The sequence below is a fragment of the Pseudomonas sp. ChxA genome (genome assembly GCF_030263855.1).
Classification (GTDB): Bacteria; Pseudomonadota; Gammaproteobacteria; order Pseudomonadales; family Pseudomonadaceae; genus Aquipseudomonas; species Aquipseudomonas fluorescens_CB.
On sequence record NZ_JARPMK010000001.1, the window covers coordinates 3,501,549 to 3,616,891 of the forward strand.

Below are 115,343 nucleotides of genomic sequence, written 5' to 3' on the forward strand. Positions count from 1 at the left end.
ATGCAGCTCCCAGTAGCTGGTCTGCACGGTTTTGACAGGCGCATCGGGATCGCCCCGCATGGGTGGTATGGCTTGCTCGTGGCCGCCGACGTAAACCGGGCTGCGGCCGTCATCCCTGACCTGATGCATCTGCAGATTTGAAACCGTGTAGCTATCGGGGCGTGAACCGTGAAGGCCATTGGCAGTGGCCCCGCGAGTCATTTTCCAGGTGATGGACTCGAAGCTGGGGTGCTTGTCTTCACTGCCGTAGTAGACATAGGTTTGAGGGTGGTAGGAGCCACTGATACTTTGATGAAATTTTTTTGCTTTCTTTATGTTGCCCGCAAATATCTCCCACGTGATCGAATCGCCATCCTTCGGCGCCAACCATTCTTCACGCAGCAATCCCCACCAACGGTCACGGCGTAGATAGATCTCTTCATAAGGATCTGTTACCGGCTGACGCGGCATTGCCGAAAGGCCTTGGTCGTCGACCAGCCTCAGCCAGCCAGGCGTGTAATCCTGGTTCGGCAATAATTGCAAGGCACCGGGTGCCTGGGCGAAGACCGCCGTAACTTCTTGACCGGTCGGACCAATCACTGCACCGGCAATAGGGTCTTCATCTTTCATGCCGACCTTGCAGCGGCGATAGGCGACTGGCGCGCCGGTGGCCGGCATGACGCCATGCACGACACCGGCAATTTTGTCGGCCATGCCGGGCAGTTGCGCGCACCGTCTTGCCACCAGCCCGCCCATGGAGTGCGTGACCAAAATTACCTGCTGACAATTGCGGCCGTACTGGCGCATCAGTTCGTCAATGCGCTGTGCCAAACGACTTGCGGCGACTTTGTTGGAGTCCAACCAGTTATACCCACACGCATGCACCGGCATCCGATAACCGCCACGCGCCACCAGCTCATCCGACACAATCGGCGGCAACTGACTGGCCAGGGTGGCACCCAGCCCTGGCATGCCGATGTTTATAGCGGGCTTAAGACGGGTGATGTGATTCGGCCCCGTTTCGACGGCGACGGTATGCAAGTGCTCCGGCCGAATATCGAATTGAGGCCACCGGTGGGGCAAGAACTCGTTATTCAGGGTCTCTTCCAGCCAAAGAAGAAACGCGTGATAGCTGGTTTCGCTGACTTCGCCCCAGCCGCGCTCCTGATAGCGTTTGGTCAGGGCAAGAAGCGTGCTTTTCTGGTCCGGCCCAGGCGGGGTCAAAACCGTGCCTACGGGACGTTTGGGCACCGCGCCTTCTCTATCGACTTCCACCCTTTGCGGGTGTAACAGGCGCTGGCGTATGCCTGCCTTTTTGTTGATCCAGTTGACGGCCAGCCACACATTTTTGCCCATGAATCCCGCGTCCAGACGCCATACAGGAACCGCCTTTTCCTTTTTATTGCGCTTGTCAGGCTTACTCTTCAAATTCGACCCCATAATCCCCGGCACAAAGATCACCGGCAGCACTCCAACCGGCGGCATCATGCATAGAACCGGGTCGGTGATATGGCTGGGCGTCAGGGTCCAGGTATGCACGGGATTGCCGCGTGCGTTATAGGTCATAGGGGCGATGCGGGGTTTAATCGGGCTATCAGTCATCAGCAGTCTCCTTGATCAAGTCATTTCTCAGGCATGGGGTTCTGCTGGCGGGTGTTGATTACCTCGCCTGACGCCCAAGGTGACCCATGCCGGACGACACTGTATGCACGGGTTATTTCACGCCTCAATGGAGAGCGGCTATTCAGGAGCCGTCCTACAATCTCGTAGGTATGGGGCTGTCAGATTGGGCCGTATTGGCTGTGCTTTGCGCTGTTCAGACGCCGTTTTGTCGGAATGACCAACAAACCTCACCCGCACTTGTGCATCGGACCGGCGTCATTGCCGATGGCAACTGGCAGCATGGGCGTTATAAAAACCGGAGAAAGCCCATGAAAATCATCATCGCCCCCGACTCATTCAAGGACAGCCTGAGTGCCGAAGGCGCTGCCCAGGCAATTGCCGATGGGCTCGTTCAGGTGTGGCCGGATGCGCAGTTGATCCAGTGCCCAATGGCCGACGGCGGTGAAGGCACGGTGGATTCGGTACTCGCGGCCTGCAACGGCGAGTTGCGTCGCGAAACGGTGCGCGGGCCCTTGGGGGAGGCAGTCGAAGCACGCTGGGGCTGGCTCGCAGACAGCCACACCGCGATGATCGAAATGGCCGAAGCCAGCGGCTTGCAACGTGTACCGCCGGGTCAGCGTGATGCTTGCATCAGCAGCACATTTGGCACCGGCGAGCTGATCCGCGCGGCACTGGATGCCGGCGCGCAGCGCATCATCCTGGCCATTGGCGGCAGCGCCACCAATGACGGCGGGGCGGGCGCGATGCAGGCGCTCGGCGTGCAGTTGTTCAACGCCCAAGGCCAGGCCCTTGCGCCGGGCGGCCTGGCGTTGGCCGGGCTGACGCGTATGAGCCTGGAGCAGATGGACCCACGTTTGGCCCAGGTGCGTTTTGAAATCGCGGCCGACGTGAATAATCCTCTGTGCGGGCCGCACGGCGCGTCCGCCATTTTTGGCCCGCAAAAAGGCGCTAATCCACAGCAAGTCGAACAGCTTGACGCGGCGCTTGGGCACTTTGCCGATCACTGTGCCCGCGTGCTGCCTAAAGATGTGCGCGACGAACCCGGCAGCGGTGCGGCAGGCGGTTTGGGTTTTGCCGCGAAGGCCTTCCTCGGCGCGCAGTTTCGCGCGGGCGTGGAGGTTGTTGCCGAGCTGGTGGGCCTGGATGCAGCCGTGCAGGGGGCAGACCTGGTGATTACCGGCGAAGGCCGCTTCGACGCCCAGACCTTGCGTGGCAAAACACCGTTTGGCGTGGCGCGTATTGCTCAACGCCATGGCGTGCCGGTGATCGTGATCGCTGGCACCCTGGGCGAAGGCTATGAGCAGATGTATGCCCATGGGGTGGACGCCGCCTTCGCGTTACCCTCTGGCCCCATGAGCCTGGAGCAAGCGTGCAGCGAGGCGCCGAGCCTGTTGCGCGAGCGCGCGGCGGACATTGCACGGGTATGGCGCACAGCACTCGGCCAGCTTGGCTGACAGGCGCCTCATGTAGCTGGTTGTTCTTGTGTGGGAGCTGGCTTGCCTGCGATGGCGGGCTTTTGGTGGTGTACATATCCGTTGCTGCGGTAACGGCGGCTTAGGGTTCCGCTCTTACAGCGGGTCACTTTTGTAAAGACACAAAAGTAACCAAAAGGTCTTCGCCCCAACACTCGGTGCCTCGCTATGGCTCGGCATGCCCGCAATCCGCCAGTGATTTGGGGGGCCGCCGCGATGGGCCATCCTTGGCCCAGCGCGGCTAAACCGGCATCCCTGCCGGTTTACCCCCCAAATCCCTGTCGAATTCCGGCCATCGTGTTTAACGGGGCGATTTCAGATCAAGATCAAAAGCGCAGATCAAAAGACCGCTGACTTCGCCAGCGAAAAGGATGTAAGAGCCGGAGCAACAGCAACAGCAACAGCAGAGCCATACTCGGTCAAAGGTGGGAGCTGGCTTGCCTGCGATGGCATCAACTCGGTGTGCCTGATACACCGAGGTGTCTGCATCGCAGGCAAGCCAGCTCCCACAGAAAGGCAGCTCTTCAGTGTATTCAGATAGGCTTTTGCTTTGCACTTGATCTGGCTCATGCTTCAACCACTCAGGTCGGCTTTCAGGCCGCCGTGCTCTGCTTTTGATCTGCTTTTGATTTTGATCTGAGACGCCCCGTTAACCACGATGGCCGAACGCAGGCTTGAATCCGTGGGTAACCCGGCAGGACGCCGGGTTAGCCGCGCTGGGCCAAGGATGGCCCATCGCGGCGGCCCACGGATTCAAGCCGGAGTGAGGGCACACCGAGCCTAAGCGAGGTGCCGAGTGGTGGGGCACAGACCTTTTGGTTACTTTTGGGGCGTTTGCCAAAAGTGACCCGCTGTAAGAGCGGAACCAATAGAAGTCGTGACCGCAGAAATGGATATGTACACCGACAAACCGACAAACCGCCACAGCCGTCAGCCCCTAGCCGGCATGCAGCCGCCCCCCTACACTGGCCCGCCACTTGTCTTTCAAAGGATGAAACACAATGCACACACCTGAACCCCATATCGTGATCCAGCGCTTTACCGAAGCCCACCTTGAAGGCGTCGCTGCGCTCTATAACGACCCGGCCGTGTGCCGTCAGGTGCTGCAAATGCCTTATCAATCGGTGGAGGCCTGGCGCAACAAGCTGGCACTCGATAATGAGCGGCGGCTACAGCTGGTGGCGGTGCACGGCGGCGAGGTGATTGGCCAGCTTGGCCTGGAACAGACCCTGCGGGTGCGGCGCAGCCATGTGGGCTCATTCGGCATGGGCGTGGCGACGGCCTGGCAGGGCAAGGGCGTAGGCTCCAGGCTGCTGGCGGCCGCGCTGGAGGTGGCCGACAACTGGATGAACCTGCACCGTGTGGAACTTACGGTGTATGCCGACAATCAAGCCGCGCAAGGCCTGTACAAAAAGTTTGGCTTCGAGGTTGAAGGCCTGTTGCGCGATTACGCCCTGCGTGACGGCCAGTTTGTCGACACCGTGAGCATGGCGCGCCTGCGCCAGTCGGCTTAATCCTGCAGCGCAAACGCCACCGCAGCCTGCGCATGCAGCTCGGTGGTGTCCAACAGCGGCAGGTGGCTGTGCTGCGGCTTGATCAGCAGGCCGATTTCCGTACAGCCCAGGATGATCGCCTGGGCACCCCGCGCCGCCAATGACTCAATCACGCGTTGGTAGACCTGGCGCGACGCCTCGCTGATCACCCCGACACACAACTCCTCATAGATGATGCGGTGCACGGCCTGGCGCTCTTGGGTTTGCGGCACCAGTACGGTCAAGCCCTGTGCCGCCAGGCGGGATTTGAGAAAGTCCTGTTCCATGGTGAACGCAGTGCCCAGCAGGCCAACGGTCAAGGTGCCGGCTGCGACCGCCGCCGCTCCCGCCGCGTCGGCAATATGCAGGAATGGAATCGACACTGCCGCTTCGATACGCGGCGCCACCAAATGCATGGTGTTGGTACACAGCACCACACACTCCGCGCCGCCAGCCTGCAGGCGGCGCGCGGCGTCTTCAAGGATCAGCGCGGTGTCGTCCCAACGCCCGGCGTGCTGGGCCTGTTCCACCGGGCCGAAGTCCACGCTGTACATCAACAGTTGCGCCGAGCGCAACGGCCCCAGTTGGTCACGCACGCGCTGGTTGATGATGCGGTAATACTCGGCGCTGGACTCCCAGCTCATGCCGCCGATAAGGCCGATGGTGCGCATGCGATACTCCGGACAAGGAATGTCGCTTCACCTTACCCATCGGAAACGCATTAGTCATACGCAGTTGCCGGCAAAATCACCGGTGCAGTTTCGCGGGCGTTAATCATACGGCCGGCCGCCGCATCTGCCATGATCATGCCTCGCAACCTGGCTCACCCAAGGAATTTGGCAATGGACGATGTACAGCAACTGGGCGAGATGCTTCGCCATTACGCCGACAGCGAAGCGCATAAAAAACAGCAATTTGATCTGCAGTCTGCGCGCTGGGCGCAAAAGCTCGGTGAGCTGTTCGGGCACGTTGAGCAGTGGCTGGAGCCGGTCAAGCGCGTCGGTTTGCTCGAAGTCCAACGTGAAGCGTATGTCGCCAGTGGCCCAGGCCTGCCGGCCGAGAGTTCGACCTTCAAGACCGAGAAGCTTACTGTGCTTATCACTGGCAAGGCCGTGGAATTTGTGCCGGAAGTGATGGGGGCAGGCGGCTCGATAGCCGTGTCGGTAATAGGCCTGACCGCCGCGCGACACGGCAGTGTGTCGCTGGTGCTGCCGGCGGACAAAAACGATTGGCTGTGGAAGAAAACCAACGGTTTAAAAGACCCGGACACCTTCGCCTTCGATGCCAATTTCCTGGCGGCGCAGCTGCAGAGCCTGATCCCGCGCGATCGCGGCTGATTGCACCTGATGTGTGCCGCAAGCAGGCTTGTTGTGGCAAACAGGCTTATTGTGGCAAGCGCGCTTGTTGTGGCGAGCGGGCTTGCCCCGCGTTGGGCTGCGCAGCAGCCCCAAAACCATCTGACTGAGAACGCGCAGCGCCCGGATCAGGGCCGCTTCGCGCCCCAGCGCAGGGCAAGCCTGCTCGCCACAAACCATGTTTATTTTAGCGCTGGATCGCCCGGATTCAGTTTCTTCCAGCTTTGCATCACGATCTGCGCCTTGGGCTCCTGGCCGTTCTCCAGGTAGTACTGCATCAGCGACAGCCGTGCATTACTTTGACGCGGGTTGTAACGCTGTCAATCAGGTGGCTTGAAATAACAGCCATTCCCCCAGCATTGGCTATACCTACAGTTCAGTGTCTCGACGATAACTGCCAGGGAGTTCAATGATGAAATCAAGGCTAATGATCAGCACGCTGTGCGTTGCTATAGCAATGGTCGGCTGCGCCAGCAAGGTGACTCAACCGGATGAGTATTCCGGTTTTCTCTCGGACTACAGCCATTTGAAGGAGGCCAAGTCGCCTTCGGGTGAGCAGGTGATGCGCTGGGTTGACCCGAACCTGAACCTCAATAACTACACGGCGGTGTTCATCGAACCGACGCAGTTCTACCCCAAGCCCCAAGCCACTGCAAAAATCCCGGACAGCACCCTCAATGGCATCAACACCTACTACAGCCAGGCGCTCAGGCGTGAGCTGGCCAAGTCGCTGCCACTGGCCAATACCCCAGGCCCAGGTGTGATCGTAGTGCGTGCGGCCATCACTGCGGTGAGCAGCAAGACCGAAAGCCTCAAACCCTACGAATACATTCCCGTGGCGCTGGTGGCGGCGGCGGTGAGTACCGGCGCCGGCATACGTGACCAGGAAACTACCCTGGGCACCGAGGCGCAGTTCCTGGACGGGGGCAGCGGCAAGGTGCTTGCCCAGGTAGTGCGCAAAGGCACCGGCAAGCCACTGTCCAATGACGCGCAGGTGATGAAGGCTGACGATGTGAAAAGCGTAATCGATGGCTGGGCGTCGGATTTACATCAGTCCTACGTAAAGCTCAAAAAGCACTAAGTCGCAGGGGGCGTGCCCGCGTTTGCGCACGGGCACGCTGCTCTTATCCGAGCATTACTTGAGCGGTGTCAGTGGCGGCAGCTTCCATTGACCATTACCCACCTCAGGCTTGGGCAGGTAAATTCGCAGTACGGCGTAAAACGGACCGGGCGGGGCCGGCAACCAGTTGCTCTGTTCGGCTTTTGGCGGCTCGTGGTGCTGCAAGGCCAAGGTCAGGCCACCGTCGGCGTCCCGCTTGAGGTTGGGCAGCATCGCTGAGTTGATCAGGTAGCGCTTCTTGAGGTTGGGCGCCAACAGTTTGGTCTTGGCGTCGTACATGGTCAGTGACCAGAACGCCTCAGCCGGTGGCAGTTGGTCCTTGGCAAAGTGCACGGTGTAGCTGTGGCGTGCGCCGTTGGCCGGTTTGCCTTCGCTGTCGACGAAGTAGCTCATGTAGATGGCTTCGTCGGTGGAATTGCCGAAAATGCCCAGGTTGGCGCCGGCGTAGCGGTACAGGTAGTTGTTTTTCAGGCGGTCACGGCTGCCGAACAGGTCGCTGCTGGTGACTTGGTGAGTGTCGACTTTATCTTTCTTGAACGCAGCGAACTCGGCCCGGCCATCGGCGATCCCGTCTTCCAGGGCTTTGCGCTGTTCGGCGGTCAGGTCCTTGACCTTGAAGGGCGCGCCGGGGGCGATGCCTATCTTGGCAAAGCGCGCCATCAGGTCTTTTTCGCTGTCTTGGGGCGCGGCAAAGGCCAGCATGAAGTTCAGGTAACGAAACAGCTGCGGGCCTTCGGTCATGGTCGCCATGGGTTTAGGCCATTCGATCTTCGGCACCTTGGCCGGCGCAGGTTGCTTCACGTAGGCACTCAGCGGCTGCACTTTGTAGCCATTCTGGATCTGCTTGACCTTGTTCAGGTCCTTTTCATCGAACAACTGCGTGCGGTACAGGGCGTAGGCGATGTTGCTTTCGCTGTAGATCACGCGGTCGATGTCCACCGGTTGCTGACCTTTCCAGTCAGGCCCGGCGATCATGTAGTGGCCGCCATTGTTGCCGGTACTGCGGGTGCCCAGGTAAGCGATGTTCTGGGTGTAGAGGTCGATCAACTGCACCGAGTAGTAGCGGTTGTCTTCGACCTTGGGCAGGGTCAGCACCAACGGCTCTTTGCGCAGGTCCATCCACACGAAGGAGTAGGGCGTGTCCGAGTTCGGGGTGACGAAGGCGGTGTCCCTGGGCGTGAATACCTGGGCGGTATTGCCGATATGGTTAAACGGGGCCTTGTAGTTGGCACCGCCTTTGTCGACGGCCTGGGTGTAGAGCGTCTTGTACATCTCCACTACCGGGTAGCCATACAGGTAGGCTTCCTTGGCAATGGCCCGGGCTTCAGTCGGGGTCGCCGTGAAGTCGGCCCAGGCGCCGGTGCTCATGAGTATCGAGAGGCTCGCCAACAGCAGGCGCGTCGGTTTTCCAATCATGTTGTTGCGTCCTTCCTGAGTGCTATATAGAGGGCGTGGGATCAAAACCCAGAGTTTCCAGTTTTATTTACCGAACGTCACGTTAATCCCTGCAAACAACGTGAACTGGGGTAAATCATCGCCCTTGCGTGCCACTGTCCATTGCGGTTCGACGAAGGCGTTGACGGTATTGCTGCCGGCTTTCCAGGCCTTGCCGGCGCCCAGCCCGATGGGAATGTAGTGGGTTGGTGTTCAATTCGAACGTTCAGGTGCCGGTGGCGCGCAGCAACTGCGGCACGCCGAGCATGTTGACTTGAACCTATAAGTTCCCCAACACCCTGGAAACGAACCCTGGCATATGGATCAATGCGCTCGCGCTGTCCTTGCTCACAAATTGGTACAGGACATGCCGTTTGAAGCTAGCAGTAAAAATCAGACTCGCTAGCTGCGCGAAGGAATGAGTGTGTTCGTGTGGGGATGTTCACGGTTTTGCGCGGGGGGTAAAGCGCCGCACGTATCGGACTCAAACGGCGGACAACATCGACTTGACCTTGTCACGTAGTTGATCGATGGAGAACGGCTTGGCGATCACCTGCATACCTGCGGGTACGTCGATACTGTCGGCATAGCCGCTGGCGAACAGGATCGGCAGGGACGGGCGTACTTCACGTACTTTGGTGGCCAGTTGTTTGCCGTCCATATCCGGCAGGCCCACATCGGTCATCATCAGGTCGATGTGCTGAGTGGTATCTTTAACAATTTCAAGGGCCTCTTCGGCGTCGGCAGCCTCAAGCACCGAGAACTCCAGCTCTTCGAGTACATCGACGATCAGCATGCGCACAATGGCGTCGTCTTCGACTACAAGGATGGTGGAGGGGGCAGCGCACATAGGGGGTATTCCTGAAAAATGGAAGGGCAGGTGTCTGGCGGTTGAAAGACCGTTCTCTAATGAGTCGCGGCCATCTCGGCAAGTTCCATTGGTGGGGCATTGTGAAGGGAAAGAGGGCGAATGTCGCGTGGTCAGAAAGGCAATACCCGCAGCGAGAACGAGGCGTCAATGGCACGCATCAAACTGTGCCATTGACGTAAACGGTAGGGCAGCAGGGTCAAAACGCGACTTGCCCGGTGTTCATTTCAATCTTGCCCATCAAGTGAGATCGTCGTATTCATCAAAATTAATCTCTGGCGCTTGACTTCCTCTTCTTTCGTTCAGTACGACAGGCTCTGGTATATAAGGCGCTTTAGCTGGTTTGCGGGGCAGCGGTTGGCCCAGCGTATCAAAATAGACCGGGTTGTAATTTGGATGCTGAGTGTAAATGAAGCGGCCGTCGTCAGTGACTCCTGTGTGTTGGAGTTTGGCGATGGTTTTTTTACTGCCAATTACCGAGAGGTCAATTAGCTCTTGCTGCTTGGCGCCTCCAATTTTGTAGCTGGCGGCTGCGATATTTTCTACCTCTTGACTTGTGTGTACGACCCCCTCGAACCCCTCTGTTGGTTTTTTGGTAAGTCTGGATAATTGCGCCGCAAATGATTGCGTCCCGCCTGTTCCGGAATTGCACATCACTAAACGAATCTCGGCGTATTCCTCCAGCTTGACACCCTTCGACTTGAGTTTTTCCAATAACTCATTCGGGGTTATAAACGCGCCATCTATTTGCATCAGTGCTGAAGTATCTCCTGGAGGAATAGCGCCGTGGGCATCCACCGTCATACGAAGCCCACGTTTTGTTGTATCAACAGAGAAGCCCGCATCGTTCGCAAGCATTTTGAATTTTTCAATGTTTCCGCCCATAGCGACGCTATCGGGAGTAAACATCGCAAGCGGCTTGCCATAAGGGCGTCCGTTCACAGGGTTGTAGGCGTACCATTTACCATCGCGAAGTACGGCGGAGCCTTCGAAGGCTGCTTCTGCTACTTTGTAGGTCCCGATTGCGACGACACCCTGGCTTTTACTGGCAGCCTTGAGCAGGTCGTAGCTGCCGCTTGCGCCTCTTAGCCTATTCGCCAATTCACCACTCTTAATGGCTCCCTTGGCGAGCAGCTTTCCACCCCCAGTTAGCAGGCTACCCACTAGGGTAGTAGGGAGCGGGTTAAGCGCCTCCAATGTGGACATCCCCAGGAATTTGATAACTTTTGAAGCTGTATGGGTGACGCCCAGACCTTTACCCAAGGCTCTGGAGGCTTGCGCCGCCTTCCCCGCGCCGAGGGTCAAGAAGCCAAAAATATCAAAGGCCAAGTCTCCCACTGCCTCACCGTAGCGGCCGTTAGACAAGTTGACGATGGCAGCCCGAAACGGAATCATATTGAGAAGGTAATTCCCGATTGCCTCGTCACCCAACTGATCTTTATCGAAAGACGTCACGCCCTGGCAGTACTTTAAGAAACTTTCGTCATCCAGCCCCAGGGATTTGACGTAGAAATCGGCAATGTTATTGGTTCGTTCGGAGTTGTAGCTGTCGGGGATTGCAGGTGTTTCTGAGCTCTCGGCGCTATGGGGGGCGGTAGAGCCGCTGAAAGGGTAGTAAGGCCTTACCATCGAAACAATTTTTTCCGATTTTTCGTTAATCGTTTCACGGTGATCGAGCAATGTTGCCAATCGATCATTTTGTTTGGTGATTGTCCCCTTCGTGGTGTCGATTTCATAAAGATTGGGCTCCTCCCCGTTGCGAGTGGTTCTCACAATCAGCGTGTGCCCGCGCTTCACCAGTTCGAGTGGACTGCTTTCTGTGCTTTTGTAGTCATTGCTGTAGAAATACTCGAGCTTGCCGAATTCAAAGTTTTTGCGATCGGCAATTGGCATTTGGGAAATCAGGTGTTTGACCATCCCATGATGGCCTTCTTTTTGCGCCTTTATCGACGACTCGAACTGGGCCTTGAAAACTTCGGGTGCGTGCAACCTATCGGAGCGTGCAAACGCGTTGAACGCATTGATGGGAACACGGCGGTCGTTGGTGATCCATTTGTATGCTTCCCCTAGTTTTTCCCCTTCCATCACAATATCAAGCATGGATCGTAATCTTGGATCGCCGGCGCTCGCGCGGCCTGTGTATTTCTTGGCCAGCACTTGAGCTTCAAAAACCGCTGGATCAAGATTCGGAAACTCAGTTCTGAGGCAATTGAGTGCAATCTCTTTTCGAGTGGCCAGTGGCGTGTATAAACCCGTAGAACTCTGCGCCAGTGCCTGCAGCCGGTTGTTGTAGGCCACTCTGACCTGCTCTATTTCGGACTCTGTTGGCTCGGGAGTTGAGGGGACCAATCCGCCATCAATCGGCGTCCAGGTGGTTTGCAAGATCGGCAGCAAACCATTGGCCAATCCCCACTCCTTCAGGATTCCACGCTCGGCAATTTGAACGTCGACATTGTCGGCCGGTATGGACTCCGCGCAGGCGATAACCTCGGCACAGGTCATGTTAGACAGCAAGCCCGGCGTCTGGGCCTCGATCTTGGCTGCCGCTAAAGCCAATTGCCCCCAGACAACACTGCCAATTTTCACGTTCGCAGGCATATCTTTGATCAGAAAATGCGGTGCTCGGCTCGCCAACAGCACATGAGTTGCAAGTTTAGCCGTTGACTCTGACGCCAGACCTTCCTTGATCAGATTCTTGCTCAGGTGCTCGGCCACCTGCGAGGGTGGTTGCCCCCAATACTCGGGGGAGTCGAGGTGGATATGACCGATTGTTTTGGGTTCTGGATAAAAAAGACCACTCAAGTCGAGCCCGTCGTTTATAGCGGTCAACAGGTAGTCATAAATACTGGCGGCTGTGGACACACCCTTGAGGTGTGTCTGTAACGCCTGCCCCAGTGCCTGGGCCCTGGGGGTATCGAATAATTTTTGTAGCGCCGCTTGAGGGTCGCCTTGCAAGTCACTGTGCGTCACCGAACTGCCTTGCAACAAGTAGTTCAGCGTGCCGTTGGTATGTGTCGCCCGCAACGGCAAGCCAGGCAAGCCGCTTTTACCGGAGAGCAGGAACGAACGAATACTCTGCCTTTCCTCTCGCGACATCGGAATGGGCCAGGACAGTCCTCCGCCCAGGTTTCCCAGCACCGGTATTGAAGCCTTTTGCTCAATTTGCTTGGCCAGCGTAGCGACTTGATCGGCGGTAACCGGCATTTCATAACCCAGATCGGTAATGACGGTCGCTAATGTCGGCGGTGTGGAACGGGTCAAGGCGTAGGTGGAACCTACGAAAGGCGTGTCAACCTGACTTTTTAGAGCGCTTGAAATTTGGTCTGGGGTAAGGGGCTTGCCACCATTCTGGGTACTCATGAGCTTAAGCTGGTCGACCAAACTGAAAAGGTTCTGTTTGTCTGCCTGTAGCTGGTTTACGGGCTTGGTCAGTGTTCTTGGCACTGGAGGCGTGTTTTGAGCGTCTGGAGCTTTTGACGCCGGGGGGACAAGCTCAAGCGCGTTCTGGCCAGCGGTGACGGTTATGGTTTGCTGAGTAACGTTGGAGATGCTCATTTAACTTACCTTGGTGGGTCATAAAAGACGCCTTCCAAAAGACCTTCCATGTTCCTGAGGCGCCGTCCTGAGTGTGAGATCAATGAAGGGTCGTTCCTCTTTCGTTGTAGGAATCTGTTTGCAATTGTGTAAATGAGTTGAAAAATCGCAGCTGGAACCACGAAAAATCCGCATGCCGTGCGTACGCTTTTGCGTCAAACCAACGCACAAACATAGCCTTAGTCCCTGATATTCGGGCAAACTCCCCCTTTTTCCGCACTTGGCCAAGGCATGCCCATGACTCCCGCGTCGTCCGTCGATGAAAAGAGCTTCCGTACCCTGCTGAGCCGAAACGTCGCGTTGCCCTTGGGCGTCGGCGTGCTCAGCGCGGTGTTTTTCGTCTGCCTGATCACTTATTTGCTGTCGGTGATCCAGTGGGTGGAGCACACCGACCGGGTTATCAATAACCTCAATGAGTCGTCCAAGCTGACGGTGGACCTGGAAACCGGCTTGCGCGGCTTCCTGATCACCGGCGACGAGCATTTCCTCGACCCTTACGAAGTGGCCAAGCCGCGGATCATTGGTGATTTGCGCAACCTGCAGGAACTGGTGGCGGACAACCCGCAGCAGGTCGATCGCCTCAAGCGTCTGGAGTCGATGCAGTACGAGTGGAACAAGTACGCCCAGTCGATGATCGACTTGCAGCGCAGCAGTGGCGATTACCGTGGGGCGGTAAAGGCCGGTCGCGGCAAGAGCCTGACCGACGCGATTCGCAATGAGTACGCGGATGCGGTGGCGATGGAGCAAGCCTTCCGCGTATCGCGCAATGCCGACGTGACCCGCACAACCATCATCAGTGTGACCGCATATCTGGCTTTCGTACTCGGGTTGAGCGCCTTTCTGGCCTACATCGGAAGAAAGAATTTAATAGCACTTTCAGATAGTTACAGTGCAAACCTCGCCTCACAACAGAAGATCGCGCGGCGTTTGGAGCAACAGGCTTGGCTGCGCAATGGCCAGACCGAACTGGCCGAACAGGTGCTCGGCCAACTGACCCTGAACATGCTCGGGCGCAACATCCTGCAGTTTTTTGCCCAATACATGGGCTCGGCGGTCGCGGCGCTGTATGTGCGTGAAGAACACGGCGGGCTCAAGCGTGTGGCCACCTACGGTTTCTCCCGTGAGCAGGAACAAAAAGAGCAGGCGATCTACAACGACGAGGGCATCGTCGGCCAGGCGGCCCAGCTTGATCGCTCGATTCGCCTGGACGATGTGCCGGTGGATTATTTCAAGGTCAGTTCCGGCTTGGGCGAAGGTGCGACCCGCAGCGTGTTGGTGGTACCGACCAGCGACGATGGTCGCGTCAACGGTGTGATCGAACTCGGCTTCCTGCGCCCGTTGGATGAGCGCGACGTCGAGTTGCTGGAGCTGATCGCCGGCAATATCGGCACCTCCATCGAAGCCGCCCGCTATCGCCAGCGCCTGCAGGAAGTGCTGGCCGAAACCCAGCAGCTCAACGAAGAGCTGCAAGTGCAGCAGGAAGAACTCAAGACTGCCAACGAAGAGCTTGAAGAGCAGTCGCGTATCCTCAAGGAGTCCCAGGCTCACCTGGAAACCCAGCAGGCTGAGCTTGAGCAAACCAACGAGCAACTGGCCGAGCAGACCCAGACCCTGGCCGAACAGCGCGACGCCATGGACCGCAAGAACGTTCAGCTGAACCAGGCCCAGCTGGAGCTGGAAGACCGCGCCGATGAGCTGCAGCGCTCCAGCAAGTACAAGTCCGAATTCCTCGCCAACATGTCCCATGAGCTGCGCACGCCGCTCAACAGCTCGTTGATCCTGGCTAAGTTGCTGGCCGAGAACCCCCAGGAGAACCTCAGCGCTGAACAGGTCAAGTTTGCCGAGTCGATCTATTCGGCAGGTAATGACCTGCTGAACCTGATCAACGACATCCTGGATATTTCCAAGGTTGAAGCCGGAAAACTGGAAATGCGCCCGGAAAACTCCAGCGTGGCGCGCCTGGTCGATGGCCTGCGCGGGATGTTTGAGCCGCTGGCCGCTGACCGCAAGCTGGGCTTCCAGGTGGACATTCAAGCGGATGCGCCGCCGATGCTGTTCACCGACCGCCAGCGCTTGGAGCAAATCCTCAAGAACCTGCTGTCCAACGCGGTCAAGTTCACCGAGGCCGGTGATGTGAGCCTGTCGGTATCCCGTGCGCCAGGCGAGGGCATTGCCTTTACCGTGCGCGATTCGGGCATTGGCATCGCGCCGGACCAGCAGGAAAGCATCTTCGAAGCCTTCCGCCAGGCCGATGGCACCACTAACCGCCGTTACGGCGGCACCGGCCTGGGCCTGTCGATCTCGCGTGACCTGGCAACCTTGCTCGGCGGCTACATCAGCGTGACCAGCGAGCCGGGCAAGGGCAGCGTGTTCACCCTGGTACTGCCGGAGCAATATGTAGAGCGTGAGGAGGGCGCCGCGCCGGTCGAGGCGCCACGCCAGGTGGTGGCGGCGCCTGCGCCCAAGCCCATCGCGATCTCGCCGTTGCCGGTGGCCGATACCAAACAGATTCCGCGCTTTGCCGACGACCGTGACAAGGCGCCGTTCGCCACCCGCTGCATCCTGGTGGTGGAAGATGAACCCAATTTTGCCCGTATCCTCTTCGACCTCGCCCACGAACTGGGCTACCACTGCCTGGTCGCCCACGGCGCAGACGAAGGCTACAGCCTGGCTGAAGAGTACATCCCGGACGCGATCCTGCTGGACATGCGCCTGCCCGACCATTCCGGGTTGACCGTGCTGCAACGCCTCAAGGAACACGCCAATACCCGCCACATTCCCGTGCATGTGATCTCCGTAGAAGACCGCGTCGAAGCCGCGATGCACATGGGCGCCATCGGTTATGCGGTGAAGCCGACCACCCGCGAAGAGCTCAAGGACGTGTTTGCGCGCCTGGAAGCCAAGCTGACTCAGAAGGTCAAGCGTGTGTTGCTGGTGGAGGACGATGACCTTCAGCGCGACAGCATTGCCCGCCTGATTGGCGACGATGACATCGAAATCACCGACGTCGGCTACGCCCAGGCCGCGCTGGACCTGCTGCGCACCAACATCTACGACTGCATGATCATCGACCTCAAGCTGCCGGACATGCTCGGCAATGAGCTGCTCAAGCGTATGGCCACCGAGGATATCTGTTCGTTCCCGCCGGTGATCGTCTACACCGGGCGCAACCTGACCCGCGACGAAGAGGCCGAGCTGCGCAAGTACTCGCGCTCGATCATCATCAAAGGCGCGCGCTCACCTGAACGCTTGCTGGACGAAGTGACACTGTTTCTGCACAAAGTCGAATCCCAGCTGTCCCATGACCGCCAGAAGATGCTCAAGACCGCCCGCAGCCGCGACAAGGTCTTCGAGGGGCGCAAGATCCTGTTGGTGGACGACGATGTGCGCAATATCTTCGCCCTGACCAGCGCCCTGGAGCACAAAGGCGCCGTGGTGGTGATCGGCCGTAACGGCCGCGAAGCCATCGACAAACTCAATGAAGTTGACGATATCGATCTGGTGCTGATGGACGTGATGATGCCGGAGATGGATGGTTACGAGGCGACAGCCTTGATCCGCCAGGACCCGCGCTGGAAGAAATTGCCGATTATTGCGGTGACGGCCAAGGCCATGAAGGACGATCAGGAACGCTGCCTCGCGGCGGGCTCCAACGATTACCTGGCCAAGCCGATCGACCTGGACCGGCTGTTCTCGCTGATTCGCGTATGGCTACCGAAGATGGAACGTATTTAAGTGGAGCGAAGTTTTTTGGATAAAAGCAGCGATATTGAGCTGCGCCTGCTGATCGAGGCGATTTACCTCAAGTACAGCTATGATTTTCGCGACTATTCCGGTGCGTCAGTCAAACGTCGTGTGGCGCATGCCTTGCGCCAGTTTGACTGCGCCACCATTTCGGCGCTGCAGGAGCGTGTGCTGCACGACCCGTCGGCGTTCATGCAGTTATTGCAGTTTCTGACGATCCCGGTGAGCGAGATGTTTCGCGACCCGTCGCACTTTCTGGCGATCCGCCGGGAAGTGGTGCCGCTGCTCAAGACCTACCCATCGATCAAAATCTGGATTGCCGGCTGCAGCACGGGCGAGGAGGTCTACTCCATGGCCATCCTGCTGCGTGAAGAGGGCTTGCTGGAGCGCACCATCATTTACGCCACGGATATCAACCCGGCGTCGCTGGACAAAGCCAAGCAAGGGATTTTCTCCCTGGAGAACGTACGTGCGTACACCGCTAATTATCAGCAGGCGGGTGGCCAACGTTCATTTGCCGACTACTACACGGCGGCTTACGATTACGCGATCTTCGACAAGACGTTGCGCGAGAACGTGACGTTTGCCGACCATAGCTTGGCGACGGATAGCGTATTCTCAGAAACACAATTAATTTCATGTCGTAACGTATTGATTTACTTCAATAAGAAGCTACAAGATCGAGCGTTTGGGTTGTTTCATGAGTCGCTGTGCCATCGCGGCTTTCTGGTGCTGGGCAGTAAGGAAACCCTGGATTTTTCCGCCTACAGCAAGCAATTCGAACCTTTGGTCAAACAGGAACGGATCTACCGAAAATCATGAGCGACGCCGCAACCCAACCTTCTCGCGCAATTGAAGCTATCGTCGTCGGCGCCTCCGCCGGCGGCGTTGAGGCGTTGCTGAGTATTTTTGGCGGGTTGCCGGACTCATTTGGCTTGCCGATCATTGCGGTATTGCACCTGCCGGACGAGCGCCGCAGCCAATTGGCTGAAGTCTTTGCGCGGCGCCTGAACATTCCGGTGCAGGAAGCGCGCGACAAGGAGATGATCGCGCCAGGCACCCTGTATTTTGCCGGCCCCGGCTATCACCTGTCGGTTGAAAACGATCGCAGCCTGTCGATGAGCCAGGAAGACCGCGTACACCATTCCCGGCCCGCCATCGATTACCTGTTTGCCTCGGCGGCCGATGCCTATGGCAAGGGCCTGCTGGCGATCCTGCTGACCGGCGCCAACCAGGACGGCGCGCGCGGCCTTGCCCATGTCAAACAATCGGGTGGCACCACCGTGGTCCAAGACCCCACAGAAGCACGCATCGCCGTGATGCCCCTGGCGGCGCTGGCCTTGCACACACCTGATCATATTCTCACCTTGAGCCAGATTGGCTCACTGCTGGCTTCCCTGGAATCTTCCCCATGTTAAGTACTGTCCAGGCCAAACTGCTGATCGTCGACGATCTGCCGGAAAACCTGCTGGCCCTCGAAGCGCTGATCAAGCGCGAGGATCGCCAGGTCTTCAAGGCATTGAGCGCTGACGAGGCCTTGTCACTGTTGCTGGAGCATGAGTTCGCCATGGCGATTCTCGACGTGCAGATGCCCGGCATGAACGGTTTCGAGCTGGCCGAACTGATGCGCGGCACCGAAAAGACCAAGAACATCCCGATTGTGTTCGTCAGCGCCGCTGGCCGTGAGCTCAACTATGCCTTCAAAGGCTATGAGAGCGGTGCGGTGGATTTTTTACACAAGCCGCTGGATATCCACGCGGTCAAGAGCAAGGTCAATGTGTTCGTCGACCTGTACCGCCAGAGCAAGGCCATGAAACAGCAGGTCGAAGCCCTGGAGCGCAGCCGCCGCGAGCAGGAGCTGCTGCTGACGCGCCTGCAGGCCACCCAGGCCGAGCTTGAGCAGGCCGTGCGCATGCGTGACGACTTTATGTCGATTGTCGCCCATGAAGTGCGTACGCCGCTTAACGGGCTGATTTTGGAGACTCAGCTGCGCAAGATGCACCTGGCGCGGGATAACGCCGCCGCGTTCACCCTGGACAAGATGCACGCGATGGTCGACCGCGATGAGCGCCAGATTCAAAGCCTGATCCGCCTGATCGAAGACATGCTCGACGTGTCGCGCATTCGCACCGGCAAACTGTCGATCCGCCCCGCGCGCTTTGACCTGACAGCGTTGGTGCGCAACCTGGTGCAAAACTTCGCCCCGCAAGTGGCCTCCGCCGGCTCAACCATGCACCTGGTTGCCGACGAGCCTGTGGAAGGCAATTGGGATGAGTTCCGTATCGAGCAAGTGGTTACCAACCTGCTGACCAACGCCCTGCGTTACGGGGCCAAAAGCCCGGTGGATGTGCGGGTGTACACCGAACACGGTGAGGCACGCGTCGAGGTGCGCGACCGTGGTATTGGCATCAGCGCGGATAACCAGAAGCGTATTTTCCAGCAGTTCGAGCGCGTTTCGGCCAGCCACGTAGCGGCAGGCCTGGGCCTGGGGCTATTTATTTCCGAGCAGATCGTGACAGCCCATGGCGGCACCATCGAGGTCGAAAGCCAGATAGGCGAGGGCGCGCTGTTCAGGGTGTGCCTGCCGCTCGGCGAGCCACAATGAAATCAATCGTCACCTCGACGCAACCTCTGCGTGACCCCATGGTCGTACTTGCAGCAACTGACCGGACGAAGGCTTCCCATGAGTGAAGATGCACAAGATGTCGTACTGATTGTCGAAGACGACGAATCCATTATGTTTGTGCTGGGTGAATACCTGGCAGGCCTGGGCTACCGGGTGCTGAAGGCGATCGATGGGGAGCAGGCCTTCGAGATTCTCGCCACCAAGCCGCACCTGGACCTGATGGTCACGGATTACCGCCTGCCGGGCGGGATTTCCGGGGTGCAGATCGCTGAGCCTGCGATCAAGCTGCGACCTGAATTGAAAGTGATCTTTATCAGCGGTTACCCGCAGGAGATCCTCGACTGCAATAGCCCGATCACGCGCAACGCGCCGATCCTGGCCAAGCCGTTTGATCTGGATACCTTGCAAGAGCATATCCAGCGCCTGCTGGCCTGAAGCAATAGGGCTGCTGCCTCGCAGCAGCCCTATTGCTTGATCATCTCCCGCACCTTGGCGGTCAGCAGGTCGAAGGTGAACGGCTTGGTGATCAGTTGCATCCCCGGGTCCAGGAACCCGCCGCGCACCGCCGCGTGCTCGGCGTAGCCAGTGATAAACAATACCTTCAGTTCCGGGCGCAATTGCCGCCCGATCTCTGCCAGTTGTCGCCCGTTCATGCCGGGCAAGCCCACATCACTGATCAACAGGTCAATACGCTGATCAGACTCGATAATCGGCACCGCCGTGTTGGCATCACCCGCCTCGACAAAGGCATAGCCCAATTCCTTGAGCACTGCGCTGACCAGTACGCGCACGGCCGGATCATCCTCGACGATCAAGACAGTCTCACCTGCATTGGCGAACGGCAGCAGTGCCGGGTTAACGGCAATGTCCGCGATGCGTTCACCGATAAAGCGCGGCAGGAACAGGCTGACGGTAGTGCCCTTGCCAACCTCACTGTGGATGGTCACATGCCCATGGGATTGCCGGGCAAAGCCGTAGATCATCGACAGACCCAGGCCGGTGCCCTGGCCGATCGGCTTGGTGGTGAAAAACGGGTCGAAGACACGGCCCAGCAAGCTCTCCGGGATACCGCAGCCCGTATCACTGACGCTCAGTTCCACGTAGTCGCCTGGCAGCAAGGTGCCATAGGCGGCGGTGAACACGTTGTCGAGGTGGCGGTTGGCGGTCTCCACGATGAGGTTGCCACCCGTGGGCATGGCATCGCGCGCATTGATCACCAGGTTGAGCAGGGCGCTCTCCAGCTGATTGGGGTCGGCCTCGGCGATCCACAGTTGATCGGTGAGGCGCATGTCCAAGGCGATGCTTTCGTTGATACTGCGTTGCAACAGTTCGCCAATGGAGCTGACCAACTGGTTGATCTCCACCGGCTTGGAGTCCAGCGACTGGCGACGTGAGAACGCAAGCAGGCGATGGGTCAGGCCGGCGGCGCGGTTGGCCGAGGTGACGCCCAGGTCGATCAGACTGTCCAGATCGTCCAGTTTTCCACGCGCGACCCGCCTGCGCAGCAACTCCAGGCTGCCGATAATGCCGGTAAGCATGTTGTTGAAGTCATGGGCGATACCGCCGGTCAACTGGCCGACAGCCTCCATTTTCTGTGACTGGCGCAAGGCTTCTTCGTTGTTGCGCAATTGCGCTGTGCGTTCTTCAACCTGCTGCTCAAGGGTTTCCAAAGTGCTTTGCAGGCGCTGCTCGCTCTCGCTCAAATCAACCAGGCGGTCACGGGCCTCGTATTGGCGGCGCCGCCCACGCAGTGCCGCGCTCACCAGACTGATCAGGGTTACCGGGTGGAAAGGGCGCTCCAGAAAGGTCACGTTGCCCAGCAGGCCACTCAGGTGGGATGAGCCGTTCTGCTCACTGCCGCCATGGTGAGTCATCAGCACGATGGGCAAGTCGGACCAGGCCGGTTGCTCGTGCAGGTAATGCAACAGGGGTTCCAGATCCACACCGCGCAGGGCTTCGGCGGCAATCACCAACATACCGACGCCTTCCTCAAGTGCTTCGCAGAGTACAGTCAGGTCAGCGGCAACCATGCCGGTGTAGCCGGCTTCCTTGAGCATCATCTGCGCCAGGGAGCCGTCACGGCCCAATGGCGCCAGGATGATTGCGCGCTCGGAGACGGGAGTAAGGCCGGTCACACGCCCTCTTCCTTGAGCAGCGGGGAGCCGGCACCCATATAGGTTGGGATACCGCGCAGTACGCCCTGGAAGTTGTCCAGCGGCTCGCCCACCGTCAAACCATTGTTGGCGATACGGTATTCGCGAATGGTCGACTCGTGGCTGCCGGTGCGTTTCTTGATGATCGAAATAGCCCGCCGCACCTTGCCGAGGGCTTCGAAGTAACGCAACAGGATCACGGTATCGGCCAGGTAAGTAATATCGACCGGAGCCTGCATATCGCCCACGAGCCCATGTTGGGCCACCGTCATGAACGTCGCCGCGCCGCGACGGTTCAGGTACAGCAGCAACTCGTGCATATGCAGGATCAGGGAGTTTTCCTCAGGCATCGCCGCCTGGTAGCCGTTGATACTGTCGATCACCACGGTTTTGATCCCACGCTCATCGACGCAACGCCGCACGCGGTGGGAGAACTCGCCTGGCGACAGCTCAGCCGCATCGACTTGTTCGATCAGCAGGTTACCGGTGTCTTGCAGCGCAGCCAGGTCAATGCCCATGTTTTTCATGCGCTCAAACAGCAGGCCCAGCTCTTCATCGAAAATAAACAGCGCGGCTTTTTCGCCACGCGCCACGGCGGCGGCGGCAAAGATCATCGAGATCAACGATTTGCCGGTACCGGCCGGGCCGAGGATAAGCGTGCTGGAGCCGGTTTCGACGCCGCCGCCCATCAAGGCGTCCATTGCACGGATGCCACTGCTCAAGGTCTGGCGCACGTAACCACCACGATGCTCGGCGGCCACCAGGCGCGGGAACACGTGGATGCCGTCTTCCATGATGGTGAAGTCGTGGAAGCCGCCACGGTATTTCTGGCCACGGTACTTCACCACGCGGATGCGGCGGCGTTCAGCACCGTAGGTGGGCGTCAGTTCTTCCAGGCGAATCACGCCGTGGGCCACGCTGTGTACGGTTTTATCCAGGGATTCGGTGGTCAGGTCGTCAAGCAGCAGGACGGTAGCGTCGTAGCGCACAAAGTAGTGTTTGATCGCCAGGATCTGGCGGCGATAGCGCAGCGAGCTTTGCGCCAGCAGGCGGATTTCCGAAAGACTGTCGATGACCACGCGGGTCGGTTTGACCCGTTCCACCACCTCAAAAATCTGTCGTGTGGCTTCGCCCAGTTCCAGGTCAGAGGAGTACAGCAGGCTTTGCTGGTGATCGGCGTCGAGCAGGCTTTCTGGTGGGGTCAGTTCGAAGATGTGAATATTGTCGTCCAGGTCCCAGCCGTGTGACTTGGCGCCCTGGCGCAACTCGCGTTCGGTTTCTGACAGGGTGATGTACAGGGACCGCTCACCGTTTTTCGCGCCGGCTTGCAGGAAGTGCAGCGCTACGGTGGTTTTCCCGGTGCCGGGTTCGCCTTCCAGCAGGAACAGGTGGCTGCGCGATAGCCCCCCGGAAAGAATGTCGTCAAGACCTTCGATGCCGGTGGCCGCCTTTTCACTGAACAGCTCTTTGGATGTAGACAAGAAGTGCCCTCGGGTCACGTACAAGTAAAGGGAGGCGCGTCGGCTTGGACGCGCCATATTTACTTGACCGTAGCGGGTTGTGGCGGTTCAACCTGTCGCGTAAATCGTTGGATGGGAGCGTGAGGGTGTTTTGGTGTACATATCCGTTGCTGCGGTCACGGCGGCCTATGGTTCCGCTCTTACAGCGGGTCACTTTTGGCAAACGCCCCAAAAGTAACCAAAAGGTCTGTGCCCCACCACTCGGCACCTCGCTTAGGCTCGGTGTGCCCTCACTCCGGCTTGAATCCGTGGGCCGCCGCGATGGGCCATCCTTGGCCCAGCGCGGCTAACCCGGCGTCCTGCCGGGTTACCCACGGATTCAAGCCTGCGTTCGGCCATCGTGGTTAACGGGGCGTCTCAGATCAAGATCAAGATCAAGATCTACAGCACGGCGGCCTGAAAGCCGACCTGAGTGGTTGAAGCAAGAGCCAGATCAAGTGCAAGGCAAAAGCCTATCTGAATACACTGAAGAGTTGCTTTTCTGTGGGAGCTGGCTTGCCTGCGATGCAGACACCTCGGTACATCAGTTACACAGAGTTGATGCTATCGCAGGCAAGCCAGCTCCCACAGTTGACCGAGTATGGCTTTGCTGTTGCTGTTGCTCTGGCCCTTACATCCTTTTCGCTGGCGAAGTCAGCGGTCTTTTGATCTGCGCTTTTGATCTTGATCTGAAATCGCCCCGTCAAACACGATGGCCGGAATCTGACAGGGATTTGGGGGGTAAACCGGCAGGGATGCCGGTTTAGCCGCGCTGGGCCAAGGATGGCCCATCGCGGCGGCCCCCCAAATCACTGTCGGATTGCGGGCATGCCGAGCCATAGCGAGGCACCGAGTGTTGGGGCGAAGACTTTTTGGTTACTTTTGTGTCTTTACAAAAGTGACCCGCCGTAAGGGCGGAACCCTAAGCGGCCGTTACCGCAGCAACGGATATGCCCCCAACCCAGCCCAGCCCAGCCTAAAGCCCCTGCTGCAACGCCGGATCATCCGGATTCTGCTGCTCCAGCTGTGCCAATAACACCTGCACATTCTGCAACTGCCCGGTTTCTTTCCAATAGCTGACCAGCAACACACGCGCCTTGCGATTAGCCGGATGACGCTGGACGATTTCCTCCAGCTGACGCTGAGCAGCCTCCACTTCTTCCTGGGCATGCAAGGTGGTAGCAAGGTCAAAGCGGTAATCCTGATTGCCCGGCTCAAGCTCCACGGCCTTGGACAGCCCAAGCAGCGCGTACGGCCGCTCCCCATGGTGCAACAGCCACATGCCCAAGGCGTGTTGCAGGTAGGCCGACTCCGGATGCGCTGCCAATTGCCGCGCCAGCAACTGGCGGGACTCGTCAGTCTTGCCCTGTTTATCGAGCAATTCGATCTGCGCCACCACCGCTTGGAGGTTGTCCGGTTGCAGGCGCATGGCCTGCTCCAGCGCATGTTGCGCGTCCGGCAGCAGGGCGCTGTGGATGTACAAGCGCGCCAACTGGATCCAGCCCTCGGCGGTTTCCGGCTCAGCCTTGAGCTTTTTCACGAACTCATCGAGCACTTGCTGCAAAGGCCCGAAATACAGGCCCAGGGTATCCGGCGACAAGCCGAGCAGGGCATTGGCGGCAGCAAAGCGTACCTCTTGCTCTGGGTCATCCAGCGCCGGGCCAAGCAGCAAGGTGCGTTGGCCGCTGGGCACCAGGCCGACAATGCTGTGGATCGCCGCCTCGCGAACCAATGGCGACTCATCCGCCAAGTCTTTATCCGCCAGCTTCAGCGCTTGAGGGCTTGGGTAATTGGGCAGTTCAACGTGCAATGCGGCGCGACGTTCAGGTGACAAGTCCGGGCGACCGAGCTGCTGATACAGCACGCGGGCGGCGCCTGGTTCGCCGTTGCGAGCCTGTTTCAGCGCCTTGGCGTAACCATGGGCAATCGCCGGCGGCACGGCCACCGGGGTGGAGCGGGAGAAATACCAGGTGACCAGGACAAGCAACAACAGGGCGCACAGGCCGATGATGGAGTAACGGCGTGACTTTGACATGCAGGCGTCCAAAAGCTGGGGGCAGCTATCGCAAAGCCTCAAGCTTCGGCCAGACCACGGCGAGTGTCAAACCCGCATCAGTCCAGCACGTATTCCACTGGCTCCAGGGCAGGAGGCAGATCGATCTCGCCCAGGGCGGCGAGAATCTCGCGCTCCAGGGTGCGCACTATCGCATTGCAGGGCAGATCGTTTTCATCGAAACCGAACGGGTCTTCCAGATCATCACCGATTTCATCCAAACCAAAGAACGTGTAGCTGACGATGGCGGTGAACACCGGCGTCAACCAGCCCAGCGGCTCGGCCATGGCGAACGGCAGCAGAATGCAGAACAGGTAAATGGTGCGGTGCAGCAGCAAGGTGTAAGGGAAGGGCAGTGGCGTGGTTTTGATCCGCTCGCAGGCAGCCTGCACCAGGCTCAGGCTGACCAACCGGGTTTCCAGCTGGGTGTAGCGCCATTCACTGATCACGCCCTGTTCGGCCAGCTGCGAAAACCGCGCGCCCAGTTGTTGCAGCACGTTGTCGGGGAGATTGGGGTGGGCCCGGTCAACCGCAATCCAGGGCGTGATAACGCGGGCTTCATCTTCACGGCGCAGGTGCGCGACCAGGCCGTGGGCAAACCCGCACACCCCACGCAACAGGCTGGCGCGCTCAGGTGAGTCGCCCAGCACTTGGGTTTCGCGGATCAGCGAGCGCACCTCAATGATCATCTGCCCCAGTTGCTTGCGGCCTTCCCACCAACGGTCATAGCAGGCGTTGTTGCGAAAGCTCATGAAGATCGACAACGACAACCCGAGCAAGGTAAACGGCGTGGCATTGACCTTGGAGAAGTAGGCCGGGTGCAGGGTCTCTACCAGCACGATTACCGAGGCCAGCAGTGTGACCAACAGGCTGCGCAAGGCAATGCGCTTGGCAATCGAGCCTTTCAACGAAAACAGGATACCCACGAGGTTGGGTTTGGGGCGGACGATCATCGGCAGGCGGCTTCTTTGGTGGTGCAGGCCTAAAGATTAGGAGTTTGCACCCGGAGCGTCCAATCACTGCGGCTGACCGGCTGATAAGCCGGATCAATGATTGGCCAAACCAGTCAGCCAAGTTGAAGGCTTTGACCATTGCCGCCACAGCGCTCTAGAGCGACTATTTCAGCGATTCTCGTCGTGACAAATGTCCTGAAAATAAAAACACATAAGGATTTGGAACCATGCGTGAGTATTTGGCTGCCACCACTGCGTTCGATTACCAGCACACCGTCAACGCCGCCTTGTCCGGCAACCTGCAAGCCCTGAATGCCTGTGTGGAGTGTTGCGACCGCCACGCGCTGCCGGGGCGCATCGCGTTGTTTTGGGAAGGCAAGGATGGGCGCAGCGCCACCGTGACCTTCACCCAATTGCAGGACCAGGCGGCGCGCTTTGCCAATTTCCTGCTGGCCCAAGGCGTGCAACGGGGTGACAAGGTGGCGGGCCTGCTGCCGCGCACGGCGGAGTTATTGGTGGTGGTGTTGGCCACGTGGCGCATCGGCGCGGTGTATCAGCCGTTATTTACCGCCTTCGGGCCTAAAGCTATCGAGCATCGGCTGAACAGCTCCGGCGCCGTACTGGTGGTCACGGATGCAGTCAACCGCCCCAAGCTGGATGAAGTAGAAGGCTGCCCGACCATCGTCACGGTGGCCGGTGACAAGGGCGAAGGCATTGTGCGCGGCGACTATAGCTTCTGGGCCGAACTGCCGAATTATTCAAACATCTGCGATCCGGTGCTACTGGGCGCAGAAGACCCGTTCCTGTTGATGTTCACCTCGGGCACCACCGGCCCGTCAAAAGCGCTGTCGGTGCCGCTCAAGGCGATCGTCGCGTTTCAGAGCTACACCCGCGACGCGGTGGATTTGCGCCCCGAAGACGCGTTCTGGAATGTCGCCGATCCGGGCTGGGCCTATGGCATCTATTTTGGCGTGACCGGGCCGCTGTCCATGGGCCACCCGATTACCTTCTACGATGGGCCGTTTACCCTGGAAAGCACCTGCCGGGTGATCAATAAATATGCAATTACCAACCTCACCGGTTCACCCACCGCTTACCGCCTGCTGATTGCCGGTGGCGAACAGTTCGCGCGCGCCATCAAGGGCAAGCTGCGCATCGTCAGCAGCGCCGGCGAGCCGCTGAACCCTGAAGTGATCCGCTGGTTCGCCGATAACCTGGGCGTGGTCATTCATGACCATTACGGCCAGACCGAACTGGGCATGGTGTTGTGCAACCATCACGGCCTGGCGCACCCCGTGCACGTTGGCTCGGCAGGCTTTGCCTCACCGGGCCACCGCATCGTGGTGCTCGATGACGCGTATCAGGAATTGCCGGCGGGCCAGCCGGGCATCCTCGCGATTGACCGTGAGCACTCGCCGATGTGCTGGTTCGCAGGCTACGACGGGGTGAAGACCAAGGCGTTTGTCGGCAAGTACTACCTCAGTGGCGACACCGTGGAGCTGAACCCCGATGGCAGCATCAGCTTTGTCGGACGCAGTGACGATGTGATCACCACGTCCGGCTACCGCGTAGGGCCATTTGACGTCGAAAGCGCCCTGGTCGAGCACCCGGCCGTGGTCGAGGCCGCCGTCGTCGGCAAACCGTGCCCGGAGCGCACCGAACTGGTCAAAGCCTTTGTGGTGATCAACGAGCAGTACCGCGCCACGCCGGAACTGGCCGAGGAGCTGCGCCTGCACGTTCGCAAGCGCTTGGCGGCCCATGCCTACCCGCGGGAAATCGAATTTGTCAGCGACTTGCCCAAGACCCCTAGCGGCAAGCTGCAACGCTTTATTTTGCGTAATCAGGAAATTGCGAAGGCACAGGCCATCGCCTGATCCACTTTTAAGGAAACAATGATGCAGATTGAAAACAAGGTATTCCTGGTCAGCGGCGGTGCTTCGGGCCTCGGCGCGGCCACCGCTGAAATGCTCATCGCCGCCGGTGCCAAGGTGATGCTGGTCGACCTGAACGCCGACGCCGTAGCGGCCAAGGCCAAGCAACTGGGCGACAACGCCCGCAGCGCCGTGGCCGATATCAGCCAGGAAGCCGCCGCCGAAGCTGCCGTACACGCCACCGTTGCCGCTTTTGGCGGCTTGCACGGCCTGGTCAACTGCGCCGGCGTGGTACGTGGCGAGAAGATCCTCGGCAAGAACGGCCCGCACGCATTGGCCAGCTTTGCCCAGGTGATCAACGTCAACCTGATCGGCAGTTTCAACCTGCTGCGCCTGGCGGCTGCGGCCATCGCTGAAACCGAGGCAAATGCCGACGGTGAGCGTGGCGTGATCATCAACACCGCGTCGGTAGCCGCTTTTGACGGGCAGATCGGCCAGGCGGCGTATGCCGCCTCCAAAGGTGCCATCGCCAGCCTGACCTTGCCTGCGGCTCGCGAGCTGGCACGCTTCGGTATCCGCGTGATGACCATTGCCCCGGGCATTTTCGAAACACCGATGATGGCCGGCATGACCGCCGAAGTGCGCGATTCGCTGGCCGCTGGCGTGCCATTCCCGCCGCGCCTGGGCAAACCGTCCGAGTACGCCGCGCTGGTACGTCACATCATTGAAAACAGCATGCTCAATGGCGAGGTGATCCGTCTCGACGGTGCCTTGCGTATGGCAGCCAAGTAAGGAGAACACCCCATGAACGATCCGATTGTTATTGTCAGCGCCGTGCGCACGCCCATGGGCGGCTTCCAGGGCGACCTCAAAGGCCTGACCGCGCCGCAACTGGGCGCTGCCGCGATCCGCGCCGCCGTCGAACGCGCCGGGATTGCCCCGGATGCAGTCGATGAAGTGCTGTTCGGCTGTGTGCTGCCCGCAGGCCTGGGCCAGGCGCCTGCGCGTCAGGCAGCCCTGGGCGCCGGGCTGGACAAGGCCACGCGCTGCACCACCTTGAACAAGATGTGCGGCTCGGGTATGGAAGCGACCATCCTCGCCCACGATTCGCTGCTGGCCGGCAGTGTCGATGTAGTGGTCGCCGGCGGCATGGAAAGCATGTCCAACGCACCGTACCTGCTTGACCGCGCGCGCAGCGGCTACCGCATGGGCCACGGTAAGGTGCTCGACCATATGTTCCTCGACGGCCTCGAAGACGCTTACGACAAGGGCCGCCTGATGGGCACCTTTGCCGAAGACTGCGCCGAGCACAACGGCTTCACCCGTGAAGCGCAGGACGCCTTCGCCATTGCCTCGCTGACCCGCGCGCAAGAGGCCATCACCCACGGCAGCTTTGCCGCGGAGATCGTGCCGGTACAGGTCACCGTCGGCAAAGAGCAAAAGACCATCCTGCATGACGAGCAGCCGCCCAAGGCCAAGCTGGACAAGATCGCCAGCCTGAAACCGGCATTCCGCGAGGGCGGCACGGTGACGGCGGCCAACTCCAGCTCGATTTCCGATGGTGCGGCGGCGCTGTTGTTGATGCGTCAGTCCGAGGCGCAACAGCGTGGCCTCAAACCCCTGGCGGTGATCCACGGGCACGCGGCGTTCGCCGATGAGCCAGGCCTGTTCCCGGTAGCGCCCGTGGGGGCAATTCGCAAGTTGATGAGCAAGACCGGCTGGAACCTAGGCGACGTTGATCTGTTTGAAATCAACGAAGCCTTCGCGGTGGTCAGCCTGGTGACCATGAGCAAGCTGGAAATCCCCCACAGCAAGGTCAATATTCACGGCGGCGCCTGTGCCCTGGGCCATCCGATTGGTGCTTCCGGTGCGCGCATCCTGGTGACGCTGCTCTCGGCCCTGCGCCAGAAAGGCCTCAAGCGCGGGGTCGCCGCCATTTGTATTGGCGGCGGTGAAGCCACGGCCATGGCCGTCGAATGCCTGTATTAAGGACTCAACATGCTGCCCAATGACGAACAACTGCAAATCAGCGAAGCGGCCCGGCAATTTGCCCAGGAACGCCTGAAACCCTTTGCCGCCGAATGGGACCGCGAGCACCGTTTCCCCAAGGAAGCCATTGGCGAAATGGCCGAGCTGGGCTTTTTTGGCATGCTGGTGCCGGAACAGTGGGGTGGTTGCGACACCGGCTACCTGGCCTACGCCATGGCCCTGGAAGAAATCGCCGCTGGTGATGGCGCATGCTCGACCATCATGAGCGTGCACAACTCGGTGGGGTGCGTGCCGATCCTCAAATTCGGTAACGAGCAGCAGAAACAGCAGTTCCTCACGCCGCTGGCCAGTGGCGCCATGCTCGGTGCCTTCGCGTTGACCGAGCCCCAGGCCGGCTCCGATGCCAGCAGCCTGAAAACCCGTGCACGCCTTGAGGGCGACCATTACGTGCTCAATGGCTGCAAACAGTTCATCACCTCCGGGCAGAACGCCGGGATCGTGATTGTGTTTGCGGTCACCGACCCGGCCGCAGGCAAGCGCGGGATCAGCGCGTTTATCGTGCCCACCGACTCGCCGGGCTACACGGTGGCGCGGGTGGAAGACAAACTCGGCCAGCATGCATCCGACACCTGCCAGATCCTCTTCGACGATGTAAAGGTGCCGGTGGCCAACCGTTTGGGCGAGGAGGGCGAAGGCTACAGGATCGCCCTGGCCAACCTCGAAGGCGGCCGCGTCGGCATCGCCTCGCAATCGGTGGGCATGGCCCGCGCAGCCTTCGAAGCCGCCCGTGACTATGCCCGCGAGCGCGAAAGCTTTGGCAAGGCGCTGATCGAACACCAGGCGGTGGCCTTCCGTCTGGCCGACATGGCCACGCAAATCGCGGTGGCCCGGCAAATGGTGCATTACGCTGCGGCCCTGCGTGACAGCGGCAAGCCGGCCTTGGTCGAGGCGTCGATGGCCAAGCTGTTTGCTTCGGAAATGGCCGAGAAAGTCTGCTCGGCCGCCTTGCAAACCTTGGGCGGTTACGGTTACCTGAGCGACTTCCCACTGGAGCGGATCTACCGCGATGTGCGGGTCTGCCAGATTTACGAAGGCACCAGCGATATTCAACGCATGGTCATCTCACGCAACCTTTAAGGAGCCGATACATGAGTTACGAAACCCTTTTGCTCGAAGTCCAGGGCCGCGTCGGGCTGATTACCCTCAATCGCCCGCAAGCCCTGAACGCCTTGAACGCCCAACTGGTCAGCGAGTTGAACCAGGCGCTGGACGGCCTCGAAGCCGACCCGCAGATCGGCTGCATCGTGCTGACCGGCTCGAAAAAAGCCTTTGCCGCCGGCGCTGACATCAAGGAAATGGCCGAGCTGACCTACCCGCAGATCTACCTCGACGACCTGTTCAGCGACAGCGACCGCGTGGCCAACCGCCGCAAGCCGATCATTGCCGCCGTCAACGGTTTCGCCCTGGGCGGCGGTTGTGAACTGGCCTTGATGTGCGACTTTATCCTGGCCGGTGACGGCGCCAAGTTCGGCCAGCCGGAAATCAACCTCGGCGTACTGCCGGGCATGGGCGGCACCCAGCGCCTGACCCGCGCCGTGGGTAAGGCCAAGGCCATGGAAATGTGCCTGACCGGGCGCTTTATTGATGCCGTCGAAGCTGAGCGCTGCGGGATTGTGGCACGCATCGTGCCAGCCGATGAACTGCTCGAAGAAGCGCTGAAAACCGCGACCTTGATTGCCGGCAAGTCCGTGCCGATCAGCATGATGGTCAAAGAAAGCGTGAACCGCGCGTTTGAGGTGAGCCTGTCTGAAGGCGTGCGCTTTGAGCGCCGAGTGTTCCATGCCGCGTTTGCCACCCAGGACCAGAAGGAAGGCATGGCTGCGTTTGTGGCCAAGCGAACGCCTGAGTTCAAGGACCAGTAACCCGCCCAGTGCTCGTTCCCACGCTCCGCGTGGGAATGCCGCCCTTGAGGCTCTGCGTCAGCCCTTGAGGCGTAACGCGGAGCGTCTCCGGATGCGTTCCCTTGCAGAGCGTGGGAACGAGCACTGGGAGTCAGAGCTGGTAGTTCTTCAGTTCCCTGGCAATCACCATTCGCTGAATCTCGCTGGTGCCTTCGTAAATCTGCGTAATCCTCGCATCCCGGTAGTAGCGCTCCACCGGGTAGTCCTCAAGATACCCATACCCGCCATGGATCTGCATTGCCGAGGAGCAGACCTTTTCGGCCATCTCCGAAGCAAACAGCTTGGCCTGGGAGGCTTCCGACAGGCACGGTTTGCCCGCGCTGCGCAGGCGTGCGGCATGCAGGATCAGCAAGCGCGCGGCATTGAGCTGGGTCTGCATGTCGGCCAGCAGGTTGGCAATGCTTTGGTGCTCGATAATCGCCTTGTTGAACTGCACCCGATCCCGCGCATACGCCAAGGCTGCCTCGAACGCTGCACGGGCAATGCCCAAGGCTTGCGCGGCAATACCGATGCGTCCACCTTCGAGGTTGGACAGGGCGATGGCCAGGCCCTTGCCGCGTTCACCCAACAAGTTGGCTTCGGGTACGGTGCACTGGTTGAGCGTGACGGCGCAGGTGTCCGAGGCGCGAATACCCATCTTGTGTTCGGTACGGTCGACCACAAAGCCAGGGGTGTCAGTGGGCACCAGGAAGGCGGAGATACCTTTTTTGCCCAGCTCCGGGTCTGTCACGGCAAACACAATGGCCAACTTGGCGCGCTTGCCGTTGCTGACAAACTGCTTGGCGCCGGTGATCACCCACTGGCCATCGCGCAGTTCGGCACGGGTGCGCAGGTTATGGGCTTCGGACCCGGCTTGGGGTTCGGTGAGGCAAAAGCAGCCGATGGCTTGGCCGCTGGCCAGGTCAGCCAGCCAGGTGTGTTTCTGCGCATCGGTGCCGTAGTTGAGGATTGGCCCGCAACCGACTGAATTATGGATACTCATGAGTGCGCCGGTGGCGCCATCACCGGCGGAAATCTCCTCGACGGCCAGGGCATACGCCACGTAATCGACATAGGTGCCGCCCCATTCTTCCGGCACCACCATGCCCAACAGGCCGAGTTCGCCCATCTTCGCGACGAGGGCGTCATCGATCCAGCCGGCTTTTTCCCAGGCTTGCGCATGCGGGGCGATTTCGCCACGGGCAAAGTCGCGCGCCATGTCGCGAATCATCACTTGTTCTTCAGTGTATTCAATATCTTGCATGGCTTATTTCCCACTCTGCTTGAAGTCACTGAAGAAGCTCTCGACATGGCTGGCATCCAGTTCATGGACCGTCGCAGGGTTCCAGTGCGGGGTTTTGTCTTTGTCGATGATCAGCGCGCGAACCCCTTCGATCAGGTCGCCGCGTTCGAACCACTGGCGATCCAGGTGCAATTCCAATGCGAAGCACTGCTCCAGCGCCAAGCGCCGGCCACGGCGCAGCATCTGCAGGGTCACGGCCATCGCCAGCGGCGAGCGGGTCTGCATCAGGCTGGCGGTGGTGAGCGCCCATTCGTGGCTGTCGGCGACGGTGACTTGTTGCAGTTGCTCGACCATGCTCGGCACATCCGGCAACGCAAAGAAGTGGTCGATCGCCGGGCGTAACGCGGCCAGCGGGGCGTCGGGCAATTGTTGTACCGCAAGCTTGGCCAGCACGCCTTGCAGGTCCTTGAGCGGCGAATCCTGCCATTGCAGGCGGTCGAGTTTCTGCTCGAGTTCGGCGAGTTTGGCGCTGTCGATACACCAATCCGCCAGCCCGCAATACAGCGCATCGGCGGCGCGAATCTGCACGCCGGTGACACCGAGGTAAACCCCCAGCTCGCCAGGGATGCGCGAGAGGAAATAGCTGCCACCCACGTCCGGGAAATAACCGATGGCCACCTCCGGCATCGCCAGGCGGCTGCGTTCGGTCACCACACGCAAATCGGCGCCTTGCACCAGGCCCATGCCGCCGCCGAGGACAAAACCGTCCATCAGGGCCAGCACCGGCTTGCGGTAATGATGAATCGCCAGGTCCAGGGCGTATTCCTCGACGAAAAAGTCCTGATGCAGGCTGTCGCCCTGCTTGAAGCTGTCGTAGAGAGAGCGAATGTCCCCGCCGGCGCAAAAAGCCTTTTCACCGGCGCCGCGCAGGACCACGGCATACACCTGCGGGTCATCTGCCCAGGCCTGCAACTGCGCGGTCAGGCTACGGACCATCTCCAGGGTGATGGCATTCAAGCCGGCGGGGCGGTTGAGGGTGAGGTGGCCAATATGGTTACGAACGTCGGCCAGTACCTCGTCCTGAAGAATCTTGGCGTGGCTTGCTTCGGATGAAACCTGAGCAGTCATCACTAACTCCCTGCTTTTATTGTTCTTTATCAAGATGTTCGCGCACGAACTATCTCGCGATCGTACCAGTGCAAATTTGCCCAGTACAACCCGGAATCATGCAGGTCGTTTTTGCATTTATGCAGCGCTGCGGCTGCCCAGCACTTCGCCGATGCTGCGGCGTCGGGCGTGGCCTTCTGCCGCGTGGATCAACTGTTCCAGCTCTGTCGGCTCCACATCAAAGAACTGTTCCATGTCGGCCAGAGCCAGCTTCAGGTCAGCGGCGGTGATGGCCGCGTCGGTCACCGGTGCTGTGCTGCCCAGCACCACAGCGGGCGACTCGACCGCACCCTTGGGGTAACGCGTGCGTGTCGCGTTGTTGTAGGCCAGTGCGCAGATCAGCAGCGCGCCCGCGCCGAGCATCACTGGGCCGACTTCCTGCCAACCCAGGGCAATGGAGGCCGGGTCGGCGAGCACCAGCGTCATGGCCAGGCCACCAGCAGGCGGGTGCAGGCAGCGCAGCCAGCAAATCAGCACGACGGTCATGCCCGCTGCCAGGCAAGCGCTGCCCAGCGTACGGCCCAGCACCCGCGCCACCAGCAGGGCCACAACGGCGGCGCACAAGTAGCTGCCGATAATCGACCACGGCTGTGCCAACGCACCGGAGGACACGGCAAACAGCAAAACCGCTGAAGCCCCCAGAGGGCCGAGCAAGTGCAAGGCGACTTCCATACCGAATACCTGGGCACACACCCAGACACTTAGTAACGTGCCCAAAGCCATGCCAATGGCGGCGCGGCTCCATTCGGCGGGGCGGGTATTGATTGCAGCAGGTAACCAGCGAGCGAGCATCGACACGATCCATTAAACAACAGGCGAAAAAAAAGGCTCGCCTGGTTGCCCGGATAAGCCCTTTGAAAGTTCCAACATTTGGGGGAGGAACCTGTGCAGTGTGCCGAGCTTGATGCCATGGCGCCAATGCATATTAATGAGGATTAAATGCAAAAATAATGCAGTTAATGGTCCTCGCCATAGGTGATTCGATGCGTCGGTTGCGGCAGTGGCGTGCTGATGCGTCCGAGTACGCGACTATTCGCCTCGTCATTGAACAGCTGCCTATGCAGGTTCTCCTGCAAGGCAGAATCATTGGCCAGCGGCCCCTTCAGTGCCACCAAGGCGTCGCGCAACGCCATCAATCGATCCAGCTTCGGCGTAGGAATAAGCAACAGGTCTTCTGGCACGGCATTGCCCTTTTGATCAATCAGGTCTGTGTGCGTGGAAGGCTGGTTGCGCCCGATAGTAGATAGTTAACGCACATGGTGTAGGAGTCTACATTTGGGTTCCGGGCATCGGAAGGCAAAGTGCGCCAGCGTTTACGCATAGCTATGTAGGCGCTTTCCGGGCCGTCATAACGAAAAACGCCCACTCTTGAAGAAGTGGGCGCTGTGTCCGTCAGACCATTGTCAGCGTAATTACGGCGCGCTGACTTTTTCCAGGTGGAGCAACACATACGGATCTTTGTCGAATTCCCCGGTGAGTGTCGGGGTGATCGAACGCAAGCGCGGATCCTGCAGTTTTTCGAAGTCCTGCGCGCTCATCACCACCCATGCCGGGCCTTGCAGCGGCGCCAGGTCGGCTGCCGATTGGGTAAACAGTGGCACTTTATCGCAGTTGAAGTTGACCATGAACTTGATGGCTTTGGCATCTTTGCCCAAGCCATGTAGCACCACGGGGGCAGGTTGCTGCATGATCTGTGCTTTGACCCCTAGGCTGAATGTGCGGGTGTCGTAAAGCGTACGCTCCAACGGCTCGACCACCACAATGTAGGTCGACCACAACGCCAGCACCGCCGCCAGTGCTGAGCCCAGCGGGCGTAGACGCGCTTTGAACAGTGACAGCAGCGCCACGACTTGAAGCACGCCAAGCACGCCGAAGACCAGCCCCAGGCTGTCCAACTGCGCCGGGTAACGCTTGCGCGCCACCACCAGCCCGACCACCAGCAACGCCGGCAGCAGCGTCCAGATGCCCAGCATCAAGCCGCGCAGCCAGGCGAACAGCCGCCCTTGGCTGACCTGGAACGGGTAGGCCGCAATGATCGCCGCCATCGGCAGCATCGGCAGGATGTAACGGGCCTTCTTGGCCTGAGGGACCGACAGGCCGAGCATCACCAGCAAACCCGCCGCCGCGCAGTACAGCACCAGTTTCAGTGCCGGGTCTGGCGCTCGGCGACCGCCGCTGGCGACTGCCAGCAGCACCAGCAACGCCAGTGGATAGGCCAGCGCATAGTTGCCCATGGAGCTGGTGAAGTAATACAGCACGCCGCTGGAACCTTCGGTGCCGTCCATGCGCCCCAGGAACTGCATGCGGATCACGTCCTGCATGAAGTCTTCGCCACCACTGAGCTTGGCCAGCAGCAGCAACAGGCCGACGCACGCCGCCAGCACAGCCAGGGCAATGAAGCCAAAGGTGAACAGCTGGCGCCATTGGCGGTTGATCAGGTAATAGCTGCACAGCACGCCGGTGGGGATCACCAGGCCGATTGGCCCACGCACTGCGAAGCCCAGGATCAGCAGCAAAAACAGCCAATGCAAGCGTTTGGCCGCGCCAAAGTGATCATGCGCATAGCCCAGGTAGAACACCGTGAGGGCGATGGCCGCGAGCATCTGGTCCAGCGACACCGCACGGGTTTCGCTGATAAAGGTGCTGCTGAGCAGCAACATCGCAATGCTGAGCAAGCCCCAGCGCGTGGAGTAGGGCGCCGTAAGGCGATACACCAGCATCACGATCACCGCCGAGGCGATGGACGTGGGCAACCACGCTGTGAGGCTGCTGACCTCGCCAAACGGCAACGACAAGAGCCAAGTCAGCAGGGTCGACGTCGCCAGGTAGTCAGCGTAAGGCTGGCCATAGGTGGTGGGGAAAAAACTCGGCCCATGGCGCAGCATTTCCTGGGCAAACACCACGAAACGCGAGTCGAAGCCGATGATTGCCTGGTGCCAGTTGCCGACAATAAACAGCACCAGCGCCAGGAGCCCGAGCCCCAGCGACTGGTTGCGCAGCGTTGCTGTAAGCAGCGGCGGTTGAGCTTTGTTCACGTCTTTAGTCTTCCTTGGCTGGCGCTACCCAGTTTTGCTGGGGGATCGGCAGTTCGCAGGAGTCGCCACGGCCCATCGGGAAATACTTGAAGCCTTTGCGCGCCAGGCGCTCGCCGTCGTACAGGTTGCGACCGTCGAAGATCACCGGGTTCTTCAGGCGTGCGTGGATCAGTTCGAAATCCGGCGCTTTGAATTGCTGCCATTCGGTGCACACGATCAACGCATCGGCACCGCTCAAGGCCGATTCCGGCGTGCCCAGCAGGGTCAGGCGCGACTCGTCACCGTAGATGCGCTGGGTTTCCTGCATGGCTTCGGGGTCAAACGCACGGACATTGGCGCCGGCCGCCCACAGGGCTTCCATCAGCACGCGGCTTGGGGCGTCGCGCATGTCATCGGTATTGGGCTTGAACGCCAGGCCCCACAAGGCGAAGGTCTTGCCTTGCAGTTCGCCTTTGAAGTAGGCGTTGATGCGTTCGAACAGCTTGCTCTTCTGGCGCTGGTTGATCGCTTCGACCGCTTCGAGCAAGTCACTGGAGCAGTTGGCTTCCTTGGCGCTGTGGATCAGGGCGCGCATGTCTTTGGGGAAGCACGAACCGCCGTAGCCGCAGCCTGGGTAGATGAAGTGGTAACCGATGCGTGAGTCGGCACCGATGCCCAAACGCACGGCTTCGATGTCGGCGCCCAGGTGTTCGGCCAGCTCGGCGATCTGGTTGATGAAGCTGATCTTGGTGGCCAGCATGCAGTTGGCGGCGTACTTGGTCAGTTCGGCGCTGCGCAGGTCCATGAAAATGATGCGGTCATGGTTGCGGTTGAACGGCGCATAGAGGTCGCGCATCACTTCACGCACTTCTTCGCGTTCGCAGCCGATAATGATGCGGTCCGGGCGGCGGCAGTCGGCAACGGCCGAGCCTTCCTTGAGGAATTCCGGGTTGGAGACGATATCGAACTCCAAATGGCGACCGGCAATGTGCAGGTTTTTTTCGATATGGGCGCGCAGGGTGTCGCCAGTACCGACCGGCACGGTGGATTTTTCCACCAGGATCACCGGCTCCACGCGATGGCGCGACACGGCATCACCTACCGACAGCACGTACTTGAGGTCGGCCGAGCCGTCTTCGTCCGATGGCGTGCCCACGGCGATAAACAGCACTTCACCGTGTTCTACGGCGAGTTTTTCGTCGTAGGTAAAGTGCAGGCGCCCGCTTTCCAGGTTTTCCTTGACCATGGCCGCCAGGCCCGGTTCGAAGATGGTCACGTGGCCTTTTTGCAGCGACTCGACTTTGCTCTTGTCCACGTCCATGCAGATCACATCGTGACCGACCTCGGCCAATACGGTGGCCTGTACCAGACCGACGTAACCGCTACCAAATACACTGATTTTCATGGGGCATTCCTGGGGCTTGCAACGCTAGCACGACGAGAGTTAATAACCAGAACACCGAGAATGACCAAGGCCACTCCCAGGGTTTTTGAAAGCGAAAAATGTTCGTTGAACACCGGCAGGCTGGCCGCCAGCAGGTACACCAGCGCGTAGCTGATGCTTAGCAGCGAATAGGCACGCCCAAGGGGCAAGTGCTTGAGCGCGCCGAGCCAGCACAGCATCGACAGCGCATAGGCGATGATCGCCAGGATCACCACGCCCAGGGCGCCAAGATCAATAGCGTTGCTGTTGAACGCATTCAACCATTCGGTCGGCAACGGCAGGCGTGTCATGCTCCAGCGCATGCCCAACTGTGCGGCGCTGACCAGGCCGACACTGCCCAAGGCCAGGGCGAACCCTTGCGCGCGGCTCATACGTGACGCCCCAGCAGCACGACGCCACCAATCACCAGCGCGACACCGAGCCAGTGACGACCATCGATATGTTCCTGGAAGACAAACCGCGCCATCAGCGTCACCAGTACAAAGTTGAGGCTGAGCATGGGGTAGGCGATGCCCACTTCCAGGCGCTGCAATACCAACAGCCATACCAGCAGGCCAAGGCCCAGGCACACCAGCGCCGACCATAGCCACGGCGAACGCAATTTGGGCGCCCAGCCGTCGGGCTGGTCACGCCAGCTTTCCACCGCAAACTTTTGCGAAACCTGGCCCATGCAGGTGAGCAGGCAGGCGCCCGCCAGGAGAAGCAAGGTGATCATTGCGCGGCCTGTGGGAAAATCAGGATGACGATACTGCCTTGCTCATAACGCTTGCCGTCTTGGGGCAGCAGGTTCACTTCGGCCACTTCATCGTCGCCCTTGACCCGCATGACCACGCCAACCGAGCCTTTTTTACGTGCCTCGCTCATCCACTGCTGGACGTCGGCGGTACCGATCTTGCGATAAGCGGTGTCCGGGTAGGCAATGCCGTACTTCACTTCACCGACCGTGTTGTACAGCGCAACCTCTGGGCGACCCAGGCGCCAGGACAGCGCGGATGCAGCGCCAAGGTCATTGCTGAGCAGGGCGGTGGTCGGTTGCAGTTCGGGCAAGTGGTCGATGATGAACTGGTCCGGGGTCTTGTTATAGACCACCGAGTGCGGCAGGGCGGCGGGCACCAGGGCGACCAGCAACCAGCTGCCGATGACCGGCGCAGCCCATAGCTTCAACGGGCGCGCAGCTTGCAGCAGGTTGACCACGATCCAGCCGAACAGGAAGGTGAACACCAGCACCAGGCTGAAAGTCTCCTGACCGGGCTCATACACCGGCTTTTTCAATTGGAACCAGCTGATGGCCAGCAACGCCACGACCCCGATAGCCAGGTTCAACCAGCCGTTGATGCGCAAGGCGCGGCCATGCCCCTTGGCCAGCTTGTCGCTGAGCGTCGAGCCCATCAACAGCGCCAAGGGCAGCAGGCACGGCATTACGTAGGACGGCAGCTTGCCTTTGGCCAGGCTGAAGAACGCCAGGGGCATCAACAACCACAGCAGCAGGAACGCAGTATTGGGCAGGCGCTTTTCCAGCCAGGCCTGTTTGACCGTGGACGGTAGCAGGGCGATCCATGGCAACGAGAACGCAACCATCAGCGGCAGGTAGAACCAGAACGGCTCGGCATGCTGGGCGTCATCGCCGGCAAAGCGCTGGATGTGCTCGTGCCAGAAGAAGAAATTCCAGTAGTCCGGCTCTTGCAGGTGCACGGCCAGCGCCCACGGCAGGCTGACGACAATGGCGACGACCACCGCGACCACGCCATAGCCCAGCAATTCACGAAAGCGTTTCTGCCAGATCGCGTAGGGCAGGGCGATCAACACCGGCAGCAGCCAGGCCAGAAACCCTTTGGTCATAAAGCCCATACCGCAGGCAAAACCGAGCAAGGCCCAAGACCCCAAGCGGCCATTGCGCGTGGTGCTGTCGAAACAAAACCACAAGGCCACGCCCGTGAGGTTGACCCAGAAGGTGAATTGCGGGTCTAGGTTGGCGTAACCGCCGAGCAAGGCCACGCTGACAAAGCTCATGTACAGCACGCTGCTGACCAGGCTTTTTTGCGGGTCGTTCCACAACCGGCGCGAGACCAGATACACCAGCAGGATGCTCAGCCCCGTGCTCAAGGCCGACGCAAAGCGCACGCCGAACAGGTTTTGCCCGAAAATCGCCTGGCCCAGCGCGATCATCCAGTAGCCGGCAGCGGGTTTCTCGAAATAGCGAATGCCCATGAAGTGCGGCGAGGCCCACTTGCCGGTCAGCAGCATTTCCTGGCTGATTTGCGCGTAACGGGTTTCGTCGGGAATCCATAGGCCGTGGGAGGCCAGGGGCAACAGGTAGAACACGCCAAACGCCAGCAGGAGCAGGGGCAATGCCCAGCGCCGGATCATGCCTGCTGCACTCCGAGCCAACCCTCGCGGCCGCTGAGCGCGCCGCGCACCAACTGTTGCTGGGGCAGGGTGGTCACATCCGCAGGCAACAGGTCGCCCAAGGGTTTGAAGTCGATGCCGCGCTGCCCGGCCTGGGCGAGCAGTTGGCGAAAATCGTCAGCCATCAGAATCCCTTCTACTTCTGCGTGGATCGTATAGACGTTCAGCTTCGACGCGGCGAACCGGTCAAGAATGAAGCCGTTGAAATCTTTGGCAGCCACCACCGGCCCGACGACTTCGTCGAAGGTCGGCAGGTCTACCGGAATTTGTGGGGTGCCCGCGCTGCCATCGGCCAGGGTCGGTCGAAACAGGCTGGTGCCCCGGCAATCGCTGTTGTAGCGAAAGTTGAAACCTTGTTTGGCTTGCACCACGCGCTCATCGGCACGCCAGCCGGCGGCGGCGGAACAGTCGATGCGTTCACCCAGGATGTCGCTCAGGGTGTCCACGCCACGACGGATCTGCTCGACCAGCTGTGCGTCGCTCCAGCGCCCGGTGTTGGCTTGCCAACCGTGATGGTCCCATGCGTGCAGGCCGACTTCATGGCCAGCGGCCTTGGCCTGGCGCATCAAGTGCCCCAGGTCACGGCCGATCGGCTTGCCTGGCCAGGCGGTGCCGGCCAGCAAGATGTCCCAGCCATACAGGCCGGCAGCATTGGAACGCAGCATCTTCCACAGAAACTGCGGGCGGATGAGACGCCACAAGTGGCGCCCCATGTTGTCCGGCCCGACACTGAAGAAGAACGTCGCTTTTACCCCGGCTTCGTCCAGGGATTCGAGCAACCGCGGCACACCTTCACGGGTGCCACGGTAGGTGTCGACGTCGATTCGCAAGCCTGCCTGCATTACTTCTTGTCCGCGATTTCGAGCATGGCTTCTTTGAGGAAGAAGTCCAATGTGTTGCCGATGGTTTCGCTCATCTCAACGGTCGGCTCCCAGTTCAGCAGGCGCTTGGCGTTTTCGATGCTTGGCTTGCGGTGTGCCACGTCCTGATAACCGGTGCCGTAGAACGCCTTGCTCTCTACGTCGCGGAAACCGGCGAACGGAGGGAAGTTGCTGCGCAGCGGGTGAGCTTCGAACTGACGCAGCAGTTCTTCGCCCAGCTGACGGATGCTGGCTTCGTTTTCCGGGTTGCCGATGTTGATGATCTGGCCGTTGCAGATATCGTTGTCGTTATCGATGATGCGTGCCAGGGCTTCGATGCCGTCAGCGATGTCGGTGAAGCAACGCTTCTGCTCACCACCGTCGAACAGGCGGATTGGCGTACCTTCCACCAGGTTGAGGATCAACTGGGTGATGGCACGGGAGCTGCCGATACGTGCCGAGTCAAGACGGTCAAGGCGCGGGCCCATCCAGTTGAACGGACGGAACAGAGTGAAGTTCAGGCCTTTGTCGCCGTAAGCCCAGATCACGCGGTCCAGCAGTTGCTTGGAAACGGAGTAGATCCAGCGCTGCTTGTTGACCGGGCCGACCACCAGGTTGGAGGTGTCTTCGTCGAAGTACTGGTCCTGGCACATGCCGTAGACTTCGGAAGTCGACGGGAAGATCACGCGCTTGTTGTACTTGACGCAGTAGCGAACCAGTTTCAGGTTTTCTTCGAAGTCGAGTTCGAATACACGCAGCGGGTTACGGGTGTATTCGATCGGCGTGGCGATGGCCACCAGCGGCAGGACCACGTCGCACTTCTTGATGTGGTACTCGATCCACTCGGAGTGGATGCTGATGTCGCCTTCCACGTAGTGGAAGTTCGGGTGGCTGCGCAGGCGCTCGATGGCGTCTGAGCCAATGTCCAGGCCGTAGATTTCGTAACGGTCGTCACGCAGCAGGCGCTCGGACAGGTGGTTACCGATAAAGCCGTTGACACCCAGGATCAGTACACGGGTACGACGTGGCTTGCGGCCGGACTCGGCGCCGCGCAGTACGGAACCGTCGACCAGGCCCAGTTCGTCAGCCAGGGAAGGGCCGGCCAGGTACAGGCCGTTTTCGTTGCGCTGGCCGAACTTGACCACCAGGGAATCTTCACCGCAAGCGATGCGCAGCGGGTTGACGCTGATCACACGGCCTGGGGCCAGGCCTTCGTTGCCCTTGACCACGTCAGCTTGCCAAACGATGAGTTTGTGCTCGCCGACAGCGCAGAAAGCGCCCGGGTACGGTTGGGTAACAGCACGAACCAGGTTGAACAGCTCTTCAGCCGGCTTTTTCCAGTCCAGCTTGCCATCAGCGGCGGTGCGGCGACCGAAGTAGGTGGCCTGGCTTTCGTTCTGGGCAGTTTCGGCCAGTTTGCCTTGGGCCAGCTGTGGCAGCGCATCACGCAGCAGGTTGGTGGCCGCTTCACGCAGTTTGGCGTGCAGGGTCAGGCCGGTGTCGGTGCGGTCGATGATGACTTTTTGCTGGGCCAGGATCGCGCCGGCATCGGCACGCTTGACCATGCGGTGCAGGGTCACGCCGGTTTCGGTTTCGCCGTTGACCAGCACCCAGTTGGCCGGAGCGCGGCCACGGTATTTAGGCAGCAGCGAACCGTGCAGGTTGAACGCGCCTTTTTTGGCGGTGGCCAGCAGGGCTTCGCTCAACAGGTTGCGGTAGTAGAACGAGAAGATGAAATCCGGGTTCAGCTTGGCAATGCGCTCGATCCACAGCGGGTGGTTGGCGTCTTCCGGTGCATGTACCGGGATGCCATTGCGGGCGCAGAGTTGGGCGACGGAACCGTAGAAATTGTTTTCCTTGGGGTCGTCGGCATGGGTGAACACGGCAGCAATGTCGTAGCCGGCGGTCAGCAGGGCTTCAATGCCTGCACAGCCAATATCGTGATAAGCGAAGACAACAGCTTTTGAATTCATGACGAAACCTGATCGGAAGGAGAAGTAGGAGAGTGGGAAGTTGCCAGGCCGTCGACCACGACGACCGGAGCCGGTTCTGCGGGTTGGTTACGCAGCACCTTTTCAATAAAGAACCGTGGACGGGCACGCACGTCACTGTACATGCGCCCCAGGTATTCACCCAAGAGGCCCATGCCGATGAATTGACCACCGGTGAACACAAACAGCACCGCGAACAACACGAACATGCCTGAACCGGCCCATTCGGCGCCGAACACCAAGCGCAGGAACACCAGCGCAAAGGCAAACAGCATGCCCAGTGCCGCCAGGCTGAAGCCGACGATGCTCAGCAGGCGCAGCGGGGTGGTGGTCATGCAGGTCAGCAGGTCAAACATCAGGCTGATCAGGCGCATGGCGCTGTATTTGGACTCGCCATGCTCACGTTCGGCGTGGTGCACCAGGATCTCGGTGGTGTGGCGGGCAAAGCCGTTGGCCAGGATCGGGATGAACGTACTGCGCTCGCGGCAGGCCAGCATCGCATCGACGATGGTGCGTCGGTAAGCGCGCAGCATGCAGCCGTAGTCGGTCATGGCCACGCCGGTGGAGCGTTGCACGGCCAGGTTGATCAGGCGCGAAGGCCAGCGGCGGAAGGCCGAGTCCTGGCGGTTGTTACGCACGGTGGCGACCACGTCGTAGCCGAGGGCGGCTTGCTCGACCAGGCGCGGGATTTCTTCGGGCGGGTTCTGCAGGTCGGCGTCGAGGGTGATGATCACCTCGCCACGGCACTGCTCGAAGCCGGCCATGATCGCGGCATGCTGGCCGTAGTTGCGGTTGAGGATCACCGCCACGACGTTGCTGCCGTCTTCTGCGGCAGCGTCTTCCAGCAATTGCGCCGAGTTGTCGCGGCTACCGTCATCCACCAGGATGATTTCGTATTCGTAAGCCAATTGCTTGCAAGCTGCAGTCGTGCGACGCAGCAACTCAGGCAGGCTCTCTTGTTCGTTGTAGACCGGGATAACGATCGACACGCAATGAATAGGGTAGGGTTTCAAAGATTCATGACCTCGGGGCTAGAACAATTGGAGCGTGAAAACAGCAGTAATCCATCGGTAAACAACGCCGAAAGATTAAACGTAGCGTGGGGTTGCGGCATTCATTCGACTTTCCTGAGGACGGGTAACGGTTTCTTCCATGGGTTAGCAGATTAAAGACGAAAACTATTAAAGGTAAAGCGTAATCAACAGGTTAGTCGGGAAAAACGCGGTTCGTTCTCAAGTCCTGGGGCCAAGATTAAGCGGAAAATTGTTGAACGAATATGAAAGGCGGATGAAAAACTCGTTTATTTGACAGGTAGACAGGTAGGGTTCAGCTAAACCGCTGAAGCGCCTGGGGATTGGTTCTGCGGGCAAAACCGCGACGGTTTCTGCACCACCGCACAGGCGCGCAAGGTAATTCAACAAACTTCTCTGCATTGGCCCTCAAGTGCCGGTAAAGTAAGCCATCTCTTGCCAGGGTACTCGAATGAATAGTGTGCAGATTTTGCGCGGCCAGTTGCGGCCTGCATTGATGGGCTTGTTGATGGCGGTGGCCTGTGTCACGACAGTTCGAGCCGACGATGGCGTAGCGCTTACCAGCGTCGAGCAGGTACCGGAGGGCGTGGAAGTGCGCGGCAAACAGGTTGCGGCCTATACCTGGGACGACCATCAAGGCAAGAACTTGCTGGTTCTCGCCGAGCAGGTCAGCGAACGCGATGACGACGGTACCCAATCGGCGTTTGTCTACGCCGCCCAATATTTGCTCGGTGGCGACCGCCCCAAGCGTGTCTGGATGCTCTACGACGACGTGCAGCACTGCGAATTCGACGCAGGGCTGCGTTTTGACATGGCGGCCACCAAGGTCACTGACCTTGCCGGCGATGGCATTACCCAGGCCACGGTGGGCTATTCGCGCACCTGCACCAGCGATGTCAGCCCGCGCGAGTTCAAGTTGATCATGCATGTTGGCAAGTCGCAGAAATACCGCCTGCGTGGTGTCGATCGCGTGGGCGCAAGCTGGTGGGACGAGGATGCCGGTGCCCTGCGCGGTATGCCACTGCCTACCGACTGCAGCGTTACCGCGCAGCAGGCACTGGTCAGCCAGTACAAGGAGCAGGGCACCGAGTTGCCGCTGCCGGGCTGTTATGGCGATGAAAGTGACTTTGCCAAGGCGCCGGACAGCTACCTGGCGTTCATGCGTCAGCATTGGTTTGCACTGATGCAGAAACAGGACGCTGACTGGAGCCAATCCCAGGCTCAGCCTCAGCCCGAAGAACCGACCGAGGACGACGAATCGGCTCCGTGATTTTGTGCCAAGGCCTGTCCTGGGTTAGACTCGGTCTTCGCCAATTCACTAAATACCTCGATTAAACAATGAGTTGGTTGAGGTATTTAATCCAAAGGCTGATCTACCTTGACTGAGTCTATCCGCAACCCGCTGACCCTCTACCTCACCCGTTTGGCGCCCTCCAGCCAGTTGACCATGCGCTATGTGCTGCAAGATGCCGCCGACCGCCTGGGCTATGAAGACATCAACCTGGAAGAGATCGACTGGCACCTGCTGCAACCCGAACAGGTGATTGCCCTGGTCGGCGCATTGCGCGAGGACGGTTGCGCGCCGAACACCTCATCGCTGTATGTGAATGCAGTACGCGGGGTGATGAACGAAGCCTGGCGAATGAGCCTGATCAGTCAGGACCACCTGTTGAAAATGCGCTCGGTCAAGGCGACGCCGGGCACACGCTTAGGCCAGGGCCGTAACCTGCGCCGCAGCCTGATCCGCGAAATGATGGAAGTCTGCGCCGCCGACCCACGCCCCCAAGGCCTGCGGGATGCCGCCGTGATCGGCATTTTGTATGGTTCGGGGATGCGCAAGTCGGAGTCGGTCAACCTGGATCTGGCGCAGATCAACTTCGATGAACGCAGCTTGCGGGTGATTGGCAAAGGCAACAAGGAACTGATCAAGTACGCCCCGGCTTGGGCGTTTGACAAGTTGCAGGCCTGGCTGGCGTTTCGCCGCGAGCAGCTCAAGGAGGGCGAGCAGGACGATAGCTTTCTGTTCAATCGTATCCGCCGTGGCAGCCATATCACCCGTGAACGCATCACCAAGCACGCGATTTACTACATTGCCCGCCAACGCGGTGAGCAGGTGGGGGTAAAGATCATGCCCCATGACTTCCGGCGCTCGTTTATCACGCGGGTGATTGAAGAGCATGACCTGTCGATTGCGCAGAAACTGGCGCATCACACCAATATCCAGACCACCGCCAGTTATGACGTACGCGATGACAATGAGCGGCGCCGGGCGGTGGACCGGTTTGATTTGTAGTTCTTAGCACAGCAAAGATTTTGGAGCCCACCTGTGGCGAGCAGGCTTGCGCTGCGTTGGACTGCGAAGCAGTCCCAGTAAAGGTACTGAATTTCTCCTGAAAGAACTCAGTCTCTGAGTTTGGGGCTGCTTCGCATCCCAACGCAGGGCAAGCCTGCTCGCCACAAGAGTGCCGTTGCCATACAGTCGCAACGCGTTAGAGAATCGGTTTGCCGCCGGTAACCGCGTAGCGCGAGCCGGAGATATAGCTGGCTTCGTCCGAGGCCAGCAGCACATAGATGGGTGCCACCTCCACAGGCTGGCCCGGACGCCCCAGCGGCGTTTCGCTGCCAAAGCTCTGCACGTCCTTGTCGGGCATGGTCGCTACAATCAGCGGCGTCCAGATCGGCCCTGGCGCCACACTGTTAACGCGAATACCTTTGTCACCCAGCAACTGCGCCAAGCCACCGGTGAAGTTGGCGATCGCGCCTTTGGTGGCGGCGTAGGCCAGCAGGGTTGGCTTGGGCATATCGGAATTGACCGAACTGGTGTTAATGATCGAGCTGCCGGTTTTCATATGCGGCAGGGCCGCCTTGCAGATTCGAAACATCGCGGTGATGTTGATATCGAAGGTCTTGACCCATTCTTCATCCTCGATCTCTTCGAGGGTTTCGTGGGTCATCTGGAACGCAGCATTGTTGACCAGTACGTCGATGCGACCAAACTGCTCGACGGTCTTGTCCACCAGCGCCTGGCAATTGGCTTTTTGCGCGATATCGCCCGGCAACAACAGGCATTGACGGCCGGCCTCTTCGACCCAGCGCGCAGTTTCCTGGGCGTCTTCATGCTCATCCAGATACGCGATGGCCACGTCGGCACCTTCGCGGGCAAAAGCGATGGCCACCGCGCGGCCAATGCCGCTGTCGGCGCCAGTGATCAGGGCGATCTTGTTGGCCAACCGGCCGGAACCTTTGTAGCTCTTCTCACCGCAGTCGGGGTACGGGTCCATTTTCTTCTGGGTGCCCGGTACGGACTGGGCTTGAGGTGCGAAGGGCGGGCGAGGGTAGTCGGTCATGTCTAACTCCTTAGAACGTCTTGGGTGCTATGGAGTTAGTTGTTTTGCCGCTGGCGATAGTTGTAACGGATGGGCGATGGCCCCGACGAATGGCGTCAGCCACGCGCCAGGTGAGCCGGCAAACGGCGCAGGGTCCACAAGGTCACCAGCATCGCCGCCACCGCGCACAGCGCAATGCCGACCAACATCGGCGCCGGCGTATGGTCGGCAAACACGCCAACCAACGTCATCGACACGGCCGCCGTGATCATCTGGATAGCACCGAGCAGCGCCGAGGCAGAACCCGCCACTGCGCCGTGATCTTCCATGGACAACACCCCGGCGGCCGGCAACAGCAGGCCGAGAAAACCGAAACCGATAAACAGCAACGCCATCATCAAGGCGAGGTTGTCGCTCCAGAGGGTAGTGACGGCCAGCGCGCTCATGACCACCGCCACGCCCACCACCGACCAGCGAATCAGCGGCGCCAGGCCAAAACGCGCGCTCAGGCGGGCGGTCAGTTGGCTCATGGCGAAAAACGATGCGGCGTTGACGGCAAAACACAGGCTGAACTGCGTAGGCGTGAGGCCGAAATACTCGATGTACACGAACGGCGCGCTGCCGATAAACACAAAGAACGTCGCCAAGCCAAACCCGCACACCACCGACAGGCCGGTGAATACCGGGTCGCGCAGCAAGGCGCCGTAGCTGCCGATCGCACCGCCCAGGGTCTTGCCCAGGCGACGTTCGGCGGGGTGGGTTTCGGGCAACTGCACAAGGGTCATCACCAGGCACAACACCGCCACTACCGCCAGCACCACGAACACTTCACGCCAGCTCCAGAGTGAAATCACCACGCTGCCGGCCAGGGGCGCGAGGATCGGCGAAACACTCATCACCAGCATCAGCAAGGCCATCAGGCGCGCCGCTTCGTGGCCGGTGTACAGGTCGCGCACGACGGCGCGCGGGATGACCATGCCTGCGCAGGCGCCAAAGGCTTGCAAGGCACGAAAACCAATCAGCACTTCAATCGTCGGTGCCAGCGCACAGCCGACGCTGGCCACCGCGAAAATCGCCAGGCCTGCGTAAATCGGCGGCTTGCGCCCGTACACATCACTGATCGGCCCGTAGAAGAGCTGGCACACACCAATGATCATGAAGAACACCGTGAGGCTCATCTGCACGGCCGCCGGCGACGCCTGCAGGCTGGCACCCAGGGTGGGCAGTGCAGGCAGATAGCTGTCAATGGCGAAAGGGCCAATGGCGGTGATCAACCCGAGCAACAAGGCCAGGTGGGCAATACTTCGAGACATGGGGGTTCCGGGTCACAGCAAAAGATCGGCCAGCTTAGTGAGCTGTACCTGGGCACACAAGATGATGCTTACACAGACGCTACATTTTCATGCGGCTTGGCTGATCTTCACAAAATAAAGATTGAATAATCACACTTAATGTTATTTAAATAACAAAACAAGAGCGCTACGACCTGCCTGGTCGTGCCGCAACAAGGTGAGATAGCAATGGGCAAGATCGCAGTCATCGGCAGCAACATGGTGGATTTGATTACCTACATCGACCGCATGCCGGAACAGGGCGAAACCCTGGAAGCGCCGGGCTTTGCCCTCGGGTGTGGCGGCAAAGGCGCCAACCAGGCGGTGGCGGCAGCCAAGCTTGGGGTGCAGGTGCTGATGTTGAGCAAAGTCGGGGACGACATGTTTGCCGACAACACCCTGGCCAACTTCCAGCGCTTTGGCATCGACACCCGTTATGTGCAGCGGGTGCCGGGGGTCTCCAGCGGCGTTGCGCCGATTTTTGTGCGCGCCGATTCCCACAACAGCATTTTGATCGTCAAAGGCGCCAATGCGCATTTGTTGCCGGCGGACATCGAGGCGGCGGCCGCCGACCTGCGTGAATGCTCGCTGATCGTGCTGCAACTGGAGATCAACCTGGCCACGGTTTACTACGCCATCGAATTCGGCCGCCGCCATGGCATTGCGGTGCTGCTTAACCCGGCACCGGCCCTGGCCGATTTGAGCGCTGAGCACCTGGCGCAGTTGGACTTCCTGATTCCCAACGAATCGGAGCTGGCGTTGATCACCGGTCGAGTCGTGGACTCGCCGGATTCGGCCCGCAGCGCCGCCCACTCACTGGTCGCCAGCGGCATTCGCCACGTGATCGTCACCCTCGGCGAGCACGGCGCGCTGTACGTGGGCGAGGAGGGCGAGTTCCAGGTGCCCGGCCAGCGGGTGGTTGCCCGCGACACCACCGGCGCCGGCGATGCGTTTATCGGTTGTTTCATCCAGCACTGGAGCCGCGACGGCGCTATTCGCCAAGCCATGGAGCAGGCTGTGGCGTATTCCGCGTGTTCGGTCACAGCGCTGGGTACGCAGACCTCGTATCCCGACGCCGAAGCGTTCGCCCGTTTCCAGCAACAGCGGTAAGACCCTCAACCCAGCCCGGAGAACAATAATGAACAAACCTGCGCTGCAACAGACACCTGATGGCTTTTATCTGAACCGCACGCCCTGGTTCGCGTTTATCCTGCTGTGCAGCATCTTTGCGCTGTGGGCCGCGGCAGCGAGCATGAACGATGTGTTGATCGCGCACTTCAAGAAAGCCTTCCTGCTCAGCGATTTCCAGACCGCCTTTGTGCAGTCGGCGTTCTACCTGGGCTACTTTTTCGTGGCGATTCCGGCCGCGATGGTGGTACGCCGCTTGAGCTACAAAAGCACGATTCTGATCGGCCTGTTGCTGTACATGCTCGGCTGCCTGCTGTTCTTCCCAGCCGCGTCCACTGCCAAGTACGGCATGTTCCTGCTGGCCCTGTTTGTGATTGCTGCCGGCGTGTCGTTTCTGGAAACCGCGTGCAACACCTATTCAACGCTGATGGGCCCTCGGGAAACCGGGACACGGCGCTTGAATATCTCGCAAACCTTTCACCCGTTCGGCGCCATGGCCGGGGTGTACGTGGGCAGCTTTGTGATGTTCAAGGACACCGATGCCACCACCGAGCAACTGACGCAGATGAGCGCCTCCGAGGCGGCGGTGCAGCAGTTGCAAATGATCCAGTCCACGCTGTTGCCCTACAAGTGGATGATCGCCGTACTGGTGCTGATGTTTATCCTGATCGCGATCACCCGGTTCCCGGCCTGCAAGGGCAACAAGCCCGTCGACAACACCTCGGGCAGCCTGCGCCAAAGCCTGGGCCGACTGTGGCGCAACCCGCGCTTTACCTTTGGTGTACTCGCGCAGTTTCTGTATGTGGGCGCGCAGGTTGGTGTGTGGAGTTTCACCATTCGCCTGGCCATGCAAATGGGCGGCATGAATGAGCGCAGCGCTTCGTGGTTTTTGCTGACCACGTTTGCCGCCTACTTTGTCGGCAAGCTGATCGCCAACCTGCTGATGCGCCGCCTGCACCCGGCCCGGGTATTGGCGATTTACGGCGTGCTGTGCATTGTGCTGCTGGCTTACACCATCCTGGTGCCGAACATCTCGGCGGTGTATGCGGCAGTTGGCGTGAGCATTTTTCTCGGCCCGTGCTGGCCGACCATCTACGGCCTGACCATCGATGGCCTGGGTGAAGACACCGGTGTCGGCGGTTCACTGCTGGTGATGAGCATTGTCGGTGGCGGGGTGATCCCGATCTTCCAGGGCCTGTTGTCCGATGCCAGCGGTGGCAACATGCAGTTGGCCTACAGCGTGCCGTTGCTGTGCTTTATCGTGATCGTGATGTATGCGCTCAAGTGCATGCGCCAATCGGACCGATTGCCGTCGAGTGCGGCAGCGGCGGTGGCCTCATGAACGCGCGTATCCCGCTGTATCCTGCGCTGTTCAGCGAGCAGGAAAAGGTCTTGCTGCAGTCCGAGGACTTCAAGGTCTGCGCCTGGGTTTACCCCTCCGGCGTATTGGCCGTAAGCCTGGAGAACAGCCGAGGACGCCTGGTGGTACTGCCTTATCAAGGGCAGATGATCTGGTCGGCGGTGTTCGACGGCTGCGACCTGACCATGACCAACCTGTTCGAGCAGCCAAGGCCCAGCCCGACCGTCATTGATACTTATGGCTGCTTTATGTTTCACAGTGGCCTGCTGCGCAACGGTTGCCCGGCGCCGGATGACACCCATGCCTTGCACGGCGAAATGCCCTGCGCGCCCATGGACACAGCTTGGCTGGAAATAGGCGAGGGCGTTGTGAGCCTGGGTGGCACTTACCAATATGCCAAGGGCTTTGGCGATCGTTACCGGGCCACCCCGAGCGTGACACTGCGCACGGATTCAGCCCTGTTCGATATCGATATGGACGTCACCAACCTGGCCGGCAAACCCATGGAGCTGATGTACATGGCCCATATGAACTACGCCTATGTGGCCGGCGCGCGGTTTGTCGAGCCGCTGGGCATGCAGCGCCTGCGCCTGCGCACCAGCGTGCCGGACCACGTCAAGCCCACACCTGACTGGAGCGCCTACATGGCGCAACTGGCCGAGCATCCGGCGCAGTTGGCGTGTCTCGACACACCGGCGTTGTACGATCCGGAAATCGTGTTTTTCTTCGACGACGTGGGCGCAGACGCCAGCGGCCATGCGCATTTTCTGCTGGACCACCCGAATGGTGCGGCGTTTTACACCCGTTATCGCCCCAAGGAGTTCGAGCACGCCGCACGCTGGATCCTGCATTCACCTGATCAGCAAGTGGCGGCGTTCGTGCTGCCATCGACCTGTGAACCCGAGGGCTATAACGCCGAAAAAACCAAAGGCCACGTGCGGGTGCTCGCGGCCGGGGCCAGTGCCTCGTTCAGCGTCACCACCGGCTACTTGAATGCGCGCGAGCGCCAGAGGTTATTGGGTTAAACCAGCAATTGTGCGTCGCTGGCCTGGAGGGCTTCTTTGTACGCTTGGGGGATTTTCTTGTCGCTGACCACGTAGTGAAAGTCTGCAAGGCTGGCAAAGTGCGCAGTGCGCACCGTGTCGAACTTGCTGAAGTCCGCCAGCAACACACGCTGCTGGGCTTGGCGCAGGACCTTTTGCTTGACCTCGACTTCATTGAAGTTGAAGCAGGTCACGCCAAATTCCTGGCTGACGCCCGCCGCCGTCACAAACGCCCACGTGAGGCGCACGCTGTCGAGAATGCTGCTTTCGGCGCTGCTTTCAAACACCTGGTTCTTGCGGTGAAAGGTGCCGCCGCACAGCACGATATGGCAGTTGGGCTTGTTCTGCAGCTTGAGCAACACGTTCAACGAGCTGCACACCGCGGTGAACTCCAACTCGTCGGGGATGAAATCAATCACAAACGGCGAGGTGGTGCCGCAGTCGAAAAATACCGTGTCGCCGGGCTGTATCAGCCGCGCAGCGAGTTTACCGATGCGGCGTTTTTCTTCGACGTGACGCGTGCCTTGGTCGGCAACCCGGTAATCACCGGCCTCACTGCCGACCCGTGTGATATAGCCGCCCAACAGGCGCAAATGCTCGCTGAAGTGGTTGAGGTCACGGCGCAGGGTCATCTCGGAAACATCCAGCAGCGCCGCCATTTCCCGCAGGTGAATGGCGCTCTGGTCCTGCAGGGCTTGCTGGATAAGCTTGAGTCGCTCGGCTTTTTTACTGTCCACGGGCATTCCAGGGCTTGATTGTTTGTGTTAACTAAGTAACATTAATTGTGAATATTGTAACGCTTAATGTGAGCGCCGCAACACGCGGCACACCACCATTGGCAACATACAGGCAAGGGCACGTTATATGAATACGCTTCAACCCGCAGCATTGGCCAAGTACATCGATCACACCTTGCTGGCCCCCGATGCCACCCGTGAACAGATTCGCACCTTGTGCGAGGAAGCCCAGGTACACGGCTTTTACTCAGTGTGCCTGAACTCCGGGCAGGTGCCTTACGCGGCCTCGTGCCTGACCGACGATCGCGTGGTGATCTGTGCAGTGGTGGGCTTCCCGCTGGGCGCCGGCCTGAGCGACACCAAGGCCTTTGAAGCCGAACGGGCGATAGCCGCCGGGGCAGGGGAGATCGACATGGTGCTCAATATCGGCTGGCTGAAGGATGGACTGCTTGAGGCCGTACGCGAAGACATCGCCTTGGTGCATAAAGCCTGCGGCGCCGTGCCGTTGAAGGTGATCCTAGAAACCTGCCTGCTCAGCGACGAACAAAAGGTCCAGGCCTGCGAAATCTGCCGGGATCTGGGTGTGGCATTCGTCAAGACGTCGACCGGGTTCAGCCGCAGTGGCGCCACGCTTGAAGACGTGACCTTGATGCGCAAGACAGTAGGCGCTGGGGTTGGGGTCAAGGCATCCGGCGGCGTGCGTGATTATGCGACAGCGGTGAAGATGATTGAGGCCGGGGCCACGCGTTTGGGCAGCAGTTCGGGGGTTGCGATTGTGGGTGGGGAGATGGCAACGGTGGGTGGTTACTGAAGCACTTTTATATAACTAAACTAAATAGACATTTAGTCGAGTTATATTTAATCGTTATAAAAAAGGAGGAGGGTAGTTTAACTGATGAGCTAGACGTTCATCCAACGTATGCTCGATGAGATTACGCGCAAGCAATAAAGGCTGAACACCCCACGCTGAAGAGCATTCGCGATAAGGCTAGGGCGCTTTCTTTTCATCGCCGCCAAACGTGACGCTCTTGTGCACGAAGTAGCCTACGACGCCCCAGCGCGTGTCGTCGTCTCGAAAGATGACTTTCTCCTTGACGGTGGTGGTGGCAAACGTCGAGGCAAACTCAATCACTGCATAGCGTCCTGCAGGCGCATCGGGCAGATCAACAATAAAGCCAATGGTCTCGGGTTTGCGCGCCTGCAACGAACCCAGTCCGAGACGCAGCGCTTTCAGCCCGGCAACCCACGCCAGCTCAGAGGTTTTCGCCTGCATAACCGGGCTGGCGGCTGCCCAGGTCTTTGCAGGTTCGCCGGCATCCAGCAGCATGAGAAACGCAACGGCCGTATCGAACACCTGTTGCTGCTGCTGCGGCGTTCCGGGATCAGTGGCCACGACTTTCGGCGATGGTTTGTTGAAACTGACATCGCAACCGCCAAGCAACGCAGCGGCGAGCAATACGGCGGCATAGAGCTTCATGCAGATCTTCCTTGAACACGGGTGGCGTTGAGACGAGTAAAGATCAAACGTGAAGGCGCTGCCATGTGGTTGGTCAACACGATGAGGTTGCGGCGTAATGGCAGCTGAGTGGTGATGATCAGTGAGAAGATCAAAAGCCTGGAGACGCTGACTCAAAATCTGACGCGTGCTGCTCCTGATTACGTAATACGATATTACGCATAATGTATATTATGTTAAATCATGTATCACATCAGAAATGCCGTTTCTGTCACCAGCCCCCGAAAACCAGACTTTGCCTGAATTGATCATACACCGCTCGAATCAACCGGTTACGTTCCATCCCTCCAGTACCTCCTCAGCTCCACCAGCCCTGCCATCCCTGATCGCCCGGTTTGAAAACCATAATTCAGCAGCTAGAGATCCCATCCGAAATCTCATCGTCTAGTTCAGCCGACGCTCTCGAATTACGGTTGAAACTGAAGCTTTACTGAACTGAGCCGACGACTGCCCTAGTTTAGTCTTCTCCTGTCATGCCTGTGCTTTGCTCGACGATCGGCACTATCGCGTAAGCCAGCGCTTAAGTCAGCCCCAAGCCTATTCACCATTGATCTCAGCGCCTCAAGCGGACCACATCTGATTCCGCATCCGTCAGCATCCTTCAGCGTCTACAATCTACATCCATGCTCTGGCATTCCACGGCCAAGCTCTGGCGTCTATGCCGTTTGAGCCAGGCTGCCAGATTAGAACGCCTGCAGGCAGCCGCAGCCGTAGTGGCCTCAGTGTGTTTTACGGCCACCGCCACGATTAAGGCTGTCCTTCAGCAGTCGCTCAACCGGCGGCTGAGGAGCTTTGCGCCATGATGAAGTCAGCGCGGACACCGATTAAGAATCCAGCGCGTAAACCACGCCCTAAGCCGGCGCCGAGCCTGCCGTCCGAATCGCCAGAGCCAGCCGACCCCACGGATTCCTTCGTGCCGTATCCGTTGTTCCCGCCGATTGTGCTCCTAACCGACCACCAAGGCTTGGAGCGCCCAATCAATAACGACGTCCGCTCACGGCTCGGCACCCTAGACCCCACACTGGAAGCATTCCAAGCCTGGCGCCTCGGCATCGACTTTCTGGCCAAGCAGTGCCAACGGCCGGAATTCACCCCAAGGCACTACAAGATCATGTGTCCAGTGCTCGAAACGATGATGCATTGGAGCTGGTCTATTCGGCACAAGCCGATACAAGAATGGCAAGAAACGGATGCTAGGGAGTTCATGCACTTCGTCATGCGCCTACCTATGTCATGGATTTCGAGGACTGGCGGAACGCGTTACCTGCTGAAGACCAAGACGGAATTCGCTATTAAGCCAGTTAATGACAATTGGCGTCCGATAGTCAGAAAGCAGCTGGCGGACGATTCCGCATCGATTTTCGCACTCGGAACTTATCAGCACCGCGATATCTTTCTGCATGGTGGTAGGGATTTTTTTGATTACCTATGTGCCCTGCGGACTACAACCCCAATTAATCCGTTCGGTGCCCTAAAGCCTAGAGATTTCGAGGTTCGCCAAGGGATAGCCCGGACGACTTTCACACCGGTACAACTGGCTGATCTGATGTCAACAGCCACGTCATTGGCCCAGAACGATAATCAGTGGCAGCCATGGCTCCTCGTCTCGGCCGTGGCCATCTACTCTGACGTTCCACTGCGTGCATGGTTTGAAAGCCCTCACTACCCTCGCCTACGCTATCCGCTGGCTTCTGAGTTCGCTGCCTATTTCCGCTGTTATGCCAAGTTCAGGCACAGCCAGAATTCGGATCTTTCCCCGCAAAGCCTGCTGCTGCCTTTGATGGATGGTAGTGCTGGTTACGCGAGCCATACCATGATCGATCTATTCAGCAGGTTCACGGCCAGCATTCTGAGGCAACTGCAGCAAAGTCCGTTGGCTGCGAAGGCCCACTGGCGCGACTGCGGTCATCTTAAGGCTGGAGCCTCGATCACATTCCTTGAGTTGAGGGAGTCGGCCAAAAAGGCCGGGTGGGTATCCAAGGCAGTGAGTATCTCTATGCCACATCATGATCAAGATGTTTGGCCGGACATTGGAATCCGAAAGCATCTGCCCGCGTCTCAGTGGATACGTAAGCATGCAGGTAGGCCGTCGCTCTGACGGCGATCATGCACCATCGGTGAAATCACACTCAGGAATAGATGGAGCGTTGGATCTCCAGATCTTGATATGACAGTACGAGCCCCCTTCTCTTCTGAGTGCCCAAGCCCGGGTCAAACGAGCTCAATGGCTTGGGACACGGCCTTTTAAACTGACGGCTCTGGCGTTAGGCGACCGCTCAGCTTCAACGTCCTCGCTGGGCCTGGCCAACGGGTCTAACGCCAATCAGCACCAGCCGCATGCTGCGCACCATGTCAGTCAGGTGTCCCCAGAGTAGGAGCTGGAGACTGTGCTTCCCTACTCTGTTCAATTCCAGCCGTTCGATCCTGGTGATCATTCTTGCAATCCCTGCCCGAGCCCTCTGCCTGCGCCCCTTCCTTCGCATCCGCTGCTCTCCGAGTAGATTAAGCCTGAGTCGTACCGTGAGGTGATCCAGGATGGTCAACGCACACCACCCGATGCGAAGCGCCTAGTCACCAAATCGAGCGAAACTGCGAGGCTAATCGCCAAAACTTAACACGACTGTATATTTATACAGCACAGGGCTTCGCCCCGTAAAAACGGCACCCTTCATTCAGCTGAAGCACTCCTCAATGAGCGCACAAGCCTTCAACGCCCTGAAACCCAATGATTCCGGATGCTCCAGGCACTTATAACGATTTTGTGCTGATACGAGCGCCCTCCTCTAAAGCGTCCTGGGGTGCCACTCTGTACGCTGGCAAAACCAATACTGTACATATATACAGATAACCCATCATGCGTTCCAAACCCTGGAGAACTATCCCGGGAGCAGATTACTGATGCGGCCACCGCTCTCCGCTAAAAAAACAGTGGCGAAAGCCCCCGGAAATCACGTCGCCACTTTCGACCTAGAGGCATCCCAGCTCAATGGGTAACCTGAGCACATCACTCACCGAGCGCATCCAGCTAGCTGAAGCGCTCTTCTCAGGAGCTTCACCATGACCAAGAAAACCTCCGGCCCGCAACAGCCTTCGTCTCAGCGTACGCAGGCGAACCATCGCTCGGATAGCCTGAACGTCAACAAGGGAACGAGCGGATCGAACATCACCAACTCCCGAGTGCACGGCAATCGGGGCAAGCAACTCAACCCTAACCAGCAGTAAATGACAACGGCATTCGGGGCATAATTGATGGAACGACAGTACACCTCCCCTACCCTCGGTGATGTTGCTCAGTACGCCGTGGCGGCTTGCGGCGTAATGCCCCGCAAAGCCTGTAATCGAGATGACGATACAGAATTCGATCAGGGCATGGCCAAAACCTACCAGAAGAAGATGCAACGGCTGGCGAGGGAGGATTGCAACCTACAAGAGGCCTTTGAAGACATTGCCCAACTTCTGACCGCTTCGCTGGGGCGGTACATTCGCTGTCCCTTCTGGGCCGAACAGGTTCGAGATCTGTTGAACGAGCTGTACGGGTCATACGCGTCCATGGTCAAACACATGGGCACTATGATGACCAAGCCGGACACTACGCGCTTTTTCCTCACCAGCTATGCCGTTGACGTTGCTGTGAGGTCACTGGCTCAAAACTGGGTCGTCCTGCAGGGCTATATCTATGCTGCCCCGCAGCCTATGGAGCCTTGCTGGTACCTTCCTTCCAACGTGGAGGGCGAGCTTTCAACTCCGCTGGACAAGGTGCTGGGCTGGGCATACGGCGCCTGTGGCCTCAAGCTGGCCACCTTCCATGACCCGATCGGAGTGGTCGGGGATACGACGAAGCTAAAACAAAATGAGCGGGCTGTTAGGAGTTGGAAAAACGGAAAGCACCTTCCGTCCCTGCCGGCGCTAGTGGGCATTCTGGAGGATTCGTTCCAGGCTCTGTCTTCGATTGGGAAGCCTGTGGAGCAGAGACTTCAAGACGGCATCATCACCTGCGCCACTATCGCACGCATCACCACATTCATTTCGAAGGATATTCAGGAGCAGCTAGGCACAAAATACCTCCAGGATCTCTTGGGCCAGGCCCGGCTCTACTGCGGCTGGATGAAGCCTGAAATCAACACGTACATGGCCAGCCTCAACCAAGAGGTCGACGCACGTCTAGCAGAGCATTTTTCGGCGGGGTTAGCCGATGAAAGAATTCGGCTCGACGCATTTGAACGGGTAGAGCTTGGGATAAAGATGGCCCCAGATTTCTGGGCCGTCTTTGAAGGCAAACGCCACAATGCAAGCGAGCTCTTGCTTAGCCATAAGGATGCGGAAGGTCATGTTTCTGACGACGTCGTTAAGTGGATAGAGATCCGCTACGGAGCCTACGCCGCCAGGGTTAGGTCTGACTCAATCTCTCGTTGGAGCATCGATAAGCCTGAACTGTTCGACCTTTACCTGCAGAAAGCCCTGTCTCTGAGAAATGACTCAGGTGTAACGCTGGCAGCAGTTGAGGCTCTGCACGCAGAGATGACGTTGGCCGGTGTCGCCGAGCGTCTTCCATGGCTAATGCACTGGTTGAGGGGCATCGTGTGTTATCGAAAAGAGGACTATGGCACTGCATCTAGCCACTACATCAAAGCCTCCCAGCTCGCTAAGTATTCGGCCGGTGAGCTGCAGTACTCACTGACTAACCAGTACCTGGAGGTTATGGCCAAAACCAAGCAATGGAGACGGTTCAAGCAAGGCGTCCGCTGGGCGAACTATTTGGATATCCCAGTCCGTTGGCTGCGCGACAAGGAACCCACCGAAGAAAATATCCGGAACGCCTACGGCATCTTGGGGCTTGAGGCGGTTCCCTACGCTCGAATGTAAAGGTTGTCCCAGGATTTCGGGCGAGGGGGCTGACTGAATGCACGTTGGAGCGTGCCATTCATGGGACTGAACCCTGCCCAACGGCCTCATCGCAGTCCTCGGGACGCTCTTCAATAGGACTCGCTCGGCCTGCGTAGTCACCATCAACCAATTTGCGTTCCCATTCCGGTGATTCATGCATGATGGTAGATTGCCACTCTAGCCATCGGATTAGCGGCCAAAGGGAGTGCATTTTGAAGAAGGATTTACTGGCCACGTGCCTGGCTTTTTCCCTCACAGGGTGTGGCGATAGCGGTGAAATGTACAAGAAGCAGGCTGAAGGCCTTCACTCGGACGTCAAATCCCTGCAGGCAGAAATTACTGCTGCCAAAGGCAGAATTGCGCAGCTTGAGCAGGAAAATACGACTCTCAAAGAAACACCATCCGTCTTGTTGACTCAGGTTCGAAAGGCTTCCGACAGTGGTGATGAAGCAGCTACTCAAGCAGCTTTGGCATCGTTGACTTCCCGCTACCCCGATTCTGCTGAAGCCAAAACCGGCAGCGGCTTCTTGCAGAGGATGGTCAAGGATCGTGAAACCAAGGAGCAAGAGGCGCGCCGGCTGGCGGCGCTTGGGATGAAAGTGATCCCGGTCAAAGGCTCATTCATAGCAGACGACAGCTCTGTCTCGCTCCAATCTGCCCAAATCGCCGGCCAGTGGAGCTTCAACGATTACGGTGATGAGTATGAGTACCGGTCTGCCGAGCGTGGCTCTAAGTACATCACGGCGAAGGTTACGTACTCATCCAAGAGCAAAGACCCAAGGCTGGCACCTCTCGTCGTCTACGCATCAAACGGTGGTGAGTTAAAACGACTGGGCGTGATGGGTTTTGAATTCGTCAGCTGGAGCAGCTACGCGACGTTCCTGGGTAACTATCATGATGACGCGAATGATTTTGCTCACAAGGTGAGCATCAGTTTCTCCATGGGGCTCCAAGTCCCCAATGAGGCGATAATCAAACCGCTGTATATCGTTGCCTCCTTTTCAGGTTGCGCGGATCGTAGCTCGGATCGATTTGGTAACCCACCTGTGAGCTACACGACCTACAGCTGCGACCAAGCCGCCCCCAGTGTGCTCCGAGCCAGCGACTTCAAAGAAGGCCGGTTTGGCATCGTTAAGCGCATAGACTGAATCCAAGAAAGGACTCTGATTCATGAAGAAGGCTCTAATCGCAGGGGGCTTTGCCCTGCTCTGTTTGGTCATCTACACCCAGATTACGATATTCGCCGTACCGCCAATTGGAGCGGTACCTGAGGGAAGAACAGTGATCATGCTCCGCCTCAACAAAACGAATTTCATTGATAGCGCTGATGCCATGTGCGTTCGCATTCAGGGCTATGTCAGCCTGATGTGCCGAGGGATGACCATGGCGGGTGTGGTGAACGCCACGACCATCATTGCACGTCTTCCCTATTCGGAAACTATCTACAAAATCAGCACCGGTGGTAATACCTACGAACGATAGTGCAGAGATCAATAGCAGATCAGGTGGAGAGTCGGATCCTGGTGTCAGAATGCTCCTTCAGGACAGGATAGAGGCACGCATATGGTCGCTTATCTCTACCCCTGAGGGAGTGACTGAAAAGTTTGGTTCTCCAAGCACTGGGTACTCCAATGCACAGACTAATCCCAACGTAAGGATGCTTTGCCGCACCCATTCAGGCTTGCAGATGGAGAGTTCCTTATCCCCTTCCGCATCTAAGCGTGGAGCTATTCAAACAGTATGGTGTACAGCAGAAAAGCGGAGTTTTTAGATTTTTATAGGATTTAGATTTAAACATCATATGTTGAGGTTCCTTAAAGAAAAATGCTATGGATTATCGCCGTGGATATAGCTTCTCCTTGCAGTAAATATTTGAGCTGAATGGCGCGGTGCCTGCCGCTAGTGGAGGTAGGCAAAACTAACTCCGACTACCCCGTTGCATCCCTCTGCGGGTTGATGAGCTCGCGGGCACCTCTTGTGCTTGCGAGCTTGCAAACGACGAGGCCTGGAGGAGTCAGAGCATCCCTGACGACAGGGCGTTCGTCATGAACTCAACAAACGCTCGAATCTTGGGCAATGGCTGTCGACTGGATGGCCAGAGAATTGAGAGCGCTCGATGATCCTGGACGTAGCTTTCGAGCAGGGGACAAGCCTGCCCTCCTCAACCAAAGAACGGATGATGAAGTCGGGTAGGCACGCGATACAAGGGCCCCTTCGCCTCCAGACCAAAGGATGACATCGGCCTGGCCTTAGCAAGAATTCACGTCAATGACGATGTCTCCACACGGCAAGGCCAAGTGAACGATGCAAACTGTGTCAGCAATTATGATGCCCCACGATTCATGCCCATACAGCGTGCCGAGTACGATATGGAGCTGTATTACGGCGTTCATCTAACTGACTGGATGACGGTTCGTCCGAACATTCAATATGTTCGCCATCCTGGAAGCGTATCTGAAGTTGATAACGCGGTAGTGGCGGGCTTGAAGATTCAAGCCAAATTCTGAACCAAAGCTAACTTCCTCTCTGCGCTGAAGAATTTGTCTGGCACAATCCTTCGGCTGCGCTCGCATAAGTGTCAGAAATCAACCATGTGTCGAGGAGTTACATCTGCTATGCAGGCCCTCACTCAGAACACCGGCTAGTCGGCCATCGAGCTGGTTATAAAGTCCGAAATAATTCCCAAGCCAACTGACTTCCTCTTCCAGTCTCTGGTAGCCACCCAATACAACAATCTGAATAAACCAGAACCATTTCTGGCATGCAATTCGCATACTAAGCGGATTTCAATTGAGGATTATATTAAGCAAGTCTGGACGTCCGAGATGGCAATAAAGCATTGACTCCGTAAGAGCTAAGTCCTCCCGAATCTGGCGCTTCAATTCTACCGGCTCATTCCCAGAGATCTCTGCCACCCTGCCAATTAAGAATTCATACCAATTTTCATCGAAATCATTAATTAGTTTATTCGCCTGCACATGGATCGAGGCATAATCTTCAGCAGTCAAAATATCGCACTCTACGAAGTGCATCAAGACATCCGTAGCATATGACATGCGCATAAAGTGCGAAATAAATAAGCGCCAGCTAATTACTTCATATTCGTTATGTCGAAGGTAAGATAAAAACATATCTATTCTGAAGATAATCCTAGCCATGAATGCTGATGAGTGTAAGCCGTCAACGGGAAGATATGTGCCTATAATACTCAAAGCGCCGCATCGCATAAATCCATTGGCAACAGAAACATATGACCCCGCAATTGAAGAGGTTGAGCAAGCGCTCAGAGCCACGATCGGCGGAATTCTAGCAACACCATGGAGCGTCCAAGTGTTGAGCTGCTCATCCCCAATGCTCAACCAACCGACACCGCTGATGCCATCATGGTGCCCATGGCAATCGAATATCACCATGCCGCCGGAGTATTCATTCAGGGCGGCAACAACCTCACCTACACTATATACATCTACGAATTTTACGGAAATCTTATCCGACATGGGAAAGGCTTCCACTGCGCCCTGCAAAACTCCCTCAAGCTTGTCTCCTCGCTTAAAAGAGCGAATGACCAAGATGTCCCGCAGTTTTTCAACGGGCAGTTCATGGGTCGAGCCAACTGCTGAGAACTGTAACAACATATTCCCTGGCGTCATTGGTATTCGACAGACCTCATGACTAATCATAAGTGGCAAATCATCTACAACAGCCCACTCCAACGGAGAGTCGCTGCAAATAACACACCCATCAATCCTTTTTTTCAATAAGTATTTAAATCGCTCACTAAATGCACCGCCCAAACCATCAGACAGAGCCTTGAATTTCGACTGCAGTTTTTTGTTTCCTGTCACTCCCCAACCATCGTGCAAACGCGCTATTTCCCGCAGGCTAGACATTTGCAAGTTCACTGAATTAGGGAGTCTGATGGCCGGAACTCCTAAGGAACTTGCTAGCAGAGCTACGGAGTAATTAGTTACTTTTAATTCCTTTTGCCTCTCGTTTAATATGGTTGCTGTCAGCGGATCCGTATTCGGATGATCTTCTGCTGTGTGCCCCTCCGGCATAATGTATCCTGAATACCCAGGGTTTTTTATTAGGGCATTCTTAATAAAGTTTCGATGCTGCGGTCGCTTTATTTCTCTCAGCAACTGATTCCAGCGATGCGATCCGGTATTGTACAATTCGCTAACGATAGCCGGGGAATATAAAACAACACCCCGCTTGCCATCATTCTTCAAAACATCAAGAACAGTCTCGGCGCCGGAAGCGATGGCATCGAAATAATTTTGATTCTCAAGCGGATTTATGTACTCAGTGTCTGGGTAGTCATACCCAAGAGATGCAAGGACAAACTCATTCGCTATCGTCGTGCCCGCACCGAAAAACGTTAAGTCCGCACCGACTTTATACGCCGACCTGAGCTTCGGCATTTTTTTTAAGATGCCAGCCGAGACCCTAGCATGCTTGATTTTTTTATAAATCTCATAGTCGAAATTTTTCACCGAAAATCTATTTTCTAAGTTTTCCAGATTAATCGCGCCGCGAACCTCTCCCGTTGTAGCAAAAATGGCTGATACCCCTTCAGAAAATACCAGCCTAGACACGTCGCTTGAGTACCTCTTAGGATAAAGAATGATCGCCATTGGGCTCTCTACCAGATTCGGAATGGATTCTATAAGGTGCCCGCCGATCACCTTAACGATTCTTCCTCTAGACGTCTTTCTGTATTCTATTAGGCTCTCTTGACTCATAAATATTTCAGCCGTATCAAAAGGCCCCATAGTGACGGCGGTGAGGATGCTTAAAGTCTCCCAAGCCATGACATCTCTATGCCATCCTTGGAACGTGCTCATACTATCGCCGACTGGCAGGACAACTACGTACGTTATTGAGACCATGGCCCCTCCTTAAAGGTCAGTAAACTCCGCACCGCGTAAGCGAGACTGCGATCTGCATGCTGATGCTGATGCTGATGCTGATGCTGTTTAGAAGTCTCTGCCCTTTGATGTTTATACCCAGGACGCCTCTAAACTTTTCGGTTGTTTCGAGGAAATTTAGCGATGGAGCATGGCACGATAGAAAAGTGCATCATTTATCCGTAACCTAAAACAATCTGCTCCTGCTGGCCTGGCTAACTATGCACTCCTGCCAATATTCTATTCAGCTCAGCGTCAATTAATGCAATAACTTCTTCAGGCGACTCATCAAAATGCAGGTCTTGAGGGATGCCACTGTCAGCAAAAAACGTGAACCCGTTGGAGAACCTAAACACCTTAGAGCCAATACGGATGGGCTCCTCGGTTTCCGACACAATATGAGCTCTGAGCCTATGAAGGTCGTCAACGGCCATTTCGAATGAGTCAACCCTACGCCAGTAGGTTCTTAATTTAATTGTCCCAAGCATTACCTTTCCTTGAGATGGGACGCGCACCTCCCCATCTCATATCTTTCATTGGTGATTAAGCAGCCGCAGCGTTGCCGCATTCTGAACAGAAGCGTGCAGTGTGGGCAATTGGATGCTGACATTGGCTGCAAGTTTTCACTGTGCGCAACATGATTGCCTTCTGACGCATGTAGGCCAGTTGAACCACACATGGAACCGTTACCCGATAGGCCGGACTGGCCAGATCAGCAGCTGTCCACAACGCAGTTATCGCCCACCCGATAGGCCCAATCGCAACACTGATGCTCCTCATGAGCTGGCCGGTAGCTACAAATGAAAGTCCTTTGCCGAGTATGGCCTTGGCTATGGCGTTGGCCACGATCGCTGCGATTTTGTAAGTCGCAAAGCCTCCGGCTTTTGCGGCACAGATCGCGGCGATCGCCGCTGCAGGGCCTGCAGTGGAATAGCTCGCGACGCCCAACTCATCCAACACCGCTTTGCGTTCCGCGTCAGTCATTTGCTCGAATGCGCGGGACAGAATTTTCCCGAGAATCTCCTGCTCCACCACGTTAACGGGATCGTCTGCATGGTTGACCTTAAGATGCTTAGCCACATCGTCGACGATCTCGTCATACGCGACTCCGTCCTTGCGGAACAAGTTGAGCAGCGAGTTACCACCGAACAGACGAATCTCTCTTGCGATTAGCTGGTGATCAGCATCTGTGTAGCGGCCTGCATCGCGTGCAGCCACAAGTCGTTTGCAGACGTCACCATCTAGGGCCAGGCGACCTTCCCCATTGTCGGTGAGGTAATTCACAACTGCGCTGATGTCCTCAACATCGGAGACCGACAGAATCGCCTCAATGCTGGAGGTCGACAAGATTTCATCAAGATTCATGGGTTGTTCCCCGGTCAATGATCCGTGCACCCATCACGATGCACAGCGGTAAAAGATGTGTGTAGATGCCTTGCTCGAAATCCGGATGCGCTGGCATCGCAGCGGTAGCAAGAATGCCTTGCTGTACCTTCCTTCCCAGGTTCGAATCAGAGCGATTCTCAACCCCCACGTACTTGGCCATACGCAACACAGTCGCCGCTCGTGTCAAAGGGCGATTGTTCTGCTCATTGCCCAGCGCTTCAATCATGGTGCGGATGGACTCATTATTACGAACATGACCGACTTCAAGCAGCGCACGTGCTAACTGCAGCCAGTCCTCCTCACTCATCAAGAGCAGCGCCGGAGAAATGTTTAGCGCAGAGGCCAGTCGACAGAGCGTTTCGAGGTCAGGATTGGCATCGGTGTGTTGCGTCAGGTATTTGCTGATCGTTGATCGCGCGATGCCTGAGTCATTCGAGAGGTGCTGCTGCGTCAGCTTCTTTGGCTCGCCGGTCTCGGTGATGCCTGATACCTGCATAGCACGGAGAAGGTTCGCGCTCAGCCCGCGCTGGGTTTTCTTGAGGATTTCGCTTCCTGGTGCGATAGCGTCTGTTGTCATGCGGTCACGTCCTTGCTGGTGGCGCAATGATATCGTCAACTTCTCGGCTGTCCATCCCGAATGTCCTCTGACGCGGACAATTGGCAATCCATGCGCACTTTGTAGTGCATGGAGGACAATGTGAGCGCAGGTGTTAACTATGGGTGGAAAGTTAAATACAGTCTCTGACATGATCTTTATGGACTTGCTACCACCTGGTAGGGAGGTCGTTAAGGAAATGAATATGACTCACGTAACACTGTCGCTTGACTTTGAAAATGCGAACGCTGTTCGCAAGAAAGCTTACAAGTTTCTGGCCGAAAAAGAATGGGTTAAACTAGATAGTGTCGACACTGTTTGGGCGATTGAATATCCAGAATTCAATTACAAACTTCCCGAGGATGTCCGTAAAATTCATTACGACATAGCAAAAACGCTAAAGCAGTGTGCTAAAGACCTGGAGATAGAGCGCATCAATTATATTATCCAGGTAGGTGACCGTGGGGCGTTTCAGCGCCAAGTGACCTGCAAATATGGGGTCGCTGAAGAAAAGGCTTACGTTAAGTAGGCGATTTAAAGAAAGGAGCTGTCCTCGCAGCTCCTGATGTTCTGATAGCACATCATGTTATCCATGGATTTCATAACCGGCCTTTCAGAAAGAAGCCTTGACTATCGTGCGATAAAAAACATGAGTCCTGCCACACGGCAAAACTCACGCATTCTGGTTTCAAGTTAAGTAGAGCAGAGCCGCACTTTCGTTGAAAGATCAACTCACTTTTCGAAAATGCAACCCGGCCCATGGCTAAAGATTGGCTGTCTAGGACTGAACTTCGCGAATCATATTGCACGCGATGATCGCCTGCTGAACCTGAGTAGTTGCAGGCGTTCGATCCTGGCCATCACCCTTGCAATCTCTTTCCGAGCTCATTGCCGGCGTCCCTTCCTTCGCCTGCTCTCCCTGGGCCATACCGTGAGGTCGCCCGGGCGCAGCCGTGCGACGATTTAGGGTCAGGGGCCTGACTTAGTGGACGGTCGACCAGCCTCGGCTTGAGCTTGAGTATCGGAATCGGCGACAGTCCGCCTGGATGCTTGACTACGCAAATCCAGGCCTATCAGCCAACGAATCCATGCTCCAAACGCCTGGCATACTCGACAGTGGTCTCAGTCTCCACACTGCTGGTGATCATGCTGGCAGGGGCTTTGCCGCCAAATGCTTTTACCGGACGTGTCATCCAGTGCATGGCTGCGTCGAAATCGCCGCCATACAAGCGCTTTGCGGCGTCGAGCACTTCCAAATAACGGGCCTGTTGATCGGGGGGCAAAGTGCTCATGAGTACGCTCCTTCTGCGGTCTAGTCCTATCCTACATCATCGCCATCCGCTCACTGTCTCCCCCTCATAGGCGAGCCCGGTGCCAGTTTCAGGCGTGCCTGTTACTTCGATCCCGACAGGTGGTTACGGTCGCCTGAGGCTGGCGTCTCAGAAAATGTGTAAACCAGTTTTTTGACGTGTAAAGCGCGGTGGTTTACACATCAAAAAATTGGTTTACACACCGGGTCGGGGGCGGTTTCAAGCTAGATCTTCACTTCTATCCCGGATTCCCCTCCCGCATCCCACTGCGTAGCAGCACACGTTGACTCAAGTTTCGTCATTCGCATGCTCGCTGCAATTGCTCAACGAACAGAGGCAGATAAAGCTCAGACTCGGCTATTTGCCACCAAACCTTGTTCTGATGCTTATCGGTAAACGCCAGCAGATCGTGGGCCAGAAAAACCTCAAACCCTGCCCGTGCGACCTTGTCTTCGGCGCTGAACTCGTAGAGTCCTGCTTGGACGAGCAGCTTCTTGACAATAAGAGGCAACAACCACGCAGAGAGAATGAGGTGGTTATGGCGAGGCCAAATGCTTCCCTTCTGGCCAGTGCCTGGGCCATGCGCGGCAGCATTGCGTGCGGCACTGACATCGTGAACCCAGGCGTCGAGCGGGCGGCTGACGTTGCTGTCCCAGTGATTGCACCACCAGCGCTCGTCCAAATTGCCCTTGTACCAGGTGGGCGGGTTCGGTAGCTCGTCGAAGTGTTCGTTGATCGCCCTGCGAAAGGCTGCCTTGTCATGCGGAACGGCCAGCAGCGTGTCAATGGCGATCCTCATCAGGATCAGCTCTGATCGCTCATCCATGGAAGAAGCATCAGTGTTGGCTCTTAGGTAAGAGACGATCGCTTCATCGATGCGCTCCTTCAATTCTCCGTCAGGGAGTTTGAGCAAAGCATCCAGCAGTGGCGCGTCGAGCGTGAAGCGCGTACGGTTGTCGACGTGGTACGGCCGAACGAACTTGAGCCCTCCGCTCCCCGCCAGCATGTTTTGAGTATTGCCGTCACGCCGGCGCGTGGTCATGCAGGAGTGAGTCGGCGTGCCGACATCAAACCGCTGCGCCACGACCTGTAGAGTGTCTGCGTTGTAGTACTCAAACGTTGAGCAGAACTTGCGTTGTGCTAAGGCGGAAAATGCGAGGTAGGAACCCTGAACCAACCGCTCCTGGATCTGGGCATCCGATGCGTTCAGGCCTGGCGTGTCCTCATCCCAGATGATGAGTGCCGCTTGATGGATTGGCTGCGAGGGGTGAGGCCCAACGCCCCGGTCGCCATAGTTACCTAGAACGCCGTCGAAAGCTGCCTGAGGGATGCCCAGCAGTTCGCCAGGGAGTCGACCGCGCTCGTAAGGGATGAGGCGCATGTCTGCGATCATTAGCTCCTCAGTAGCCGCTATCCAAGGTAGAAAAAACACCACTGCCATAACCACCCCCGTTCACCTAATCATCGGCTGACTGATCCCAGCCCACCAGAGAGACTTTCCAACAGGAGTCTTGGAAAGGTGTAAACCTATTTTCTGAGCTGTAAACCAAAGCAGTTAACAGGTGAAAAAATAGGTTTATACCGACTCTGGGCGCCGCCGGCGCCACCTCCCAAATACGAGCACCACAAAGCTAAGCCAGCGCATTGCTCAGGGTAGTTCAAAGCCTAACTCGGCCAATGCTTGGCGCTCCTTCGGCTTCAGTTTTTTTACCGCCCAGATGAGCATATGCCGGGGGCGGGAGCTTGCGACGTAGGCGAAGCGTGCGGCTTCAGATTTGCGATCAGAGAGCCAGTCGGCCCAATGGGACTCGTGCTTGCCTCGGGTTTTGGAGGATACAACCACGGTGACATCGTGCGTTTCGCCTTTGACCTGGTGAATTGTCTCGTAGCGTAGTGTCTCCGGTGCTCCATCCTGGATCTCCTGGCTTAAAAGGCGTATGGACACCGGTTTGTTGCCCTCTCCCCGCTGGGCGACGAGATTAAGCCCCCTCAACTCCTGCAGCTCCTCCCGTATTTCGTCGGGCACGAAGCCTTGATCTGGTAGCTGTCGGAGCGCGAGCTTTGCGGTACGAACCCATGCCGTCCATGTTTGGTTTGCGTCGCCGGCGCCATTGGCGACCAAGAACCGGAGGCTCTGGTGGAGGAATTTGCGCCAGCTCAATTTGGACTCCATTGAGACTGGGCAATAGGGCCCTGCTTTTTTGACTTGTAGCTGGAGCTTCCCCGCCAGCCAGTAGGCAAATGTTCTCACACTCACCTTGAGGTCATTCAGGCTTCCTGAGCTGGCGCCGATGCAGGCGACTGCGAGTAACTCTATGCCTTCGAAGGTCTTCCCGTTGCGCAGTCGTTGGAGGGTCGTATGCCCTCGCGCAACCATCACGACCTTACCGTACTCCGTTGTCAGGGCGCGGATCGTTGGCAATAGCTCTGACGGACAGCCTACGTACTCGAGAATTTTTGGCTGGATGGAGGCGATTTCAGGGTTCCCCGAAACCTTTCCAGTTCCGACGATGTTACTGCAGAGGTCGACAATGGCCTGGCCGCTTCGCCAGTTGGCTGTCAGCTCGTACTGCTTGAACTGGAGTGTCTCCATCAATTGGCTGACATTGGCTGGATTCGACCTGCGAAAGCCGTAGATCGACTGATTGAGATCGCCGACAAAGTGGAATTTAACCCCTATCCCGCTGAGCTTGCGTACGATCATCAGTTGTTCGGCGGAGAGATCCTGGCATTCATCCACGATTACCACGGGGAAGCGGCGGGTAACACGCGAGAAATAGCCATCGAAGCGACGTTCCTTGAATGCCATGAGCGCCAGCATGTCGATGTCAGCATAGGTCGCGTAACCGGCAAGCCAGAGTCGCCTTTTGGTAGCTACTAAATCAGCTTTGATCTCTTCAGTGATCTCTGCGTCATTGAGCTGCTGATCGAACCTTCGCTCACCCGTCGCAAACTTGAACCGGCCTGCTGCAAGATCGTAGTTGTACCGGCAGGCTGACACGCGGCGACCACAAATCCGCTGCCGGGTCTGGAAGATATCTGCTTCCCTCTCAAGGATCCGAATACGGTAATCGCCCTCCTTGCCTGGATAGCCCGTCAACTCGCTGGCGATGCTGGCCACCAACCTAGTCAACACGAAGCTGTCGAAGGTAGAGATGCAGTGCGGTAAGCCGATCGGCCCGCCCAAGTACTTGTGCACCCTGCTCCGGAGCTCGTCGGTCGCGCTGTTAGAAAATGTCAGAACGGCGATACCCGAAGGCGAACTTGACCACGCCTGAATGGTTTGCGAGACCATTGCAGCCACCACCTCGGTCTTGCCACTACCTGGGCATGCTTTCAGGTAGCTATGCTGATCAAGCGGCGCCGCGATGTATTCCAACTGCTCCTTGGTGAAGTTCATCGCCCGGCATCCTTCGGCCTCGAGCCTTTAGGCCTGACCCAGGTCATTCGGCTTGTTCCTCGATCCCGCAAGCCCAGAGGATGGCTAAGCGGATGTATTCCGGCACGATGAAGCCGCCCCTCACGTTAGCCAGCGCGTCTGCAAATGCCTGCGCATAGAACCCCTTGCCAATTTCTTTGGTTTCGATTCGATCAAGCATGTCATTCGCGTACGGCGCCCTCTCCGCTGAACTCATGGTCGAGTAGTCCAGGCCAGCCCGCCTTGTCAGCTCCCTCACCACTCCCCCACCTTGCACAGGCCAGAGAGTGGCCGCAGCTGTCGACATCAATCTGAGGTTGTTACCCTCCATCGCGATGTCGTACTCAAAGGTCTTGTACTTACCCACGAACAATCTGCCGAACTGCGATTGACTGATCGGCGCTATCAGCACCAATGCTGGATTGTCCCCTACCTGGAGGTCATCATCATGAGGAAGGAACGGAACAGGAGCATCTTTACCGTCCTCCCCCTCAACCGACCGGATAGATTTCGGGGGGTCATTGTCAGTAAGCCCTGCACACCTGATCGGGACATTCTCGCCTCGCTGATCACCTGTGACATCGCAAAACAGCTGCATGAAATGATTGAAGTAGATACCGCCGAGGTTGATCACGGAGACGCCGTAGTCGTCCAGGCAGTTCTTCCCCTCGCCGTAGGGGCGCAGGACAATACGCGCCAGCTCTGGCAATACCATGGCCTCAGCAATTCCTTCCACGAGTATTGCCCCTTTGGAGAAAAGGAGGTTGGATTTTGTGACGTCCAACCAGCGATCCACAAAGCGGCGACTGTTTTCAGGAAGGCCGCACGCGCTGAGCGGTATAGCAACTGGCCTGGTGTCATTGGAGATGTGGATGAGGTGATCCAGGGAGACGGCAGCGGAGATGACAGTCGAGTGCGTGGTGATGATGACCTGGATGCCGCGCTCTTCAGCCACCGTTTTCAAATGCCGAAGCAGGCGCAGTTGAAGCTGAGGATGAAGATGCGCCTCTGGCTCCTCGATCAGCAGGAGCCGCAGATAGGTCTCTTCGCCTCGCTCCTCCTCTTCCTCCAAGATCAGTTCAGCCAGGATCGATGCGATGTACAGGAGGTTGTTGTAGCCAAGGCTGTTCTCCTCCAGCGATCGGAATTGGGTCGTGTCAGCCTCGCTGAGATTAGGGAAGTACAGAAGCCGCAATCCCTCCACGATCCGGGAGAAGCTGACCTCGGAGAACTGAATCATGGTGCCCTGAGAGAGATTGAGCCCGAGCGCTGCCTTCAGGTTGTCTCCGATTCGCTGATTGGCTTGTTTGATCGCAAATTCGTCGCTCTGTGAAAGCTCACGATTGAAGTTTCCGACATGCTCTTCCAGCGGGTGAAGAGTCTGTGCCCTCCTGGCCGCAGCGAGATCCTTGCGGCAGAGGGCCTTCATGAGCCGGGCAAGACGGGATTGGCGGCCTTCGCGAAGCTTGTTCTCGGCGTCACGCAGCGGAGGCAGGTAGATGCAATGGATGTAGTCCAGCGTCTCGGACTCAAACGGTTTTGCATGCTCGTGACCCGCGTAGGTGTGGTGCCTGAAGCGACCGCGAGACTCTTGATTGCGCGCCTCAAAAGTCAGCTTGGCCTCGTCGTGATTTCCACACCAGGATTCAAACGCAATGGCGTCCTGATCGTCCAGGCCTGAAAACGTCGCCTGAATCTGGATGCTTTCAACAGCGACCGCGCCCGCCTCAAAACCCCGGTAAAAATCTCGCTCACTGATAATTCGCTTGCCTGACTCCGAGTCGTTGAAGAGCTGGCGCACTGCACTGACCACGCCAGTCTTGCCGGCCCCATTCTCTCCCACGAGCACGTTCAGCCCGTCTCGAAACTCGATGGTGAACGGCTCACCAAAGCATTTGAATCCAGTGACATCCAATTGCCGTAGATACATGCGAATCCCTTCTAGTGGCCGGTTACCAATGAATATGACGTGACGGCCGGATGTATCTGGCCTGCAGGTTCGCGCAAACTGATCGTGTGATAGTGGCATACGGCATAGCCCGGGCAATCTTAGCACCCAGGCTTGGCCTGCGAGGATGGTTGATACCGATGATGATCTACAGTGGGATACATCAGAGTGATTCAGATCCCCAGATCCACAGCTATCAACGTATCTTGACATGGCCCTGCTGCATTAGGTGGCGGAGCAGCTCAGTTCGAAGGTGGAAGCGCAGGCGTTCCCGGATCATGAGATATCCAATCGTCGACGGATTGAAATGTTCACGATCAGTGACCGCCCTTAGCGCCTCAAACGCAGCGACGCCTATTACCTTCTCGTAGAGCCGGGTTTGCGGGTCGAATCCAGGCTTGCGCTCGTAGCTGTTAAGCACCTCACGCAAAATCAGCTCAAGCGCCGGGCCGTGAAAATCTGCGGCAGCGCGCCAAACCTCGGCCTCCAGGTCATCATGCATTCTTTGTTCTTCCAGACGCGGTATATGCGCCGGCAATTTTCGGGTAAACCGCTCCTTTGATTCAACACGTAGGAGTTCGTGTACGCACGTCTCGTTTGACCTTAACCACAATGACAGGGAAGCACTGCTTCGTCACTGCAAGGAGTTCGTGCTGGCAAATGGCGATGCCAGGGAGGACGCATGCTTGGCAGATGCGCTCGAGGCGCTGGCCAAGGCCCTTATGGCTGACAATGAGGCTGCGACCGCCCAAGGGGCGTGCTAGAAATTCGCAAAGTCACTGGGTGGGCCCTGGGTGACCACCCTCACCCGCCCGTCTCGCTCGAGCGATCGGTTGACTCTGATGCATCCACTGCCTGCTCTAGTGCTTGCCGGAGAGTGGCATTCTCGGCTTCCACTGCCCCTATCTGTTGCTGCAGCGCGGTGACAGTGGTGGTGCTTGCCATCAGGGCCTGACGCAATGCCTCAGTGTCCTGCTTCTGATCAAGCAGTTGTTCCTTGAGCGCTTCCTGAGCACCTTCCGCTCGCGCTAGCGCCACCTGGGTGACCTGAGTATCGGAGGTCATGCGTTGAACAGTGTCCGCCAGTTCGGCGGACTTCCTGGCATGCTGCTTGGCCTCTCCCAGGAGGCGCTCGTTATCTCGATTGAGCCGAGTTGACTCGTCCTGCTTGACCGAGACCGTCTCCTGCAGCTTGCGCTGTTCAACCTGCAGCTGGTGAAGCTGTGCCTCGTGGCGACGCAGCTCCTGATCGCGCTGCTCCTTCACCGACTCACGGTAATGCTCCAGAGCGTTGCGGTTATGAAGCAGTTTTTCTTCGAACGATTGAATCTGGGCGTCCCGCTCGCCTAGGCGAACCTTAAGGTCTGCGCATTGCTGGGATATGCCGGCGTTGCGTGTGAGTTCAGCTTGCAGCGAGGCATGAGTGGTCTTGAGCTCTTCGACTTGGATCGCCAGCGCGGACTCCTGCACCTCATGACGGCGCTGAAGCTCTGCCAGCTCGCTCTCAAGGGTTTCTGTGCGGGCGGCCAACAGTTTGCGCTCATGCTCGAACTCTGCCCGCGCCTCAAGAAAGACCTGATTACCCTCCTCCTGCACCTGATCCAACAAGCTCTCGACCACCCCGCGCAGTGCACAGCTCATGCGATCACGCGTGGTTACGTCTGGCCCGGGCGTTTCCAGCTGTTTCAGGTATCGAGCAATCGTGGTCTTGGAGCCTGTATTTCCAATCTCGACCCGCACCGCATCAATGCTGGGGTACACACCACGCATCAGCAGGCTGCTCCGCGCTTTCTGCACCACTGCCAGGTTAACGCCGCCACGAGCCATAAGCCCTCCGTACTATTTCGTGTCATGTCACATGTTATGGAATAACATGATACGAAAATACTTGAACGTGCAGCTAAAAAGCCGACAACTGGTATGAAGTAATACAGATTTATGGCCTCCCAGTTCGGTAAAATCGGTTTTTAGTACATTTAGGCAGTACGAATGCCAAACTCCCCCAATCTGGAGGCCATCTCATGGACAAAGCCGATCTGTACCTGAAGGCTGGAGCCCGGGAGAACACTCGGAAAAGCTACCGAACAGCCATTGAGCACTTCGAGATGGACTGGGGTGGCTACCTGCCTACTACAGGTGACGGCATCGTCCGCTACCTGGCCAACTACGCCGGGCATCACTCGATCAATACGCTCAAGCAGCGGCTCGCGGCGCTATCTCAATGGCATATCACTCAGGGCTTTCCAGATCCAACGAAGACGCCAGACGTGCGACGGGTTCTCAAAGGTATTCGAACTGTCCACCCTGCCAAGACAAAGCAAGCTGCCCCTCTTCAATTGAGTCAGCTGCAGCAAGTTGTGGGTTGGCTAGAGACCGAAGCAAATGACGCTCACCATCAAGGTGATCACAAGTGTGAGGTTCGGCACAGGAGATCAATCGCCCTGGTCTTGATCGGATTCTGGCGTGGTTTCCGAGGCGACGAGCTCGCTCGTCTGGAGATCGAGCACACCTATGCGGCGTCTGGGGAAGGTATTTCCTTCTTTCTTCCGTACACCAAGGGTGATCGCGAGCATCAGGGCGCGACCTACCACACTCCGGCGCTTAAGATGCTCTGCCCTGTGGAGGCCTATATCAATTGGATCACCATTGCTGGCCTGGCCAGGGGGCCGGTGTTCAGGGGGATTGATCGCTGGGGCAATCTTTCAACAGAGGGAATCAATCCTCACAGCCTGATTCCGATGTTGCGCAGAATCCTTGCAGAGGCGGGTTTACCTGCTGCCATATACAGCAGCCATTCGCTTCGGAGAGGCTTCGCAACATGGGCATCGGCGAATGGGTGGGACATCAAAGCGCTGATGACCTACGTGGGGTGGAAGGATATGCAGTCGGCGCTGCGCTACATCGACGCAAGCGCTTCTTTTGGGGGACTGGCGGTGGGGAAACGGGGATCTGAGCTGAAAATTGGCCGGTAGGATCGCTGCCAGTTCGAAAACCAGAAGCACATCCCACCCTGTTTGAGCCCGTTCAGACAGGTGCTACGGCGCCGCTGCCGGGTTACGTTGGCCATGAACACTTCCAGCTGTGCGGCAGTAGCTTCCGGAGACCATCCCGCGAGATGAGGAGTGATCAGCAGGTTGTCGAACCTAGCGGCGCCTCTGGCCTGGAAGGCTCGCTCTCGTAAACATCAATTCCCGCTTCTGCGATGGTGCCGTCACGCAAGGCGCCGGCGAGCAGATCAGTGTCGACGAGACTTCCTCGGCCTATATTGACCAGAAAGCCTTCAGGCCCCAACGCGCTCAGTACATCAGCAGTGATGCTGTGTTTGGTTTCGGCACGGCGAGCTGGAAATCAACCACTTCGAGCCTGTGGTCGCCTCTCGCGTCTTTGACAGCATCACCCTGCTCAAGGAAGGCATTCGGCGTTTCCTCGAGAAGTGTGTGAAGGGCATCACTGCTGACAAGGCGCGCAACTAGCAGCACCTTACTGAATCCATGGCTGTCGCTACCGCACTGGTTCCGACGCTTGGCTATGCGCAGGTCATGCAGACTAACAGCGCTGATTCCGCACCAGCTGTCAGCGTGCGGAAAAATCCCTTCAGACTGCGTCATTTGATGTCGGACTCGCCCAAGGTTGGTCTATGACTCTGCGCTGTCTGCCGCTACTCTACGCACCTCAAAATCAGGGCGCGACCATGGCAGATCGAAAGCACATTCCACAGGAAACCAAGCTCCGGCTTTTCTCAGAGGCCGCAGGCCATTGCCAGCACCCGGACTGCCTACAACCCCTATTCCCAGCTGAAATGGGGGGTGACAAGCACATCGCGGAGATGGCCCACGTGATTCCCCATGGTGAAAAAGGGCCACGTCACGAGGAGCGCCCTGATGGCGAATTCGAAGCCGATTCCTTCGAGAACCTCCTGCTCCTGTGCCCGACCTGCCATACGAAGATCGACAAAAACTCCCCGTCGTACAATCGAGCCACGCTGTTGATGTGGAAGAGCAACCACCTAGCGGCACTGGCCCATAAGCAAGGCGTATATGCCTACGAGGAGCGCCCGCAGGTTAGAAACGCCATTACCGCAGCCATGGCGGAGAACAAGGCGATCTGGAAAAGGCTCGCGCCTTGCGAAGGTACAGATTTTGAGTACGACCCTGAGTCAGACTCCGCGAAAACCTGGTCGCACAGGATGCGTAATGTCATCCTGCCCAATCACCTTCGTATCCAACGCATCATAATGGCGAACCAGCAGCACATGAACGAGGCCGAGCACGAGGCCTTTGCCCAGTACCAGGAGCATGTCCGAGGGCTGGTCGAACGACACGTCTGTGGTGTCTCCGGCCGTGCTATTCGTTATCCAGTACAGCTAGACGGAATCTTTTCATGAAGTGGCAGGTGAAATATGCGTTGGAGAATGCCCGGCGTGAAAGCGGAGTCATCTCGGTAGAACACGCCGGGGGCGATGCTATTCGCATCTCGGTTCGTGAGCAGCCTGACGTTTTGGCTGTCATCAGTGACGCCTACAACATGGACGCCGAGTTGGCTGCTCGATACTACGAGCAATGCCCAGAGATGGATTTCCTCTGCGGCTATCGCAAAGAGTGCTTATGGGATGGTAGTGCGATCGCCTTCCTAGAAGACAAGACCGTAGGATGGGGGAACTACGGATCACTTGGGTCAGCAATTCCAAAAGGCTCGGCGAGGATGGCGTCCCACAAAAACTACATGTTCCCTTACCGCATGATTCTGCAGCTAGGTTACGTTTCGAACGTCCGCCGTGAGTTCGATCGTGTATTCTCTCTGACCCTTTCGCGGGGCCGCTCACTCAGGATAGGCATGATCTGGGAGTATGAGCCGACAGCTGATGCTGTTCGCAGCCTCTGGGACAGTTGTGGTGCTGTGGACGTTGCGTGGAACACCAACCCCAATGGATCGCCCGCTCCAAGCGCCATTGAGGCAGGGCGGCAGTTGGGATGTAAGGTATTGAAATGGGACGAGCTGAGACCTATTTTGCTGAAGGGCTGATGACAGCTGCGGAGGTGGCAGGCTTTCTCCTCGAAACCTGCCCCACACTGCAGTACTACAAGGCCTTCATGTTTGGCTCATCGCTCCACGGCGTCGGCAGCGATTACGACGTCTTGGTAGTGGGCCCTTCTGGCGCGCCATTGGTTCGACTGAAGAGCGAATTGAGAGCCGCTGGCGCTGAGCTCCCGCTCGACATCTTGTACATGGTGCCGGAGGAGGCTGAGGACACAGCGTTCGTCGCTCGGAAAGGATGTATTCCACTCTCACAGCTGGCTCGCTCACTGTACGACATTCAGAAGCGAATTTGAGGGCCCTCCGGCCCTCGCTTGACTGGGTCGGACGCAAGAAGTGCCTGACCTCACATGCCAACACCCGCTATTGTGTTGAGCCCAGATTCATTTGGTACCGGGTAGGCCTCTTCTCGAGGTTGACGACCTCGAGCTTGCCCGCTCGATACGATCATCTGCCGAGATCGCTGCACGTCGCAGGCTTGCAAGAGCCTCGGCAAACGCCTCCGCATGCTCTGCATTGGAGAACTGGTACTCCTCGTTCATACCTGAGCCGGTAAGCCCAAGCTGGCCGTAACAGGCAATGGGAATCTGCCGATTCTCTTTAAACCGCCGATCACGGGAGCCGTTCTTGTTCTCTCGCTCCCACCCATAGCCAAGCACACGAGAGTCACTGGGAACGCCATCGGTCTCTCGAAATCTGCTGAAGCGAAACGCGGGGTTCATGTCCTTGATCGAAACGACCGCAAAATTGCGTGGGCTCTCCAGCAGGACAAATCCCGGGAACAGGTAGATATCTGCACCGTTGGCATTGCGAAGCACTGGCACTTCAGGGTGAGTATCGCCTTCCACTGCAGGAAGGTAGCGAGGGCGGCCTTTCTGGAAAAGCACCCGCACACGGTCAACTGCGCGCTGAGCATTGGAGCGTTCAACCAGACGGTTCACGGCGCGGGAGCCCGTGATGTCCCAAATGACTTTGCTTTGCGAGACCTGATCGAACGAGTCGATGACAGATTCATACCGCCGGACAACTTCAAGGCTGAGCGACCAATCGAACTGCAGGCCATGGCCATCGATGATGGCTCGTATCTCATAGACTTGAGCCTTCCATTGGGCAATCCAATCCGCGAGCTTCTGCTTCAATTTCCGCAGAAAGAGAACGGTGAGCACCGGGCGCGCAACCAGGGTTGCGAACAGGTTTCGCCACATGAAAGCCCGGGAGCGGTGACTGAGCTCCGCATCAAGCGTCTGCCGTTCGTTGTAGGTATCAAGGATCAGTTGCTGCAGCTCTTGCATCCCAATCTCAGCGATTTCCTCAACCGTCTCGCTTTGGATAGGTTGGACAGGTGGGAGCTGGACAGGCAGTTGGTTAGCCGCACCGCCACCCCGACGTACCGATCTGAAGCCAAGGCTCGTTCGATACGAAAAACCAGTGCCAGGAATGCCGAATGTAGCGGTCGCGCCACGTCGGCTGCTCAAGTTGATGGTGGCACCCGCGCCACCCATCGAAAGACTGACGCCGCTCCCCGAGAGGTTTAGCCAGAGCCCATTAGCGATTTTAATCCGCTTGCGATAGCGCAATCCCATTTGCCTTCTCCTCTGCGTCCACCACGCATAGCGAGCTAATGCTCGGATCTTTGGAGGCAAATAGCCATCAATTTCACGACGGATTTACAGGCTATCGGGATCCACCTGTCAGACCAGGATGTGTTCTGCGATTACACAGAGGTGCCAGAGCGATGCTGATCATCAACAGCGCAATGCAGCGGAGGAGGCCTATCGTAATGAGTACCGATGCTGTGAGCTTAGGGACAGGAACCGCGTCCGCATTGGTGGTTACTGTGCTGGGCAACCGTGGACGCTCAGTCCCGGCAACGGGCAACACGGTTGGTGCGATCGTTTGCACCATTGTGGCGCAACAGTTAGTCAATGCGGGAGGAGCCCACGCGAACGCTAGTACCTTCAACTTGCATGCCTGTGCCTGTCTCGTGACCAGCATACCGTTGACCATTGTGTTATTCCGACGCCGCAAAGCAAATGCCGTGCAGCTGCATCAACCCCGGCAGTCGAAGGCCCAGAATGACACCCGTATTGACTGGCGCCCACCCACTGACCATAGGCTCCCTGGCATGGATCAGTGCAGCATCCACCGTAGTGTTCATGCCCACCTTCTTCAACATGCTCGACATGGCGAACGTGCAATCCCACTGCATTCTGGTGATGCTGCCGGCCTGCGCACTGGCGCAGCTTGGATCTCCATGGCTAAGAAAATCGCCCCGGGCATGCGCGGGCCTGGCTATGTGAGCGTGGGTATTGCCTGCATATTGATTGGAGCCGCCGTGCGAAGCGATGCGCTGGCCCTGTTCGGTTTTGCGTTGCTGGGGTTAGGGTTTGGGATGGCCTATCGACTGTGCCTGCTGGCGTGTGTCAGGCATCTGACGCCAGCCGAACAAGCTGCTTTGCCCTCAAAGTACGCCGCAGTGACGTACCTCTCCTCAATGACCGGCGTTCTGCTAGGAGGGGCATTAGGGAATCTCGTAGGCCTGCCGGCGGCAACTTACCTGCTGTTCGGGTTGGCTGCCTTGGCGCTGGTTGCGCTGATGCGCTTCGCTCCAAAATTAGGTGAGGTCGACTAAGAGCTGTAGTTCTTCAGCTGATCACCACTTAGACAGTATGGGGTACGCTATGCGCCCCTTCAGATCTCATTCCAAGGACGATATGGCCGCCTCGAAAAACAAACGCGTTCCTAAGACGAAGGCGCAACCTGCCAGCCATTCGGCGGCGAGCCCATCGATAAACGAAGCTGACTTCCAGGCTGCGATCATCGCGCGCTTGCGTGAAGCCCTCCCCCTGCTGCCGGCTAACATCCGTGCCGAGCGCTATTTGAAATTGCAGCTCGGTCACCATCAGATTGCTGTCGATGGGAGCGGGAAAACTAAAGATCTCTTCAAGGGGCGGTCGGACGTTGTCGTGTTCCTCGATGATAAACCGCTGTTGCTCGCTGAGCTGAAAGCCCCGACTGTGGCTATCACTGATGAAGACGTCGACCAAGGGCTTTCCTATGCCCGGATCCACCAGCCCATGGTTCCACTTGTACTGGTCACGAACGGCGATCAAGCGTCGACCCGGCTTGTGCTGACCTACGATGGAACACTCGTCTCAAACGACAAAGCTGATGCTGCAGGTTTGGCGGGGATTCTGTCGGCGGCATCGAAGTTGGCTAGCAGCTCGACCGAGGGCGCTATTCGCAGTTTGCTGGGGCGAGACCCGAAAGTCTGGGCAGCCATTCTCAAGAAATGGAATGCCGAGGAGATCAGTAGCCGAACTGGCGACTTATCTGATCTGCATCGGGCCATCGCCAAGGACTTTCAGATCCCCCGCGAGGCAGTAGGTCAGATTTTCAAGGAAGTCGAGGATGGAGCGGAAGTAGTCGTCCTGCATGGCACTCCACTATCCGGCATCACTGGCACATTGATCCAACTGGTGGAGAAACTGGAAGACACTCCTGTCCTGTACATCGACCGTAGAGGCTCGGGTGACATTCTCCAATTCCTTTCATCCCGACTGACCCGAGAACTCTCCATTGGGGTTTCCCGGGATGACGTCAGACAATGGCTGATCACTGGTCAGTCATTGAGTGGTTTGATCCTGTTGGTGGACGGCATCCCGGCCGGGGAGCTCGAAGAGCTGCTCCACCTTGCAGAGCTGCAACGCCTCCAACTCGTAATCGGGACTGATAGTGGTAAATTTGACTCACACCGCACCGTGGCGGGCCGCATCGAAGAAACAATGCTTGGTCGTCTCGTAAGACCCGTTGAGCTTCAGGAATTGTCCGACGAAGAGTTCGCCGTTGCTCGCAAGCTCTTTGTAGAACTCAAACACGCTCATTTCTTGACTGGCGCGAAATTGATTCCTGATCTGCGTCGCCCGCGTCAGCTGCGTCTTATCGCGTCCCTTTTACCCCGCCACACTCCAAAGCGTAAATCAGCAACTGATGGTTCAGTATACGAAGCCCGCCTGGTAATCCCCCCGATACCCAATTTCCGGATGCTGGAGGGGGCGAGTAACCTCATCGGAGCAGACCCTCAACTGAAGCATGATCTCACCAAGCTTGCAGTCGCCTATCTGGTCGATGTAACCGAACACGGTCGCGACCATAAGCGTATCGTCGAGACCTACGGAGCTCCATCGATCGATCCCGATATCCTAGAGCAGTCACTCGGCGAACAGCGAATCGAGCGCTTGCGCACAAATGGCGTGATTCACTGGATAGACACTCGGACGCTCGGGCCAAGATTGGTCATTCGGTTCCCAGAGCAGCTGGCTCACTACATCTCTGCCCAGTGGGCGGCAGACCTAAATAGACAACCTGATGCAGACAGCCTAAATGCCACCCTCCAGCGCATTTTCCAGCAATCACAATTCGTGCCCGACGGAGATCTCGGCGTTGCAGCGGCTATCTCTCAAGTCACTGATGGTAATCACCTATACCTAATCATCAGCGCTCTTATAGCCGCCGAGCCCGTGCCGACCTTCCTCACCGAGGGCTCGAAGGTGGAGATACTTACTAAAGACGTCAAAGGCGTTTGCATTGAGTTCGGCGAAGGAGTGAACGAGCGGCTGCCTGGAGATATGCAGCCTTGGCTGATACTGAGCCATTTGGCGATGACGCCCATGGATAGAGGCGACGGTGGTACTTCGTTGAACTTGTCGATTCTTGCCACCTTAGGCAATTCTGAGGATCTCATTTTCAGACCAACGCCTCGCGATCTCAGAGCCATGCTTGGCCTTCACACCCACGACATTCCGGGCGTTGGTTCCGTACTATGTGTGAATAGCGGCATAGTCGAACCGCTCATGCAAGCCATGTATCTTTGGGCATCAAGCCGACCTGATGAGCTCCAGCAGTTGGTGGCGCATGCGCTGCAAGAAGATAAGCGTCACCTAGCCTGGCGCCTGGTGATTCTCTACAGTCTCCTGAAGAATGATACCGATCCCAAGGCCAGCGCAGCAGCTCGAGCTGCCATGAAACGATTGGACAAATACTGGAAAGACCTCAGAACATCCAATGACGTCAAAACTGAAACGCCCACCGTTTAACCAGTAGAAACTTTCGGCGGGGGCGGCCAAGTCCACTGCCGCACCCCATTGGTGATGCTGTGCTTTGACACTCAGCTGTTTTTGGGGCTGCCGGGTTCCTGAAAATGAGAAAAAGCACGATTTGCTGATGGGCGTCAGCCAAGCCATTGCAACCTCGCTGGAGGTTTATCGACTCCGTCAGAGTGATCATCCAAGAGATCCCTAGAGTCAGTGGGCAACTGGTGGTCAGGCCTTGGCGGAGCGTAGAGCAAGCGAAAAGTAAGTCATCTGACAGCCAGCAATTGGGAGTGCTTGTGCTGGCCACTCGCCTCTTATCTTCAGAGGTCGTAACATCGGGCTTACTACCAAGCTCGGCGGCGCCTGAGCAATGGATTGCTTCGAGGGAACTGAGATGACTACCCCGTCACGTGATGAGATCGTTGTAGCCGCTAAAGCAGGCAGACTGCTTGATCTGATTTTCAAGGACAGCTGGCGGCACGACAGCGCGCCGTTTTCCCAGGCCTTGATCGACGCACATCAAGCGAAGGATATCGATCTGCACTCCCTGCTCCCCCTGCCGGAACCGTCCCGTTTTTCCCACAACGAGATTTATCTGGGTATCGAGGTATTCCTGCCGGCGCTGGGCTCCATCTCGACCAACTGCGATGAGTTGCTTGAACTGATGGCAGGGGTAGTTCCTCACGATGACCCTATGCTCAGCCACTCATCGTACGGCGAGATAATGAAATGGTGCCAAGCTTCACCAGAGCGCCTCCTTGACCTGTTGCAGCTGATCAAGTCGGACGCCCCACTTTCTCAACGATTCCATTGCGTGCAGGCATGTATCAGTGCCGGACTGCAGGCAGATCCAGATTTCTATCTGGCGCAGGCTTTGGAGTTTCTCGAACAGGGGAACGCCCTTCAGCGCGCCCAGGCAGCCAGGGCACTCTGTAATTTGTCTGCGGAGGTACGCAGCACCTGTGTGGATCTAGTCGAAACCATCCTGACTGTGATCGAACGTGAGGCTGAACCGTCCGTGCGAGATGCTCTCCTCGCCCTGGCACTGGCCTGGCAAAAAGATGCTCCTGTTGAAGTCGAGCGATCGACGTACAGGCTTATCGAGCAAGCCGCCTGCCCTATCACTTTGGCGGCGAAAAAAGCGATAGGCCTTGCGTTGATGGGTACCGCCAACGTTTACAGCCCCCAAGTCCGTCAGGATCTCCTTGCGCTCGTGTCATCCGGTCAGCCGGAGGATGAAGTCGTTAAGCTACTGGATATCGTCTTGGCTGGGATGATTCGCAGAGGCGACGTTTCGGAGGCTCAGGGGTTGATTGAGAAGCTCATCCTCGGTGACTCCACCGTACCATTTACTGGCTTCACTTCAGTCCTGCATGAGCTTGAGAGCAGGGATGCTAGTGTCTTGGACAGATGGGTGGTTCGCTGGCTGCACTCTGATTCACTGAGCCTAGCCCTGGCACTTAGGCGCGGCCTGTTTGCAGCCAGTGAAGGTCGAGTGTTCACATTTGATTTCAGCCAGGCACTGGAAATACCCGAAAGCGATTACCTGTTCATAGCACGCAAAGCGCTCGGCACCTTTTTCTCAAAGCCCCTCTTCATTGCGTCCCTGATTGTTAGTCTCATGCGTAACGCATCAGGCGCTACCCTGGGTGATCTGGAGAGGCTGTTGTTCGATCCAGTGCTGATTAACTATTCAGGTCTGAAGTCAGACTATCTGGACGAGATCGCGGAAAGCACCACCGATTTGGTATCACAGGCTGTCCAGCGTGCGCTACAGGAGCTGCATAAGTATCTCGAAGGCCTCGGGGATTCGCACATCCGCGAGTTGCAGCCTTCGGAGCGTCAGCGTCAGTTGGAACACCATCGACGCAATGAGCAGATGCAAAATGACATGGTGGAAGCTCGCGCGTCCTCTATCATGGCTGACCTGGTCAGCGAGCAAGTCTTACTGTACGGCACCGGAATGGCCAGCTGGGTGCCGGCGTTCCCACCTCCGCAAGACATGGCCGACGGAGATACGGGGCCAATGCGTCGGATCGAGCAATCCCTCGCCACTGTTCAACACATCTTCCAGATTCCCCGGCAGTCGGTTCTGGAGCCCTCCACCCTAGAGATCCAGACCCTCAATTTCTTGTATGTGGAGCGTACGCGATGAAACTGGTCTTCCGCGAATACCTCGCCTCGCTTCGCGAACGCAACGAATTGGATGTCGTTCTGCCTGATCTTTTGAGTGAGATGGGCTTCAACGTGATCTCCCGTCCGTCAACAGGGCCACGCCAGTTTGGTGTCGACGTTGCCGCCGTAAGTCCCGAGGACGATGGCGAGCAGAAGCTCTACTTGTTCACCATCAAGCAGGGCGACCTGACGCGAGCGGAGTGGGATGCAGTGCCCCAAGGGGTAAGAACCTCAATCAACGAGATCCTTGATGGTTACATTACTAAGCGAATTGCCCATCAGTACGAACCACTGAAGATCGTGATCTGCCTTTGCTTCGGCGGTAGTGTAAAGGAGGCGGTGAGAGACACCCTCACAGGCATGATCGAAAGAGAAACCACTGATAGGATCTCATTCCAAGAATGGAACGGTGATTACATGGCGGGCTTGCTCGCCGACGGCTTGTTGCAACACCAGCACGTGAGCAAGAGCCTCCAGTCGCGGTTCCAAAAGTCCATCGCGATGCTCGACGAACCTGATGTCTCCGTTCAGCATTTCACCGCACTCATTGAAGGGCTCGTGGAGGCTGGCAACCAAGACCCCGTACAACGACTCGCCACGCTGCGACAAATGTACATCTGCCTCTCAGTACTGTTCGTCTGGTCTCGTACGCAAGACAATCTCGAGGCCCCCTACAGAGCCAGTGAACTGGTCATTCTGCGAGCCTGGGAGCTGGTCAAAGATGATATAGAGGCTGCTTCGATCGGGCATACCCACATCGGCCTGACCTTCAACGAGCTGCTGGATCTGCACACAAAGATTTGGGCCGAGCTGATGGAGGAGAAAATCCTGCCGCTCGCAGCAAAACGAGATGCACTGGCCTGCTCCGTCAACTCCCACAGCCCTATCGACATCAACCTGAAGCTGTTTGAGATTCTAGGTCGCATCGCCGTGAGGGGGCTTTGGACTCTGTGGCATCACTTGGACGGTAATGGACTGCGAGTTCTTGACGCATCCGAGGTGCCAGAAGAGGCCTCGAAGCTCGCTTTCCACATCGCTGCGCTCATCAAGAACAATCGCGCATTGCTCTCCCCTGTAGCCGACGAGCAAGTTATCGAACTCACTTGCGCTTTGATGTTTCTGTCGACGATGAGGGAGTGGCGCAGCTATGCACGGGATTACAGCGATGAGCTTCTGACCTACTACCACTTCAATTTCACTAGGCATCATCAGTACCCCACCATCCACGGCAGCTACCAGGAGCTGATTTGGCACCCCCATGCCAGGACTGATGAGTATCGGGCGCAGCACACCAAGGGTAGCGTTCTCATACCGATCATGGTGCTCTGGGCCACTTTGGATGGCGAAACAGCGTTTAGCGGCCGATTTGCTCAATTCGTACGAAACGAGATGAAGCATTGCAATCAGCAGCTGTGGATGCCCGGGCCTGATACTGAAGCTCTCTTGTATCTCAGCAGACCGCCGCATGGGTTGGCGCTTTGTGACATACCCATCACGGGTGACGGCGAGGCAGCCAGAAAAATCCTGGAGAAAGAATGCTCTGCAGAGAGCGACTATACACGCCTCTCTGCTGTGCGCTTAGGGCATTGGCCGCTATTGGTCATGGCTTGCCGCCATAGCCGACTCCCGATTCCACCGCAGCTCTGGTTACCAGCGGTGCTCAAAGAAGCCGCTGCTCCGAATTTAGATGCGGATGCCTGGCAGCCAACTGACGATACTGTCCGCGCGCATTGGGCGTTCTGGTATTCGCGCCGTGCCGGCGCGAACCTGAGGTCGGACGGGGATGGAAACATTCACTTTATATCTTCGCCGAGCTGGGACAGCGAGCCCGCCGACTAGCCATCCCTGTACAGGAATGTCGGGCGATATCATGCGGCTCAGCAGGTGCTATAGCTGATGTAGTATATACCTTAGAAATTTTCCAACTCAGGTGCAGGCATGAGCCTCGGTGAGAGTATCTACGACAGCCTAGTCATCATAATGCAGCCCACACAAGGCACCGATGGCGTCAGACATCACAACATTGACGGGATTTCAAGTTGCGCTGCGTCGATAAGGCTTTCGAGGGTCATGAGGCGCTTTCTGCAGAGGGGTTGGCAGTCAGCACCCGGCATGGCGAGGTAGCGTGTTTTTCGGCGTGCTAAAAAATCGGCAAAAGGTCGCATTTTTCCGTAGCATTCGCCCGCCGCGCGACAGCGCCGCCCTCAGATATGTACACCCATAGGAAAAACAGTGGCAACCCGTAACCGATACGCACGATTTCTGGGAAAACAGCGCTTAAACAGCAAAGCACCGCAGCATCCCACCCCGGTTGCTGGCATCTCACGGATGGACAAAGCACTGCCGTATACAGCGGTTACAGCCAACCTTTCCCAGGTTTTGATGCTGATCGTCGTCGTTGTTGGCTACATTTTCACCGTCAGACCCGTCTTCCAAAAAGAGGTCGTCTCCGAGGATCTGGCACGCCTTCAGATCGAGCAACGGAAGCTTCAACAACAGATGGATAAGCAGTCCGAATCCTTGGCTGCAGGCGAAGCGCGAAACAAAGAACTGGCTGATCAGCGTTCTGCCATCGAAGGCCAGATCGCGACGCTAAACCAGAAGCTAGTCGACGCAGAGAAATCGGCTCGTGACACAAAGCTCCGGGCCGGCAAGGCTGTAGCCGAAGCCAAAACGGCTGAGTCTTCCCTATCCATGCTGCAAAACCAGCATTATGCGCTGAAGCTACAGAGTCTTTTGGGCGATCTGAAATTGCCAGGTAGCATCGTTCAGATCATGACCAGAACGGAAAGCACGTACAGCCTGAATATGTTCAAAGAAGAAGAAGCAAGCGCTGTAGCTCAAAAGCTAAAGTCCTTGGATCTGCAGCCCGTTGACCTCGCGAAGACCACACTATCCCAACTGCAGACTGACGCTACCAAACAAGCCCGGGCTCCCGGGGGCGCATTGGATGCACTGTTGGCGCGCAACTACCAAGACGGCCTAGCCAAACATGAACAAGACCTGGTATGTCCTGCCCCCGTCTATGCCGACTGGCAGTCGGCATTCGAAGCGGCCATAAGGGCCGGCGAAGACAACATCCGGAGCTGCATCAACGACTACTGGACTGAACGGACGACCAAAGAGGGTTGGACACCCTCGGACGTTGCCAGCCTGCAGAAGAAGGATTTCTGGAAAGAACAGGAACGGAGCTACAGAGCGTCATGCGAAGTAGTCTATGGCTACATCATGCAGACCGCTTTTCAAAAGGCATGGGCAAAAGGGGACGAGCCTTGTGATGAGCGTCGTATGTACGTGAACCATATCGTCATGGGTGCCCCCATAGAGACCACGCTGAAACCACTGACAGTCGCTAATCCTCCATCCCCACAAGAAATTGCCCAGCTTTTCCATGATCGTGATGTCAAAGCGGCTGAAGCGGGGTTGTGATTTCACACCGACCACCAGTCCAGGCAATTTAGCTGCGTCCAAATAGCACATCAGTGCTATCTGGTTTTTCAAGCTGATCATGATTTTGCAATGGCTACCTCGTAGGGCATCAGGCCACGCAAGGCGCCCCTTCAGAACCCTCTACGGTGTTTCCAGGGATAGATATCTTCAGCGCACACACCATGATCAGGCTCAGGCAACGCTTCCTTCGGCTAGCTCAGACACAACCACGTAATGATCCGCCCCGCATAAACTACGCACCAACGTGTAACCTCCCCGCTCGCTGACAGCTCGAACCTCTGGCGTCACCACAGTCATGCCATCGCAGCTGACGCCGGATAGATCTCGATACACCAGGGCGGCGTATCGATTCCCTACCCGGGCTGCATTCATCAAATACGCATCGACCGTAACACCCCAATCGATATCGGTCGCCCACACAATCCTCATCGGAAGTGGGATCTTTTCAAAAGCACTCACGCTACTCTCCAGGCCTCAAACAATTTCAATGACTTTGTGCGAGTCGAACCCGCATTCTTCCCCGGGATATCCGCGCTGGTTTGACAGCAAACGGCACCCGCCCAGCACCGTGTCGACCGAGCGGTGAGTGTGGCCAAAGGCCCAGCAGTCCGCTTGCTCGAGCAGCCGATGCCACTGGTTGTAATACGCAGCACTTACGTGACCATCGTACTCATCTCCTGCGACCTCTCGGATCGGGCAATGGTGGGTCACGACGACTGTTCCGCCTTCGAACGGTTGGCTCAACTCGCGGCCGAGAAAGCCCAACGTGGCCTGGTTTTTTGCGATCACATCGGCCGGCCGCAGTCGCCGATAATTGACGTCGGCCCGGATCATTTTGAAGTCGTTCATGTCTCTGGCACACGTCGCCGCTGCGGCTTCTATATCCCCCGTAGAGGAAAAATCTGTCCAGCCAGTACCGACTAAGAACCTCACGTTGCCGATAATCAATGACTCGTTTTCCATCACATGCACGTGAGGGGCCGCTGCAGCTTTCATCTTCTCGACCGTTCGGTCGATGTTGCTTTTGTAATGCTCGTGGTTCCCTGCGCAATAGATCACTGGAATCTGGAAGGTCTCATTTGCCCACAAAACCCCACGACTTTGGAGGCTAATATCACCGGCCAGTACCACTAGGTCAGCCGTCACCTCTGGTGGTTGAAAGGGGGCGAACTCGAGATGGAGGTCGGAGTAGAGAAGTATTTGCATATGGATGCTCAGGGCCTTGCTGCCTGGCCACGGCTTGCCAGGTCGAAATCTGGATTGCTGTGCGTCAGGGCTAAATGTCGATTTAGGCGTATATTGAAGGGAACGACTGGCAGGGCCGAACGCTGGCGCTGGGCTTGCCATGTGTTGAACGCGAATGACTATAGGCATTTGTTTTATACAACGCAAATGCCGCATATCGTTCCGTTTACTCGGGAACGCTTATGTCACTGCGCACCTCTTTCGCTGCTGCTCTGCAATTCCTTCGGATGCGTCAAGCATCGCTGCAGCAGGAACTGGGTCAGGCTGCCGATCAATCGTATGTCAGCCGGCTCGAATCCGGCACCCGATCGGTCACGCTCGATGTGAGTGATGATCTTGCGAAAGCCCTTGGTGTAGACCCGCTTACGCTCCTCTTGCTGACATACGCTTCAGAACGAGGAGAGTCTCCCCAGCAGGTTCTGGAACAGCTCAGAATAGACCTCACCGCCTCCGGATTATTGGCCAGCGAGATTCCTTCCCAACCTTCCAAAGCGCCTCATCCGATGGTTGCTGCGTCAGAAGAACTGCGGCCACAAATCAAAGCGCTGGCAGACCAAGGGCTGGGGCAGACGGAGATTGCCAAGCGACTGGGCATATCCAGGCATACGGTAATCAACCATCTGAAGAAAATGGGCTGATCCGGGACAAAACTTTGAGCGATCACCCGAGCGGACGAGTGAGGGACGCAAGATTAGATGCTCCATAAACCCATCACTAGGTTGCTGAGAGCTAGCCCTACCTCCGCTAGAGATGTACGGCAACTGGGTTCTCATGAGTGATGACCAATTATGAGAGACGAAGCAGGCCCGGCCAATCTACCTTCCACGCGCTCAGGTAGATTGGCCGGGCCTTAGAAAAACGGGATCAGTGACGGACTGATTGATAGAAGAAGCCTTGAAGGAGGGTTGCCCCGATCATGATCGCCGCACCGCCGATGCTGGTAGATATCTGCGCGAATGACATCAGCGACTTCCGGTTGCAGGCAGACAAGATAGCGACATCCCCTGTCCCCCCCAACCTACTGTAACCGAAGGCCACATCTGAACCCCGGCAATTCTTCGTTTCACGGTTCCTCATGCAGAACTTAGAATGCTATCGGGACGCCCAGGTGCCAAAGCCCAGCAGGCATTCGAACAACCATAGAATATCAAGGATGGATTAATTGAGCGCTAGCTATTTAGGTTTACATGGAGTGGCATTCACTGACCTTGCCGAGGCTCCGGATAATTTCTTCTGGCGTGATCCTCAAGGAACGTGGCTACCTAAGACAGGTAATCACTTCTTCGAAATTGATCATATATGTGCCCAGCTTCATGACGCCTTCGAGGAGAAGATTTTCGGCACAATTGACGCCTACTGGGATTTCATCCGGGTTGCACCCGATTTGTTCTCGACCGCAGGAATGAATTCGGAGTGCGCACTTTCAAAGGAGGTATTCAGCAAGCTTCTACCAAAGCTTTCAACGTACCTCCCTGTCAACCAAGGTCTCTATGTCAATGATTGCCGGAAGCTTGTGTCGAGCATTCAAGAGTGCACCAAGGAGGTGACGCAGCTTCAAGGTGAGTTCTATCAAGCACTGAATCTAGAAACGCTGTTCTTTCCGGAAATAGATGAACCTGACGGCACTCGCTGGGTTACATCGCCAGTGGTAACCAAGATTTTTGCCTTGCTTGGGTTTATCTATATACGACTACATAGCCTTCTTGACTACTCGACCAAGCTTGCCATTGAAATTGAAAATATCAAAACCCAATTCGATAAGTACCCCAAGCTCTCCTCCAGGGGCTGTCTGTATGGTGACAGAAAACGAGTCTCGCTAAATGGCATGGCGGGCACACTGTTTGAGCAGTGTGCTGAGCTCACTGAAGTGGAGGCTGTGAGAAATCACATCATTCATGACGGCTTGCTGGATGATATGCCTAAAGTCTATCGCGTAATTGCAAGTGGCTCTTGCGTGGAAAAATACATTCTGTTCCCTGATCGGAATGCTGAAGGTAGATTTGACGCCTTCAATAACCGAAATCTATTTTACGGAAGCGAAGATAAGATAAATTTGCGCCTTCCAACCCTCGTGACAAATTTCCAGCTTCGTCTACTGCTCACGTTACAACTATTGCTGGCCAAGATAAGTGACAAGGCGCGATGACTATCGCGCAACCAAATCGCAAAGTAGAAAACACGCCTTCAAGCCACTAGGTTACACCCTCTCGCTAGCTTCGACATCAGAAAATAAAGCCATGAACTCAACACTGGACAACCTAAAGAAGCTCTTGCACGAGTACGGCCACTCCATCAATGCGCAGAGAACGGTCATCGACGTCCATTCTCCTAACTGCATCGATGCGAATGTGCCAAAATCGCCAGGCGTCTACTGGATCGAAACGACGATGCCAGTCGATGAAATGCAGGAAGCCCTCTCAATCGTTCTTAAGAAAAACAAGAAAACACGTAAAAAAGCCCCTTACGGCACAAGCATACTGAAGCAACAGAACTCGGACTTTTATGTTGCATACTCTGGCACCAAGGCTGATCTTTGTGACAGACTCAAGCAGCACTTATTCAACGTGGGAAATTCTGAAACCGTGAAATTGGGATGCATCATTAATCAACACCCTTTTTCGCAGTATCAGTGGCGAGTTAGCTTTGCTGTAATTGACAGTTATGAGTTTCGCTACGCCGTGGAGAGTTGGTGGCGCGTCAACATTGGCTGGCCACCGTTTTGTCTGCGATAGCCAATAGCACCAGTGGGGGGAACGGCTTGATGGGGTTGGAGTCCATGCCCTGCGACTCATCCCCAGTATCAGCCTGACGCCCAAAAGAGAGCGGTTTAAAGCCGCCCCCCCTCGCCAGCCCCTGACTCATGCCCCTAAGCCCGGGGCATCCTGGCCATCACGCCTTCACTGCCTTGCGCTTGATTCCATCTGAGCGCGATACAGCCCGGTGGCCTACAACCTCCCAGAACGGGTCATCCGCTACGATATGACGACTCGCCTTCTCATACGCTGGCACCTTTTCGTCCCACGTGATGTACCAGTAGCAGAAGGTTACCGCTCGAGTGATCGCCACATAGGCCGTCCGCAGCGCCTCGTGCTGCTGAGCCGTATCGTAACCGCATGGATTGCCAGGGCTGCCCATACCCGCCTGGGCGTAGAAGTCATTCTTCGAGGGTGACGAACTCGTGACCTCGCAATCGCCAAGCAGGAAAACAGCATCCGCTTGAAGGCCCTTCGACGAGTGATAGGTCAACAGCTTGATTCTTTCCTTCTGCTTTTCGTCATGCGCTCGCTGAAGCACCTCTTCGAGGGCATCCTCTGCTTCCTCTTTCGTGGCTCGCTTGCGGTAAAGCACCAGGATCGTATGGCCGGCCTCGTAATGATGCTCAACCATGTCAACTAGGTGCTTTTCGTCGAACTCACCTACCGCCACGGGCACTTGGTTGTCGATCACAGCGTTGTTGACCGCAACACCATGTTTGTTCTCGAAGCCTGGCGTTTTCTTCGCGATCGACTCGGCAGCGTCCACAACCATCTGGTGCGAGCGATGGTTTTCTTGTATGAACACTTCGGTGTGGGCCGGAGATTCGAATTCCTTGTCGAACTCCATCAGGAATCGCGGAGAGCTACCACGCCACCCGTAGATGCTTTGCCAGTCGTCACCGACGGCCATCAGTGATGCATGCGCCGGGGCACCGAAAGTCTTCACGTTCAAACCACGCCGCTCAATTTCTCTAAACGTGGCTCTGACCCAGGAGATGGTGTTCGCCCCGACGTCCTGGAACTCATCGATGAGTAGGGTCGACATCGGGCGCAGAACGCTGTCTGGCACTGCCCAGAAATTCTTGTAGCCTCGTTCGCTAAACATCGCGAACATACTGTTGAACGTCATGACCGGCGGGCTCATGCCCAGCAGTCGTTCATTGAATGCGTCCCAGTAAATTCCCAAGGCATGGAAAAAAGCGGCATCTGGATCATCGGGATAAAAGCGCATTTTTTTGATCGCTTTAACCGCATCCAGGCCAAGGTTCTCGATGAATGAAGCCGTGGAATAGAATGTTTCCATGATGTAGGAAGAGCTGATTTCTCCTCGAACCTTGTACCAAAAGGCTGGACATGCGATCGCGCGACCACTGAGAGCATCGATCGTTTGTGCTGCCTGCTGGTAGCTTTTCAGGTTGTAATGGTCTAATGAAACCGCACACTCATTTACGCTGTGTTTCGACTCAGTATTGGTTTTAGGTAACACTGCCGTCACCAGCGTTATCGGTGTTTGGATTAAGATCAAACGGCTGCTTTTTTGCGGAGCAAGTCAATGAACAGCCTCAACTCGCGACTGATATGGTGCCCCTTGCGCAACAGCATCCCGAATGGTTCCAGTTGCACTTCCAGCGCCACCGGCAATGCAACGACCAGGCCCATTTTCAGGTAATCCCGCAGGGCGCTTTCCGACAGCACCATGATAGCGTCGGTGAGTTGAATCAGTTGCTGCATGGAATACACCGAGCTGCACTCGATAATGTCCGCCGGCCGCGGCAAGGCCAAGTGTTGCAGTGCTTCATCAAAACCAATGCGCGCCGGGCTGGTTTGCGGCTGCAAGATCCACGGCCAGTCACTGACAAGTTCCGCCAGCGGCAGATGCTCGCGCTGGGCCAGAGGGTGGCCGGCGTGCACCACCACCAGCATGCGTTCGTTGCCCAGAGGCTCAAAGGTGTAATGCTCACTGTCGGTGGCGGCATTGCGCCGGGCGATCGCCAGGTCGATGCGGCCTTGCTCCAGTAGCTGGATCACCTGATCGCTGGTGTCGCCCATGATGCGAATACGCAATTGGGGATTGAGTGTCTTGATCTGGGCGATGGAGTCCATCACCAAGTCCGGGGCCGCGCCCATGATGGTGCCAATCGATAAGTAGCCATAACCGCCCTGTTGACGCGCCATCAGGTCCTCGGCACAGCGGTCGAGGCCACTCAGTGCCGACTCGGCAAAGCGGATCAACTCCTTGCCCAGCGCCGTCGGGCGCATGCCCCGGGGCAGGCGCTCGAACAGGTCACAGGCAAACATGTCCTCGATCTCGCGCAACATGCGCGTCGCCGCCGGCTGCGACATGTTCAGGCTTTGGGACGCACGGTGCAGGTTCTGGCTGGAACTCAAGGCCACCAGCATGTGCAGATGCTTGTAGCGCAGGCGGTTGAACAGGCTGCGGGAGATCAACGGACTACTCATTTTTATCCTTGTTATCGATACCTTAAGGTTATCAGTTGTAAGCGAGATTCGATTTGTAGCGCATGGATTGAGCGCCGTACAGTCCTTCCCATAAGAACAAAACACCGGACTGAACAATGAAGACCCTGCCCGCACCTCTGCTCGCCAAAATTTCCTGGCGGCTGCTGCCCTTCCTGCTGTTGATGTACATCATGGCCTTCCTCGACCGCGCCAACGTCGGGTTTGCCAAACAAGCCTTCCAGGCCGACACCGGCCTCAGTGACGCCGCCTTCGCCTTTGGCGCCGGGGTGTTTTTTGTCGGCTATGCGCTGCTGGAAGTGCCGAGCAACCTGATCATGCATTGCGTCGGTGCCCGCCTGTGGATGTGCCGGATCATGGTCAGTTGGGGCGTGGTGTCCGCCGCCATGATGTTTGCCCACAACGAAACCAGCTTCTACGTGTTGCGCTTTCTGCTGGGCGTGGCCGAAGCCGGATTCTTCCCCGGCGTGATCCTCTACCTCACCTACTGGTTCCCCTCCGCCGTACGCGGCAAGGCCATGGGTTTCTTCTACTTTGGCGCGCCCCTGGCTTTCATCTTCGGCAGCCCGCTGTCCGGCCTGTTGCTGGAGCTGGACGGGTTCTCCGGGTTGCATGGCTGGCAATGGCTGTTCGCGGTGGAAGGCCTGATGGCCACCGCGGTTGGCATCTGGGCCTATTGGTACCTCGACAACCGCCCTGCCGATGCCAAGTGGCTGAGCATTGCAGAGCGCCGCCAGATCCAGGACCTGCTGGACCGCGAAGACCAGCAAAAAACCTCCCATGGCCGCAGCCTGCTCACGGTGTTGTGCCAGCCCAGCGTGCTGTACCTGTGCCTGGTTTACTTGCTGATCCAGGCCAGCGTCTACGGCGTGGTGTTCTACTTGCCAACCCAAGTCGGCGGGCTGCTGGGGACCAAGGTCGGCTTGATGGTCGGCCTGGTCTCGGCGATTCCCTGGGTCTGCGCGCTGTTCGCCGCGTGGTGGATTCCCGGCTACTCCGACCGCACCGGCGAGCGCCGCAAAACCGCTTCCCTGACCCTGTTGATGGCCGCCGCCGGGATCGCCTGCTCAGTGACCTTCGCCAACCCGCTGCTGGGCATGCTCGCCCTGTGCTTTGCCGCCTCGGGCTTTATCGCCGTGCAACCGGTGTTCTGGACCTTCCCTTCCAGCTACCTCGCCGGCAGCGCAGCGGCGGCCAGCATTGCCCTGATCAACTCCTTCGGCGCCCTCGGCGGGTTTATCGCCCCGGTGCTGAAGAACTGGGCAGAAACCGCCTTTCACTCCCCAGCGGCCGGCCTTTACCTGCTGTCCGCCACCACCGTACTCGCAGCGTTGCTGGTACTCGGTATCCATTCGCCAGGCCAAAAAGCGACGAACACGCCGGCCACTGTTTAATCAAGGAGTCACACCATGGGCAACCTCACTATCAAGCACGTCCGCGCCTTTGTACTGCGCGGCGGCGGCGCGGACTACCACGACCAGGCAGACGGCCACTGGATCGACGATCACATCAGTACCCCCATGAGCAAATACCCCGAGTACCGCCAGAGCCGCCGCAGTTTCGGGATCAACGTACTCGGCACACTCGTGGTGGAAATCGAGGCCAGCGACGGCACCGTCGGGTTCGCCGTGACCACCGGTGGCGAGCCCGCCGCGTATATCGTCGAGAAGCACCTGGCGCGCTTCCTGGAAGGCGCCCGTGTGACCGATATCGAGAAAATCTGGGACCAGATGTACCAGTCCACCCTGTACTACGGCCGTAAGGGCCTGGTGATCAACACGATCTCCGGTGTCGACCTGGCGCTGTGGGACCTGCTCGGCAAGATCCGCCAGGAACCGGTGCACCAGTTGCTCGGCGGCGCGGTGCGTGATGAATTGCAGTTCTACGCCACCGGCGCCCGCCCCGACCTCGCACAGAAGATGGGCTTTATCGGCGGCAAGATGCCCCTGCACTACAGCCCATCGGAAGGCGAAGAAGGCCTGCGCAAAAACCTCGAGGAACTGGCGACCATGCGCGAGCGGGTCGGCCCGGACTTCTGGCTGATGCTCGATTGCTGGATGAGCCTGGACCTGAACTACGCCACCAAACTGGCGATCGGCGCCCATGAATACGGCCTGAAATGGATCGAAGAAGCGCTGTCGCCCGACGACTACTGGGGCTATGCCGCCCTGCGCAACAACGTGCCCAAAGGCATGTTGGTCACCACCGGCGAACACGAAGCCACCCGTTGGGGCTTTCGCATGCTGCTGGAGATGGGTTGCTGCGACATTATCCAGCCGGATGTGGGCTGGTGCGGCGGCCTCACCGAGCTGGTGAAAATCTCGGCCCTGGCCGACGCCCATAATGCGCTGGTGGTGCCTCACGGCTCGTCGGTCTACAGCTACCACTTCGTCGCCACCCGCCATAACAGCCCGTTCGCCGAGTTCCTGATGATGGCGCCCAAGGCCGATGAGGTGGTGCCGATGTTCCATCCGCAACTGCTCGGTGAACCGGTGCCGGTGAATGGCCGCATGCGCCTGTCGGTGCTCGACAAGCCCGGGTTTGGCGTGGATCTCAACCCCGATTGCCAACTGCATCGTCCGTATAACCGCTGAGGATTCCCGCCATGAACATGCCCCACAACGCTTTCAAGGCTGCGCTGCGTAAAGACGCTGCGCAATACGGGATCTGGGCCGGCTTCGCCACCGCCTACGCTGCCGAGATCGTCGCCAGCACCGGTTATGACTGGATGTTGATTGACGGCGAACACGCTCCCAACACCGTGCCCAGCGTGCTCAACCAGCTCCAGGCCGTGGCGCCCTACGCCACTGCGCCGGTGGTGCGTGCGGTGAGCAGCGACGCCAACCTGATCAAGCAACTGCTGGATGTCGGTGCGCAAACGCTGATGATCCCGATGGTCGAAACCGCCGAGCAAGCCCAGGCCCTGGTGCGTGCCATGCGTTACCCGCCCCACGGCATTCGTGGTGTCGGCGGCGGCTTGACCCGCGCTACCCGCTGGGACAGCGTGAACGATTACCTCAATACCGCCCATGAACAGCTGTGCTGATCGTGCAGGTGGAGTCGCGCCTGGGGGTGGAAAACGTCGCGGCGATTGCGGCGGTGGAAGGCGTGGACGCGGTATTTATCGGCCCCGCCGACCTGTCCATCGGCCTCGGCCATGCCGGCAACCCCGGGCATCCCGAGGTGCAGGAACGCATCCAACATGCGGTCAACGCCACGCTGGCGGCCGGCAAGGCCTGCGGAATCCTCGCCCCCAACGAAGACGATGCCCGCCGCTATCAAGCCTGGGGCTGCCAGTTCATTGCGGTGGCCATCGACATCAGCCTGCTGCGCCAGGGTGCCATGGCGACCCTGGCCCGCTATCGCCCTGCCGCCGACGCCAAAGCGCCGTCACGTACCTACTGAGGAGCCAAGCATGTCATCCGTACCGGTCTACCAGAACTTCATCAATGGCCGCTTTACCTCAAGCGATGCGCACCTGGATGTATTGAACCCGGCCACCGGCGGCCTGTTGTCGAAGGTCCCGGCGTCCACCTCCGAAGACGTCGACCAAGCCCTGGCTGCCGCGCGTCATGCGCAAAAAGACTGGGCGCGCGCACCGGCGATCGAACGTGCCGGGCACTTGCGCCGCATCGCCGCCAAGCTGCGGGAAAACGTCGCCCACCTGGCGCGCACCATCACCCTGGAGCAAGGCAAAGTCAGCGGCCTGGCGGAAGTGGAAGTCAACTTCACCGCCGACTACCTCGACTACATGGCCGAGTGGGCGCGCCGCATTGAAGGCGAGATCATCACCAGCGACCGCCCCAATGAAAATATCTTCCTGTTCCGCAAACCCCTGGGTGTGGTGGCCGGCATCCTGCCGTGGAATTTCCCGTTCTTTTTGATCGCCCGCAAGATGGCCCCGGCGTTGCTCACCGGCAACACCATCGTGATCAAACCCAGCGAAGAAACGCCGAACAACTGCTTCGAGTTCGCCAAACTGGTGGCCGAAACCGACCTGCCAGCCGGGGTATTCAATGTGGTCTGCGGCGATGGCCGCGTCGGTGGCGCCCTCACCGCCCACAAGGGCGTGGACATGATCAGCTTCACCGGCAGCGTCGCCACCGGCTCGCGGATCATGGCTGCTGCGGCGCCGAACATCACCAAGCTCAACCTGGAATTGGGTGGCAAAGCCCCCGCCATCGTCCTCGCCGATGCCGACCTGGACCTCGCGGTAAAAGCCATTCGTGACTCGCGGATTATCAACAGCGGCCAGGTGTGCAACTGCGCCGAACGGGTGTACGTGGAGCGCAAGGTGGCCGACCAGTTTATCGAGCGCATCAGCGCCGCGATGGCCGCCACTCGCTACGGCGATCCCATCGCCCAGGCCGATGTGGAGATGGGCCCACTGATCAACCACCAGGGCCTGGACAGCGTCAATCGCAAGGTACGCACCGCCTTGAGCCAGGGTGCATCGCTGGTCACCGGTGGGCAGATTGCCGATCTGGGCCAGGGTTTTCACTTCCAGCCCACGGTATTGGCCGGTTGCCGCGCCGACATGGAGATCATGCGCGAAGAGATCTTCGGGCCTGTGCTGCCGATCCAGATTGTCGATGACCTGGATGAGGCCATCGCCCTGGCCAACGACTGCGACTACGGCCTGACTTCCTCGATCTACACCCGCGATCTGGGCAAGGCGATGCAAGCAGTGCGCGAGTTGTCGTTCGGTGAGACCTACGTCAACCGCGAGAACTTCGAGGCGATGCAGGGCTTCCATGCCGGTGTGCGCAAATCCGGGATCGGCGGCGCCGATGGCAAGCACGGCCTGTATGAGTACACCCATACCCATGCGGTGTACCTGCAAGGCTGAGGTGGTGCAACGGGCCCTGGCGCGTTAGCGTGCGGGCCCTTCCCTGTCCATTCTTCCGAAGGATTGCGCAATGCCTCTTACCCCTTACAGCGGGCCAATCATCGACAGCCACCTGCACCTGTTCGACCCGCGTCGCCCGCAGGGCATTCCCTGGCCCGAGGCGGGCAACGCGCTGTATGCCGCGCATCTGCCGGCGGATTATTGGGCGCTGGCGGATGAAAATAACGTGATCGGCGCCATCGCCGTGGAAGCCAGCCCGTGGCGCGACGACAACCGCTGGTTGCTGGACACCTTGCGCAGCGACTCACGCATGCTCGGCTTCGTCGGCAACCTCGATCCGCTGCACAGCGACTTTGCGGCAGACCTTGAAGCCCTGGCCCCTGAACCGCTGTTCCTCGGCTTGCGTTACGGCAACCTGTGGGACCGAGATTTGCTTGATGACCAGAAGCGCCAAGGTTTTATCGAAGGCCTGCGCCGCCTCGCCGAATTCGGGCGCAGCCTGGACAGCGCCAACCCGAACCCGCGCCTGATCAAAGGGCTGCTGCACCTGAGCGATACCCTGCCCGAGCTGCGCATCATCATCGATCACCTGCCCAACGCCAGCGTGCCGGCCGGTGAAGAATCGGCCTATCACGCTGACCTGATGCGCCTGGCCGAGCGGCCCAATGTGTTTGCCAAACTGGCGGAAATCCCCCAGCTCGGCCCGGCTGGATTGATCCTTGACCCGTCGTTCTACAACGACCGTTTGGCCGTACTGTGGGAAGCCTTTGGCGAAGACCGCTGCTTCTTCGGCCGACTGGCCCAACAGCGATCACCTGGCCGATTTCACAAGCACCCTGGGCCTGGTGAAGGCCTGCCTGGCGGGCAAACCCGAGGCGGTGCAAGGCAAGTTCTTCCTGCACAACGCGGTGCGCATCTACAGCCCCACGCCACCCCACGGAGGCCAGTGATGCAGACCCGAGCCTTTCGCATGAACCTCAACCCCGGGCAGCAGGCCGAGTACCGTCGACGCCATGACGAGATCTGGCCGGAACTCGCCCAGGCCCTGCGCGATGCCGGCGTGGTGGACTACCGAATCTTCCTCGACGAACCCAGCAACGCCCTGTTCGCCGTGATGACCCACGAAGACCAGCACCGCCTCGACGCATTGCCGGGCACCGCGCTGATGCAACGTTGGTGGCACTGCATGCAAGACATCATGCCCAGCCACCCGGACGCCTCGCCCGTCAGCGTGGATTTGATCCCGATGTTCAGCCTCACCCCAGGCTGAATCAGCGCGGTACCACAACAATAAAAAAGGATTCGACTACGTGGAAATCATTCTCTTCGGTGTGATCCTGCACTTCATCGGCGGCTTCGCCTCCGGCAGTTTCTACATCCCCTACAAGAAAGTCCGCGGCTGGGCCTGGGAAAGCTACTGGATCACCGGTGGCCTGGTATCCTGGTTGATCGTGCCGCTGATTGCCGCGCAACTGACCGTGCCCGGCTGGGCCGACATCCTGCGCCAGGCCGACACCAGCACCCTGCTCTGGACCTACCTGTTCGGCGTGCTCTGGGGCATCGGCGGGCTGACCTTCGGCCTGACCATGCGCTACCTCGGGCTGTCCCTGGGTATGTCGCTGGTACTCGGCCTGACCTCGGCCCTCGGTGCGCTGATGCCAGCGCTGTACCGCGACCTGTTCACCGACGCCACCGAAGGCACGCTGACCTCGATGCTCGCCTCCCAGGGCGGGCATTGGGTGCTGTGGGGTGTCGCAGTGTCCCTGGTGGGCATTGCGGTGTGCGGCAAGGCCGGTCTGATCAAGGAGCGGGAGGTGCCGGAAGCGGTGAAATTCGCCAGCATCAGCGAGTTCTCGGTGGCCAAGGGCATGCTGGTAGCGGTGATCTCCGGGGTGCTGAGCGCGTGCTTCAGTTACGGTATTTCAGCCGGGCGCCCACTGGCTGCCGCGGCTGTCGAGCACGGCGCCAACAGCCTGTTCCAGAACAACGTGACCTTCATGGTGATCATGTGGGGTGGCCTGACCACCAACGGCCTCTGGTGCCTCTGGCTGAACTGCCGCAACCGCACGTTCCACAACTACACCGACCGCAGCGCCCCGCTGTTAAGCAATTACCTGCTCGTGGCGTGCGCCGGAACCCTGTGGTTCCTGCAGTTTTTCTTCTACGGCATGGGCGAAAGCCGCCTGCAGAACGACGCCAGTTCGTGGGTGCTGCACATGTCATTCATCATCATCGTCTCCAACGGCTGGGGCCTGTATTTCCGTGAATGGCAGGGGACCAGCGCTACCAACAAAAGCGTATTGGTGGCCGGTATCGCGGTGATTCTCGGCGCTATCGCGATGGTCGGTTACGGCAACTATCTCGGCTGAGGCCGTTTTTTTCGAGGAGTTCATTTATGTTACTTGCAGATAAAACCGTGATTATTACTGGCGCCTCCCGTGGTATCGGACGCGCTGCTGCCCGTGAGTGCGCGCGCCAGGGGGCTCGTGTGGTGATCGGCCACAGCGGCAGTGGCCAGGGCACTGAGGCGGCGTTTTCGTTGATCGAGGAGATCAAGGCGTTCGGTGGCCAGGCAGTGGAAGTGGGCGGCGATGCGGCCGACCCGGACACCGGTGACAAACTGGTAGCCGGCGCGCTCAAGGCATTCGGCAGTGTGGATGTGTTCGTCAACAATGCCGGGATTTGCCCGTTCCATTCGTTCCTCGACATGCCGCGCGAGGTGTACCTGAAGACGGTCAACACCAACCTCAACGGCGCCTACTTCGCCGTGCAGGCGGCGGCCAACCAGATGAAAAACCAGGGCAAGGGCGGCGCGATCATCGCCGTCAGTTCCATCAGTGCGTTGGTGGGCGGCGGGATGCAGACGCACTACACGCCGACCAAGGCCGGGCTGCATTCGTTGATGCAGTCCTGTGCGATTGCGCTGGGGCCGTATGGCATTCGCTGTAATTCGGTGTTGCCGGGGACGATTGCTACCGACATCAACAAGGAGGATTTGGCGGATGAAGAGAAGTTGGCGTACATGACGTCGCGTACGCCGCTGGGGCGCCTGGGTGAACCTGACGATGTTGCGGGGCCCATTGTTTTTCTTGCTTCGGATATGGCGCGCTATGTGACCGGTGCGTCGCTACTCGTGGATGGCGGGATGTTCGTTAATTTGCAGTAGTGTCACCCCACAAACTACAGAGGGGGCTTTGGTGCTGGATTCCCTTTACTCCCTCAGTACCGCCCCCTGATTAGTGCGCCCCCTGATTAGTGACAGGCAGCTTCATCTCGGTCTGGATTGATCGCTTGTACTTTGAATTGTTCGGGGTAACGCGGGTTGCTCATGGCCCCCCCTATTTGGGCTCAGTTTAAGACAAAGAGGTGTCTAGGACACCCGGGGCGATTCATAGATCAGAGCGTGCCATGCAGAACCTACCAAGACACTCGCGATCCAGGCCGTATGCACGCCGAACATCTACGGCATGGGATGATATTTATGCGGGCCATTTCGTGGATCGCCCTCGCCCACTGATCTACAGTTCCAGACGCGCGGGGCGATAAACGCAAAAGGGAACGCCCCTGACGGAGCGTTCTATCTTGGTGGCTCAGCGGCGAAAGAGACGGTCTAGAACGAGCAGAGCGACTGCACCGATCGCGATTGCAGCAACTGGTTTTTCTTTAACAAATGTAGATACGCTGTCGAGTGCATCGCCATAGGCTTGGGTCAACTGACCAGCAACTTGGCGGCCATTCCCTTCAACCTCGAGCTTCGAATCACCAAACAATTTACCGACTGCGCTCTGCGCTTTGCCAGCAACCTTGTCTACAACACCTTCTACCTGTTCGCTCTTCATGATTCACCAAATGTTCGTGTGTGAGTGAGTACCCCAGAAAAACCTGGGTTTGAAGCAATCTGCACAGCGTTAGGCGGACGAGCGTAATGATTAGTTCAAATTGAAGTTGATCTCAAACGCGTGTCGCGCGGTTTCCTCAAATGACTGTGAGCCCCGTCCACTGCTCCGGGACGGCCCACAAATGTTCAGTATTGATCGGATCTGCTGCCCACGTTGCAACGCCTTTTTGGTCGTGACTTGGCTTATGCCACTACCTCAGCGGTGCGACGCCTTGGTTCGGCGGCGCAAATACCGCACCAGCGCCGCAAGGGTCACCAGTGCTACCACTGTGATGAAGATCGGCAGGCGATACGGTCTCAGGTCGCCTAAGAAATGCTGTAACGCTTCGCCGGCCCAGTAGCCTGCGCTGACGAACAGCGTGGCCCAAATCGCCGCACTCAGCACATTGATCAAGGCGAAACGCCAGGGCGCCAGACCGCTTGCACCTATTACCATGGGCCCCACTAAGCGCATTCCGTAGAGGAAGCGTACGGCGAATACAGAGATCATGGGGTAGCGATGAATAATGCCCTCTACCCGTTCGATGGCAGACTGGTGACGCTTGAGTTTGGGCAGCAGGCGGCTCCCGAAATAACGGCCTGTCCAGAACAGTAGCTGATCGCCGAGTATGCCGCCCAGGGTGGCCCAGCCCACTACATGCAGCCATTGCAGGGTGCCCTGGTGTGCAGCCATACCGCCGAGGATCAACACTGTTTCGCCTTCCAGCAGGCAGCCCACGAAGATTACCCAGTAGCCATAGACTGCAATCAACGCGTTGAGGTCAAGATGTTCGAGCATGGGCATTCCTGGATCTGGTGGAGGCGATGGCGGCAGCATTAATGGCATAAATAGATCTTTCCCTCGATCGATTCATGCACTTCTTATTGATGAGAATCGGCCTCCTCTGCGGGATAAAACTCGCCCTCCTTGCTCATTTTTTTCAGCCGTTCGCGCACAATTAACTCAACGTTGGCCACTGCGGCTTGATCGTCAGGGTTCACCAGCTGCAAGCACAGGCGCTGGGCATTCTGATCGTGGGTGCCCTCGCTCATCATCTCGTGAGTGAAAACTTGTTCGCCACGCCATAGGCATAGCTGGGTATGAGTCTCGCCCAGCCATATCTCGTTGGTGGACCTGAGGTCGGTGGTAGCCAGTTGATCCAGAGTGATTGTCTTATCCATTGCGCTGTACCTCACCAATGAGTAGATATGGGTAGACTCAAAGGCACAATGGGTCGTTCCAATCGTGTGCAATTTCACCGCGCTAATACAGCATAAATCTCAGCAACCACCTGCGCCGTCGCCTGTTCAATCGGCCCTTCATTACGGCACAAAACCCACCCCTGTTCGCCGGCCGCTCGCACAAACGCCTGGGTACACTCGACATGCTCTTGCAGCGTATGGATCAACGTACTGCCCAACCCGCGTCGTCGTTGCGCTGCCCTTGACCATGAAACCTCGGGGTTGGTAATGACGCCCACATGCAGGTCCGGCACTCGCACGTTTCGGTCCAGGTTTAACTGCAATATGGCTGCGAACGGGACTGTGCGGCGAAACGCTGCATCTGAGGGGTACCAGCGATCTATCAGTATGATGCTGTCGGGTGGTTGTTTAGTCAGCACGTTCCGGGAAATCCAGAGCCGGCTATCCGCAAATCGCTCACACACTCTCCACTCCGAATCATCGGTGGGGTTTCTGGCGTGTGCGTTGACCAGGGCCATGGTTTCAGCCCTGTAGGGATCGCTTTTTCTCTCGCATAGGCGGATCACTTTTTTGTTGTCTGCCCGCAGTGCTTGGGTAACGGCTTCCAACAGCGTGGTTTTACCCGTGCCTTTGGGGCCATCCAGGGAGACAAATAATGGACGATTCATGCTTCACGTAATGATGGATAAGTGATGAGCACCTTAACGTAGTTTGGGGCCAATGACGCTTGGCGATGCTATGGCTCACGCAGCAAAAAAGACGTGCCCCATGCCAACGATTCCAACCCCAAGTGCACCGCCAGCGTCTGGCCGATATCGGCAAAGCTGGCTCGCTCGCCCAACCAGCCCGCCGCCACGCCTGCACCATAAGCCAGTACGGGCACATGTTCACGGGTATGGTCGCTGCCCGGAAGAGACGGATCACAACCATGGTCTGCGCTGATGATCAGCAATGTCTGCGGGTCCATCAATGCCAGTAATTCCGGCAGCCTGCGGTCGAAGGCTTCCAGCGCGGCAGCGTAGCCGACCAGGTCTCGGCGGTGCCCGTAGAGCATGTCAAAGTCGACGAAGTTGGCAAACACCAGGCTGTTGTCTGGCGCTTCGCGGTAGGCCTTGAGCGTGGCGTCGAACAGCGCGTCGTTGCCATCGGCCTTGTACAAGCGGCTGATGCCTCTATGCGCGAAAATATCGCCGATTTTGCCCACCGCATGCACAGTGCCGCCAGCGTCGCAGAGGCGATCAAGCAGCGTCGCTGACGGCGGCGGCACGGTGTAGTCGCGGCGATTGCCGGTGCGCCGGAACTGGCCCGCGTGTTCGCCGGTAAACGGTCGGGCAATGACCCTGCCGACCGTGTATTCATCACACAAGGTGCGGGCTATTTCACACACCCGGTACAGTGCTTCAAGGCCGAAATGGCTTTCATGGGCGGCGATCTGCATGACGCTGTCGGCCGAGGTGTAGCAAATCGGCTGCTGGGTGCGGATGTGCAATTCACCCAGATCGTCCAGCACCGTGGTGCCCGAGGCATGGCAATTGCCCAGGATACCCGGCAACCCTGCCCGCTCAATCAGGTCGGCGAGCAATTGCGGTGGAAAGGACTCGGTCGGCCGCTCGAAATAACCCCAGTCGAACAACACTGGCACGCCCATCATCTCCCAATGCCCGGACGGCGTATCCTTGCCGGATGATTGCTCGCGCGCATGGCCGTAGGCGCCAATCGGTGCCGCGTCGCCCCAGTTGCCTGGCAACGCTCCATTGCCACTGGCCGCCGCTGCGGAGCCCAATCCCAGCCGGCCCAGGTTCGGCAGGGTCAAAGGTCCCCGGCGCACTGGCCCATCGGCCTCACCCCGGGCGCAGGCTTCGGCGATATGGCGCAAGGTGTCGGCGCCGGTATCGCCAAACAGCGCGGCGTCGGCGCTGGCACCGATGCCCAACGAATCCAGCACTAATACGATAGCCTTGCTCATAGGATTGCCTGGATCAATTCGCGCGCGGCCGGGCGTTCAGCGCCTAGCCGATACGCTGCGCGCAAGGCGGATGCGCCCTGCCCGGCCTGCTCTTGGGTGCGCGCATGCACCCAACCCAGAGGCCGTTTTGCATTCACCTGTTCGCCTACAAAGGCCAGTTCGCTGAAGCCCACAGACAGGTCCAGCACGTCGTCCGGATGGCTGCGTCCACCGCCCAATGTCACCACCGCCAACCCCACCGCTCGGGTGTCGATCTCGGTGACACAGCCCTCCTCCTCAGCCCACACCGGCACCGACACGGCCGCCTTGGGTAAATGTTCATCGGGCTTGTCGGTAAAACCCTGCGGGCCGCCCAGCGCAACGACCATCTGTTCAAAGCGCTGCAAGGCCGCGCCGCTCTGCCAGGCTTGATGCAATTGATCACGGGCCTGAGCCTCGTCCCTCGCCAGGCCAGCCATCGTCAGTGCCTGGGTAGCCAGCGCCAACGTCACCGCCCACAGGCGTTCACTGCGCACCTCGCCCTTGAGCAAGGCTACCGCTTCCGCTACCTCCAGGGCATTGCCGGCGCTGCGGGCCAGCGGCTGGTCCATATCGGTGATCAGGGCGCGGGTATTGACCCCGGCACCGTTGGCCACCGCAACGATACTCGCGGCCAGTGCCTGCGCCTGTTCGGGCTCGGCCATGAAGGCGCCGTTGCCGGTCTTCACATCCATGATCAGCACATCGAGGCCGGCGGCGAGTTTTTTGCCGAGGATCGACGCGGTGATCAGGTCAATCGACTCCACCGAACCCGTCACATCACGGATCACGTACAAGCGCTTGTCCGCCGGCGCCAGGTTGGCGGTTTGGCCGATAATCGCGCAGCCGACTTCGGCCACCACCGCGCGCAGGCGTACGGTGCTGGGTTGGCAGTCGTAGCCGGGAATGCTTTCGAGTTTGTCCAGGGTGCCGCCGGTATGCCCCAGGCCGCGCCCGGAAATCATCGGCACGTAACAGCCGCAGACCGCCAGCAAGGGCGCCAGCAGCAGGCTGATCATGTCGCCGACGCCGCCGGTGGAATGCTTGTCGACGACCGGCCCCGGCAGCGCCCATTGCAGAGTCTGGCCGGAATCGCGCATTGCCTCGGTCAAGGCAATGCGTTCGCTCACGTCCATGCCCTTGATGAACACCGCCATGGCGAACGCCGCCACTTGCCCATCGCTAAGGCTGCCGTCGGCTATGCCGGCGACAAACCGTTGAATGTCCAGCGCGGCCAGCGCATGCCCGTCGCGTTTACGGCGAATCACTTCTTGTGGCAACCACATACTGTGCTCCTTACAGCGAAATGAAAAAGCCGACAATCGCCGCACTCATCAGGTTGGAAAGCGTGCCGCCGATCATGGCCCGCAGGCCCAGCCGCGCCAGTTCTTGACGCCGTTGCGGGGCGATGCCCGTGAGGCCGCCCAGTTGGATGGCAATCGAGGACAGGTTGGCAAAGCCGCACAGGGCGAAAGTGACGATCACTTGGGTGTGTGCCGACAACAGCGGCACCCCGGCTGCGGCCGCTTTGTCTGCGGTCAGATAATTGGCCAGGTCGGCATAGGCGACGAACTCGTTGAGCACCAGTTTTTCACCGATAAAACCGCCGGCCAGCACCGCCTCATGCCACGGCACTCCGAGCAGAAACGCGATGGGCGCCAACACGTGCCCGAGCACCAGTTGCAAGGTCAGCTGCGGGTAGCCAAACCAGTTGCCCGCCCAGCCCAGCAGCCCGTTGAACAAGGCGATCAACGCGATAAACGAAAGCAGCATCGCACCCACCGCCAAGGCCAGGCGCAAGCCGACCTGCGCGCCCTCGGCCGCCGCGTCGATGATATTGGTCGGCCGATTCTCGGCCTGCCCCAGCTCTTCAATCACCTCGTCGGTGCGCGCCGCTTCGGTTTCCGGCTCCATGAGCTTGGCCATCAACAACGCCCCCGGCGCCGACATGAAGCACGCCGCGATCAGGTATTTGAGTTCCACCCCAAGCCCGGCGTAACCGAGCAGCACCGAACCTGCCACTGCAGCAAAACCACCGACCATCACCGCGAACAACTCAGAGCGCGTCAGCTTGGCAATGAACGGCCGCACCACCAACGGCACCTCCGACTGGCCAATGAAAATCGCCGACGTCACCACCATCGACTCGACGCGACTGGTGCCCAGCAACAGGCGCAGGCCGCCGCCCACCAGCCGGATAATCCAGCCCATCACGCCGATGTAATACAGCACCGAGATGAAGCTGCCGAAGAACACAATCATCGGCAACACCCGGATAGCGAATACAAATCCGCCATTGCCGAACACTTCAAACATATGCGGCGAACTCAAACCGCCGAACAGAAACTCGATGCCTTTGTTGGCATACAGCTGCAGCGAGGCGACCGCTCCCGACAGCGCGGCGAGCACCGTCTGGCCCCAGGGCACGTACAACGCGAAAGCGCCGATCAGTACCTGAATCACAAAAGCGACCGAAACCGTGCGCCAGTTGATCGAGCGTCGCTGGTGGGATAAAGCAATGGCAATGACAATAAGGGTCGCTATTCCGACAAGACTGATCATGCAGGCGTCTCAACAAGGGACCAAGCGGACGCAGGCCAGCAGGCCTGCCCAGGATTAGAAAGCGTCGAAGGCGCCCGGCAGCAATTGCGCCAGGGTCCAGGTACGGGTGGCGGCCGGGTCACTGCCCTGGCAAATCACCACCGCATCCTTAGCCATCAACTCCAGCATCACCTGGCGGCAGGCACCGCAAGGGCTTATCAGTGAAACGTTGGGTGCGTAAACCGCGATGGCCCTGAAACTGCCCGGCGCATGGCCCTGGCTGATGGCACTGAACAAAGCGCTGCGTTCGGCACAATTGGTCAGCCCGTAGGAGATATTCTCGACGTTGCAGCCCAGTACAACCTCACCGTCGGCGGTCAGCAACGCCGCGCCTACCGGAAACTTCGAATAAGGCGAATACGTACGCTCGGCCGCCCGCTTGGCCTGTTCCATCAAACGCTGTTCAATTGTCATCTACAGGGGCATCCCATTTTTTTGCGAGCACGTCCAGGGAGGTCGTGACGCTCTTATGGGTGTTATTAAAATAACATTTGATGTGAATACTCAATCTTTATTTTTAGCCCTGAGCGAAAGTCGGCTTGGCCTGCGCCGATAAGCTTCAACAGGCCACACGCGCCAAACGCCCTCTATGCAACGCCTAACCCCAGACTCTCGCGCAAGGTCGTGCCTTCATACGCCGTGCGATAAACCCCACGCTCCTGCAACAACGGTATGACTTCCCGGGTAAACCGCGTGAACTGCCCCGGATGGCCAATATAAATATTGAAGCCATCCACCGCCCGCGCCTCCAGCCAATCGGCCATCTTTTGCGCCACAGTATCCGCCGTCCCCACAAACGCCCCCGGCCGCAGTTGCCGGCCAAATTCCACGGCCTGACGCAAGGTAAAGCCCTTCTCCCGCGCCTGATCGGCAATGCGCTTGGCATTGGTATAAAAGCTGCTGCGTGCTGCCTCCAGGCTTTGCTGTGGAAACGGCGCATCCAGGTCGTATTGGCTGAAATCATGCCAGCCGAAATTACGCCCAAACTCCTTCAGTGCCAGTTCAAAGCTGTGGTCGGCCTGATGGTAATGCTGCTCGATTTCACGCGCATGTTCGTCAGTGTCACCCACATAGATTTCCGCGCCGGGCATCACCAGCAATTGCTCCGGATCGCGTCCGTGCTGCAGCGCCCTGCCCTTTATATCCCGGTAAAACGCCTGGCCCTGCTCGATGCTGGCGGCGTGGGTAAAGATCACATCGGCGGTGGCGGCGCCCAGGTCGCGGCCTTGTTCGGAGTCACCGGCCTGGAAGATCACTGGTTGGCCCTGGGGCGAGCGTTGGATATTCAGCGGGCCCACCACGGAAAAGTGCTCGCCCTTGTGGTTCAGGCTATGCAGTTTGCTCGGGTCGAGGAATTGGCCTGTCGCACGGTCACGCACGAAGGCGTCATCCTCGTAGGAATTCCACAAGCCCTGCACCACTTGGACGTGTTCGGCGGCGCGGCCATAGCGGGTGTCGTAGTCGTAATGCTCGTCGCGACTATAATTGCCGGCGGTGCCGGCATCGCCACTGGTGACTACGTTCCAGCCGGCGCGGCCTTTGCTGATCAGGTCCAGGGAGGCCAAGCGCCGTGCCACGTTGTAGGGCGAGTTGTAGGACGTTGTCAGCGTGCCGACCAAACCGATATGCCGTGTGCTGACGGCCAACGCCGATAGCAATGTCAGTGGTTCCAGGCGATTGAGGTAATGGGACGGCGAGCCGGGCGTGATGAACTGGCTGTCGACGATGAACATCAAGTCGAACAGTGCGGCCTCGGCCTGGCGGGCAATGTCGATGTACCAGTCGACGTTGACGCTGGCATCGGCCGGTAACTCGGGGTCAAGCCATAGGTTATGGCGGCCGGGGCCGCCGCAGCCCATCGTCAGGGCGCCAAGTTTCAGCTGTCTTTTAGTCATTTGTTCAGTGTTCCTTGAAGCGTTTTGGCCACGGCGGGTTGCAAGGCGGCCGCGAATGAATCGTCGAACAGGCTGGCCGCCGAATAGGACTTGACCAGGCCTTGGCTGGCAAAAAAGTCCACGGTCTTTTGCGCTTCCACTGGCGACTGGGCCGTGACCGGCTCAACCGTGGTGCGCGCGCGGGCAAACCAGGCGCGGGCGATGTCGGCATCGGCGCGGGTACGTTTGGCCCAGGCATCGGCATACGCATCGGCATTAGCCGGGCTTTGGCGTGTCCAGTCGCGGGCCTTCTTCAAGCGCTGCAGAAAGTCGCTGATCGGCGCGCGTTTGCTCTCCAAGGCCTTGGTGTTGGCGGCAATAAAGCTCTGCGCCGGAATCAACCCCTCAGCCGTCGCCAGCACCCGTGCGCCTTGGCGTTCCTGCTGGGTAACGTAGGGCTCCCAGGTGGCGATCACATCAACCGAGCCGCCTTCCAGCGCATGGGAAGCATCCAGCGCGCTGAGGTAACGCAACTCCAGCGAGTCACGTGATACGCCGGCTTTGTCCAGCGCCGTCAGCAGCAGTTGCTGGCTCCAGGAGCCTTTCCAGATGGCCGCGCGCTTGCCGGCAAGGTCGGCAAGGCTGTGGATCGAGGAGTCTTTTCTAACCAGAATCGCCACGCCTTCGAGGTTCTGGCGGCTGATGCCAATCACCTTGATCGGCGCGCCGAGTGCGCCCAGGAACAACACCGGCGCATCCCCCAGCAGGCCGATGTCCAGGCTGTTGGCATTCAACGCTTCGGCGACGGGCGAACCGGCGGTGAATTGCTTCCATTCCAGTGTGTAAGGCAGATCGTTGAGCACCCCCGCCGCTTCCATCACGGCCTGGGCGTTGTAGCTTTGGTCGCCCACCACCAGCGTTTGCGCGTGCGCAGTCAGGCAGAGCATGGCGGCAGTCATCCCGGCCGCCAGTGTTGTCAGGTAACGCACGTTTTTCTCCAAATGCCTGTTTATAAGGACGCAGAAGATGCGGGACTGATCACTCGGTGTAAAATACTGATAATGCATATCCTAATTCTATAAGAATGCGGAATATGCATTTTATAGCCATCGGTGCAGCCGAAACTCTGCGGCCGACATTGCATAGCGCCCGGCACCACCTACACTGATTTGAGTCCAACGCCCCTGATGCACCTGCACTCATTGCTCAACAAAAAACAGTTAGCCAACTGATTAATAGAGTCAACATGAAAGAGCAGCCTCGGCAGCGTGCATCCTCCCTTCTGGTTCCCTTGAGCCTGCTGTGCATCGCCCTCGCCGGCTGCACCGTCGGGCCTGATTTCGCCCGACCCGATGTGGCTGCGAACGCCGACTATGCAAAAGAAAAACTCGCCACCACTGCCCAGGCCGATATCGCCACCGGTGGCGCCGCGCAGCGGCTGATCGCAGGCATGGATATCCCCGGCCAATGGTGGACGCTGTTTCGTTCGCCCGCCTTGAACGCACTGGTCGAAGAAGCTTTGAAGGCCAACCCGGATGTGAGCGCTGCGCAAGCCGCCTTGCGCCAGGCCAACGAGTTGGTCTACGCCGACCAGGCCTCCTTGTTCCCGTCGGTGAACGGCAATGTGCAGAAGGCCCGTGAGAAAGTCTCGGGGGTCACCTCCGGTGTGCCGGAATCGCCAATACTCACCGTCAGTTCAGCGTCGCTGAGCGTCTCCTATGCCCCGGATGTGTTTGGCGGTACGCGCCGGCAAATCGAATCGACCACGGCGCAGGCCGAGTATCAGCGCTTCCAGTTGGAGGCGACCTACCTGACCTTGACTGCCAATGTGGTCAATACCGCCATCAGCCTTGCGTCTGTGCGTGATCAAATCGCATCTACCGAGGAGATCATCCGCCTGCAAGGCGGCCAACTTGATCTGCTGCAAGCTCAGCGGCGCTTGGGGGCGATTGGCGATACCGACGTGCTCACCCAGCAAACGGCACTGGCACAGACCCGTGCGACCTTGCCGCCGTTGCAAAAACAATTGGCGCAAACACGCAATCAGTTGATGGCCTATCTGGGGCGCTTCCCGAATCAGGACCAGGGCGAGCGTTTCAACCTGGCGTCTTTACGGCTGCCCGAAGAACTGCCGGTGAGCCTGCCTTCGGCCATTGTGGGCCAGCGGCCGGATGTGCGTTCCGCCGAGGCTCAACTGCATCAGGCCAGCGCCAATATCGGCGTGGCCGTCGCCAACCAGCTACCGCAGTTCAGCATTACCGGCTCGCTGGGCTCCACCGTGGCAAGCGGGACCAAGCTGTTTTCGTCGGGCTCCGGCGTGTGGAGCCTGGCGGGCTCGATTACCCAGCCGATCTTTGACGCCGGCGCGCTCGAACACCGCAAGCGCGCAGCCGTGGCCGCTTACGACGAGTCGGCGGCGCGTTATCGCGGCACGGTGGTGACCGCCTTCCAGGATGTGGCCAACGCACTGCGGGCGCTGGAAGCCGACGCCGATGCGCTCAACCAGCAGGTTGTGGCCGAACGCTCAGCGCAGGCCAACCTGGATCTGGTCCAGGCCCAATTTCGCCTTGGCGCGGTGGCCTACATCAACCTGCTCACGGCTCAGCAGACCTATCAGAACACTGCGTTGTCACGCGTCAAGGCCCAGGCCGCCCGCTACAGCGACACCACGGCGCTGTTCCAGGCGTTGGGTGGCGGCTGGTGGAACCGTACGGATGTGAACCCGGATACCAAGGGCAGCCCGGATCGCTTCGGCCTGCCGTCGTGGCAGGAAATCATGCCGGCCAAGAGCAAAGCCGCGCCGGCCGATGCCGCGCGGCTCAACTGAATCAACAGCGAGAAACCCCATGGCTGAAGTCACCCCTGTCTCTG

Annotated in this window: 95 protein-coding genes and 2 pseudogenes (1 of these 97 only partly in view); 46 read left to right on the top strand and 51 right to left on the bottom strand. The window is 58.1% G+C overall.

The features are described 5' to 3' along the window. Positions 1-1,581 carry the 5' portion of an esterase/lipase family protein gene (locus P5706_RS15710; RefSeq protein ID WP_285679956.1) on the bottom strand. The gene continues 216 nt to the left of window position 1, outside the view, so 1,581 of the gene's 1,797 nt are visible here — the first part of the coding sequence; it begins with the start codon at positions 1,579-1,581; the stop codon falls past the left edge of the window. 329 nt (positions 1,582-1,910) lie between these two features. Between P5706_RS15710 and P5706_RS15715 the strand changes: the two genes are divergently transcribed. Then, positions 1,911-3,056, top strand: coding sequence for a glycerate kinase (locus P5706_RS15715; RefSeq protein ID WP_285679958.1), 1,146 nt, complete (start codon positions 1,911-1,913; stop codon positions 3,054-3,056). 1,019 nt (positions 3,057-4,075) lie between these two features. Then, positions 4,076-4,588: a GNAT family N-acetyltransferase gene (locus P5706_RS15720; protein ID WP_200434420.1), complete on the top strand. Its 513-nt coding sequence runs from the start codon at positions 4,076-4,078 to the stop codon at positions 4,586-4,588. Here P5706_RS15720 and P5706_RS15725 read toward each other — a convergent pair. Further along, positions 4,585-5,277, bottom strand: a complete 693-nt coding sequence (locus P5706_RS15725; RefSeq protein WP_285679961.1) for an aspartate/glutamate racemase family protein — start codon at positions 5,275-5,277, stop codon at positions 4,585-4,587. The genes P5706_RS15720 and P5706_RS15725 overlap by 4 nt on opposite strands. A 171-nt stretch (positions 5,278-5,448) precedes the next feature. On the opposite strand from P5706_RS15725, the gene P5706_RS15730 reads away from it, so the two are divergent. Both P5706_RS15730 and P5706_RS15735 read left to right on the top strand, forming a co-directional pair. Beyond that, positions 5,449-5,943 (top strand): hypothetical protein, encoded by a 495-nt coding sequence (locus P5706_RS15730; RefSeq protein ID WP_200434418.1) that lies wholly within the window; start codon positions 5,449-5,451, stop codon positions 5,941-5,943. A gap of 430 nt (positions 5,944-6,373) precedes the next feature. After that, complete coding sequence (locus tag P5706_RS15735; RefSeq protein WP_285679963.1) at positions 6,374-7,042, top strand: DUF3313 domain-containing protein; 669 nt, start codon at positions 6,374-6,376, stop codon at positions 7,040-7,042. A 54-nt stretch (positions 7,043-7,096) separates the two neighbouring features. Here P5706_RS15735 and P5706_RS15740 read toward each other — a convergent pair whose 3' ends face one another. From P5706_RS15740 to P5706_RS15755, 3 genes are all read right to left on the bottom strand, one after another. Beyond that, complete coding sequence (locus tag P5706_RS15740; RefSeq protein WP_285679965.1) at positions 7,097-8,497, bottom strand: DUF1254 domain-containing protein; 1,401 nt, start codon at positions 8,495-8,497, stop codon at positions 7,097-7,099. A 502-nt stretch (positions 8,498-8,999) separates the two neighbouring features. After that, positions 9,000-9,365, bottom strand: a complete 366-nt coding sequence (locus tag P5706_RS15750; protein WP_285679967.1) for a response regulator — start codon at positions 9,363-9,365, stop codon at positions 9,000-9,002. A gap of 258 nt (positions 9,366-9,623) precedes the next feature. Continuing rightward, positions 9,624-12,938, bottom strand: coding sequence for a hypothetical protein (locus tag P5706_RS15755; RefSeq protein WP_285679969.1), 3,315 nt, complete (start codon positions 12,936-12,938; stop codon positions 9,624-9,626). A gap of 276 nt (positions 12,939-13,214) precedes the next feature. On the opposite strand from P5706_RS15755, the gene P5706_RS15760 reads away from it, so the two are divergent. The 5 genes from P5706_RS15760 (at position 13,215) to P5706_RS15780 (ending at position 19,782) form a co-directional block, all read left to right on the top strand. After that, a complete protein-coding gene (locus P5706_RS15760; RefSeq protein WP_200434413.1) occupies positions 13,215-16,712 on the top strand; it encodes a response regulator in 3,498 nt (1,165 codons plus the stop codon). Beyond that, positions 16,713-17,543 (top strand): CheR family methyltransferase, encoded by an 831-nt coding sequence (locus tag P5706_RS15765; RefSeq protein ID WP_178112671.1) that lies wholly within the window; start codon positions 16,713-16,715, stop codon positions 17,541-17,543. Further along, positions 17,540-18,139: a chemotaxis protein CheB gene (locus P5706_RS15770; protein WP_285679973.1), complete on the top strand. Its 600-nt coding sequence runs from the start codon at positions 17,540-17,542 to the stop codon at positions 18,137-18,139. Before P5706_RS15765 ends, P5706_RS15770 begins: the two co-directional genes overlap by 4 nt. Further along, the gene (locus P5706_RS15775) at positions 18,133-19,326 is read left to right on the top strand and encodes a hybrid sensor histidine kinase/response regulator (protein WP_285679975.1); all 1,194 of its coding nucleotides are present in this window, start codon (positions 18,133-18,135) and stop codon (positions 19,324-19,326) included. The genes P5706_RS15770 and P5706_RS15775 overlap by 7 nt, the downstream gene beginning before the upstream one ends. 78 nt (positions 19,327-19,404) lie before the next feature. Continuing rightward, positions 19,405-19,782, top strand: coding sequence for a response regulator (locus tag P5706_RS15780; RefSeq protein ID WP_003217591.1), 378 nt, complete (start codon positions 19,405-19,407; stop codon positions 19,780-19,782). A 29-nt stretch (positions 19,783-19,811) separates the two neighbouring features. Here P5706_RS15780 and P5706_RS15785 read toward each other — a convergent pair whose 3' ends face one another. From P5706_RS15785 to P5706_RS15800, 4 genes are all read right to left on the bottom strand, one after another. Continuing rightward, the gene (locus P5706_RS15785; protein WP_285679978.1) at positions 19,812-21,482 is read right to left on the bottom strand and encodes an ATP-binding protein; all 1,671 of its coding nucleotides are present in this window, start codon (positions 21,480-21,482) and stop codon (positions 19,812-19,814) included. Further along, on the bottom strand, positions 21,479-22,981 hold the full coding sequence (locus P5706_RS15790) for an ATPase domain-containing protein (RefSeq protein ID WP_200434409.1): 1,503 nt from the start codon (positions 22,979-22,981) through the stop codon (positions 21,479-21,481). The genes P5706_RS15785 and P5706_RS15790 overlap by 4 nt, the downstream gene beginning before the upstream one ends. A gap of 994 nt (positions 22,982-23,975) precedes the next feature. After that, positions 23,976-25,034: a HEAT repeat domain-containing protein gene (locus tag P5706_RS15795; protein WP_200433981.1), complete on the bottom strand. Its 1,059-nt coding sequence runs from the start codon at positions 25,032-25,034 to the stop codon at positions 23,976-23,978. A gap of 77 nt (positions 25,035-25,111) precedes the next feature. Beyond that, a complete protein-coding gene (locus P5706_RS15800; protein ID WP_285679981.1) occupies positions 25,112-26,005 on the bottom strand; it encodes a bestrophin family protein in 894 nt (297 codons plus the stop codon). Between the two features lie 227 nt (positions 26,006-26,232). Between P5706_RS15800 and P5706_RS15805 the strand changes: the two genes are divergently transcribed. Genes P5706_RS15805 through P5706_RS15825 form a run of 5 tightly spaced genes read left to right on the top strand, consistent with a single transcriptional unit; the run spans position 26,233 to position 31,787 of the window. Further along, complete coding sequence (locus tag P5706_RS15805) at positions 26,233-27,879, top strand: AMP-binding protein (protein ID WP_285679983.1); 1,647 nt, start codon at positions 26,233-26,235, stop codon at positions 27,877-27,879. A 21-nt stretch (positions 27,880-27,900) separates the two neighbouring features. Further along, the gene (locus P5706_RS15810; RefSeq protein WP_200433984.1) at positions 27,901-28,668 is read left to right on the top strand and encodes an SDR family NAD(P)-dependent oxidoreductase; all 768 of its coding nucleotides are present in this window, start codon (positions 27,901-27,903) and stop codon (positions 28,666-28,668) included. 12 nt (positions 28,669-28,680) lie between these two features. Further along, a complete protein-coding gene (locus P5706_RS15815; RefSeq protein WP_138450501.1) occupies positions 28,681-29,865 on the top strand; it encodes an acetyl-CoA C-acyltransferase in 1,185 nt (394 codons plus the stop codon). Between the two features lie 9 nt (positions 29,866-29,874). Beyond that, complete coding sequence (locus P5706_RS15820) at positions 29,875-31,002, top strand: acyl-CoA dehydrogenase (protein WP_200433986.1); 1,128 nt, start codon at positions 29,875-29,877, stop codon at positions 31,000-31,002. Between the two features lie 11 nt (positions 31,003-31,013). Further along, positions 31,014-31,787 carry an enoyl-CoA hydratase gene (locus P5706_RS15825; protein WP_200433987.1) on the top strand — a complete coding sequence of 258 codons (774 nt, stop codon included), beginning with the start codon at positions 31,014-31,016 and terminating at the stop codon, positions 31,785-31,787. Between the two features lie 130 nt (positions 31,788-31,917). Here the strand turns inward: P5706_RS15825 and P5706_RS15830 are convergent, their stop codons facing one another. From P5706_RS15830 to arnC, 12 genes are all read right to left on the bottom strand, one after another. Beyond that, entirely contained in the window at positions 31,918-33,069 is a 1,152-nt protein-coding gene (locus P5706_RS15830) for an acyl-CoA dehydrogenase family protein (protein WP_200433988.1), read from the bottom strand. A 3-nt stretch (positions 33,070-33,072) separates the two neighbouring features. Further along, complete coding sequence (locus tag P5706_RS15835; protein WP_200433989.1) at positions 33,073-34,176, bottom strand: enoyl-CoA hydratase/isomerase family protein; 1,104 nt, start codon at positions 34,174-34,176, stop codon at positions 33,073-33,075. A gap of 117 nt (positions 34,177-34,293) precedes the next feature. Continuing rightward, positions 34,294-35,007 (bottom strand): HPP family protein, encoded by a 714-nt coding sequence (locus P5706_RS15840; RefSeq protein WP_285679988.1) that lies wholly within the window; start codon positions 35,005-35,007, stop codon positions 34,294-34,296. 164 nt (positions 35,008-35,171) lie between these two features. After that, on the bottom strand, positions 35,172-35,396 hold the full coding sequence (locus P5706_RS15845; RefSeq protein WP_352231437.1) for a type VI secretion system contractile sheath small subunit: 225 nt from the start codon (positions 35,394-35,396) through the stop codon (positions 35,172-35,174). A 231-nt stretch (positions 35,397-35,627) separates the two neighbouring features. Further along, on the bottom strand, positions 35,628-37,250 hold the full coding sequence (locus tag P5706_RS15850) for an ArnT family glycosyltransferase (protein WP_285679990.1): 1,623 nt from the start codon (positions 37,248-37,250) through the stop codon (positions 35,628-35,630). 4 nt (positions 37,251-37,254) lie between these two features. Continuing rightward, the gene (locus P5706_RS15855) at positions 37,255-38,634 is read right to left on the bottom strand and encodes a UDP-glucose dehydrogenase family protein (RefSeq protein WP_017135719.1); all 1,380 of its coding nucleotides are present in this window, start codon (positions 38,632-38,634) and stop codon (positions 37,255-37,257) included. Next, the gene (gene arnF / locus P5706_RS15860) at positions 38,631-39,044 is read right to left on the bottom strand and encodes a 4-amino-4-deoxy-L-arabinose-phosphoundecaprenol flippase subunit ArnF (protein ID WP_069787501.1); all 414 of its coding nucleotides are present in this window, start codon (positions 39,042-39,044) and stop codon (positions 38,631-38,633) included. Before arnF ends, P5706_RS15855 begins: the two co-directional genes overlap by 4 nt. Beyond that, positions 39,041-39,388 (bottom strand): 4-amino-4-deoxy-L-arabinose-phosphoundecaprenol flippase subunit ArnE, encoded by a 348-nt coding sequence (gene arnE, locus P5706_RS15865; RefSeq protein ID WP_200433993.1) that lies wholly within the window; start codon positions 39,386-39,388, stop codon positions 39,041-39,043. Before arnE ends, arnF begins: the two co-directional genes overlap by 4 nt. Continuing rightward, positions 39,385-41,040, bottom strand: coding sequence for a lipid IV(A) 4-amino-4-deoxy-L-arabinosyltransferase (gene arnT / locus P5706_RS15870; protein ID WP_285679996.1), 1,656 nt, complete (start codon positions 41,038-41,040; stop codon positions 39,385-39,387). The genes arnE and arnT overlap by 4 nt, the downstream gene beginning before the upstream one ends. Continuing rightward, positions 41,037-41,921, bottom strand: a complete 885-nt coding sequence (gene arnD / locus P5706_RS15875) for a 4-deoxy-4-formamido-L-arabinose-phosphoundecaprenol deformylase (protein ID WP_285679998.1) — start codon at positions 41,919-41,921, stop codon at positions 41,037-41,039. The genes arnT and arnD overlap by 4 nt, the downstream gene beginning before the upstream one ends. Beyond that, positions 41,921-43,912, bottom strand: coding sequence for a bifunctional UDP-4-amino-4-deoxy-L-arabinose formyltransferase/UDP-glucuronic acid oxidase ArnA (gene arnA / locus P5706_RS15880; RefSeq protein ID WP_200433996.1), 1,992 nt, complete (start codon positions 43,910-43,912; stop codon positions 41,921-41,923). Before arnA ends, arnD begins: the two co-directional genes overlap by 1 nt. Beyond that, positions 43,909-44,943 carry an undecaprenyl-phosphate 4-deoxy-4-formamido-L-arabinose transferase gene (gene arnC, locus P5706_RS15885; protein ID WP_056860018.1) on the bottom strand — a complete coding sequence of 345 codons (1,035 nt, stop codon included), beginning with the start codon at positions 44,941-44,943 and terminating at the stop codon, positions 43,909-43,911. The genes arnA and arnC overlap by 4 nt, the downstream gene beginning before the upstream one ends. Positions 44,944-45,412: 469 nt before the next feature. Between arnC and P5706_RS15890 the strand changes: the two genes are divergently transcribed. Next, positions 45,413-46,231: a M949_RS01915 family surface polysaccharide biosynthesis protein gene (locus P5706_RS15890; protein WP_200433997.1), complete on the top strand. Its 819-nt coding sequence runs from the start codon at positions 45,413-45,415 to the stop codon at positions 46,229-46,231. A gap of 108 nt (positions 46,232-46,339) precedes the next feature. Beyond that, the gene (locus P5706_RS15895) at positions 46,340-47,254 is read left to right on the top strand and encodes a site-specific integrase (RefSeq protein ID WP_200433998.1); all 915 of its coding nucleotides are present in this window, start codon (positions 46,340-46,342) and stop codon (positions 47,252-47,254) included. A gap of 196 nt (positions 47,255-47,450) precedes the next feature. Here the strand turns inward: P5706_RS15895 and P5706_RS15900 are convergent, their stop codons facing one another. Next, positions 47,451-48,308 (bottom strand): SDR family oxidoreductase, encoded by an 858-nt coding sequence (locus P5706_RS15900; RefSeq protein WP_285680002.1) that lies wholly within the window; start codon positions 48,306-48,308, stop codon positions 47,451-47,453. Positions 48,309-48,403: 95 nt separating this feature from the next. Beyond that, complete coding sequence (locus P5706_RS15905; protein WP_285680004.1) at positions 48,404-49,600, bottom strand: multidrug effflux MFS transporter; 1,197 nt, start codon at positions 49,598-49,600, stop codon at positions 48,404-48,406. Between the two features lie 207 nt (positions 49,601-49,807). Here P5706_RS15905 and rbsK point away from each other — a divergent pair, with 207 nt between their 5' ends. The 3 genes from rbsK to P5706_RS15920 are packed head-to-tail and all read left to right on the top strand — an operon-like array spanning position 49,808 to position 53,131. Further along, positions 49,808-50,728 carry a ribokinase gene (gene rbsK / locus P5706_RS15910; protein WP_285680006.1) on the top strand — a complete coding sequence of 307 codons (921 nt, stop codon included), beginning with the start codon at positions 49,808-49,810 and terminating at the stop codon, positions 50,726-50,728. 28 nt (positions 50,729-50,756) lie between these two features. After that, positions 50,757-52,088, top strand: coding sequence for an L-fucose:H+ symporter permease (fucP, locus tag P5706_RS15915; protein WP_285680008.1), 1,332 nt, complete (start codon positions 50,757-50,759; stop codon positions 52,086-52,088). Then, a complete protein-coding gene (locus P5706_RS15920; protein ID WP_285680010.1) occupies positions 52,085-53,131 on the top strand; it encodes an aldose 1-epimerase family protein in 1,047 nt (348 codons plus the stop codon). The genes fucP and P5706_RS15920 overlap by 4 nt, the downstream gene beginning before the upstream one ends. Here the strand turns inward: P5706_RS15920 and deoR are convergent. After that, positions 53,128-53,886, bottom strand: coding sequence for a DNA-binding transcriptional repressor DeoR (gene deoR / locus P5706_RS15925; protein WP_219267908.1), 759 nt, complete (start codon positions 53,884-53,886; stop codon positions 53,128-53,130). The genes P5706_RS15920 and deoR overlap by 4 nt on opposite strands. A 127-nt stretch (positions 53,887-54,013) precedes the next feature. Between deoR and deoC the strand changes: the two genes are divergently transcribed. Next, positions 54,014-54,697: a deoxyribose-phosphate aldolase gene (gene deoC / locus P5706_RS15930; RefSeq protein ID WP_285680013.1), complete on the top strand. Its 684-nt coding sequence runs from the start codon at positions 54,014-54,016 to the stop codon at positions 54,695-54,697. 177 nt (positions 54,698-54,874) lie between these two features. Here the strand turns inward: deoC and P5706_RS15935 are convergent, their stop codons facing one another. Further along, complete coding sequence (locus P5706_RS15935; protein ID WP_200434006.1) at positions 54,875-55,363, bottom strand: DUF4019 domain-containing protein; 489 nt, start codon at positions 55,361-55,363, stop codon at positions 54,875-54,877. Between the two features lie 838 nt (positions 55,364-56,201). Here P5706_RS15935 and P5706_RS15940 point away from each other — a divergent pair. The 6 genes and pseudogenes from P5706_RS15940 to P5706_RS15965 form a co-directional block, all read left to right on the top strand. Beyond that, positions 56,202-57,500, top strand: coding sequence for a hypothetical protein (locus P5706_RS15940; RefSeq protein WP_285680015.1), 1,299 nt, complete (start codon positions 56,202-56,204; stop codon positions 57,498-57,500). A 959-nt stretch (positions 57,501-58,459) separates the two neighbouring features. Further along, positions 58,460-58,624 carry a hypothetical protein gene (locus P5706_RS15945; RefSeq protein WP_285680017.1) on the top strand — a complete coding sequence of 55 codons (165 nt, stop codon included), beginning with the start codon at positions 58,460-58,462 and terminating at the stop codon, positions 58,622-58,624. Between the two features lie 27 nt (positions 58,625-58,651). Further along, positions 58,652-60,265 (top strand): hypothetical protein, encoded by a 1,614-nt coding sequence (locus P5706_RS15950; protein ID WP_285680019.1) that lies wholly within the window; start codon positions 58,652-58,654, stop codon positions 60,263-60,265. 233 nt (positions 60,266-60,498) lie between these two features. Beyond that, on the top strand, positions 60,499-61,434 hold the full coding sequence (locus P5706_RS15955; protein ID WP_285680021.1) for a hypothetical protein: 936 nt from the start codon (positions 60,499-60,501) through the stop codon (positions 61,432-61,434). A 22-nt stretch (positions 61,435-61,456) separates the two neighbouring features. Then, positions 61,457-61,768, top strand: a complete 312-nt coding sequence (locus P5706_RS15960; protein ID WP_285680023.1) for a hypothetical protein — start codon at positions 61,457-61,459, stop codon at positions 61,766-61,768. Positions 61,769-62,472: 704 nt separating this feature from the next. Continuing rightward, positions 62,473-62,793: pseudogene (locus P5706_RS15965) on the top strand (carbohydrate porin); the annotation flags it as partial. Between the two features lie 279 nt (positions 62,794-63,072). Here P5706_RS15965 and P5706_RS15970 read toward each other — a convergent pair. From P5706_RS15970 to P5706_RS15980, 3 genes are all read right to left on the bottom strand, one after another. Beyond that, positions 63,073-65,133 carry a hypothetical protein gene (locus P5706_RS15970; protein WP_285680025.1) on the bottom strand — a complete coding sequence of 687 codons (2,061 nt, stop codon included), beginning with the start codon at positions 65,131-65,133 and terminating at the stop codon, positions 63,073-63,075. A gap of 606 nt (positions 65,134-65,739) precedes the next feature. After that, on the bottom strand, positions 65,740-66,561 hold the full coding sequence (locus P5706_RS15975) for a ubiquinol-cytochrome C chaperone family protein (protein WP_285680027.1): 822 nt from the start codon (positions 66,559-66,561) through the stop codon (positions 65,740-65,742). Beyond that, positions 66,551-67,159, bottom strand: coding sequence for a helix-turn-helix domain-containing protein (locus P5706_RS15980; RefSeq protein WP_285680029.1), 609 nt, complete (start codon positions 67,157-67,159; stop codon positions 66,551-66,553). Before P5706_RS15980 ends, P5706_RS15975 begins: the two co-directional genes overlap by 11 nt. A gap of 223 nt (positions 67,160-67,382) precedes the next feature. Here P5706_RS15980 and P5706_RS15985 point away from each other — a divergent pair, with 223 nt between their 5' ends. Next, positions 67,383-67,706: a hypothetical protein gene (locus P5706_RS15985; RefSeq protein ID WP_285680031.1), complete on the top strand. Its 324-nt coding sequence runs from the start codon at positions 67,383-67,385 to the stop codon at positions 67,704-67,706. A 544-nt stretch (positions 67,707-68,250) separates the two neighbouring features. Here P5706_RS15985 and P5706_RS15990 read toward each other — a convergent pair. The 6 genes from P5706_RS15990 to P5706_RS16015 form a co-directional block, all read right to left on the bottom strand. Continuing rightward, positions 68,251-68,469, bottom strand: coding sequence for an antitoxin Xre/MbcA/ParS toxin-binding domain-containing protein (locus tag P5706_RS15990; protein ID WP_285680033.1), 219 nt, complete (start codon positions 68,467-68,469; stop codon positions 68,251-68,253). Between the two features lie 316 nt (positions 68,470-68,785). Beyond that, positions 68,786-69,880 carry a hypothetical protein gene (locus P5706_RS15995; protein ID WP_285680035.1) on the bottom strand — a complete coding sequence of 365 codons (1,095 nt, stop codon included), beginning with the start codon at positions 69,878-69,880 and terminating at the stop codon, positions 68,786-68,788. A gap of 255 nt (positions 69,881-70,135) precedes the next feature. Continuing rightward, positions 70,136-71,887 carry a UvrD-helicase domain-containing protein gene (locus tag P5706_RS16000; protein ID WP_285680037.1) on the bottom strand — a complete coding sequence of 584 codons (1,752 nt, stop codon included), beginning with the start codon at positions 71,885-71,887 and terminating at the stop codon, positions 70,136-70,138. 43 nt (positions 71,888-71,930) lie between these two features. After that, complete coding sequence (locus tag P5706_RS16005; RefSeq protein WP_285680038.1) at positions 71,931-73,835, bottom strand: ATP-dependent nuclease; 1,905 nt, start codon at positions 73,833-73,835, stop codon at positions 71,931-71,933. Positions 73,836-74,049: 214 nt separating this feature from the next. After that, a complete protein-coding gene (locus P5706_RS16010; RefSeq protein ID WP_285680040.1) occupies positions 74,050-74,355 on the bottom strand; it encodes a hypothetical protein in 306 nt (101 codons plus the stop codon). A 302-nt stretch (positions 74,356-74,657) separates the two neighbouring features. Beyond that, positions 74,658-75,680, bottom strand: a complete 1,023-nt coding sequence (locus P5706_RS16015) for a DNA-binding protein (protein WP_285680042.1) — start codon at positions 75,678-75,680, stop codon at positions 74,658-74,660. 194 nt (positions 75,681-75,874) lie between these two features. Here P5706_RS16015 and P5706_RS16020 point away from each other — a divergent pair, with 194 nt between their 5' ends. Further along, positions 75,875-76,825, top strand: coding sequence for a site-specific integrase (locus tag P5706_RS16020; RefSeq protein WP_285680044.1), 951 nt, complete (start codon positions 75,875-75,877; stop codon positions 76,823-76,825). A gap of 154 nt (positions 76,826-76,979) precedes the next feature. Here the strand turns inward: P5706_RS16020 and P5706_RS37020 are convergent, their stop codons facing one another. Both P5706_RS37020 and P5706_RS16025 read right to left on the bottom strand, forming a co-directional pair. Then, positions 76,980-77,144, bottom strand: a complete 165-nt coding sequence (locus P5706_RS37020) for an NAD(P)-dependent oxidoreductase (protein WP_352231391.1) — start codon at positions 77,142-77,144, stop codon at positions 76,980-76,982. Between the two features lie 5 nt (positions 77,145-77,149). Then, positions 77,150-77,461, bottom strand: coding sequence for a hypothetical protein (locus tag P5706_RS16025; protein WP_285680046.1), 312 nt, complete (start codon positions 77,459-77,461; stop codon positions 77,150-77,152). A 29-nt stretch (positions 77,462-77,490) separates the two neighbouring features. On the opposite strand from P5706_RS16025, the gene P5706_RS16030 reads away from it, so the two are divergent. Together P5706_RS16030 and P5706_RS16035 are read left to right on the top strand one after the other, a co-directional pair. Continuing rightward, positions 77,491-78,237 (top strand): HNH endonuclease, encoded by a 747-nt coding sequence (locus P5706_RS16030; RefSeq protein ID WP_285680048.1) that lies wholly within the window; start codon positions 77,491-77,493, stop codon positions 78,235-78,237. Next, positions 78,234-78,875, top strand: a complete 642-nt coding sequence (locus tag P5706_RS16035) for a hypothetical protein (RefSeq protein WP_285680050.1) — start codon at positions 78,234-78,236, stop codon at positions 78,873-78,875. Before P5706_RS16030 ends, P5706_RS16035 begins: the two co-directional genes overlap by 4 nt. Positions 78,876-79,270: 395 nt before the next feature. On the opposite strand, the gene P5706_RS16040 is transcribed toward P5706_RS16035, so the two are convergent. After that, a complete protein-coding gene (locus P5706_RS16040; protein ID WP_285680052.1) occupies positions 79,271-80,470 on the bottom strand; it encodes a DUF4236 domain-containing protein in 1,200 nt (399 codons plus the stop codon). A 152-nt stretch (positions 80,471-80,622) separates the two neighbouring features. Between P5706_RS16040 and P5706_RS16045 the strand changes: the two genes are divergently transcribed. From P5706_RS16045 to P5706_RS16065, 5 genes are all read left to right on the top strand, one after another. After that, positions 80,623-81,519 carry a hypothetical protein gene (locus P5706_RS16045; RefSeq protein ID WP_285680054.1) on the top strand — a complete coding sequence of 299 codons (897 nt, stop codon included), beginning with the start codon at positions 80,623-80,625 and terminating at the stop codon, positions 81,517-81,519. 82 nt (positions 81,520-81,601) lie between these two features. Beyond that, positions 81,602-83,983: a type I restriction enzyme HsdR N-terminal domain-containing protein gene (locus P5706_RS16050; RefSeq protein ID WP_285680056.1), complete on the top strand. Its 2,382-nt coding sequence runs from the start codon at positions 81,602-81,604 to the stop codon at positions 83,981-83,983. Between the two features lie 391 nt (positions 83,984-84,374). Further along, positions 84,375-86,135, top strand: a complete 1,761-nt coding sequence (locus P5706_RS16055) for a hypothetical protein (protein ID WP_285680058.1) — start codon at positions 84,375-84,377, stop codon at positions 86,133-86,135. Next, entirely contained in the window at positions 86,132-87,994 is a 1,863-nt protein-coding gene (locus P5706_RS16060; protein WP_285680060.1) for a chemotaxis protein, read from the top strand. The genes P5706_RS16055 and P5706_RS16060 overlap by 4 nt, the downstream gene beginning before the upstream one ends. 393 nt (positions 87,995-88,387) lie before the next feature. Continuing rightward, entirely contained in the window at positions 88,388-89,584 is a 1,197-nt protein-coding gene (locus P5706_RS16065) for a coiled-coil domain-containing protein (protein WP_285680062.1), read from the top strand. A gap of 495 nt (positions 89,585-90,079) precedes the next feature. On the opposite strand, the gene P5706_RS16075 is transcribed toward P5706_RS16065, so the two are convergent. Next, positions 90,080-90,811 (bottom strand): metallophosphoesterase, encoded by a 732-nt coding sequence (locus P5706_RS16075; RefSeq protein WP_285680064.1) that lies wholly within the window; start codon positions 90,809-90,811, stop codon positions 90,080-90,082. A 221-nt stretch (positions 90,812-91,032) separates the two neighbouring features. On the opposite strand from P5706_RS16075, the gene P5706_RS16080 reads away from it, so the two are divergent. Next, positions 91,033-91,488, top strand: coding sequence for a helix-turn-helix domain-containing protein (locus P5706_RS16080; protein WP_285680066.1), 456 nt, complete (start codon positions 91,033-91,035; stop codon positions 91,486-91,488). 226 nt (positions 91,489-91,714) lie between these two features. Here the strand turns inward: P5706_RS16080 and P5706_RS16085 are convergent, their stop codons facing one another. Continuing rightward, positions 91,715-91,927, bottom strand: a complete 213-nt coding sequence (locus tag P5706_RS16085; RefSeq protein WP_285680068.1) for a 2-hydroxycarboxylate transporter family protein — start codon at positions 91,925-91,927, stop codon at positions 91,715-91,717. An 85-nt stretch (positions 91,928-92,012) separates the two neighbouring features. On the opposite strand from P5706_RS16085, the gene P5706_RS16090 reads away from it, so the two are divergent. Together P5706_RS16090 and P5706_RS16095 are read left to right on the top strand one after the other, a co-directional pair. Continuing rightward, on the top strand, positions 92,013-92,996 hold the full coding sequence (locus tag P5706_RS16090; protein WP_285680070.1) for a hypothetical protein: 984 nt from the start codon (positions 92,013-92,015) through the stop codon (positions 92,994-92,996). Between the two features lie 91 nt (positions 92,997-93,087). Then, complete coding sequence (locus tag P5706_RS16095; protein ID WP_285680072.1) at positions 93,088-93,582, top strand: hypothetical protein; 495 nt, start codon at positions 93,088-93,090, stop codon at positions 93,580-93,582. 157 nt (positions 93,583-93,739) lie between these two features. Here P5706_RS16095 and P5706_RS16100 read toward each other — a convergent pair whose 3' ends face one another. Further along, on the bottom strand, positions 93,740-95,131 hold the full coding sequence (locus P5706_RS16100) for a 3'-5' exonuclease (RefSeq protein ID WP_285680074.1): 1,392 nt from the start codon (positions 95,129-95,131) through the stop codon (positions 93,740-93,742). Then, the gene (locus P5706_RS16105; protein ID WP_285680076.1) at positions 95,128-96,066 is read right to left on the bottom strand and encodes a LysR family transcriptional regulator; all 939 of its coding nucleotides are present in this window, start codon (positions 96,064-96,066) and stop codon (positions 95,128-95,130) included. Before P5706_RS16105 ends, P5706_RS16100 begins: the two co-directional genes overlap by 4 nt. A gap of 116 nt (positions 96,067-96,182) precedes the next feature. On the opposite strand from P5706_RS16105, the gene P5706_RS16110 reads away from it, so the two are divergent. The 7 genes and pseudogenes from P5706_RS16110 to lra1 all read left to right on the top strand — a co-directional run bounded on the left by P5706_RS16110 (position 96,183) and on the right by lra1 (position 104,099). Next, positions 96,183-97,478, top strand: coding sequence for an MFS transporter (locus tag P5706_RS16110; RefSeq protein ID WP_285680078.1), 1,296 nt, complete (start codon positions 96,183-96,185; stop codon positions 97,476-97,478). Between the two features lie 15 nt (positions 97,479-97,493). After that, complete coding sequence (gene rhmD / locus P5706_RS16115; RefSeq protein ID WP_063029975.1) at positions 97,494-98,678, top strand: L-rhamnonate dehydratase; 1,185 nt, start codon at positions 97,494-97,496, stop codon at positions 98,676-98,678. Between the two features lie 11 nt (positions 98,679-98,689). Continuing rightward, positions 98,690-99,489: pseudogene (locus tag P5706_RS16120) on the top strand (aldolase/citrate lyase family protein). Between the two features lie 10 nt (positions 99,490-99,499). Further along, the gene (gene aldA, locus P5706_RS16125; protein ID WP_285680082.1) at positions 99,500-100,933 is read left to right on the top strand and encodes an aldehyde dehydrogenase; all 1,434 of its coding nucleotides are present in this window, start codon (positions 99,500-99,502) and stop codon (positions 100,931-100,933) included. Between the two features lie 70 nt (positions 100,934-101,003). Next, complete coding sequence (rhaM, locus tag P5706_RS16130) at positions 101,004-102,203, top strand: L-rhamnose mutarotase (protein WP_285680084.1); 1,200 nt, start codon at positions 101,004-101,006, stop codon at positions 102,201-102,203. 40 nt (positions 102,204-102,243) lie between these two features. Next, positions 102,244-103,302, top strand: coding sequence for an L-rhamnose/proton symporter RhaT (gene rhaT / locus P5706_RS16135; RefSeq protein WP_285680086.1), 1,059 nt, complete (start codon positions 102,244-102,246; stop codon positions 103,300-103,302). 26 nt (positions 103,303-103,328) lie between these two features. Continuing rightward, positions 103,329-104,099 carry an L-rhamnose 1-dehydrogenase Lra1 gene (gene lra1, locus P5706_RS16140; protein ID WP_285680088.1) on the top strand — a complete coding sequence of 257 codons (771 nt, stop codon included), beginning with the start codon at positions 103,329-103,331 and terminating at the stop codon, positions 104,097-104,099. Between the two features lie 424 nt (positions 104,100-104,523). On the opposite strand, the gene P5706_RS16145 is transcribed toward lra1, so the two are convergent. From P5706_RS16145 to P5706_RS16190, 10 genes are all read right to left on the bottom strand, one after another. Then, positions 104,524-104,772 (bottom strand): CsbD family protein, encoded by a 249-nt coding sequence (locus tag P5706_RS16145; protein WP_285680090.1) that lies wholly within the window; start codon positions 104,770-104,772, stop codon positions 104,524-104,526. A 255-nt stretch (positions 104,773-105,027) separates the two neighbouring features. Further along, positions 105,028-105,609: a DedA family protein gene (locus tag P5706_RS16150; protein WP_285680092.1), complete on the bottom strand. Its 582-nt coding sequence runs from the start codon at positions 105,607-105,609 to the stop codon at positions 105,028-105,030. Positions 105,610-105,692: 83 nt separating this feature from the next. Further along, positions 105,693-105,992, bottom strand: coding sequence for a hypothetical protein (locus tag P5706_RS16155; protein ID WP_285680094.1), 300 nt, complete (start codon positions 105,990-105,992; stop codon positions 105,693-105,695). A 74-nt stretch (positions 105,993-106,066) separates the two neighbouring features. Then, positions 106,067-106,681, bottom strand: coding sequence for a dTMP kinase (locus P5706_RS16160; protein ID WP_285680097.1), 615 nt, complete (start codon positions 106,679-106,681; stop codon positions 106,067-106,069). Between the two features lie 68 nt (positions 106,682-106,749). After that, on the bottom strand, positions 106,750-107,979 hold the full coding sequence (locus P5706_RS16165) for a phosphopentomutase (protein ID WP_285680099.1): 1,230 nt from the start codon (positions 107,977-107,979) through the stop codon (positions 106,750-106,752). After that, positions 107,976-109,283: a thymidine phosphorylase gene (deoA, locus tag P5706_RS16170; RefSeq protein WP_285680101.1), complete on the bottom strand. Its 1,308-nt coding sequence runs from the start codon at positions 109,281-109,283 to the stop codon at positions 107,976-107,978. Before deoA ends, P5706_RS16165 begins: the two co-directional genes overlap by 4 nt. 10 nt (positions 109,284-109,293) lie before the next feature. Next, complete coding sequence (locus P5706_RS16175; protein ID WP_017135630.1) at positions 109,294-110,559, bottom strand: NupC/NupG family nucleoside CNT transporter; 1,266 nt, start codon at positions 110,557-110,559, stop codon at positions 109,294-109,296. 54 nt (positions 110,560-110,613) lie between these two features. Next, a complete protein-coding gene (locus P5706_RS16180) occupies positions 110,614-111,012 on the bottom strand; it encodes a cytidine deaminase (protein WP_177024411.1) in 399 nt (132 codons plus the stop codon). A 173-nt stretch (positions 111,013-111,185) separates the two neighbouring features. Then, positions 111,186-112,493 (bottom strand): LLM class flavin-dependent oxidoreductase, encoded by a 1,308-nt coding sequence (locus tag P5706_RS16185; RefSeq protein WP_285680106.1) that lies wholly within the window; start codon positions 112,491-112,493, stop codon positions 111,186-111,188. Beyond that, positions 112,490-113,461 (bottom strand): ABC transporter substrate-binding protein, encoded by a 972-nt coding sequence (locus P5706_RS16190; RefSeq protein ID WP_200432967.1) that lies wholly within the window; start codon positions 113,459-113,461, stop codon positions 112,490-112,492. The genes P5706_RS16185 and P5706_RS16190 overlap by 4 nt, the downstream gene beginning before the upstream one ends. 257 nt (positions 113,462-113,718) lie before the next feature. Here P5706_RS16190 and P5706_RS16195 point away from each other — a divergent pair, with 257 nt between their 5' ends. Further along, complete coding sequence (locus tag P5706_RS16195; protein ID WP_285680110.1) at positions 113,719-115,299, top strand: efflux transporter outer membrane subunit; 1,581 nt, start codon at positions 113,719-113,721, stop codon at positions 115,297-115,299. Positions 115,300-115,343 lie beyond the last annotated feature (44 nt).

Coding starts and splice junctions, on each gene's coding strand:
- P5706_RS15715 (WP_285679958.1), top strand. CDS start 1,911: ATGAAAATCATCATCGCCCCCGACTCATTCAAGGACAGCCTGAGTGCC.
- P5706_RS15720 (WP_200434420.1), top strand. CDS start 4,076: ATGCACACACCTGAACCCCATATCGTGATCCAGCGCTTTACCGAAGCC.
- P5706_RS15725 (WP_285679961.1), bottom strand. CDS start 5,277: ATGCGCACCATCGGCCTTATCGGCGGCATGAGCTGGGAGTCCAGCGCC.
- P5706_RS15730 (WP_200434418.1), top strand. CDS start 5,449: ATGGACGATGTACAGCAACTGGGCGAGATGCTTCGCCATTACGCCGAC.
- P5706_RS15735 (WP_285679963.1), top strand. CDS start 6,374: ATGAAATCAAGGCTAATGATCAGCACGCTGTGCGTTGCTATAGCAATG.
- P5706_RS15740 (WP_285679965.1), bottom strand. CDS start 8,497: ATGATTGGAAAACCGACGCGCCTGCTGTTGGCGAGCCTCTCGATACTC.
- P5706_RS15750 (WP_285679967.1), bottom strand. CDS start 9,365: ATGTGCGCTGCCCCCTCCACCATCCTTGTAGTCGAAGACGACGCCATT.
- P5706_RS15755 (WP_285679969.1), bottom strand. CDS start 12,938: ATGAGCATCTCCAACGTTACTCAGCAAACCATAACCGTCACCGCTGGC.
- P5706_RS15760 (WP_200434413.1), top strand. CDS start 13,215: ATGACTCCCGCGTCGTCCGTCGATGAAAAGAGCTTCCGTACCCTGCTG.
- P5706_RS15770 (WP_285679973.1), top strand. CDS start 17,540: ATGAGCGACGCCGCAACCCAACCTTCTCGCGCAATTGAAGCTATCGTC.
- P5706_RS15775 (WP_285679975.1), top strand. CDS start 18,133: ATGTTAAGTACTGTCCAGGCCAAACTGCTGATCGTCGACGATCTGCCG.
- P5706_RS15780 (WP_003217591.1), top strand. CDS start 19,405: ATGAGTGAAGATGCACAAGATGTCGTACTGATTGTCGAAGACGACGAA.
- P5706_RS15795 (WP_200433981.1), bottom strand. CDS start 25,034: ATGTCAAAGTCACGCCGTTACTCCATCATCGGCCTGTGCGCCCTGTTG.
- P5706_RS15800 (WP_285679981.1), bottom strand. CDS start 26,005: ATGATCGTCCGCCCCAAACCCAACCTCGTGGGTATCCTGTTTTCGTTG.
- P5706_RS15805 (WP_285679983.1), top strand. CDS start 26,233: ATGCGTGAGTATTTGGCTGCCACCACTGCGTTCGATTACCAGCACACC.
- P5706_RS15810 (WP_200433984.1), top strand. CDS start 27,901: ATGCAGATTGAAAACAAGGTATTCCTGGTCAGCGGCGGTGCTTCGGGC.
- P5706_RS15815 (WP_138450501.1), top strand. CDS start 28,681: ATGAACGATCCGATTGTTATTGTCAGCGCCGTGCGCACGCCCATGGGC.
- P5706_RS15820 (WP_200433986.1), top strand. CDS start 29,875: ATGCTGCCCAATGACGAACAACTGCAAATCAGCGAAGCGGCCCGGCAA.
- P5706_RS15825 (WP_200433987.1), top strand. CDS start 31,014: ATGAGTTACGAAACCCTTTTGCTCGAAGTCCAGGGCCGCGTCGGGCTG.
- P5706_RS15830 (WP_200433988.1), bottom strand. CDS start 33,069: ATGCAAGATATTGAATACACTGAAGAACAAGTGATGATTCGCGACATG.
- P5706_RS15835 (WP_200433989.1), bottom strand. CDS start 34,176: ATGACTGCTCAGGTTTCATCCGAAGCAAGCCACGCCAAGATTCTTCAG.
- P5706_RS15840 (WP_285679988.1), bottom strand. CDS start 35,007: ATGCTCGCTCGCTGGTTACCTGCTGCAATCAATACCCGCCCCGCCGAA.
- P5706_RS15855 (WP_017135719.1), bottom strand. CDS start 38,634: ATGAAAATCAGTGTATTTGGTAGCGGTTACGTCGGTCTGGTACAGGCC.
- arnF (WP_069787501.1), bottom strand. CDS start 39,044: ATGAGCCGCGCGCAAGGGTTCGCCCTGGCCTTGGGCAGTGTCGGCCTG.
- arnE (WP_200433993.1), bottom strand. CDS start 39,388: ATGATCACCTTGCTTCTCCTGGCGGGCGCCTGCCTGCTCACCTGCATG.
- arnT (WP_285679996.1), bottom strand. CDS start 41,040: ATGATCCGGCGCTGGGCATTGCCCCTGCTCCTGCTGGCGTTTGGCGTG.
- arnD (WP_285679998.1), bottom strand. CDS start 41,921: ATGCAGGCAGGCTTGCGAATCGACGTCGACACCTACCGTGGCACCCGT.
- arnA (WP_200433996.1), bottom strand. CDS start 43,912: ATGAATTCAAAAGCTGTTGTCTTCGCTTATCACGATATTGGCTGTGCA.
- P5706_RS15890 (WP_200433997.1), top strand. CDS start 45,413: ATGAATAGTGTGCAGATTTTGCGCGGCCAGTTGCGGCCTGCATTGATG.
- P5706_RS15900 (WP_285680002.1), bottom strand. CDS start 48,308: ATGACCGACTACCCTCGCCCGCCCTTCGCACCTCAAGCCCAGTCCGTA.
- P5706_RS15905 (WP_285680004.1), bottom strand. CDS start 49,600: ATGTCTCGAAGTATTGCCCACCTGGCCTTGTTGCTCGGGTTGATCACC.
- rbsK (WP_285680006.1), top strand. CDS start 49,808: ATGGGCAAGATCGCAGTCATCGGCAGCAACATGGTGGATTTGATTACC.
- fucP (WP_285680008.1), top strand. CDS start 50,757: ATGAACAAACCTGCGCTGCAACAGACACCTGATGGCTTTTATCTGAAC.
- P5706_RS15920 (WP_285680010.1), top strand. CDS start 52,085: ATGAACGCGCGTATCCCGCTGTATCCTGCGCTGTTCAGCGAGCAGGAA.
- deoC (WP_285680013.1), top strand. CDS start 54,014: ATGAATACGCTTCAACCCGCAGCATTGGCCAAGTACATCGATCACACC.
- P5706_RS15935 (WP_200434006.1), bottom strand. CDS start 55,363: ATGAAGCTCTATGCCGCCGTATTGCTCGCCGCTGCGTTGCTTGGCGGT.
- P5706_RS15940 (WP_285680015.1), top strand. CDS start 56,202: ATGATGAAGTCAGCGCGGACACCGATTAAGAATCCAGCGCGTAAACCA.
- P5706_RS15945 (WP_285680017.1), top strand. CDS start 58,460: ATGACCAAGAAAACCTCCGGCCCGCAACAGCCTTCGTCTCAGCGTACG.
- P5706_RS15950 (WP_285680019.1), top strand. CDS start 58,652: ATGGAACGACAGTACACCTCCCCTACCCTCGGTGATGTTGCTCAGTAC.
- P5706_RS15960 (WP_285680023.1), top strand. CDS start 61,457: ATGAAGAAGGCTCTAATCGCAGGGGGCTTTGCCCTGCTCTGTTTGGTC.
- P5706_RS15970 (WP_285680025.1), bottom strand. CDS start 65,133: ATGAGCACGTTCCAAGGATGGCATAGAGATGTCATGGCTTGGGAGACT.
- P5706_RS15975 (WP_285680027.1), bottom strand. CDS start 66,561: ATGAATCTTGATGAAATCTTGTCGACCTCCAGCATTGAGGCGATTCTG.
- P5706_RS15980 (WP_285680029.1), bottom strand. CDS start 67,159: ATGACAACAGACGCTATCGCACCAGGAAGCGAAATCCTCAAGAAAACC.
- P5706_RS15985 (WP_285680031.1), top strand. CDS start 67,383: ATGACTCACGTAACACTGTCGCTTGACTTTGAAAATGCGAACGCTGTT.
- P5706_RS15990 (WP_285680033.1), bottom strand. CDS start 68,469: ATGAGCACTTTGCCCCCCGATCAACAGGCCCGTTATTTGGAAGTGCTC.
- P5706_RS15995 (WP_285680035.1), bottom strand. CDS start 69,880: ATGATCGCAGACATGCGCCTCATCCCTTACGAGCGCGGTCGACTCCCT.
- P5706_RS16000 (WP_285680037.1), bottom strand. CDS start 71,887: ATGAACTTCACCAAGGAGCAGTTGGAATACATCGCGGCGCCGCTTGAT.
- P5706_RS16005 (WP_285680038.1), bottom strand. CDS start 73,835: ATGTATCTACGGCAATTGGATGTCACTGGATTCAAATGCTTTGGTGAG.
- P5706_RS16010 (WP_285680040.1), bottom strand. CDS start 74,355: ATGCATGATGACCTGGAGGCCGAGGTTTGGCGCGCTGCCGCAGATTTT.
- P5706_RS16015 (WP_285680042.1), bottom strand. CDS start 75,680: ATGGCTCGTGGCGGCGTTAACCTGGCAGTGGTGCAGAAAGCGCGGAGC.
- P5706_RS16020 (WP_285680044.1), top strand. CDS start 75,875: ATGGACAAAGCCGATCTGTACCTGAAGGCTGGAGCCCGGGAGAACACT.
- P5706_RS16025 (WP_285680046.1), bottom strand. CDS start 77,461: ATGACGCAGTCTGAAGGGATTTTTCCGCACGCTGACAGCTGGTGCGGA.
- P5706_RS16030 (WP_285680048.1), top strand. CDS start 77,491: ATGACTCTGCGCTGTCTGCCGCTACTCTACGCACCTCAAAATCAGGGC.
- P5706_RS16035 (WP_285680050.1), top strand. CDS start 78,234: ATGAAGTGGCAGGTGAAATATGCGTTGGAGAATGCCCGGCGTGAAAGC.
- P5706_RS16040 (WP_285680052.1), bottom strand. CDS start 80,470: ATGGGATTGCGCTATCGCAAGCGGATTAAAATCGCTAATGGGCTCTGG.
- P5706_RS16045 (WP_285680054.1), top strand. CDS start 80,623: ATGCTGATCATCAACAGCGCAATGCAGCGGAGGAGGCCTATCGTAATG.
- P5706_RS16050 (WP_285680056.1), top strand. CDS start 81,602: ATGGCCGCCTCGAAAAACAAACGCGTTCCTAAGACGAAGGCGCAACCT.
- P5706_RS16055 (WP_285680058.1), top strand. CDS start 84,375: ATGACTACCCCGTCACGTGATGAGATCGTTGTAGCCGCTAAAGCAGGC.
- P5706_RS16060 (WP_285680060.1), top strand. CDS start 86,132: ATGAAACTGGTCTTCCGCGAATACCTCGCCTCGCTTCGCGAACGCAAC.
- P5706_RS16075 (WP_285680064.1), bottom strand. CDS start 90,811: ATGCAAATACTTCTCTACTCCGACCTCCATCTCGAGTTCGCCCCCTTT.
- P5706_RS16080 (WP_285680066.1), top strand. CDS start 91,033: ATGTCACTGCGCACCTCTTTCGCTGCTGCTCTGCAATTCCTTCGGATG.
- P5706_RS16085 (WP_285680068.1), bottom strand. CDS start 91,927: ATGAGGAACCGTGAAACGAAGAATTGCCGGGGTTCAGATGTGGCCTTC.
- P5706_RS16095 (WP_285680072.1), top strand. CDS start 93,088: ATGAACTCAACACTGGACAACCTAAAGAAGCTCTTGCACGAGTACGGC.
- P5706_RS16105 (WP_285680076.1), bottom strand. CDS start 96,066: ATGAGTAGTCCGTTGATCTCCCGCAGCCTGTTCAACCGCCTGCGCTAC.
- P5706_RS16110 (WP_285680078.1), top strand. CDS start 96,183: ATGAAGACCCTGCCCGCACCTCTGCTCGCCAAAATTTCCTGGCGGCTG.
- rhmD (WP_063029975.1), top strand. CDS start 97,494: ATGGGCAACCTCACTATCAAGCACGTCCGCGCCTTTGTACTGCGCGGC.
- aldA (WP_285680082.1), top strand. CDS start 99,500: ATGTCATCCGTACCGGTCTACCAGAACTTCATCAATGGCCGCTTTACC.
- rhaM (WP_285680084.1), top strand. CDS start 101,004: ATGCCTCTTACCCCTTACAGCGGGCCAATCATCGACAGCCACCTGCAC.
- lra1 (WP_285680088.1), top strand. CDS start 103,329: ATGTTACTTGCAGATAAAACCGTGATTATTACTGGCGCCTCCCGTGGT.
- P5706_RS16145 (WP_285680090.1), bottom strand. CDS start 104,772: ATGAAGAGCGAACAGGTAGAAGGTGTTGTAGACAAGGTTGCTGGCAAA.
- P5706_RS16150 (WP_285680092.1), bottom strand. CDS start 105,609: ATGCTCGAACATCTTGACCTCAACGCGTTGATTGCAGTCTATGGCTAC.
- P5706_RS16155 (WP_285680094.1), bottom strand. CDS start 105,992: ATGGATAAGACAATCACTCTGGATCAACTGGCTACCACCGACCTCAGG.
- P5706_RS16160 (WP_285680097.1), bottom strand. CDS start 106,681: ATGAATCGTCCATTATTTGTCTCCCTGGATGGCCCCAAAGGCACGGGT.
- P5706_RS16165 (WP_285680099.1), bottom strand. CDS start 107,979: ATGAGCAAGGCTATCGTATTAGTGCTGGATTCGTTGGGCATCGGTGCC.
- deoA (WP_285680101.1), bottom strand. CDS start 109,283: ATGTGGTTGCCACAAGAAGTGATTCGCCGTAAACGCGACGGGCATGCG.
- P5706_RS16175 (WP_017135630.1), bottom strand. CDS start 110,559: ATGATCAGTCTTGTCGGAATAGCGACCCTTATTGTCATTGCCATTGCT.
- P5706_RS16180 (WP_177024411.1), bottom strand. CDS start 111,012: ATGACAATTGAACAGCGTTTGATGGAACAGGCCAAGCGGGCGGCCGAG.
- P5706_RS16185 (WP_285680106.1), bottom strand. CDS start 112,493: ATGACTAAAAGACAGCTGAAACTTGGCGCCCTGACGATGGGCTGCGGC.
- P5706_RS16195 (WP_285680110.1), top strand. CDS start 113,719: ATGAAAGAGCAGCCTCGGCAGCGTGCATCCTCCCTTCTGGTTCCCTTG.